Raw genomic sequence first — 111,206 nt, 5'->3', positions numbered from 1 at the left:
GGATGCTGTCCGGTCCGATTTCCAGGAAGGGCAGTCCCTGGGCATCAGCGGGGTCCCGTTCTTCGTCATCGACCGCAAGTTCGGCCTGTCCGGCGCCCAGCCCGCGGAAACATTCACCCGCGCACTCAATCAGGCGTGGCAGGAGGCCAACCCGTTGGTGCTGGTCAATTCCACCGAGGCCGAGGCCTGTGGGCCGGACGGCTGCGCAATCTAGCTCTTTTTACTGACACATCGCGGTAAAGTGTCTGTATGCCCAGGATTTCAGCGGCCAGCAACGCCGAACAACGCGCCGACACCCAGCGCCGCATCCTCACAGCCTTCGGCGAACTGCTCTTCACCCACGGCCTTCCCGGCTTGACCATGACGGACGTGGCCCGGCACGCAGGGGTGGGCCGTACCGCTGTCTACAACTATTACGCGGACATCGAAGAGCTCTTGATTTCCTACGCGCTGGAGGAGACCGAGAAGTTCCTCTCGGACCTGCGCGACTCGCTGGGCCGGCTGGAGAACCCGGTGGAACGGCTGGCCCTCTACGTCCGCGCCCAGGTGGTTGACCTCAGCCGCCGCCACCTCCCGCCGGGACCGGCCATGGGGGCGGTGCTGTCGCCGTCGTCCTTTGCAAAACTCTCCGACCATGTCAGCGAGCTCAGCACCCTGCTGCAGGGCATCCTGCGTGACGGCATGGACCAGGGCTACTTGCCGGTGGCGGACGTGGGGCAGCAGTCCCAGCTGATCCTGGGCACGTTGTCCTCCAGCGCCGCCAGGGGCAGCGATGAACCTGCCGAACTGGAAGCGCGGGTGGCCCGGACGGTGCGGTTCATCCAGTTGGGGGCCGGGGCAAGGTTCGACGACGACGGGCAGCCACTGCGCGTGGCCGGCCTTCCGGCGGCGGCCGGCCAGGGGTGATCAGCGCGCCGGCGCGGCTGCCGGCGTCACCGGAAGCTTGTTGGCGTCCGCCGTGCGGCGGCTCTCCCGGGGACAGCCCAGCGTGCCGGGGGTCTGGTCCACCACGTCCGCCGGGACCAGCGCTGCGAAGTCATGGGCGAGGATCACGTCCACGCTGGCGTCGGTCCGGCTGTCCTGGAAGTAGTCAGACCCCGGAACATTGCGCTGGACCGTGAAGGCGGCAGCCTGCCCGGCGGCGCCTGAGACCACCGCCGCTACGCCCCGGTAGCCGGCGTTGACGCTCGACACATTGGCCACCGCGAACTTCCGCGCCAGGAACTCATCCGCCACGGAGCGGGCCAAGCCGGCCCGGGTGGTGGAGTTATAGACGTTGAGGCTGACCTTGTCATTGGGCGTGTAGTCAAACACCGCAGTAGGGCACGAAGAGACCGGCTTCTGGCTCGGCTCTGCCGTTGGCACCTTCAGCCGCCCGTTGATGATGGCCAGGGCAACGATGATGGCGGCGGCGATCAGCCCCACCAAGAGGACCAGCACCACACCGTGCAGCACACGGCGGCGCACCCGGGCCGTTTGGTCCGCCTCTTTGGCCGCTTCCATCGCCGCCCGCAGCTCGGCGCCGGACACCACGCGGTGGCCATGCAGGACGCTGAGGTCCTTCGGGGCGCGGCTAGCCATCGATCACCAGGACCCGGGCATGGATCGCGGTGCGCTGGTGCAGCGCCGTCCGAACCGCGCGGTGCAGGCCGTCCTCCAGGTAAAGGGTTCCCTGGTACTGCACGACGTGCGGGAACAAGTCACCGAAGAAGGTGGAGTCTTCGGCCAGCAATGCCTCAAGGTCCAGGGTGCGCTTCGTGGTCACCAGTTCATCCAGCCGGACCGGCCGCGGCGGCAGCGACGCCCACTGTTTCGGGGTGCTGTAACCATGGTCGGGGTAAGGGCGACCCTCGCCCACAGCTTTGAATATCACCATGCAACAGTAGGCACCGCGCAGCCCCAGCGAAAGTATCAGGGCGCACCGGCGCCAGGTTGTAGCCAAACAGTGACCATCCGTCACATCGCTCCGCTGTCCGGCAGCCGGGCGGTCCCTGCTGACAGAATGGAGCCATGACCGCATCCGAGTCCCCCGCCGTGTCCAAGCCCGGAACCCGCCTGCCTTCAGCGCCCCCGCTGGCGCTGCTGCTGGATGTTGACGGGCCGGTGGCCAGCCCGGTGTCCCGCGACGTAAAACCGGACATCATCCTTGACCTGGTGGCCCTCGCCGCCGCCGGGATTCCCGTCATCTTCAACACCGGCCGCTCGGACGCGTTCATCCGCGAACAGGTCATGGAACCGATGATCGCCGCCGGGATTCCGGCCGGAACGGTCATCCACGCCGTCTGCGAAAAGGGCGCCGTCTGGTTCAGCTACACCTCTGCCGGGCCCGGCCCCATTCACGTGGACCGGGAGTTGGCCGTGCCCGCGGCGTACGGCGACGACATCCGGCGCCTGGTGGCGGAGGATTACGCCGCCCACATGTTCTTTGACGAAACCAAACGCGCCATGGTCTCGGTGGAGCAGCACATCGACGTGCCCAGCGCCGATTACCTGGCCGAGCAAAAGCTGTTCGACGCTGACGCCGTAGAACTTATGGGCCGGCACGGCCTGGGCGTTGTCCGGCTGGACCACCATGCGCCCAATTCCGACGACGAAGTGGACTACCGGGTGGATCCCACCATCATCTCCACGGACATCGAGTCCGTGCGGCTGGGGAAGGATCTCGGCGCCAGCCGAGCGGTGGAGTTGCTGGCCGCGGAGGGCATCACGCCCCAGGCCTGGCGGACGGTGGGCGATTCCCGGACCGACTATGCGATGGCCGACTGGTTGCACCATAACGACCACCCGGTCAAGCACGTTGACGTCCGGCCCGCGGACGGCGTGCCCAGCAAGCCCTATCCGGTCCTCACGGCAGCGGACCTGGGACTGGACAGCACGGTGATCCACGACGACGCCGGCGGCGCTTTCCTGCGTGCCTGGCGGGAGGCACTGGGCGCCTGAGTCCCTGCCGCGGCGGTCCGAAACCTGCTGTTACCACGGCAGGACTATCATGCAGGTAAGAAAGCTTACTTCGACCACCACGGAGACAACCATTACAGAAGCACCGGTCCAGGACGAGGTCTACTACGGTGGCCAGGCGTCCGTGGAGGAACAATTTCACGCTGAGATCACGTCGGCGGCGGCGGAGCAGCGGCTCAGGCACCGCCCCGATGTCGTCCGGCACAAGGGCCGCTACGCCCTGATCAACGACACCCGGACCCCTTACCAGGCCATGGTGGAAGACCTGCTGTTCCTGCGCAACGTCCTGGCAAACGCCGGCCTCGCCTACCTCCTGGTCCGCGGCAACAACGACCGGCCCGTGGTGGCGCTGGACTGGAAGAGCCGGAAGAAACTTCGCACGGCCCTCGTGGAGGCGTGCCGGGACGAACCCTTCTACTCCATGACCGTGGATGCCAAGAAGAAGACCTCCGTCCTGGTGGCGGACGGCGAACTGTCCTCCAACCGGCAGGCACGGATCTTCCGCCTGTACCGGCCGCGGGTGGAACCGGTGGGCGGTTTCGAATTCGGCGCCTCCGCCGGTGTCCAGATCGAGCTGTGGTCCTTCGAAGGCGAGGAACTGATCCTCCCCATCGAGAACTCCCTGACCCGCAGGACCATGCTGCGGCAGGACGCCGTCCGCGGCACCGTGGAACGCTACGGCCACACCTGGCCCACCATCGAGAACATGTTCGCCGACCACGCCAGCGACATCAGCTTCGACATCGACCTGGTCTTTTCGTGGGTAGATGGAAGCTCTCCGGAATACATTGCGGCCCGCCGTGCACAGCAGCAGGGTGTGGTCCTTGGCGAGGGCGACGACCATGAAGCCCGGTTCCGGCAGATCAACGAGCTCAAGTACGCACTGCGCTCCGTGTACATGTTCGCCCCGTGGATCCGCCGCATCTTCATCGCCACGGACTCCCCCGCGCCGGCCTGGCTGGCAGAGCACCCATCCGTCACGATCGTCCGCAGCGAAGAGTTCTTTTCAGACCCTTCCGTGCTGCCCACGCACAATTCCCAGGCCGTCGAGTGCCAGCTCCACCACATTGAGGGATTGTCCGAACACTTCCTCTACTCCAATGACGACATGTTCTTTGGCCGCCCGGTAGGCCCGGACATGTTCTTCACCCCCGGCGGCATCACCAAGTTCATCGAGGCCGAAACCCGGATCGGCCTGGGCGAGAACGCTGCCGAACGCAGCGGGTTTGAGAACGCCGCCCGGGTCAACCGCAAGCTCCTCTGGAACCGGTTCGGCCGGATCACCACCCGGCACCTGGAGCACACCGCCGCCCCGTTGCGGCGCAGCCTGGTGGCCCAGATGGAGGAGGAGTTTCCGGAGGAATTCCGGAAGACGGCGGCCAGCCGGTTCCGTGCGGCGGACAACATTTCCGTCACCAACTCGTTCTACCACTACTACGCCCTGCTGACGGGCCGCGCGGTCACCCAGACAGCAGCGAAGGTGCGCTACGTGGACACCACCATGCGGGCCGGGATCAAATACCTGCCCAAGCTGCTCGCGAAGCGGAACATGGACTTCTTCTGCCTGAACGACGGCAGTTTCCCTGAGGTCAGTGCGGACGAGCGCGCCGAAGCCGTGACCGAGTTCCTGGAAAAGTACTTCCCCATCAAGGCGCCTTGGGAGAAGTGAGTCCGGGCACGAAGGCCCGGACTCACCGGCTGACCATCTCCGGGAACCGCCGCTCCTAGTTGCGGCTGGCCACTCCCTGTTTGGTACTGCGGCGCTGCTTGACGGTTTCCGGGATCCGCACGCCGGCAGCCGCCAGGCGCCGGGCGGTTTCCTCGGGCGAGACGTACTCTCCCACGGTGCCCGCATGGCCCAGCGGCACCACGGAGTGCACAATCGTGTGCTCGTACACGTGCACCAGGTTGAAGGCCTGGCCGCTGTCCTGCCCGCGGGTACCTCCCACCGGAACGTTGAGGTCCTGGGTGTAGCAGGATGCCGAAGCGACCGAGACCGGAACACCGGCGAAGGTGGCAGTCGTGGAGTAATGCAGGTGGCCGGCCAGGATGGTGCGGACGTCAGAGTTGCGTACTACTGCTGCCAGTGAGGCCTGGTCGCGCAGCTCCACCAGAACGGAGAGATCGAGCACCGAAGGGACCGGCGGGTGGTGCAGCGCCAGGATGGTGCCGTCCGGGGCCGGCGTTTCGAGTTGCCGGGCCAGCCACTCCAGCTGCTCCGCGCTCAGCTCGCCGTGGTGGAAGCCAGGGACCGTGGTGTCCAGGGTGATGACGCGCAACCCGTTGATGAAGTAACTGTGGTCCACCGGTTCATCGGTGCCGGGCTGGTCCAGCAGGCCCCGGCGGAAGTTCGCGCGGTCGTCATGGTTCCCCATGGCCCAGATCACCTTGGCGCCGAGTTCCTCGCACGCAGGGTCCACGATGGCCCGCAGCTTTACATATGCTTCGGGATCGCCCTTGTCAGCAAGGTCGCCGGTAAAAATCACCGCCTCCGGCTTTGCGCCGGACGCTTTGACTCCCTCGAAGAGCTGAATGAGGCGCGCTTCACTGTCGACGGTTCCGTAGAGGGGCTCTGGACCTCCCAACAGGTGGGGATCACTCAAGTGGAGTAGGAAGTGGCGTGGCCGGGGATGTTCGGCCTCGATGTGCTCCATTGCTACCTCTATGGTCGGTGGGAAGCCGTTCTTCCCTTGTACCCTTCAGTAATATTTATCCAATCAGACATTTGGCAAACTTGGGGTAAATCGCCGTAGCTGATGTGGAAAAAATCAAAAGAACTGCGCTTCTGCAGGCTTAATTCGGCCTGACCGGGGTATCAGCCCAGCGCTTCCTCGATCGCTTCGATGACCTTGGGCGCATCCGGCTCCACGGTGGGGCCGAACCTGGCCAGCACCGTCCCGTCACGGCCCACCAGGAACTTTTCGAAATTCCACTTCACCATCCCCGGCAGCAAGCCGGTCCGGAACTTGGTCAGCTCGGTGTACAGCAGGTGCTGGTTCCGGCCCCGGACGTCAGCCTTGGCGGTGAGCGGGAACGTCACCCCGAAGTTGCGCTCGCAGAACTCCGCGATTTCGCTGTCACTGCCGGGTTCCTGGCCGGCGAACTGGTTGCACGGGACACCGAGGACCTCGAACCCGCGGTCGCGGAACTTTCCATAGAGGGCCTCCAGGCCGGCGTACTGGGGCGTGAACCCGCAGTTGGAGGCGACGTTTACCACCAACACCACTTTTCCCTTGAACTGGCCGAAGTTCGTCCTGGTGCCGTCATTGAGGAGCAACGGAATCGGGTACAGGGGCGCCGGGCGCTGTGTCTGCGAAAGGAAGCTCATACTTCCTATTCGTTGCCGTTGGCACGGCGTACGGGTCCGCAGTTGAAAAATTTCCTGCCTAGGACGTCGTGGGCACCGGGGTTGGCTCCGCCGTCGTCGGAACCGGCGTGGGCGAAACCGTCGTTGGGGCGGGTACCGGTTGGGCCGTCGTCGGCACTGGCTCGGGCGTTGGATCCGTAGGCGACGGCGACGCCTCGGTTGGCGTCGGTGCCGGTTCAGTAGGCGACGGCGACGGCGACGTCTCAGTTGGCGTCGGTGCCGGTTCAGTTGGCGACGGCGACGGCGACTGATCCGTCGGTGTTGGTGACGGGGATGGGGATGCCGTCGGGTTGCCGGGTGTCGGGTAGGACGACGGCGGAGTGGAACTGGACGACGACGGCGGGGAGCTGGGCGAAGGCTGGGCAGCCGCCGTCTGGGCCGGCGTCGTCAACTGCCCGTTGGACGTTGGCTGGAAGGTCGCGGACGGCACCGGGCCGGGCAGCAGGGGCGACGGGACCGGCGATGACTCCAGGCCGGCGGCCGGCGATGGGCCCCGGTCCACCTGGATCGGGATGGTCCAGGTGATCCGCCCATCGGACAACCCGGGGCCGGGGCCGTAGGAAACCATGCTGGCCGGCAGCGCTTGGCCCAGGGCGCGCAGTTGGAGGAAGCCCCAGTTCAATGGATTGGTGTACCGGCCATTCTGGATCGTCTCGAAGTGCAGGTGGCAGCCCGTGGACCACCCGGTGGTTCCCACCCGGGCGATGACCTGGCCCACCTGCACCCGGTCGCCCATATGGACGCCAATCGACTCAAGATGGTTGTACGTGGTGATGAGGCCATCACCGTGATCGATCTCCACCCGGTTGCCCCCGCCCCAGGGATGCCACCCCGCAGCGCGGACCACCCCGGAGTCGGCCGCGTAGACGAGGGTTCCGCAGGCGGCCGCATAGTCCTGGCCAAGGTGGAAGTCTCCCGACGTGCCACTGAGGGGGCTCACCCGGAAACCGAAGGGTGAGCTCGGATTCAGCAACTCAAGCGGCGCCATCAGGAAGCCTGCGGGCGGCCGGCCTGTTCCTGCCGGTCCCAGTGCAATGCCGGCCGAAGGGTCCTGGAATCCGCCCAGCGCTGCATGCGGAAAAGCCAGGGTGACATGCGGGTCCGAAGCGATGGCCGGAGGAAGAAGGGACCCGGCACCAACCTGGTCCGAGGCCGGCGGACCAGTATTGCCTGCCGGCTCGGAGCCGGCGCCTCCGAACGCACCCGTGGATGCCACGCCACCGGGAGTCCCGGTCCGGTCCACCGCTCCGGCCAACCGGACAGGCCCGGCCGGGCCGCTGGAAAGATTGACTGCATAGACGGCCGCCGCGAGCATACCTGCAGCGGCCACGGCACGGGCCATGTGGGGAAATGTACGCTGGGCCGGCTTGCTGCTGCCGGGCACCCAATGCTTGCCCATTGATCGACTCCAGGACGGGGCGTGCCGCACGTTGTCTCGACGGTACGTCCCATGGGACCACAGGTCCGTCGGGCGGGGAACCCTGGAGCAGCACAATGCGGGTTTTTTGTGGGCTCTTAGGGGGAGGCGCCGGATTGTCCGCCGGGCAGCATGCCGTGCCTGCCCAAATGGGCAACAATGACTCATGCGCAATGTGCTCCGTACGTGGCGGGACGAAGTCAAGAAGACCTTTTCAGGCAGGGCCGACGCCCCACCTGACTGGACGTTGCGCCTTGCCGAAGGCGACGACGCCGGCTACCACCTGCCAGGTTCGGCGGTGTGGGCGGTGCACGGCTCCATGTCGCCCATCGTGGGCGGAATCCGGACACTGCTGATGCAGTCCCTTCATCCCGGCGCCCTGGCAGGTGTGCACGAACACTCCAACTTCCGCGAGGATCCCCTCCGCCGGCTGGCCAATACCATCCGCTGGATTTTCACCGTCACCTACGGTTCCACGGCCGCCGCGGAGGAGGCATCACGGCGCGTCCGCCGCCTCCACGAGCCGGTGCACGGCAGCTACCAGGACAACGCCGGCGCCGAACGCGAGTACAGCGCCAACGATCCCGGGCTGGCAGCCTGGATCCACATAGCGTTTACGGACGGGTTCCTGGCCGCCCACAGGATCTGGGGCGGCCCTATCCCCGGCGGAGAAGATGCGTATGTCCGCGAGTGGGCCCAGGCCGGCCGGCTCATGGGCGTGGAGGATCCGCCCCTCACCCGGGCGCAGATGCGCAGCCAACTGGACTCCTGGTACGAGAAGGGCGAACTGCGGGCAGACAGCCGGGTGAGGGAAACGGTGGAGTTCATCCGCAACGCGCCCCTGCATCCCCTCCTGAGGCCGGGCTACCGCGTGTTGTTCGCCGCCGCCGTCTACAGCCTGGAACCCCGATACCGCCGGATGCTGGGGGTCTCCGTTCCACGGCTGGGCCCCTTCCCGCTGCCGGTGAGGCTGGCCACAAAGGTGGTGCTCGGCGTCGTCCATCTCGCCCTCGGGGGCCTCCGCAGGCGCAAGGGTCCCAGCGAATCAGCTGCCCTTGCGCGGTTGCGCCGCCTGGGCGTACCAGCCGCGGATCTAGCCTGAGCAGCAGCCCACCATCCCGGGGACGGGGCCAGGATGGTTAAACCAAAGAACCCGGCCCTGGCAGCTGCCAGGGCCGGGTTCCAACCGGCGGAGAATGGGGGATTTGAACCCCCGAGGGCGTTAACCCAACACGCGTTCCAGGCGTGCGCCATAGGCCGCTAGGCGAATTCTCCAACTGCTTCTGAATCAAAAGCAGGTACCAGATTACCTGAACTTTTCCGCATCGCCCAATTGGGCCGCCCAGGCCCTGTTTTCGAACGTGCCCGGGAAGAGCCTCCGCAGCCTGCCAGGCTCCGCCCCAGCTTGGGAAATGGACGCCCCCAATGCGCCCATTCCCTGTTGCTGCACCGTTGAGCTGCCGGGTCCGGTTCGTTCAGCCAGGCCACGCAGCTCACAATCTTGAGATTGCCCCAATCGGTGTATATACAAATGATCGTGGCTGCCCCGGGGATAAGCAATGGAAATCCACTTTGTGGCCCACCTTTCCTCCCTTTCGCCGGCGCCCCCGCCTGCGACGTCAGGGCGGCAGCCGGCCGATTCGAGTCGTGCCGCATGTTCAGGTAAAGTGTTTGACGGCCCCTCATGTGGCGTCATCCTGTTGAACTCCCCCAGGACCGGAAGGTAGCAAGGGTAAATGGGCTCTGGCGGGTGCATGGGGGGTCTTTACTATTCCCCCACAGGGCGGCAGGATGTCAGCCCGGATTGGTAGGGTTTTCTCTGTGACAGTTACTACCGCCCTGTACCGCAGATACCGTCCCGACTCGTTCGCTGACGTTATCGGGCAGGAGCATGTCACCGAACCGTTGATGACCGCTTTGCGCAAGAACCGCGTCAACCACGCCTACCTTTTTTCCGGCCCCAGGGGCTGCGGCAAAACCACCTCCGCCCGCATCCTGGCGCGCTGCCTCAACTGTGCCCAGGGCCCCACCGATACCCCGTGCGGCACTTGCCCCAGCTGTGTGGAACTGGCCCGTGGCGGCTCTGGTTCCCTCGACGTGATCGAGATCGATGCCGCGAGCCATGGCGGTGTGGACGACGCCCGCGACCTCCGTGAACGCGCCACCTACGCCCCGGTCCGGGACCGCTACAAGATCTTCATCATCGACGAAGCCCACATGGTCACGTCCGCCGGTTTCAACGCCCTCCTGAAGATCGTTGAAGAGCCGCCGGAACACATCAAGTTCATCTTCGCCACCACGGAGCCGGACAAGGTCATCGGCACCATCCGCTCACGGACCCACCATTACCCGTTCCGGCTGGTGCCGCCCGAGCCCCTGATGGCATACCTTGAGCTCCTGTGCCGCCAGGAGAATGTTCCGGTGGCTCCCGGCGTCCTGTCCCTGGTCATCCGGGCCGGCGGCGGATCCGTCCGTGATTCCTTGTCCGTCCTGGACCAACTCATGGCGGGTGCCGGGCCCAACGGGCTGGACTACGAGCTCGCCGTCGCGCTGCTCGGCTACACCCACGCCTCACTGCTGGACGACGTCGTGGAGGCCGTAGCCGCTTCTGACGCTGCAACAGTTTTCCGCGCCGTGGACCGCGTCATCCAGACGGGCCATGACCCGCGGCGGTTCGTGGAGGACCTCCTGGAGCGCTTCCGCGACCTCATCATTGTCCAGGCCATGCCGGAAAGCGCTCACGCCATCCTCCGGGGCATGCCGGCGGACCAGATCGCCCGGCTTCAGAACCAGGCGCACAACCTTGGCGCCGCAGAGCTCTCCCGGGCAGCCGACGTGACCAACACGGCCCTGACCGAGATGACCGGAGCCACGTCGCCGCGGTTGCACCTTGAACTGCTGTGCGCCCGGATCCTTCTTCCCAGCGCCGAGCAGAACGAACGCGGCATGGCGGCACGGATCGACCGGGTGGAGCGGCGCCTCAACTACGCCGGGAACGACGTCGGGGCTGCCGCGCCGGCAGCAGCGCCGGCGCCTTCAGAGTCAGCACCTGCCGCTCCGGTCCAGGCACCGGCGGCTGCGGTCCAGGCACCAGCGGCGCCAGTCCCCGCGCCTGCCGCACCAGTCCCGGCACCTGCCGCCCCAGTCCAGGCCCCGGCGCCGGCTGGATCGGCGTCAGGCCCTGCGTCAGGGCCTGCGTCACCGGGCCCGCGGCCTGGCCAGGAAGCCGGCCAGCCCGCGCTCCACCCGGGCCAGGATTCGCCGGACCAGCCAACGAACATTTCGGGGGCAACAGCTGCCACCCGCCCGCAGGAACCGGAACGGGAAACTCCCGCTTCTGCCGGCCAGGCAGCCCCCGCGGTGCCAACATCATCCTCGGCAGGAGCTGCTTCCGGGAGCAGCCAGGCAGCGGCCGCCCCGGATGCGCGCAGCTCCCTCACTCCCCCACGCGTAAGCACCAACGACTGGCCCGTGGAGGAGCCGGCACGCGGCCGCGCACCCCAGACGCCGGCTGCGGCAGCAGCCCCCCGCGCAACGCCGCCGCCGGCGGCACAAGAAGAACCGGCCCGGTCAGCCCCGGCAGCTCCGCCGGCGATGGGTGACGTTGAAGTCCTCCGCAGGGCGTGGCCTGATGTCCTGCAGACCCTGTCGAAGATCAAGCGCAGCACGTGGGCCCTGGTGGAACCCAACGCCCAGGTCAGCGCCTTCGACGGCAGTATCCTGACGCTCTCCTTCACCACGTCCGGACTCGCCGGCGCGTTTGGCCGGGCGGACCACTCGGACAATCTGCGCCAGGCCATCCACACGACGGTTGGCATCGACCTGCAAATCAACGCGGTTGCCGGCGGCGCCAGCCAGGCGAGCTCTGAGCCAAACCCAAAAGTGCCGGCCAGCCCGGTGGTTCCGGCCACTTCAGCTGACGTTGCCTGGGGACTTGCACCGGCCCCCGCCGAATCACCCGCAGGCACGGCAGCCAAGGCTCCCGCAGCCACGCCTGCCCCAGCACCTGCACCTGCGGCATCACCTGCACCTGAAGCAGCTGCATCACCGGCAGCCGGAACGGAACCGGCGCCTCCAGCGGCATCCGCGCCTGTCCCTCCAGCGGCAACGACGCCTGCGTCTGCAGCCGTACCGGCCCATGCCGCGTCGTCGCCCGCCCCCTCCATCGCCGCTCGCCCAGCCGCTGACAACCAGCGCCGGGAATCCGTCCCGCCGGCAGCCGAAGGCGCAGGAGCGCGGGGCACAGTGTCCGGGCCCTCCCGGACGGAGTCCGAGTACCCTTCCGCAGCCGGAGACTACTCCTATTCGGACGACGACTGGGGCCCGCCTCGGGACGAGGATGCTCCGCCACTGGATGAGGAACCCCCCATGGACTGGGAACCCTCGGCCCGCGGGTCCAGCTCCGTCAAGCCGACGGCCCCCACTGCCGGCGCGGACCGGCCCTCCGGCAGCAGCACCCGCAATGAAGCCACGCGAACAGGGCAACCCGCCACAGCTCCTGCCGGCACCACCGGACACGGCGAGGCCCCATCTGCGGGAGCCGCGCACGACCCCTGGGCCCGGGCCGTGGAGCAAGCCCCCGGCGTCTGGGTAGTTGGGGACAAGAGCAACGTTGGCACGCCATCGGTCGGTGCTTCCGCCGACGATTCGTCGGCACCCGCCGCCCCTGCCCCGGTTCCGCATTACGAACCGGCCACCGCCCAAGTGCCGCCCGCCATCCCGGCCTCCGCGCCCAAGGCAACTGTCGAGGCGGACTGGGGTGTGGGCACGGTAAACGACAACAGTCGTGAGGACGCCGTCCGCGACGCGTCCCAGCCGGCAGCTGCCCAGCCCGCCCCGGAACCCGAATTCGCCATGGCGTCAGCCGGGCCGGCTACAGCTGCCCCGTCGCGGCCACAGGCCCCGGCGGCTGCGCCGTCAACAGGACGTCCTGACACGCGGCAAAGCCTCTACCAGCGGCTGTCCAACAGCCCGGAAGCCGAAGCCGGCCGCGCCAAGGCACCTTCCAGGGCCGCAGCAGCACCCACCGCGTACGTCCAGGACATCCCCAGCGCCGACGACGAAACCATCGAGGAGTCCGGCGTCTTCGGACGCGCAGCGGTGGAGCGTATTCTGGGCGGAAAGCTGATCGAGGAACGGTCCACGGACGGCAGTCCCATAGCTCCCCGGTACTGACCGGCCGCACCGCCACAGACCGCTGGTCCGCACGTGGCGGCCTGCCGTGACTTGCCCGCCATCCACATCGAACTAAAGAGGGAATTGTGTACGAAGGTGCTGTCCAGGAGCTGATTGACGAGCTCGGACGCCTTCCGGGGGTGGGACCCAAGTCGGCGCAACGGCTCGCGTTCCACATCCTTGAAGCCGATCCCCAGGATATGAAGCGGCTGGTCGAGGCCATCACCACGGTCAAGGAGAGGGTCAAGTTCTGCACGGTCTGCGGCAACGTCACCGAGCAGGAGCTCTGCAACATTTGCCGGGACCCGCGCAGGGATCCCGCCTTGATCTGCGTGGTGGAGGAGTCCAAGGACGTCCTGGCCGTGGAACGCACCCGGTCCTTCCGCGGCCGCTATCACGTCCTTGGCGGTGCGATCAATCCCATTGCCGGCATCGGTCCGGAGCAACTGCGGATCCGCGAACTGCTGACCCGGCTGAACGACGGCGCCATCCAGGAAGTCATCATCGCCACGGACCCGAACCTTGAGGGCGAGGCCACGGCAACGTACCTTGCCCGGATGCTCAAGACGATCGGCATCACGGTCACCCGCCTGGCGTCCGGCCTTCCGGTGGGCGGGGACCTCGAATACGCGGACGAAGTCACATTGGGCCGGGCCTTCGAAGGCCGTCGAAACGCCCTGGCCTGACGGCAGGCCCGCCCGCTGCAGCATCGCGCACCGCCGGATTCCGCTGCCCAAGGCGGCGCCGCCAGGAGGCCACCCGGGCTCCAGCCACCAGCACACCGGCAAGGCCGCCCTGGATCAGGAGGCCTGCAGCACCCAAAGGCGTGTGCGTTGCCTCCCGGCCCAGGGGTACTCCGTTAACGCAGGGCACCTGGGTGCCGTCGGCTGCTTCCTGCAGCCTGGACGAGAGCCAGCCGAGGGATTCCCTCCCGGCGTCCTGCTCCGCGGCCAGCATAAGGAACACCACGGCGGGGCTTGAGGCGGCCAGCCACATAATGCGCTCGGTCCGGTAAGTTTCCGTGGTTCCAGCCGAAACGGTGGAGCATTCATACGCCAGGAAGGTCCCGTCCGGCGCCTGTTGCACATTCATGGCCACGGTTACTGGTTCCTCTGAACGGACAGCGGGGAGCAACAGGATGCAGGTCCCCACACCGCCGGCTACCAGGAAGATGGCCACGAACCAGCCCAGAGCCGCCGCCCAGCCCCTTTTCCCGGCCATGGACGCCACGGACGCCCCCATCCCGCTGAAGAGGATGGCCTCCATTGCCGCCACCACCGCGGAAACCGCTGCCAGAGCTGCAGACTGCCCGGCCATCGCTGCCTGTATCAGCAGTGCGGCCAGGATGAGCGCCGCGAATACCAGGCTGCGCATGATCGAAGCAAAGATCGGTATCACCAAGCTGGCGGCCTGCTCCTGTCCCCTGGGCGGGCGCCAACAGGCCACACCCCAATGCATGGCCACGAACGCTGATACGGCCGGGAACAGCAGGAGCGCGAGCAGGTAGGCTGCCGCGGGCGTCGGTTCGGCGGCCCCGTCGGTACTCCGGGGCAGCAAGGCAAGCGTCCCAACAACAATCGCCATGGCGAGGGCGGAGCCCAAGGTGAATGACCAGAAGCGCAACGTACGCACTGTCCACCACCAGTCCAGTGCGGCTGCCCGGATCGCCGGTCCGAACACCGGACCGGCCGTGGATTCAACCCCGTCGTCGCCTCCAGGTTGCAGGCCGCCGGCGTCCTGTCCTATTGGTTCGAAGTATGGCCCGGGCAGTTGCGGATCAGGGAGGTGCCAATCGTCAGCCACGTGCGGACTGCCTTTCCCCGGATAGGCCCCCACGCAGCGGTGTCCGGCCTGCCCGCCGCCATCTGGTTCACGCTAGTCCTATCGTGGGCCGGTATGTGGTCATAATTCAACGTCCGTTCGGGCACGGCGATAAACTGTCGGAGGAAGTCTCGCCGCCAGGCTTCATGGCCTCCAAAACTCCAACTGATCCGATGAAGGTACGCGCATGAGTACGCCCACTACCGAACTGCACAACGCAACCCAGCCGCAGGTGGCGCCCGCCGCCGGCGCGGTGACCAAACAGCTCATCGTGCAGAAATTCGGCGGTTCCTCCGTGGCGGACGCCGAAGGGATCAAACGCGTGGCCAAGCGCGTCGTCGATGCCCAGGACGCCGGCAACGAGGTAGTGGTGGTCGTCTCGGCAATGGGCGACACGACCGACGAACTCCTGGACCTCGCCGCGCAGGTGACAGATTCCGCCCCCGCCCGCGAAATGGACATGCTCCTCTCCGCTGGCGAGCGCATCTCCATGGCGCTGCTGGCCATGGCCATCAACAAGCTCGGCGCATCCGCACAATCCTTCACCGGATCCCAGGCCGGCATGATCACCGACGGCATCCACGGCAAGGCCCGGATTATCGACGTCGACCCGCATCGTATCCGCACGGCACTGGACAAGGGCAACATCGCCATTGTTGCCGGTTTCCAGGGCATGAGCCGGGCCACCAACGAAATCACCACGTTGGGCCGTGGCGGCTCAGACACGACGGCCGTGGCACTCGCAGCGGCCCTCGAAGCGGACGTGTGCGAGATCTACACCGACGTCGACGGCATTTACACCGCCGATCCGCGTGTTGTCCCTTCAGCCCAGAAGATCGACACCATATCGAGCGAGGAGATGCTGGAACTCGCCGCCTCGGGCGCAAAGATCCTGCACCTGCGCTGCGTGGAGTATGCCCGCCGGTTCGGCGTGCCGCTGCATGTCCGTTCCTCATTCAGCCAGCACGAAGGCACCTGGGTCATTCCCGGCGCCGACGACAAGATCACCACTCAAGAGGGAGTTGCCTTGGAGCAGCCAATCATCTCCGGCGTTGCGCACGACCGTTCCGAAGCGAAGGTCACCGTGGTCGGCGTTCCCGACATTCCCGGCAAGGCCGCGGCGATCTTCCAGGTCATCGCCGACGCCCACTCAAACATTGACATGATCGTCCAGAACGTTTCCACCCACGGCACGGGCAAAACCGACATCTCCTTTACCCTGCCCATCGTCGAGGGTGCCGATGCCCTGGCCGCCCTCCACGCGGCGCAGGACCAAATCGGGTTTGAGGCCATCGAATACAACGAACAGATCGGCAAGCTGTCCCTGATCGGCGCCGGCATGCGCTCGCACCCCGGCGTTTCGGCAACGTTCTTCAAGGCCCTGTCCGACGCCGGCATCAACATCAACATGATCTCCACCTCTGAAATCCGCATCTCGGTGGTAACCCACGCCGACCTGCTGGACGAGGCCGTGCGCGTGATCCACCAGGCGTTCGGCCTGGACAGCGAAAGCGAAGCAACCGTTTACGGCGGCACCGGCCGCTGAGCAGGCACAGAAAAGCCCGGCTGCCGTTACGAAGGTAACGGCAGCCGGGCTTTTCTGTATGGGGACTACCGGTCCAGGTCTTCCCGGCGCACGGCGTAGTGATGGCCGGTTGAATCGGTTTCCACCACGAAATGCGAAAGATCCTCTTCGGAGGCCTGTTCAAATTCGTCGTGTTTGTGCACCACGGGCGTGTCGGCATCCAGCCGGGTGGCGGGGCCGAAGAAGAAGCGGAGCCTCTCGGTCAGGCCCATGAAACCACTGAGGACATGTGCCACTGTTTTCCACCCCCTTCCCGAACCTCGGGGGAAAGTGCTACTGCTTCCGACCGGAAACAGTGCCCTCATTCTAATCCCGGGGCCGGAAAAAGGCGCCTGTCCGCACGGGTGGAACGGCTAACGCAGGGAGCGGTCCTCAGGGTTCCTGGGTACCACGTAGGTGCTGCCGTCCGGCCTGGTAATGGTCTCCCACTGCTGGGTCTCCGCCTGGCGCTGCGCCAGCAGCCGGCGGTTTTCCTCTGTCATGTCGTGCGCCAGCGCGGAGCGGTTGGCCGGGCCGAAAACAGCCCTGAGCTTTCCCGTGGCGCGCATGAAGCGCTGGGAGGCGTTGCCTTTGTCCCCGGACCTGTCCCTGCCCATGAACGTTCCTTCCATGTACTGCTCGTGTCCAATAAATGTACACTAATTATTAGTGCACTAACAATGGAAGGAAGCCATGACCGCCACACCTCCCGTCGATGCCGTCCAGGATGAAGACCTCCTCTTGGAACATCAGCTGTGCTTTGCCCTGACGGTAGCCGCCCGCAGCGTGGTGGGCGCCTACAAGCCTGTGCTGGAAAAGCTCAACCTCACCCACCCGCAGTACTTGGTGATGCTGTGCCTGTGGGAAACCAGTCCGCGCACCGTACGGAACATCAGCGAGGCTTTGGCCCAGGAGCCGGCCACCATCTCTCCGCTCCTGCGCAGGCTCGAGGCGGCAGGCCTGATTACCCGGGGACGCGCGGAGGGCAACGAACGCGCCCTCGCCGTGGCCCTGACGCCCGAAGGAAGGGCGCTCCGGACACAGGCCCTGCAGGTCCCGGGGACCATGATGGAACGGCTGGGCCTCACCCGGGAACAGGTGACGGAACTGCACGCCTCCATGATGGGACTGATCGCCGCCACGTCGGAGGGCATCCGCTGACTGGACGCTGCCGCGGGGCTCCGCCGGCAACGGGTTCGCGCAACACGGGCGACTAGAATTGCATGACGAAGGGAAGGTGGCCTGATGCGTAACCCACGGTTGGTCGCAGTTGTCCTGGCCATGAGCGCCGGGCTGCTCTCCGGCTGCAGCGGCGGGCCCTCAGCGTCCGGCAGTTCCCCCTCCGCCCCCTCCCCCGGTACTGAAACCCCGGCTACGGCCACCGCTCCGGCAACCTCCCGCCCCAGCAACGGGCCCGGGCAAGGAAACGCCGAGCTTGCCATCACCGTGGTGCCGTCGGGCGGCTCACCCGAACTCAACTTCACGTTGCTCTGCACCTCCGGAACCCCCGCCGCGAAAAGCAGCCACCCTGATCCTGCTGCTGCCTGTGCGGCCCTCAAGGCAAACCCGGCAATCGTGGCTCCGGCCGCACCGGGAAGCGACCGGGCCTGCACCCAGCAGTACGGCGGGCCACAGAAAGCGACTGTGACGGGGTCAGTCGATGGGGTCGCCGTCGACTCCTCCTTCGCCCGGACCAACGGATGCGAAATCAGTGCGTGGGACGCCGCCAAGGATGTGCTCGGTGCCGCCGGTGGAGCTTCTTAGCCTGCTGGCGGAGGACAGCGCGCAGATCCGGGAGGAAGACCACCTGCAGCGCGTCAGCCGCTACGCCGATCCTTACCTTGCCCGCCGGTCGGCGGGGCAGAAGCACCCGGTGGAGGATTTCCTTTTCACCTACTACACCCAGAAGCCGGGCCAGTTGAAGCGTTGGCACCCGGGGGCCGGAGTCGTCCTCACCGGCGGCCAGGCAGCCGCCCGGCAGGGATGGAAGCACTACCGGACGCTCGACGACGGCGAGCTTGCCTCGCTGGGGCTGGCTGCGGGGAGCACGGCTGTCACCTTCGACCGGGCCGCCTTCCCTGCGGACCGTAAGGAAGCAGTGGCATTCGCCGGGGTGATCCTTCGCGGCACAGCGTCGCGGCCCGCACAGTTCGGCTGCTTCGGCCTGCATGAATGGGCCATGGTTTACCGGCAGGACAAGTTCGACCTCCGCCACGAATACCTGCAGCTGCGGCTTGGATCAGCGGGCACGGACAAGGTGGTGGAGGACAACAAGATCCGGTGCACCCATTTTGACGCTTTCCGGTTCTACACCCCCGATGCCATCCCGCTCAACGAGTTTTCACCCAGCCGGGAGTCGCAGCGCCACATGGAACAGCCGGGCTGCCTGCACGCCAACATGGACCTCTACAAATGGGCGTACAAGCTGCTGCCGGCACTGTCCAGCGAACTGGTCATGGACTGCTTCGAACTCTCCTGGCGCATCCGGGCCATGGACATGCAGGCCTCACCTTACGACCTCGCCGAGTGGGGCTACCCCGCCATTCCCATCGAAACTCCACAAGGCAAGGCTTCCTACGTTGAGTACCAGCGCAATTTTGCCGCGGAGGCAACCGCGCTGCGGGAGAGGCTTGCGCTGGACCTCGGCGCCCTCGCGGATGGAGTGCAGAAGTGATCGACCTGGCCATCAGCGTCCGGGAGACCCCGGATGCTCCCGAGTATGTGTTCCGGCTGGTGGCGAAGGACGGGAGTCCGGCGGCCGGAACCACCCTGCCGGCACCGGAGGCCGCGCTGGCGGCCGTGGAGGAATTCGGGGAAGACATCTTCTTCCCCCGGCCCGGACCACCCCGGCTGTGCACCCAGCAGTATGGGGGACCCCAGGTTGCCGTCGTTTCCGGCACCTTCCATGGACGGCCGGTCCATTCGGTCTTCACCCGGACGGATGGCTGCGAGATCGCCCGCTGGAACGCGATGGCTCCCCTCCTGGGTGGCAGCGCCGCCTGACCGCCGGCGGCCCGGCACGAAAAAGGGTCCCGGACGTTACCGTCCGGGACCCTCCCCCCAATGCCCCGTTGATGGTCAGGCTGCGGGAACAGCCTGGGCCATGCCCATCTGGGGAGCGCCGGCCGGGGCCGGGGCAGAACCGGAACCCACCTGCACGTTGACCCAGGTCTTGATGCCATTGCTGCCCAGGCTCAGCCGCGAAAGGTACGAACCTTCAGCGAGGCCGGTCCAGTTCAGGGTGGCCGAGGTGGCCGTCCCATTGAGGGCCACGATCGGGTTGGGGTTGACCGTGAGGTTGCCGGCGTCGCCCGCAAAGCTCACGGCCTGGACCGAGGCAGTGGCCTGCCCGTTGTCCGGGGTGGCGTACAGGTTGGCCACCACGTAGTAGGTGCCCGCCCGCGGCGATTCCAGGTCCAGGAACTCACTCGCCGAGGCCGTTGCCACCTGGGTGGCCGTCAACCCGCCCGACCCGTTGGGCGCGTACACCACCATGTCCCAGTCGACGTCGTTCGACTGCGCCTGGATGCCCAGCCGCGCGAAGGTGGACCCGGCGGGAACCTGTACCTGGACCAGGGCATTGTGGGCGTCGTTCGTGGGTGCGTACCCGCCCGGGGTCTTGGTGATGGAGGTCTGGCTCAGGGGGGCCAGGCCTTCCACTCCGACGGCGATAGGACTGTCCGAGCCCGATACCAGCTCCATGGAGCCGCTGCCCGTGCCGGTGGCCGAGCTGAACGAGAACGACGGAGCGATCTGGGCAGCGACCGGGCGGATGGCAATCGGCGATGTAACGGTCCGAGGCCCTTTCCAGGTAAGGCTTCCGGTGCTGAACTTGCCGACCGGAGCGCTGATGTTGCGGATAGTCAGGGTTACTTCACGCGTCTGTCCGGCCTTGGCGAAGTTCAGTGCCTTGGGTTCGACGTTGACGTTGAAGCCCGGCATGTTCACCTCGGGCCGGTACATGCCCGGCACCAGGGCCGTCAGCTTGCGCTTGACCTGGACTTCGCCCACGAGGCTGCCCAAGGCGACCGAGGGAAGGTTGAGGTCGCGGGCAGCGATGGAGCCGGCCTGCGGTGAACCTGTGTCAACGCCCTGGCCGTTCAGGAAACCGAGCCAGTCCTGGATGCCGGAGTCGTAGACGAGGCCCGGATCGAGCACTCGGGTGGAGTCGATATGGCCGGCGCCGCCCTGGAACGGATCCGTGTTGGGCGAACCATCCGCATTGACCAGCGGGTAGGCGGTGGTCATCATGGCGGACTTCACCATGGCGGGCGACCATTTCGGCTGCTTGCCGAGCACCAGGGCACCGAAACCGGCAATGTGCGGCGCGGCCATGGACGTGCCGGACATGAATCCGAACTGGTCGCCATGGTTGCCGATCGTGGAGACGCCGGCAAGGACGTTCACGCCCGGGGCCGAGATATCAGGCTTGAGCAGGTCACCGCCGGAGGCGAGGGTGGGCCCGCGGGACGAGAAGCCCGCGATCTGTGGCGCCGGCGCCGGGGCAAGTCCGGTCAGGTCACCCTTGACCAGGCTGACCGTCAGCGCCGGGTTCGCCTGCAGCTTGGACTTCAGCTCCAGGCTCTTGGGGGCGTTGACGTGGACCGTGGGAATGACGTGGTTGTCTGCGTCCTCGGAGCTGCTGGTGAGGTTCACCAGGATCATGCCGACGCCGCCCTTGTCCAGGACTTCCTGGCTCTTGGCTGTCCGGTCCACCACTCCACGGTCACAGACCACCACTTTGCCGGCAACCTTGGCGGGGTCCAGGGTTCCGGGTCCGCACAGGTTGGCGTTTGCAGCACCGGGGGCCGCGGCAGCAGCGGCCACGACGACGGGCTTGTCCGCGACCTCCGATTTCATGATGGAAGCGCCGCGGTACAGCGAACCATCGGAAACCTTGACCGTTCCCACCAGGTCGCTCGGGAAGGTGGAAGCGGCCACAGTGGTCAGCCAGGGTGAGGCATGGTTGACAGTAGAGGCCGTCGGGCCGGAGTTGCCGGCCGAAGCGGACACGAACACGCCGGCTGCTGCCGCGTTCAGGAATGCCAGGGCCACCGGATCGGTGGTGCTGTTGTTGTTGCCCGAAATTGAGTAGTTCAGGACATCCACGCCGTCCTTGATGGCCGCGTCAACGGCTTCAACCGACGAAGACGAGTAGCACCCGCCGGTGTCAGGGCTGGTGTCCTCCCAGCAGACTTTGTACACCGAGACCTTGGCCGCCGGAGCCACGCCGGAGCTCTTTCCGAAGCTGGCACCGTCGATCACCTGCTCGACGTTGGCGTTGCCGGCTGCCGTTGTGGCCGTGTGGGTGCCGTGGCTGCCCACGTCCACCGGCGAAATCTGCTCCTCAGGGGCCCGGTTGCCGGGAGCCACGTACTGAAGGAAGGAGTCGGCGAAGTACCGGGCGCCGATCACCTTGGAGTTGCAGAGCGAGCCGTCAAAGGCAGCCCCGGTTCCCTGGCCTTTTTCGCATTCGCCCTCAAAGGTGGTGCCGTCCGCCTTGAGCATGGCAATCTTTCCGTCGCCGGTGCGGTAGGGGACGCCAACCTGGGGTGCACCTTGCAGGGGCTGCAGCGGCTCGCCCTGGAGGAAGGGGTTGTCCGGCGCGTAGCCGGAGTCGATGACGCCTACCACCACGCCCTTGCCGGCGTTGGCTTGACCCCCAAACTGCTTGGCCCATGTCCCGTCCGGACCGGTGAGCTTGAGGAAGTCGGTGGTGGTGTAGTCCGGCTTGTTCTCGACGTCGGGCGCCACCACCAGGACGCGCTTGTCCTTGGACAACTCGGCGGCCTGGTGAGCGGTCAGCTCCGCAGCGAACCCATTGAGGGCGGCAGTGTACTGCTTGGCAGGGGCTACCCCCTGGGCGGCTGCAACGTCACGCTGCTGCTGGCGCAGGTGGGCATCGTAGGCCTTGTAGTTCGGGCTGCCGGCATCCAGCTTCCGGCCTTGCTGCGGCTTGGTTGCGCCCAGCCCTGCGGCCCCACCTTCGTAGGCTGCCGCGGCCGGACCGGCCAGGACCACGATGTACCGGCCGTCCTTAAATTCGCCGTCTTTCGTATTGGCGGCGGCCTTCACCAGGCTTTGGCCACCCGGGGCCGCCATGGCCGGCACTACGGCCAGCGGGCTTATGAGAAGGGGCAACCCGACGGCCAGGGCGGCCGCTTTCCGAAGTCCCCCGGCCCGCAAGGGGCTCTTTCCAGTTGATTTCACGCGCAACCCTTTCCCGATGTACCGCCCAGACTTGGTGGGCGCCCCAAACGACTGGAACTGCAGAGATAATTACAGATCTTGTAATTACCCCTGACCAGACTATTCACAGGGTACAGACTGAGAGCGCGATATGACATAGGGCACGTTTGGGAAATTTTTGCTTGTCATATCCATGCCAACGGAGCATCCGGACACACAAAAGGGCGCCCCTAAGGACGCCCCGGCGCAGCTGGGGGAAGAATCCGTGCGGCTAGTGGCGGGGGGTCCGCACCACGTCGCTGATCCACTGCCTGGTCTTCTCATCCAACGGACCGGCAACCCGGGTTTCGCGGGCCTCACGGTCCGCCTTGACCTTCTGCAGCACCATCCTGCCCAGGCCGGCAAACACCGCCGCGGCCACCATCGGCAACAGAACGGACTTTGAATTTTGCGCCATCAACCAATCCTAGTGAAGGCCCTCCGGCAACTCCAGAAGTACGTCCACGCGGCCGCGCCAACAACGTCCCGGAAGGGGTTCTGCTCCGTGAAGTTGCCGGATGCGGAGGGATGGGCTTGGGCCGGTAGAATGATAGGGCAAGCTCGCGGAGCGCCCGACCTCATGGTGAACCAACGCAGGTGACCAACTGTCTCCCACATCCCGGTACGGCGTGAGACGGCACCACTCCGCTGCGCCCTTACCCAAGCTCACGCACAGGAGTTGCCGGATGCCCCGGATCGTTGTTGACGTCATGCCCAAGCCCGAGATTCTGGACCCGCAGGGGAAGGCAATCGTTGGCGCTCTCCCCCGGCTGGGCTTCACCAGCTTCAGCTCTGTCCGCCAGGGCAAGCGCTTCGAACTGACGGTCGACGGCGAGGTGACGGAAGAGATCCTGGCCCAGGCCCGCGATGCCGCCGAGACCCTCCTGTCCAACCCCGTGATCGAGGACGTCGTCAACGTCGAGGTCGTCGAGGCCTGAAATGACTGAACTTCCCCTGATCGGCGAGGCAGTGGCCGTCGCCGCGGAGCCGCGCCTCGCCGGCGCCCGGATCGGCGTCGTGACTTTCCCCGGAACCCTTGACGACCGCGACGCCGCCCGCGCCGTGCGCCTGGCCGGTGCCACCGCCGTCGAACTCTGGCACGGCGATACGGAAATTGGAGACGTGGACGCCGTGGTCATCCCCGGCGGTTTCTCCTATGGCGATTACCTGCGGGCCGGCGCGATCGCCCGTTTCGCCCCGCTGATGTCAAAGATCATCGATGCAGCGAACAGCGACGCCAAGCTGCCCGTGCTGGGCATCTGCAACGGCTTCCAGATCCTCACCGAGTCGCACCTGCTGCCCGGTTCCATGATCAAGAACGACCACCTGAAGTTCCTCTGCCGCGACCAGGTGCTGCGCGTCGAGAACGCCAACACCGCGTGGACGCTGGACTATCAGGCGGGCCAGGAGATCACCATCCCGCTGAAGAACCAGGACGGCCAGTACATCGCGGACGAGAAGACCCTGGACGCCCTTGAGGCCGAGGGCCGCGTGGTGTTCCGCTACGTGGGCTTCAACCCGAACGGCTCGCGCCGCGACATCGCCGGTATCTCCAACGCCGCAGGCAACGTCGTAGGCCTCATGCCGCACCCGGAGCACGCCGTTGAGCCGGGCTTCGGCCCCGAGTCGCTCGATGGCGTCGGCGGTTCCGACACCGACGGCCTCGGCTTCTTCACCTCCGTCCTGAACAAGATTGTGGGAGGCGACAAGTGACCACCGAAACCAGCAAGAAGTTCAACATCGACACCGTCGAGAACGCAGCCAAGACCCCGGACACCGAGCTGCCCTGGGCTGAACTTGGCCTGAAGCAGAACGAGTTCGACGAGATCGTCAAGGTCCTGGGCCGCCGCCCCACCGGCGCCGAACTGGCCATGTACTCCGTCATGTGGAGTGAGCACTGCTCCTACAAGTCCTCCAAGAACCACCTGCGCCAGTTCGGCCAGAAGGTCACCGAGGAAATGAAGAAGGACATGCTGGTGGGCATCGGCGAAAACGCCGGCGTGACCAACCTGGGGGACGGCTGGGCCGTCACCTTCAAGATCGAATCGCACAACTCGCCGTCGTTCGTTGAGCCCTACCAGGGCGCCGCGACCGGCATCGGCGGCATTGTGCGCGACATCATCTCCATGGGCGCCCGCCCCGTTGCCGTCATGGATCCGCTGCGTTTCGGCGCCATTGACCACCCGGACACCGCCCGCGTCATGCACGGCGCCGTGGCCGGCATCGGCGGCTACGGCAACTCCCTGGGCCTGCCGAACATCGGCGGCGAAATGGTGTTCGACTCCGTCTACCAGGGCAACCCGCTGGTCAACGCGCTGGCAGTGGGCGTCATGCGCCACGAGGACATCCGGCTGGCCAACGCCTCCGGCAAGGGCAACAAGGTCGTCCTGTTCGGTGCGCGCACCGGCGGCGACGGCATCGGCGGCGCCTCCGTGCTGGCCTCCGAGTCCTTTGATGACACCAAGCCCTCCAAGCGCCCCGCCGTGCAGGTGGGCGACCCCTTCGCGGAGAAGGTGCTCATCGAGTGCTGCCTGGAGCTCTTCAAGGGCTCCTTGGTGGAAGGCATCCAGGACCTCGGCGCCGCAGGCATCTCCTGCGCCACGTCGGAACTGGCCTCCAACGGCGACGGCGGCATGCAGGTCGAGCTGACCTCGGTCCTGCTGCGCGACCCCACGCTGACGCCGGGCGAGATCCTGATGTCCGAGTCGCAGGAACGCATGATGGCAGTGGTCACGCCGGAGAACGTGGAAGCGTTCGAGGCCGTCATGGACAAGTGGGCCGTGGAGTACTCCTGGCTGGGCGAGGTGACCGATACCGGCCGCCTCATCATCACGTGGGAAGGCGACGTGATCGTCGACGTCGATCCCCGTACCGTGGCGCACGACGGCCCGGTCTACGACCGCCCGTATGCCCGCCCCGAGTGGCAGGACGCCGTCCAGGCCGACACCTTCACCGGCTCGGTGCAGGACGCCGGCCGCCCGGCCGCTCCGGCTGAGCTGGCTGCTGCCGTGACGGAACTCGTGGCATCGCCGAACATGTGCTCCAAGGCCTGGATCACCAACCAGTACGACCGCTACGTGGGCGGCAACACCTCCATGGCGTTCCCCGACGACGCCGGCGTGGTCCGCGTTGACGAGGAATCCGGCCTGGGCGTCGCCCTGGCCACCGACGCCAACGGCCGCTACACCTACCTCGATCCGTACCACGGCGCCCAGCTGGCACTGGCCGAGGCCTACCGCAACGTCGCCACCGCGGGCGCCATCCCCATGGCCGTCAGCGACTGCCTGAACTTCGGTTCCCCCGAAGATCCGGACGTCATGTGGCAGCTGGCGGAAGCCATCCGCGGCCTGTCCGACGCCTGCATGGTGCTGGGCATCCCCGTCACCGGCGGCAACGTCTCGCTGTACAACCAGACGGGCACCACGCCCATCCACCCCTCCCCCGTGGTGGCGGTCCTGGGCAAGCTCGACGACGTTGCGCGCCGTACGCCGTCCGGCTGGCGTGAAGATGGCCAGGCCATCTACATGCTGGGCACCACGGGTGCCGAGCTGGACGGTTCCGAGTGGGCCAACATGCGTGGCCACCTGGGCGGCCAGCCGCCGAAGGTGGACCTCGAGGCCGAGCGTGCCCTGGGCGAGATCCTGATCAACGCTTCGCGCGACGGCATGATCGACTCCGCGCACGACCTCTCCGAAGGTGGCCTCGCGGCGGCCCTTGTGGAGTCCTCGCTGCGCTACGGCGTCGGCGCCCGGATTGCCCTCCAGGACGTCATGGACCGGGACGGCGTGGACCTGTTCACGGCGCTCTTCTCCGAGTCGCAGGGCCGTGCGGTGGTTGGCGTTCCGCGCTCCGAGGAAGTCCGCTTCACGGACATGTGCACCGCCCGCGGTTTCGCGCACACCCGCATCGGCGTGGTGGATGCTGCAAGCGGCAAGCTGGAGATCAACGGCGTGGACGCCCTGTCCCTCGACGTCCTCCGCGAAGCCCACGAAGGAACCCTGCCCAAGTACTTCGGCTAGTCCCCCACCCACCCCACCCATCGATTGCTGCGTAGTTGTCGTTTTGATCCCTCAGAACGACAAGTACGCAGCACTCGTTTTTAAGAACCCCTCCGCCAGCCGGCCTGTGCCAGGGCAACAAGTACTTTGGCCGCGGCCGGCTTCGCATCGTTGACCATGTGGCGCTTCGAAATCCTGACCTCCGTCCACCCCAGCGCGGCATAACGCTCCGAGCGGTCGATGTCCCTCGCGATCTGGCTTTCATCTCCATGGTGTTCGCCCTCGTACTCGATGCCAATCCTGTACCTGCGGTATGAGAGGGCGGGCTCATGATGCCTGCTGCCGTCGTCTGCGAAGATCGGAACGTTCAGCTCCGGTTCGGGCAAACCAGCGCGCACAATCGCGAGCCGCAGCAGTGTTTCCTGCGGCGAATCCGATCCGACCCGGACGAGATCCAGAGCCTCCTTCGCCTTCCGGATCCCCCGCTTTCCCCGGTGTTTGTCAATCGTCCGCTGCAGGTCCCATGTGCTGCAGAGCGGCATGTTCCGGCCCTCAAATTCGAGGCGCGGAACGCGAACGCAGGCATCCCCCATGGCCACGATTTCATCGACGGACAGCAGCTCCGCCATGTCCAGCCACGTCCGCTCCGGCGTTGTCACCGGAACCCCGTCAATGGTGGTGACTTCATCCTCGTACAGCTTCATCCGGTGCACGATGACGTGGGGCCTGTCCAGGTAGGCTGCGCCCTCGGGACGGATGAGGTGGTAATCGTCGAAGGCCTCGTCCTGGCGCCGCTGCGGCAGCGAATGCAGCGCCGCCGCCGTCAGGTGTGACGCGGCGCATCGCTCATTGACGTCGATGAAGGGCCGGACCCGAACGCTTAAGGGGAGCGCCGTCGTCGCGCCTTCCATCCTGATGCCCCGGCCACGGTATGCCAGCGACCCGTGCCGCCAGCGGCGTGGGGTGATGCCGGCAGCCGAAGCGTCAACAAGGGTGAAGGGGCGTCCCAGGAGTTCCTCCGGCAGCGGGTGTGGAGTCTTCATCGATCCATGAGAGCAGAATCCAAGCGCGCCCGCAGAAGTTATCCACACCCTTCATCGATTGCTCAGTACTTGTCGTTTAGAGCGGCCAAAACGACAAGTACTCAGCAATCGACGGTCCGGGCAGGGGTTAGTCTTCGCTGTGCAGCTCCCGCTGGCGGGCGCTGCACAGCTCGATCTCCGGGCGGCCGGCCACAAGGCGTTCGACGGCGGCGAGCACCTCCACCAGGTGGGGCCGGTCGGCTGCCACGAGACCGACGCCAACCTGCGTGCGCCTGTACTGGCTCTGGTCACCCACCTCTGCGACGGAAACGTCAAAGCGCCGCCGGAGTTCGGCGAGGAGAGGCCGGACCACGGACCGTTTCTCCTTCAGGCTGTGCACGTCGCCCAAGAGGATGTCGAACTCGATCCACCCGATCCACATGGCTTCATGGTATCGATTGCTCAGTAGATGTCGTTTAGACGGCTCAAAACGACATCTACGGAGCAATCGATGGGGTTAGATGGTGAGTTCGCCCATCAGGTCCCAACCCTCACCGTCGAACTGGCGGCTGACGATTTTCGGTGTTTCCACAAGGGCCTGGGGCATGTCCGCCATGGCCTTCTTGAAGTGGGCGCTGTTCACGTGGTCGCCGGCGGCGTCGTCCTTGAAGGCTTCCACCAGGACGTACTCGTTGGGGTCCTCCAGGCTGCGGGACCAGTCAAACCACAGGTTGCCCGGTTCCTGCCGGGTGGCGTGGGTGAAGTCGGCAACGAGGTCCGGCCAGCGGTCCGACCATTCGGGCTTGACCTTGAACTTGACGACGATAAAGATCACTGGGTTGTTCCTTCCGCGGCGAGAGAGCGTGCCCCTTCAATGTACCGGGAAGTAACGTTCCGCTGCGCCGCGCGGGTGACCAGGCCGCCGGCGGCGTAGAACCAGTTGGCCGGCTTGCTGAAAGCGCTGATTCGAAGCCAAACCTCGCCCTGGCCGCTAATCTCCACTTCGAAGGACTCCTCACCTCGGGCGGGGTGGCCGGGCAGCGTTCCGTAGCCAAAGCCGGCCGATTGTGGCCCGTCCAGGGCCGAGGGCTCGTGGACCCACACCACCTGGCAGGGCGCATCCAGGCGGAACGGCCCGACGCCGAAGCCGCTCACCACGTGCGCACCGGGTACCGCCCTTGGCGACCCGGCACGGACCCTCAGCCCTGCCCGCCGTTGCAGCTCCCAGCCCAGGATGCCGTCCGCGACGCGCCGGTAAACCTCGAACCCGGACCCCAGGAACGCCTGTTCGAGGACACGGTCATACCCTGCCGGTGCGTCGCCGGTCTCGGTACTTCCAATGCCGGGGTAGTTCAGGGCGCCCGCCGCATGCCCGTTGTCAGTCGCCACGGCCGGCCCTTTCGAGGCGCGCCCACCCCAGTTGCTCCTGTTGTTTCCGGCTCAGGCCGGCCACCACCAGGTCATAGGAGTCCTCCACCATGTCCCGGATCATCCCTGCCGGCAGGTTGCCATCAAGGCGCACTCCATTCCAATGGGCCTTGTTCATATGCCACGCACCGGTGATCTCCGGGTGCACGGCCCGCAGCTGCACCGCCAGGGCCGGCTCACACTTCAAGCTCACCGAAAAGTCGCGCTCATCCATGGTGGACAACGCAAATAGCTTGGCTTCGTGCTGGGCGCCCCCGGCAGTGTGGGCACGGACTTTAAAGACCGAGGTTTCAGGTCCGAACGGAAAATCCTCATACGCTCCCGGAAACGACAGGCAGATCATCCTCAGCTCAGTTGGGTCCATGGAGGAAGCCTATAAAGCCGGGCAGCGCGGTGCTAGTCTGCGAGCATGTCACACGACCAGGGCGTCATACCTGTTCTGGACCTGCATTCCGCACGGCAGGCGGACGGCTCTTTCAGCCCGGAATTCATCGAACAGCTGCGGCACGCCACCCACAATGTCGGGTTCTTCCAAATCACGGGATACGGGGGCCGGCCCGGGCAGGCTGAACAGCTCCTGGACATCATCAGGCGGTTCTTCAACCTGCCACTGGACGAACGGATGAAGCTGGACAACCGTTTGTCACCGCACTTCCGCGGCTACACCCGGATGGGAACCGAAATCACCCAGGGCCGTGCGGACGCCCGGGAACAGATCGACTATTCGCCGGACCGCGAGCCGGTTACGGAGGTTCCGGCAGACCAGCCGTACTGGCTTCTGCAGGGCCCCAACCTCTGGCCGGGAGAGGCGTTCCCCGAACTCCGTCCGGCCGCCATGGAATGGGCCGCCTTGATGTCCGGCGTAGGCATGGAACTCCTCAGGGCCATCGCTGTCTCACTGCGGCTTCCCGAAGACTACTTCGACGAGCCTTTCGGGGATGCCCCTGCCTGGATGGGCAAGCTGGTGCACTATGTGGGCGGCGTGGTGGAAGCCGCCGGCGACCAGGGCGTGGGCTCGCACGCTGACTACGGCTTCGTGACCCTGTTGCTGCAGGACGATGTTGGTGGACTTGAAGTGCTGCCGCCGGCAACCACCCGATGGCTGCCGGTGGAACCGCTGCCGGGGGCGCTGGTGGTGAACCTGGGCGAGATGCTGGAGGTAGCCACGGAAGGGTACCTCGCCGCTACCATCCACCGGGTCCAGGCGCCGCCTCCGGGCGTGGACCGCTACTCGGTACCGTTCTTCTGGTCGCCCCGGCTGGACGCGGTGATCCGTTCGGTCCCCCTGGCTCCGGAGCTGAAGGCCGCGGCACGGGGCATCACTGATGATCCCGCCAACCCCCTGTTGGCGTCCTTTGGCCTGAACATGCTCAAGGGACGCATGCGCGCCCATCCGGACGTCACCGAGCGGCACTATCCGGAGCTGATGAAACGCTAGAGGTTGTACTTCCAGGCCAATTGGGCCGGGCAGGCGTTCATCACCACGTCAAGGCCTGCCGCCTTGGCGCGTTCCGCGGCGGCTTCGTCGATGACCCCCAGCTGCAGCCATACGGCTTTGGCGCCGGCGGCGATGGCCTGGTCCACTATGTCACCCACCCGCTGCGAGTTCACGAAGCAGTCCACGACGTCGATAGGCCGCTTTTCCGCCGGAATATCGGCGAGGGTGCGGTACCCGGTCTCGCCATGGACAGGTTCGCCGGGCAGGTTGACGGGGATGATTTCCATGCCGAGCTTGTCACGGATGAACAGCGACGTATCGTAGGCGGCGCGCCACTCGTTGGTGGTCAGGCCCACGATGGCCCACCGACCTTTGGTGCGCATGAGGCGTTCAATGACTTCGGGATCGTTGGTGTGGCCCATGCGATCAGCCTACGCTTCACTTTCCGGATCGGTTGGTCCCAGGCAAATAGTGGGACCACAAGCTATTTCGCCGGAGATTCAGGCTTCCGGCCGCTGCCCTGACCCGTGGTTTGCCCCGTCGCCTGGCCCGCTGCCCCCGGCGCACCGGCCGCTTTGGGCGCGGCTGTGCCTGGGATGTCCTGGCCAGTTGCCGGGGCGCTCGTCCCGGCTGCCTCCGCCTTGCCTGCAGCAGGCGCCCCCGGCGGCGCGGCGTCCGCCGCTGCCCGGACCCCGGCGTCGTTCCGGCTGCGGCCCTCCGACTCAGTCGTGCCTCCCGGCGCGGCCGGGAAGGCAGCCCCTAGCGGCCCCGGCACGCAGGCTCCCGGTCCGCTGCGGTCGTCGTGGGTGGAAGGTCCACCGCAGCTTCGCCAGCCGCCACGGCCTGCCACCCCGGCGGTGTCTTCGAGGAGACGGGCCGCGCGGCTTCCGCCGTGCGGGTCCGCGGCGGGTGAGCCGGAAACCGGACCCGGTACTTCCTCGTCGGCCGCAAGGGCCGGGGACCGGTAGCCGACCCCTGCGTCAGAGGCACTGGCGGTGGACGGCGCGCTCCACGGTGGAGTCCAGTCAGCCAGCAGTTGCTGCACTGCTTCACTTCCGGGTGCGGAGGTGCTGGCGGCCACCCCGCCAACGCCCAGTCCCATCCCGGCCACCAGGACCAGGCCCAGGGCGGTCGGGCGGTGCCGCCGCCGACGCCGCGCGAGGTCGTCGTCGGGCTCCTCCGGGGCAGGTGCATGTTCCACGGCGTCTCCCACCGCGGGCGTGCCGGCTGGTGCCAGTAAGGCGGCGAGCTCACCGCTGGGTGCCGGGGCGGGGAACGATGCGAGCGCACCGAGGGAGAGCAGGGTGTCGCGGAGCTTGTGGTCATCGCCGCAGCCGGCGTCCTCGAGCATGTCGTCGACAAGGGAGGCAAGGTTGCCCGTTGGTGGTGTCATGGCGCGAGGTACTCCTTCACTGACGCCAGTTCCCGGAGTTTCAGCAGCGCACGGCGCTGGAGCTGCTTCACGGAGCCGGGGCTCTTGTCCATGGCCTCCGCCGCCTGTTCCACGGTCAGGCCTCCCACCAGGCGCAGCGATAGTACTTCGCGCTGGTCTTGGGGCAGCCCGGACAGGAGCCCCAGGACCTCGCCGGGCGAGATGTTTCGCAGGGCTTCCTTTTCGGCGGAGGTGTCTTCGCGCTGGTCCAGCTCGGGCTCAAACGGCAGCTTTACGGGATGACGGCTCTGCCGCCGGTGATCGTCAACCATGCGGGCGTGGGCAACACTGAAGATGAAGGTCCGCAGTCCCGTTTCCCCTCCCCGCACGGTGTGGAGGCGGGGCAGGACGGAAAGGAACACTTCCTGCATGGCCGCCTCCGGATCCTCGACTCCACGGGCCGCGAGGTAGCCCAGGACTTGTGATGCGTACGTTTTGTAGACGAGGCTGAAGGCAGCAGGCCCGGGGACGGCGTGGTCCGGGGCCGCATCTGTCTGTGCATCGGTCACTGACGTGGTGCTTTCAATCAAAAGGGCGTCGGCAAGGGAAGCGTCTCATGTGGATCTGGAACGCTCCTCTTACTTTACCCTTCAGTAACCTCCTTGGCCGGTGACCGCCACAGGTCGCCGCCCGCGCGGCGGCGTTGCCAAGAGATCAAAAGGGCCGGCCTGGAACGTGATGGGGGACAGGTTCCAGACCGGCACTTCACAGGGGTAATCGCTGCGGACCCCGGAAGGGTTACGCCCTTGCGAAAGTTTTTTTGATTTCTTTTTTCGCGGGTCCTCAGCGTGCAGCTGCAGTGGTCCACCGCGGCGGCATGGCCTGCCTGCGCGGTGTCTTAGCCAGAGCGTACGCGTGCAGCCTCACCGGCAGCCGCTGGTCATCGCACGCGGGAACGACGACGGCGGGCAGTTCGCCGGGAGCGGCGTCGGCGGCCGCAGCGGGCGGCCGGGAGACTGCCCCGGCCGGGCTGAGATCGGTCACCAGGCCTGTCCCGGCACATTCACGCACGGCCGCGATACCGGCAGCTACCGCCGCCTTGTCCTGGAAGCCTTGCGAGACGGCCATGACCGACCCGTCAGGTCCCAGCAGCCGAAACCTGTAAAGCAGCTCCGGATCAAGAAAGACTTCAAAGTTCCCTGCCACGGCGTGTCCTTCCGGTCTGGTGATTTCGACCGGCGCCGGCTCTCCGCGGGGTGCATCCCTGCACCGCCAAACTCATGGGGGAACCGTCCGCTGATCAGTTCAAATGGTGTTAATGAGTCTGGCTGCGGCGCCTGCAGGGCTACAAGACCCATCGCGTTAAGCCTGTGTAAATTACTGCCCACGCCGCCAAACACCAGCGGCGGCCCACCTGCAACAGGTGGGCCGCCGCCGTCGTCTACGGTGTTCCGAAGGGCCGTGTCAGTCGTTGATGAGGTCGTTCACCACGATGGTCTGGTCGCGGTCCGGACCAACACCAATCGCGGAGAACCGGGTTCCGGAGAGCTTCTCGAGCGCGAGCACGTAGTTCCTGGCGTTTTCCGGGAGGTCCGCGAGGGTGCGGGCGCCGGTGATGTCCTCGGTCCAGCCATCGAAGTACTCGAAGATGGGCTTGGCGTGGTGGAACTCCGTCTGCGTCATGGGCATCTCGTCGTGGCGGACTCCGTCCACGTCGTACGCCACGCACACGGGGATCTGCTCGATGCCGGTGAGTACGTCCAGCTTGGTCACAAAGTAGTCGGTGAAGCCGTTCACGCGGGACGCGTGGCGGGCCAGGACGGCGTCGTACCAGCCGCAGCGGCGCGGGCGCCCGGTGTTGACGCCGAACTCACCGCCGGTCTTCTGCAGGTACATGCCCATCTCGTCAAAGAGTTCCGTGGGGAACGGGCCGGCACCGACGCGCGTGGTGTAGGCCTTGATGATGCCGATCGAGCGGGAAATCCGGGTGGGACCGATGCCGGAGCCCACCGACGCGCCGCCGGCCGTTGGGTTGGAGGACGTCACGAACGGGTAGGTTCCGTGGTCAACGTCCAGGAACGTGGCCTGGCCGCCTTCCATCAGGACTACCTTGCCCTCATCCAGGGCGGTATTGAGGACCAGCGTGCTGTCGATGACCAACGGGCGGAGGCGGTCGGCAAAGGACAGGAAGTACTCAACGATCTCGTCCACCACAACGCCGCGGCGGTTGTAGACCTTGACCAGGAGCTCGTTCTTCTGGCGCAGCGAGCCTTCCACCTTCTGGCGGAGGATGGATTCGTCAAAGACGTCCTGCACCCGGATGCCCAGCCTGGCCACCTTGTCCATGTAGGCGGGGCCAATGCCGCGTCCCGTGGTTCCGATCGCGCGGCTGCCGAGGAAGCGTTCGGTCACCTTGTCCAGCACCTGGTGGTACGGGGCCACCAGGTGGGCGTTGGCGGATACGCGAAGCCGTGAGGTATCCGCGCCGCGGGCCTGGAGTCCTTCGATCTCCTGGAAAAGGGCCTCAAGGTTCACCACGCAGCCGTTGCCGATGATGGGGACCGCGTTGGGGCTGAGAATGCCTGCGGGCAGCAGTTTGAGTTCGTACTTTTCACCGCCTACGACGACGGTGTGCCCGGCGTTGTTGCCGCCGTTGGGCTTGACGACGTAGTCAACACGGCCGCCCAGAAGGTCGGTGGCCTTGCCTTTTCCTTCGTCGCCCCACTGGGCTCCTACGATCACAATTGCTGGCATGGGATCCTCCCCCATTCGTTCGGGCTGCCCGGGTCCGGCCGCGGGGAGCGGACCTGCGCAGCACCGTTCATGAGAATGCCCCGAACAGACCGGCCTTCGCCGGACCGCAGGGCGGCGCAGCGACGCAAGAGTTCCGGGGCTCTTACCACCCAAGTTTAGCGGATCAGGCACTTTGTCCACTCGATTGGCCCGCCGCGGTCCTGCAGGGGATCGCGGCGGGCCCGGGCCGGCTGCACCTTGCTTGTGGTTAGCTGGCCGTTGCCGCCGTAGTTGGGGTCTTAGTTGATGCATGGAGTGGGTCCAGCCGCCATGTCCCCCATCGCAGGGTGCGACAAAATCCAAGCAAGAATGTGGACTGCCATCAATTAATGCCAGTTTGTATTTAATGCCTGAAAGAATCTCTTCAAACAATGCCAATAACGGCTGGTAAATCTAAAAGGTTCCCGAACGGAAGAGAAAAATTACGACGACCGGTAATTTACCGGCCCGACAGTAGAAGTGTGCCGAGCCACATTGTGAAACCGATTTGCCCTGCTGCGAGCCGGTGGAATTTGGTAGGAGTGGACCATCCGGAGCGGCTGAGAGACCTGGCTCAGCGACGCCGCAGCAACCCGCGCAGGCAGGCCGTGTGCCTGTCCCGAAGGTGCTACTGCCAGTACCGATGGAAAGGAAAACTCCAGCATGCCCCTGAACTCCGACCACATCCGGGCTACCCACGCCGGCTCGTTGCCCCGCACGCCCGAGCTGATCGCAGCCAACGAGGCGAAGGAAGCGGACGGGATCACCCCCGAGTTCCTGGACCTGCTGGAGGCCTCCGTGGTGGACGTCGTCCAGCGCCAGAAGGACCTCGGCATCGACGTCCCCAACGACGGCGAGTACGGGCACACGATGTCCAGCTCGGTGGACTACGGGGCCTGGTGGAACTACTCCTTCGCCCGGCTCGGCGGCCTGGAGCCAACCAACGTGGACCGTGGGCAGAGGCCGGGGTCCGGCGTTCCTCGCCCGGAAACGTCGTGCTGACGTCCTTCCCCGACCGGCGGGACCGGCAGGCGTTCAACGAGGCGTACAACGATCCATCGTCCGGGATCCTGGCGCACCGGAAGAGTGTGTCCCAGCCGAAGATCGCCGGGCCCCTCACCTACACCGGCCATGACCTGGTGGCCTCGGACATCAAGAACCTGAAGACCGGGCTCGAGGCGGCAGGGCTCAAAGACGGATTCGTCGCGTCCCTGTCCCCCGGTTCCTGTGCCCGCGTAGCCAACGAGTTCTACAAGACTGACGAGGAACTCCTCTACGCCTGCGCCGATGCCATGCGCGAGGAATACCAAGCCATCATCGACGCCGGACTGACGGTCCAGCTCGACGATCCGTCCTTGGCCGAAAGCTGGGACCAGATCAATCCGGAGCCGTCCCTCGAGGACTACCTGAAGTTCATCCAGCTGCGCGTGGAGGCCACCAACTGGGCCTTGCGGGACCTTCCGCGGGAACAGATCCGGCTCCATGTTTGCTGGGGCTCCTGGCACGGTCCGCACACCACAGACATCCCGTTCGCGGACATCATCGGCTCCGTCCTGCAGGTCAACGCCGGCGCCTACTCCTTCGAGGCGGCCAATGTCCGGCACGAACACGAATGGCGGGTTTGGGAGGACACCAAGCTCCCCGAGGGCAAGGTCATCATCCCGGGCGTCGTGTCGCACGCCACCAACGTCGTGGAGCACCCGGACCTCGTCGCGGACCGGATTGTCCGGTTCGCCGAATTGGTGGGACGCGAGAACGTCATCGCATCCACGGACTGCGGCTTGGGCGGCCGGGTCCACCCGCAGATCGCGTTCGCCAAACTTGAGGCGCTGGGCGAGGGTGCCCGCCGGGCCACCAAGCGCCTCTGGTAGCAGTCCGCCCGGTCCGGGAAATGACCGCCGGTCCCGTGCGCCAGGAATGAGGTGCACCGGACCGGCGTTTCGTTTCCCCGGGCTTGGTAAACTGGCAGAGGCCGACCCGGAATCGGCCCACCCCAACTAACCACCGTTGATCATTTGCGCCGCCGTGCGCCCATTTTCAGTGGTGGACGCAACATCAATCCCCGCAGGAGAACCAGCCCTTCATGACCGCACTGGCCCCCGAAACATTCCACGAACAGCTCATGAGCCGCCGCTACGAACCCAGCGTTTCCGCTGTCAACGAGCTGTGTGATTCCCTGCAGGAGGCGAAGCCCGGAACCGTGGTGCCCTATGTGGACCCCATGCACGATGTCGAGGAATGCCGCATCATCAGCCTGTTCTCCAACATTGGCGAGATGGACCAGTCCGGTTTCATCACCGCCGGCGACCAGGACGCCGCGACCCGCATGCTGGGCATCCAGTGGAAGCTGGGCCTCCGCCCGGAATTCGTGATGCCTTGGAACGTCCACCCGTGGCACGTCCCCGGTGAGGCCAACGGAAAATTCACCCCGGACCAGGTGCAGGCCGGCCTGAAGCCGCTGCTGAAGTTCCTGGCCCTCGTCCCGCGAGCCTCGGTGATCGTGGCGCACGGCACGGAGGCGAACCGCCTGGCCAACCTGCTGCTGAAAACCGAAGTCCCGCTGCTGTGGCGCCGAGGCCTGAAGACCTACAAGGTCCGTTCCCTGAGCGGACGCGCCTTCGCTGGTTCCCCGGCCCGCCAGGAAGAGTTCCTCGAGGACATGCGCACGGCTTACGCTGACGCCATGGCACGCACGGGCATCGCCAACAACGGGTAACCGGGCACCGGCTGCACCCGTCAAACCAGGTTTCGACGGGCGCAACCACCGGCCCCGCAACCGACGACGGCGGGTGGCCACTTGAGTTCTAGCGGTCGTTGCAACACCCATTAATTTTGGGAGTTGCAACGACCGTGCCGCATTTAAGCGATCCTTCGTCTAAGTCAAGGAAGTATGCGAGGGCGACAGCTGAGCAGATGGAGCAGTTCTTCCGGGCGTTTGAGCGGCTTGGAAATGCGACCGACGCTGCGGCTGAGGTCGGACTGAACCGGAATACCTGTTATCGGTGGATACAGAAGGCTGGCTTGGCCCGGAAGCGTTCAGAAATGCCTACCCGGGAGGATTTCTTCCGGCTTCGTCATGCAGGTTTCTCGCGCCGAGAGGCGGCCAGGACGCTGGGCATTCACCGTACAACTGCCGACGAGTGGGACACGGGTGTCCGCAGGACTCGGAACGGCAGAATTTACCCTGGCGGCAGGACGGTGGACTACAACAATGGGGTGACCACCATGACCCGGCCCGGCGGGACGGCCGGAACCAAACCGGTCCCGGTATCTGCCCTGGAGAAGCGCCTTGACCCGCGATACCTCAACGTCCATGAGCGGGAGCTGATCCGGGACCTGCAGACCGCGGGATCATCGATTAGGGCGATAGCCCATACCCTGGGGCGGTCGCCCTCAACGGTCAGCAGGGAACTGGCCCGGAATACGGATCCCCGGATGGGCTACCTGCCCCACGGTGCACATCGCAAAGCCGCTGCCCGGCGAGCCCGGCCCAAGACGGCTAAACTCGCCGCTGAGTCCTCGCTGCGTGAGTATGTGAAGGACAAGCTGCTCCTACGCTGGTCTCCGGAACAGATCAGCCACACGCTGGTCGAAGAGTTCCCCGACAACCCGGAGATGCGCGTGAGCCCAGAGACGATTTACCAAGCCCTGTACATCCAGGCCAGAGGCGGACTGAAACGCGAGATCCAGGCAGCCCTGCGCAGCGGCCGGGCCCGCCGCAAACCTCACCGAACCGGGGAACAACGCACTCCCCGGTTCGTGGACCCCATGACTATGATTTCCGATCGGCCGCCCGAAATCGAGGACCGCGCCGTCCCCGGCCATTGGGAAGGTGATCTCATCACCGGCGCCCACAACCAGTCCGCGATAGGGACCCTGGTCGAACGCACCACCCGCTACGTCATGCTCGTCCACCTTCAGGACGACCACACCGCAGAAACCGTCCGTGACGGCCTCATCAAGACCATGTCCACCCTGCCGGCACACCTGCGTGGTTCCCTGACCTGGGACCAGGGAGCGGAAATGGCAGCCCACAAATGCTTCACCCTGGCCACCGACATGCAGGTCTACTTCTGCGACCCCGCAAGTCCCTGGCAGCGCGGCTCGAACGAGAACACCAATGGGCTGCTGCGACAGTACTTCCCCAAAGGAACCGATCTGTCCGTCTACGGACCCGAAGACCTCGAACACGTCGCCCAGGAACTCAACGGCCGCCCACGCAAAACGCTCGGCTGGAAGACTCCAGCCGAGCGTTTACGTGATTTACTACTAACCACCTAACCAAGAGGTGTTGCAACGACCCCTAGAAACCGCCCCACCTTCCAAAGGTGGCCACCCGCCGTCGTCATTTAAGCGCCGCGGCCTGGTTCATCCGCCCACGCTGTTAGCTCGCCTCGATGGCTGCCTTCGCCGTGGGGTCAGAGTCGTTGAGGAACTTTTCGATCCGCTCCGGCTCGTCAGCTTCGCCGATGGCCGATGAGGCCCGGCCCAGCGAGTAGAGCGCACGCAGGAACCCGCGGTTTGGCTCGTGCTCCCACGGGATGGGCCCCACGCCGCGCCAGCCGTTGCGGCGCAACGCGTCCAGTCCGCGGTGATAGCCCACCCGGGCGTAAGCGTAGGAGTCGATGGTACGGCCCTCGCTCCACGCTTCCTCAGCCAGGATGGCCCACAGCAGCGAGGACGTGGGGTGCTTTTCCACCAGGTCCAGGGCCTCGTGGCCGGCTTCCAGCTGCCCGTTGACCTCAGTCTCGGCAGGCAGGAGCGTGGGCTCCGGCCCCATCAGGTTCTTGCGGAACTCATCCGACATTTAGAAGGTCTTTCCGGCCGAACCGAGCTGCTTGGTGGCTTCCACGACGCGGGCGGCCAGGCCGGCTTCGGCGGAGGCGCCCCAGACGCGGGGATCGTAGGTCTTCTTGTTGCCCACTTCGCCGTCGACCTTCAGGACGCCGTCGTAGTTCTTGAACATGTGGTCCGCCACCGGACGGGTGTAGGCGTACTGGGTGTCGGTGTCGATGTTCATCTTGATCACGCCGTAGGAGACGGCGTCGGCGATTTCCTGGTCCGAGGATCCGGAGCCGCCGTGGAACACGAGGTCGAACGGGTTGTCCTTGCCGATCTTGGCGCCAACCTGCGCCTGGATGTCCTTGAGGATCTCCGGGCGCAGCTTGACGCCGCCGGGCTTGTAGACGCCGTGGACGTTGCCGAAGGTCAGGGCCGTGATGTAGCGGCCGTTCTCGCCGGCGCCCAGGGCGTCGATGGTGGCCAGGGCGTCTTCCACCGTGGTGTAGAGCTTGTCATTGATGGCGTTCTCGACGCCGTCTTCCTCGCCGCCGACGGTGCCGATCTCCACCTCGAGGATCATCTTGGCGGCAACGGTGCGGGCCAGCAGGTCGCGGGCGATCTTCAGGTTCTCCTGCAGGGTTTCGGCGGAGCCGTCCCACATGTGGGAGTTGAACAGCGGGTTGCGGCCGGCTTTGACCTCTGCTTCCGAGGCTGCCAGCAGGGGCAGGACGAAGCCGTCCAGCTTGTCCTTGGGGCAGTGGTCCGTGTGCAGGGCGATGTTGACGCCGTAGTTCTTGGCTACTTCGCGGGCGAAGGCCGCGAAGCCCAGGGAACCGGCAACCATGTCCTTGGTGGAGGCGCCGGACCAGTAGGCAGCACCGCCGGTGGAAACCTGCACGATGCCGTCGGACTCGGCCTCGGCGAAGCCACGGAGCGCGGCGTTCAGCGTCTGCGAGGACGTGACGTTGACGGCGGGGAAGGCGAATCCGCCGGCCTTCGCGCGGTCGATCATCTCGGCGTAGATCTCTGGGGTTGCAATGGGCATGCTGGCTCCTCTGCTGAGTTTCGTCTGTGGGTGGATGACCCTCAAGTAGACCGCTTACGGCTTGGCACCATCCTAGCCATTCCCTGGCAGGCAGGGTGTTTCGGGTCACCGGTCGGTAATACTCAGACGTGCTGGCCGAAGACGTGGCGGCGGACCCAGGCGTGCATGGCGATGGCGGCTGCGGACGCGGCATTGATGGACCGGGTGGAGCCAAACTGCTCGATGGACAAGGTGGCAACGGCGGCCTGGTGGACCTCCGGCGTTAGCCCCGGACCTTCCTGGCCAAAGACCAGCACGCAGTCCCGCGGGAGTTCGTAGGTTTCCAGGGGGACAGAGTCGGGGAAGATGTCGATCCCGATGATCGCCAGCCCCTCCCCCTGCGCCCACTGGACGAAGTCCTCCACAGTCGCGTGGTGGCGCACGTGCTGGTAGCGGTCGGTGACCATGGCGCCGCGCCGGTTCCACCGCCGTCGGCCGATGATGTGGACCTCTTTGGCGAGGAAGGCGTTGGCCGTGCGCACCACCGTGCCGATGTTCAGGTCGTGCTGCCAGTTTTCGATGGCCACGTGGAAGTTGTGCCGCCGGGAGTCCAGCTCGGCGACAATCGCCTCGTGTTTCCAGTAACGGTACTTGTCCAGGACGTTGCGCCGGTCCCCGTCCGCCAGGAGGTCCGGATCCCAGTGGTCGCCTGCCGGCAATTCACCCTCCCAGGGCCCGACGCCGACCTCCGCCTTGGCGGGTCCGGCATCCCCGGGCTCGTGGTTGGGTTCGTCTGTCATCCCGGGCGTTTGGTTCACCCTTCAACACTAGACTGGACCACTGGAGCATTCATCACCGGTGGAGGTAGACGTGGCAGAAGAAGTCCAGGCAGCAGGAAACCCCGCGGTTTACCGCAACGGCCAGGAAATTGAATGCTGGCTGACGGACATGGACGGCGTCCTGGTCCACGAGAACCAGCCTATTCCAGGCGCTGCCGAGCTGATCCAGCGCTGGGTGGATACATCCAAACGGTTCCTGGTGCTGACCAACAACTCGATCTTCACCCCGCGCGACCTCGCCGCCCGCCTGCGCTCCTCCGGCTTGGAGATCCCGGAGGAAAACATCTGGACCTCGGCGCTGGCCACGGCACAGTTCCTGAAGGACCAGGTGCGCGGCTCGGAATCCGGAAACCGCGCCTACACTATCGGCGAGGCAGGGCTGACGACGGCGCTGCACGAGGCGGGCTTCATCCTCACCGACCAGAATCCGGACTTCGTGGTGCTGGGCGAGACGCGCACCTACAGTTTTGAGGCGATAACCACCGCCATCCGCCTGATCCTGGCCGGCGCCCGGTTCATTGCCACCAACCCGGATGCCACCGGCCCTTCCAAGGACGGCCCCATGCCCGCCACCGGTGCCATTGCCGCCCTGATCACCAAGGCCACCGGCCGCGAGCCCTACATTGTGGGCAAGCCAAACCCGATGATGTTCCGGTCCGCGATGAACCAGATCGACGCCCACTCCGAAACCACCGCCATGATCGGGGACCGGATGGACACGGACATCATCGCCGGCATGGAGGCAGGCCTGCACACCGTCCTGGTCCTCAGCGGCATCACGCACAAGGACGACATCGCCGCCTACCCGTTCCGGCCCAACCAGGTGCTGAACTCGGTGGCAGACCTGAAGAACCAGATCTAGAAGATACTCACCCGGGAGCCGCCCCGGGGCAACGGGAAGTACTCATCCAGCAGCTCCGTCAGGAGGGGCCGGTAGATCTGCGGATTCCACCCGGGGCTGGCGTGGGCCGGCGCCGCTCCGATGGTTTGCAGGCCGCTGGAGACCATGTTGTCCTTGAACGCCACCGCCCACGTCTCCGAGGCCGTTTCGTAGTCAACGGTCTGGTCCTTGGGGTTGCCGAGATAGGCCATCTTCGCGGTTCCCAGCTGCCCCGCGAACTGGCCGCCCTCGAAGTGGTAAATGTACGCAGACTCGGTTTGGATCAGCACGCTGGACGGGGCGATCGGCGAAAGTTGCTCAAGCGTCTGGTCCAGGATCTGGCGCCAGCTCCGTTCGTCCTTGTGGATGATCCGCTCCCCCAGCTCGTAGCCTCCGCGGAGGGTGGACGGGAACCTGAAGCCGCGCTCGTACAGGAACACCACGCCGTCGAACCAGCTCTGGTCCAGGACGTCATGCGCACTGTAGGGGCTTGAGTCCAGCACGATGAACTGCACTTGGATGCCTGCCACAGCAAGGAGCCGGGCGGCCACTTGGGTGGCCAGCATGCCGCCGAAGCTGTGGCCGTAGAAGAACAGCTTGGTGATCTTCTCTACCGCGGCGTACTCGGAGATCGCACTGACCACCTCGGTGACGTCGAGCCCCAGGTTGGAATAGCCGACGGCGGCGAGCCGGGCACGCTTGTTCAGCGACCCGCGGAGGGTGTTGAGGATCCACTGGGCCTCTTCCCAGCTGGTTTTGTACCCGGGAAACAGGAACCAGCAGGCGTCCGGGTAGTAGGCGTCGGCGAAATCATCCGCAACAGGCAGGATTTTTGTGGTTTGGCGCTGCGACTGCACTTCACGGGTCAGCAGCATGTCGGCAGCGAGCAATCCGGACGCCCCGGCACCGGCGAGGAACGTCCGGCGGGAAAAGCGCTTGAGGGCAGCAGCCTCCGCCAGCAGCCGGGCCTGGGGGACCCCGCGCCGGTTCTGCGGACCTGTCTCCCCCTCATACGGCACACCCCTACCGTAAGCACACCTGAAGTAAACGCCGCAAGGAGCGGTACGTAACCATTCCGTGACGCGGCGGTCAGCTTGCCGCCTGGCCCTCCGTGGCCGGGAACGGAGCCTGGGGCTTCTGCTGCCGGCGGATGATTTCCAGGCCGATGTCGTTGTAGCGCCCCAGCAGGTCCGCGCCGTCGAACGCCTGCGGATTGTCCAGCAGGGCGAAGACGGAATCGCTGGCATTGAGCAGTTCTTCGTCCGAATACTCGGCCAGCGCGCGGCCGTACAGAACTTCGAAGAAAATTACCGGCAACTGCGGGAGTCCCTCGGCAAAATCACCGGCACCGGTAAACAGCTCGGTGACGTCGTCATCCATGAGGAGCGGTTGGGTGGTCGAAGAGCCGTCCGTGTTCCGGTCGTAACTGGCGGATACAAGCTGGAGGGACACCCCGGCAGAGGGAAGTCCCGGCAGGGTGTTGGTGTCCATGGCGTTCAGGTCGCTGCGCAACCCGGCGAGCGCCGATGATTCAATGAGTGCAGCCTGGGAAAGATCAACGCAGATGCGGCAGCGCAGGCCCATCCGCCGGACCCGCCGAATAATGTGGACGAGTTCCGTACGGGTGTCATGGCGAAGGGTTCCCCGGACTTCAATCCGGACGATGTCGGCAGAGACATCGAGGTCAACAAGTGCGTCAAGCGCGCGGTCCATAGGTACTCCAAAAGAGGTTCTATGGCCGACGGCTCAACCTCCGCAAGCGTAACCTCCAGCAGGAGCCCCGCACAAGCTGTCCCTCAGGCGCTCTGGTCCGGCCTGATGCTGCCCGGCTCCTGGTAGTGGGTGTGCGCGCCCGCCCCGCCGACGGAATCCACCAGGGACCTGGCGATGTCCCGCAGCTTGGTGTTGCTGTTGCTGGACGCCTCCGTGAGGATTTCGACGGCGGCCGCCTGGCTGCAGCGGTTTTGCGCCATGACAATGCCGATGGCGATGTCGATGATGGTCCGCGATTCGAGCGTGGCGCGGAGGTTGGTGGCGCTGTCCGCGTGCAGCGAGAACCTGACCGCGAGGCGCATTGCCTGCGAAATTTCCCTGGTGAAGTCCCGCGCCCTGGCCGCAGCACGGCCATCGAACTTGTGCGGCACATCGGAGTACAGGTTCAGGGCAGCCTTGGCCTCTCCCTGCAGGTTGAAGGGCAGTGAAAGCACTGAGCGCAGCCCGTGGGACGCAACAGCAGTGGCGTAGTCCGGGCCCCACCGGTCTTCCTGGAACAGGTCCGGAACGTAGACTTCACGTTCTTCCTTGGCCGCTGTGAGGCACGGCCCCTGGGACAGGGAGTACTGGATTTCATCCACTTCCCGGGCCGACTGGCTGCTCCAGCCGATGGTGGCTGCTTTTCGGTCACGGAGCAGCGTGATGCCGCACAGGGCGTCGTCGCCGTCGCCTGCCATCTGGTGCGCGGAAAACCGCGCCAGTTCGTTGAGGAAGTCCTCAAAATCGGCGCTTTCCAGGATCAGGTTCTGGACCTGGTCGGTAGCGCTCAGGGGCTGGATTGGGGGGAGCAAGGGCATGGTCTCCGAGGACTCTAGTCGTTTAAGGCAAATCATAAGTCAGCCCGGACGGGCCGTCCAAGTGCCAAAAGACACTGCTCTGCGGTTAGCACGCCCAGGCCCCCCGCGCCTGCGCCGTCCGGCTAAGCGAGGCCCAGCTCGTCCTTGCCGAACGCAAACAGGTAGGGAACGCCCGTTTCGGCCTCGATCTTTTCCTTGGCGCCGGTGTCCCGGTCAACGATGACAGCCACGGCCACCACGTTCCCCCCGGCCTTCCGGACGCCTTCCACTGCCGTCAGCGCAGATCCTCCGGTGGTGGACGTATCCTCCAGGACCAGTACCTTGCGTCCTTCGACGGACGGGCCTTCCACTTGGCGGCCCATGCCGTAGGACTTCTGGGCTTTGCGGACCACGAAAGCGTCAATGGGCCGGCCTGCGTCCACCGCGGCGTGCATCACCGCCGTACCGACGGGATCTGCGCCCATGGTGAGGCCCCCTGCGCACTCAAAATCGATCCCGGCGTCGTCCGCCAAGGCCAACATCACCTGGCCCACCAGCTTGGAAGCTTCGTGGTGCAGGGTGATCCTGCGCAGGTCGATGTAGTAGTCGGCCTCGGCCCCGCTGGAAAGGATCACCTTGCCGCGGACAACGGCGAGCTCCTTGATCAGTTCGAGCAGTCGGGCGCGGGCAGCTGCAGCGTCGGGCGCAGTGTGAGTGGGCGAAGTCATGGGCTCCAGTTTAGTGGGTGAGCGGGCGGGCAAAGCCTGGCGCGTGCTCCGGACGTGGGCCGAAAGCGATGAGCCGGGGCAGGAGCCGCCTCATCAGGGGATTGTGACGAATAACGAACACCAGCACCCGGCGGAGCCTGGACGTGTCTGCAGCGGCGCTCCCGGCGTCAGTGGCGGGAAACTTCCCGGCGAACAACGGAACAAACAGGGCCCGGTGCATGATCCGCTGCACCGTTTGCACCACCACGGTGGGCATCCAGCGGCGGTGCTGGACCGCAGCAAGGGTGGCGGTGCGCACCTGTCCGCGGCGCAGGTCCGGCGCGAGCCGCTTCGCCGCGGCCACGGCGTCCTGGATGGCGAGGTTGATGCCCACGCCGTCGGCAGGGGACATGGCGTGCGCGGCGTCCCCGATGCACAGGAAACCGTCGGCATACCACCGGTGCAGCCGGTTCAGCCTGACATCCAGCCAGTGCAGGTCCTCCACGCTGCTGATCGAGCCGACGCTGTCCGCCAGGTCGGGGCGGAGCGTGGCCACACGCCGGCGGAACCGTTCCACACCCTCAGCCCGGATCCTGGCGTCCGCCCCTTTCGGGGCGAGATAGCCCATCTGGTAGTAGTCGCTGCGGTTCAGGGCGATCATCGCTTCCCGGTCACCGAACGCCGGGACCACCCCTGCCACCCCGGCACCTCCGGAGGCACGGCGCGGAAGTTTGAACCACCACACATCAAACGGCACCGGATACTCCTTCGGGGACAGCCCCGCGGCCCGGCGCAACACCGAATGCCGGCCGTCTGCCGCCACCACCACATCGGCTTGAATCACCTGCTCCCCGCCGGCTGCGGCACCACCGGCGGAGCGGAAGCGCACCCCGGTGACGCGGCCGTCGTCGTCGAACACCAAGCCCGTGGCTTCGCTTTCCATCAGCAGCGTGAACGTCGGTTCCGCCTTGGCGGCAAAGGCAAGGAAATCCAGGAAGTCCCACTGCGGCATCATGGCCACGTAGTTGTACGGGGGTTTCAGGGAGTCGAAGTCAGCCAGGGTAACCAGGCCGGCGCCCGGCACCGGGAATGCCACATTCTGCAGGCGGCTCTGCGGCAGGGCGCGGAATCCGGGGCCCAAACCCAGCTCGTCCATCAGCCGAATCGTGGAAGCATGCACCGTGTCGCCGCGGAAATCCCGCAGGAAATCGCCGTGTTTCTCCAGGACGGCCACGTCCACCCCGGCCCTGGCCAGGAGGAGGCCGAGCATCATCCCCGCCGGGCCGCCGCCCACCACCACACACCCCGTACGCTCCATGGAGTTACGCTACGCCGGGTGCCGCGCGCCTGGAACAGTTGAGGGTTGTTGACAGCGCTGGCTAGGCTGGACCACATGCGCGAACTCCAGGCCAAGATCATTGATGAAATGGGCGTTCTGCCCCGGATCGACCCCGCAGGGGAGGTGCGCAAGCGCGTCACTTTCCTCAAGGAATACCTCAAGGCAACGCATACCAAAGGCTTCGTCCTGGGCATTTCCGGCGGCCTGGATTCATCCTTGGCCGGGCGCCTTGCGCAGCTGGCGGTGGAGGAACTCCAGGCCGAGGGTGTGGAAGCGAACTTCGTGGCCGTGCGCCTGCCCTACGGCGTGCAGCATGATGAGGAGGACGCGCAGGCAGCCCTGGACTTCATCAAGGCCAAGACCGAGTGGACCTTCAATATCTCCGCTGCGGTGGACGGCTTTGAGGACGAGTTCGAAAAGACGGTGGGCTCTGAGATTTCCGACTTCCACAAGGGCAACACCAAGGCACGCACCCGCATGATCGCCCAGTACGCCTTGGCAGGGGAATTCAACTACCTGGTGATCGGCACCGACCACGGCGCCGAATCCGTGACCGGATTCTTCACCAAGTACGGCGACGGCGGCGCGGACATTCTTCCCCTGTTCGGCCTCAATAAGCGGCAGAACAGGGCCCTCCTGGCCGAGCTCGGAGCACCGGCCCGCATCTGGGAGAAAGTGCCTACCGCCGACCTGCTCGATGACCGGCCGGGCCGCACGGACGAAGACGAACTCGGTATCAGCTACGACCAGATCGACGACTACCTCGAGGGCCGCGACGTTCCCGAAGCTGTAGCCGAATCGATCGAACAGAGGTTCCTCCGCACCCGGCACAAGCGCACGGTGCCGGTGACCATCTTTGACACCTGGTGGAAAGACCAGGTCCCGGCGGAGAGCCGCACCGGGCTGTAGGCAGGAACTCCCAACTTTTGGGGTACGACGGCGGGTGTCACCGAACAGGTGGACCCGCCGTCGTCGTACCCCGGCGCAGCCGTGGCAGCTCAGCGTGCACGGCGCCCGCCGTCCGCACCCCCGCCCAGCTGTTGCGTAATCCTGTGCGCCTCTGCCATCAGCAGGCCGCCCAGTTCGTCCTGCCGTTCCGGCTTGAAGCGCGGTTCGATCCCGGTCAATGACAAGGCCCAGGCCGGCTTCCCGGAACGGTCGAACACCGCAGCGCCCATCCCCCAGCTTCCCTCGAGGACCAAGCCGGGGTTCACCGAGAAACCGGCCAGCCGCGTGCGGGCAAGGTTCTCCCGGACCAGCGCCGCTGTGTGGTTCGCCGCAAATGCCCCTGCATGGCCAGCCCAGCGGCCCAGCAGTTCTTCCTGCTCGCTTTCCGGCAGGAAGGCCAGGATGGCAGTGCCGGCTGATGCGACCCCCAGTGGGAACCGCACGCCCTCATGCAGGACGAAGGAACGCACAGGGAAGCTTCCCTCCTCGCGCAGCAGGCAGACCGTCTCAGCACCGCGGCGGATCGAAAAGAAGGCACTCTCACCGGTGGCCTCGGCCAGCCGCCGGAGGCTGGGCCGCGCGATGTCCTCCAGCGGAAAGCGAGCCGATGCGACCGATCCCATCAGCAGCACCTCGGGGCCAAGGACCCAGTTGCCCGTGACGGAGTCGTGGTCCAGCAGGCCCTCCGCAGCGAGGGAGGTCAGGAGCCGGTGGACCGTGGGACGGGTAAGTCCCGACTCCCGGACCAGGCCCGTCAAGGGCATCCCGTCGGCACTGCGTCCCACCAACCGCAGCAGCCCTGCAATGCGCGCAACCACTTGGGCGCCCTGAACGGGGGCGGCAGCCATAAAAGCTCTCCTTATGTCCACAATATGGATAGTTTCTTTCCTGATGTCCATACTGTACGACAACTAAGTGTGATTCTTGACACCTGTGGCCAGCCGCCCGTAGTCTCCAAACTCAGATCCCAGCCGTCCACTAAGTGGACGCTTTCGTGCTCAACGAGGAGACGCCATGAACAAACTCCAGCCTTCTGCCACCGCAGCCCTGGAAGGCGCGCTGCAGGACGGGATGACCCTCGCCGTCGGCGGCTTTGGCCTGAGCGGCATCCCCGCTGACCTGATCGAAGCCGTGCGCGACTCCGGCGTGAAGGACCTTACCGTCGTCTCGAACAACATGGGGGTGGACGGCAAGGGCCTGGGCGTCCTCATCGAGGCCGGCCAGGTCCGCAAGGTCATCGCCTCCTACGTTGGCGAAAACAAACTCTTCGCGGAGCAGTACCTCGCAGGGAAACTCGAGGTTGAGTTCACCCCGCAGGGCACCCTGGCAGAACGCCTCCGCGCCGCCGGAGCGGGCATCCCCGCGTTCTACACCAAGACGGGCGTGGGCACCTTGGTGGCCGAGGGCAAGCCGCACGAGGAGTTCGACGGCGAAACTTTCGTCCAGGAGCGCGCCATCAAAGCCGATATCGCCCTGGTCCGCGCCCACACCGCGGACACGGACGGCAACCTCACCTACCGCTTCACTGCCCGGAACTTCAACCCGGTAGTGGCCACCGCAGGGGTCCTTACCATCGCCGAGGCCGAGGTCATCGTCACACCTGGCGAACTGGACCCGAACCACATCGTCACCCCCGGTGTCTTTGTCCAGCGGCTGGTTCAGGCCACCGCCCGGGTGAAGGACATCGAGCAGCGGACCGTCCGGCAGCGCACTGCGGCTGCCGGTGCCGAAGCACTGGCAGTTTGAGCGGGGCGTAAAACATGACTGTCACACAGCCCGATGCCCTGGACGTCCGCCAGAAGGGCCTTGCCCGGATGGCGGAGAAGCTGGCCGGATGGACACAGAAATGGTTCCCGGACGCGTACATCTTTGCCCTGGCAGGCGTCCTGCTCGTGGCCGTCGCAGCCTTGGCGGCAGGTGCTTCACCCAAAGCCGTGGTGGATTCCTTCGGAAACGGATTCTGGGACCTCACCGCCTTCACCCTGCAGATGTCAATGGTTGTCCTCACCGGCTATGTCGTCGCTACCTCACCCCCGGTGGCCCGGCTGATCGAGCGCCTGGCCCAGGTTCCCGGCTCCGCGCGGTCCGCCGTCAGCTTTGTCGCCGTCATGTCCATGTCGGTGTCCTTCGTCAACTGGGGCCTGAGCCTGATCTTCGGCGGGCTCCTGGCCCGTGGGGTGGCCCGCCGAGGGGACCTTCGAGTCGATTACCGGGCGCTCGGCGCGGCGGCGTTCATGGGTCTGGGCGCTGTCTGGGCGCTGGGCATGTCCTCCTCCGCGGCCCAGCTCCAGGCAACCAAGGCGTCCATTCCGCCGGCGCTCCTGAAGATCACCGGCGTCCTGGATTTCGGCACCACCATCTTCACCTGGCAGTCGCTGCTGACGCTCGTCATCCTGATGCTGCTCACCACGGTCATCGCCCACTTCTCAGCCCCTACCGGGGCTGCGGTGAAGACGGCGGCCGATCTCGGCGTCGACCTCGACGACCAGCCTGAACCGCCTGCCGAAAAGTCCCGGCCGGGCGAATGGCTTGAATACAGCCGGGTCCTGCCCATCCTGGCCGGGGTACTGACCCTGGGCTGGCTGGTGTCACAGTTGCTGACCCTGCCCATCCTGAGCGTGGTCAGTTCGCTGAACGGATACCTCCTGGTCTTCCTGATGCTGGGGCTGGTGCTGCACGGTACGCCGCGTAAGTTCCTGCAGTCTGTGACCAAGGCCGTGCCTGCAACAGCCGGAATCCTGGTCCAGTTCCCGCTCTATGCCGCAATGGCAGCCATCCTCACCAAGGCGACGGGCGCCGGCGGGCTCTCAGTGTCCGAGCACCTGGCACACTTCTTCACCAGCATCGGCGGCAATGGGGCGTTCGCAGTCATCATCGCGGTCTACACCGCCCTCCTGGGCATGTTGGTGCCCTCCGGCGGCGGCAAGTGGCTGGTGGAGGCGCCTTACGTCATGCAGTCCGCGACGGACGTCAACATGAACCTGGGCTGGACCGTTCAGATCTACAACATGGCCGAGGCACTGCCCAACCTCGTGAACCCGTTCTTCATGCTGCCCCTGCTGGCGGTCCTGGGCCTGCGCGCCCGGGACCTGGTGGGCTTCACGTTCCAGCAGTTCCTGTTCCACCTCCCGGTGGTGCTGCTGTTGGCCTGGCTGCTGGGAATGACGTTCGGATTCGTGCCGCCGGTAATACCCAACTGACCCCAGACACCCGAGTTTTGCGAGAAAGAAAAAGGAGTTTCGCCATGGCATGGTCCAGGGATGAGATGGCCGCGATCGCGGCCGAGGAACTGAATGACGGCGACTACGTGAACCTGGGGATCGGCATCCCCACGCTCGTGGCCAACAACCTGCCCGAGGGCGTGCGGGTGATCCTGCAGAGCGAGAACGGGCTGCTGGGCATGGGGCCGTTCCCGTACGAGGGCGACGAGGACGCGGACCTCATCAACGCCGGCAAGCAGACCGTCACGGTCCTGCCCGGCGGCAGCATCTTCGATTCGGCCACGTCGTTCGGGATGATCCGTGGCGGGCACGTCAAGGTGGCCATCCTGGGCGCCATGCAGGTCTCCGGCAACGGCGACCTTGCCAACTGGACCATCCCGGGCAAGATGGTCAAGGGCATGGGCGGGGCCATGGACCTGGTGGCCGGCACACCCCGGGTTGTGGTCCTGACCGAGCACAACGCCAAGGACGGCACGGCCAAGATCGTGCGCGAATGCACCCTCCCGTTGACCGGGCTCTGCTGCGTGGACCGGATCATCAGCGACCTCGCCGTCTTTGACCTGGTGAAAGACGACGACGGCGGCCGGCAGCTCACGCTGACCCGCCTGGCCCCGGGGGTCACCGAAGAGGAAATCCGCGAAAAAACCGACGCCGGCTTCGAGGTCCGGCTCGAGAATGAGGAAGTGGCAGCATGAGCCTGAAGGAACAGTTCGGCAAGGATGTCCTGATCACCGGCTGGGGACACAGCAGGTTCGGCAAGCTCGCCGACGACACCCTCGAATCCCTGATCGTCCAGGTGGCCACGGACGCCATCAGCACCGCCGGCATTGAGCCGGGCCAGATCGACGAGGTTTACGTGGGCCAGTTCAACTCCGGCATGATGCCGCTGGCCTTCCCGTCCTCGCTGGCCCTGCAGGTCTCACCGGACCTGGCCAACGTCCCGGCCACCCGCGTGGAGAACGCCTGCGCCTCGGGTTCGGCCGCGTTCCAGCAGGGCACCAAGTCGCTGCTCGCCGGCACCGCGAAGACCGTCCTGGTGATCGGCGCAGAGAAGATGACCCACGCCGGGGCGGACGTGGTGGGCGCCGGCCTGCTCGGAGCCGACTACGACATGGCCGGCAAGCCCTCCACCACCGGCTTCACCGGGCTCTTCGCCGAAGTCGCCAGGCACTACGCCAAGCGCTACGACACCGACGGGAACCTCGGTGACGTGCTGGGCACCATCGCCGCCAAGAACCACCGCAACGGCGTGGACAACCCGTACGCCCAGCTCCGCAAGGACCTCGGCGAGGAGTTCTGCCGGACCGTTTCGGACAAGAACCCCATGGTGGCCGACCCGCTGCGCCGCACCGACTGTTCCCCCGTCTCGGACGGTGCCGCCGCCGTCGTGCTGTCCACCTCCCCCACCGGCGGTGCCACCGCCCCGGTCCGGCTGGCCGGCTTCGGACACGCCAACGACTTCTTCCCCGCAGCACGCCGGGACCCCACCGCGTTCGAGGCCACCCGCGTCTCGTGGCAGCGCGCCCTGGCGATGGCCGGCGTCGGACTCGACGACCTGGACCTCGCCGAAGTCCACGACTGCTTCACCATCGCCGAACTGCTCATGTACGAGGCCATGGGACTCACCGAACCCGGCCAAGGCGCCAGGGCCCTCCAGGAAGGCTGGGTGTACAAGGACGGCAAACTCCCGGTCAACGTTTCCGGCGGCCTCAAAGCCAAAGGCCACCCCGTCGGCGCCACCGGCGTCTCCCAGCACGTCATCGCCGCCATGCAACTCACCGGCACCGCGGGCGCCATGCAACTCAACAACCCCCGCCGCGCAGCCGTCCAGAACATGGGCGGCGTAGGCATCGCCAACTACGTCAGCGTGCTGGAAGCCGTCTGAGCTGAGGGGCCGCTGAACCTCCGCGGCTTCCATGCTCGACGGCGGCGCGTCGCACCAAAAGTGCGGCGCGCCGCCGTCGTTATCCGGCAAAGGTGGGGAAACCCGGCGATCCGGCACGCCGACGGGCTAACCCTGGCCGCGGATCACGGCGGCTATCTCTGGATAACCGAGCCGCTCGGCGTTCTGCAGCGCCGTCCGGCCTTCCGGGTCGCGGATTCCGGGGTCTGCGCCCGCATCGAGAAGCAACCGCACCACCTCCTGCTGGCGGGGGCCGCCGTCGTTGAGCAGGATGGCTTCCTGCATGGCCGTCCAGCCCAGATTGTTCACATGGTTGACGGGCACACCCGCCGCGATGAGGATCCTCACCGTGTCCACATGGCCGTGTTCGCTGGCGGGGATCAACGCCGTCCCGCCGTAGCGGTTGATGCTGGTGCCGTCTGCGCCGGCGGCCAGCGTCAGCTGCAGGACGTCGTTGAGTCCCTCAGCGCCGGCGATAAGGTCCTGGTGCTTCCAGGCCTCATGCGTCCAGCCTATTTCGCGGCACCGGCGATGGCCTCCGCGCCGGCCGCCGCGCAGGCTTCGTCCAAGGCGCCGTCAGGGGCCCCGCCCACGCCGATGCCGGCCACGGACACACCATTGACCTTCAGCGGGACCCCGCCCGCGAGGAACAGGGTGCCCGGCAGGTCGGCGATGGACGGCCCGTTGCCATTGACGCGTTTGGCGAGGTCGCTGGTGGGTGCGCCGAAGGCTGCCGCCGTATAGGCCTTTTCCTTGGCAGCCTCAATGGTGTGGGCCGCGGCGTTGTCCCCCCGGAGAACGGCTTGTACCGTGCCGAAGCGGTCAACGACTGCCACAGTGACGAAGGGCAGCTTGTCCGCCTGGCACTTCGCGAGCGCGGCCGTGACGGCCTGGGCCGACGCTCCGGCTGTGATGCGGTTTTGCTGGACCACCGTTTCGGGAACCGGCTGGACATCAACGGCCGGTACGACGGCGGGTGCTTCCGCACCGTTTAGCGGCCCGGTACCGGCATTGGCGGCTACGGTTGCTCCGGCCGTGGCCAGGATGGCTGCGGCTGCTGCGGCGGCGAGGACTTTGGTGGACTTCTTCAAGGTATTTCCTTCGGTCAGGGAGGGATCATGTTGCCGGTTTCCATATTTCCGGGAAGAACCGGCCCTTCCATCGGGCCTTCGCCTGGTCCCGGCTCCGACGAAAGGCCGGCCATATCAGCCAAAAGGCTGAGGCACGGGACAACCGGTGAGCCCTAGCATGGAAGGCAGCACTTCCCGCCACCAGATCCGGATCCAGCATGCCCGCCAGAGCCACCCCCCAGCACACCGGGCCAGCCCAGGCCGCCACCGGTCAGGACGCCGGATCCCGCCGTCCGCTGCTTCCCTATGCCAAAGACCGACTCGGCAGCATCGAGTCCGCGGTCCACCTCGGCTTCGCGGTGCTCCTCGTGGCTTCCGTAGTGCGGTACGTTCTGCGGCACTCCCCGGCCGACAACGTGCTGGTGCTGGGACTCGCCACGGCCGCCAGCCTGTTGTACGCCGTCGTGGCCTTGCTGTCGGCGCGGGACCGGCACAGCGTCACCTGGGTGGTGGGGTTGGTTGGCGTGTGGGCGGTCCTGGTGGTGGCGGCACCAAGCTTCGCGTGGTGTTCCTTTGCCCTCTTCTTCCTCTGCAGGAGTGCCTTGCGGGGTGCTGTCTCCTACATCCTGGCGGCGGCCATCACCGTGGCAACGGCTGCCGGCTTATTCCGGCTCGGCAACGGCACGGACGTGGCCATGCTGCTGGGTCCGCTGGCCGTGGGTACCATGCTGACGCTTATCTATGACCGAATACAGGCCGACGCCGGCGAGCAGCGCCGCCTGAACGCGGAAGTTTCGCTGGCCCAAGGTCAGCTCGCGGCCAGCGAGCGCCGCGCGGGAACCATCGCCGAACGGGAGCGGGTGTCCAGGGAAATACACGACACCGTCACCCAAGGGCTCGCCAGCAGCCTGCTCCTGCTCGAAGCAGCGGGCCGCGGATGGCCCGCTGCGGCCGCGCGGGACCGTCTTCGCCAGGCCACCGACCTGCTCCGCGCGAACCTGGCAGAAACCAGGAGCCTGGTCCACGAACTCGCCTCTCCGGGGTGAGAATCGCTTCCACTGCAGGAGGCACTGCTGGCCACCGCCCGCCAGTATGTTCCCGGGACCACGCTGCTGGTTACTGGTGAGCTACGGCCGGTTTCCCCTGACGTTCGCCACGCCCTGCTGCGCGTAGTGCAAAGCGCGGCGTCGAACATCGTGCTCCACGCTGCGGCGTCGGCGGCCACGGTAACGCTGGGTTTCCTTCCGGATGCCGTGACGTTGGACATTTACGACGACGGCGCGGGCTTTGACCCGGCGGCGACAGCTCCGCCGTCGGCATCCGGTGGGTACGGCCTGCGGGCAATGCGGCAACGGGTGGAGCAACTGGGCGGGAGCTTCTCGGTACAGAGCACCCCGGGCGAGGGGACCATCGTGGCAGCACAACTGCCGTTGGAGGGGGCGTAGATGGCCGGCATTACTGTCCTGCTGGTGGACGACCACCTCGTGGTCAGGAGCGGCTTGCAGGCGTTGCTTGCGACACAGCCCGATATGGACGTTCTAGCAGAGGCATCGTCCGGCGAAGAGGCGTTGCTGATGGTTCGTTCGCATGGCCCGGCGGTAGTGGTGATGGACCTTGCAATGGGCCAGGGCATGGACGGGATAGAAGCCATCAGGCAGATCCGTGACCTCGGCACCGGGCAGGCCGTCCTGGTTTTCACCACGTACGACTCCGACGCCGACATTGTCCGCGCTGTTGATTCCGGGGCTATGGGCTACCTGCTGAAAGATGCTGCACCGGAGGAGATCTTCGCTGCCATCCGGGGCGCGGTGCAGGGCAGGAGCGTGATGAGCCCGCCGGTGGCCTCCAGGCTGTTCCAGCAGCTGCGCAACCCTGATGAGGTCCTGACGCCGCGGGAAGCGGAGCTGCTGAGCCTGCTCACCGAAGGGTTGAGCAACCGCGAGCTGGGCAAGCGGCTGTTCATCTCCGAGGCCACGGTCAAAACCCACCTGGCACACATCTACGCCAAGCTCGGAGTAGACACCCGAGCGGCCGCAATTGCCACCGCCATCCGCCGTGAGGGGATGCGTTGACAGCACATTATTGCCTCTACCCTTGCACCTGAGGCCTGAGCCCCGTACGTTGGGGACTGTGGGGGACTAACTCCCGCGCACCCCGGGACGATTCCGGGGAGAGAATCAGAGTCACATGAAGGAATGCAGCCATGGCAACAGGCACAGTTAAATGGTTCAACGCCGAAAAGGGTTTTGGCTTCATTGCCCCCGATGACGGGTCCGCTGACGTATTCGCCCACTACTCGGCAATCGCCAGCAGCGGCTACCGCTCACTGGACGAAAACCAGAAGGTCGAATTCGATGTGACCCAGGGCCCCAAGGGTCCGCAGGCAGAGAACATCCGCCCGCTCTAAGTCTTCGGCGGCTCCGGCAACAGCCGGGACCCCGTCCGGCGGCCTCTCCAACGAAAGTTGGAGGGGCCGCTGTTTTTTCCGCCCGTGTTTTCCGTGGCACTGTCTATTCGTGGCACTGTTTCTCCGTGGCACTGCCGGTTTGGAATAATTGACCCATGACCGGACAGGACCAGGACAAGGATCCGTGGGTCGAGTTCGACTCGCTCGGACCCGCCGCACCCGACCGCGTCCCGGGACAGCCCGGCGGCGAACCCCACGGCTTCGGTTTCCGCACCGGCGTACGCAGCGCCCGCGTGGCCGTAGGCTTTGCCGTCTACGCCCTGGCCTTGGGCACCATCCTGGCCCTGACCGGCTGCATCGTGTTCATCGCCCGGCAGCAGTGGCTGCTGGTGGGCCTCATGCTGATATTCGAATCCATCTTTGTCTTTGCCTTCACGCGGCTTGTGGCCCAGGCCCGGCACCGGACACCGCGAAACGGTCCGGCCAAGTAAGCGGGCAGGCGCCTTGACCTTGACGCAGCGTCAACCCCTAGGCTCGGGGGCATGGAAGAAATCCGTGGCAACGGTGTGCGGGACTGGCCCATCCAGGAAGTGGCCAGGATGGCCGGCACCACCAGCCGCACGCTCAGGCACTACGACGACATCGGGCTCTTGAAGCCGAGCCGGGTGGGCGGCAACGGCTACCGCTATTACGACGGCGCCGCACTCCTTCAACTGCAACGGATCCTTTTGCTGCGGGAGCTGGGCCTGGGCCTGCCGGCCATCGCCGAGGTCTTCCAGCGCCAAGCCGACCCCGTCGAGGCGCTTTCCCGCCACCTTCAGTGGCTGGGACAGGAGCAGCAACGGCTGGCCCGACAGGCGCAGTCCGTGCGGCAAACCATCGAAACAGTGAAGGCAGGAGGCCAACTGATGGCTGAGAACATGTTTGACGGCTTCGACCACACCCAGTACCGGGACGAGGTCGAGGAACGCTGGGGCAAGGACGCCTACGCCGCGTCCGACGCGTGGTGGCGCGGGATGGACGCCGCAGAAAAGCAGACGTGGAAGGCAGCGGTGGAGGAGCTCGGCGGGGACTGGATCGCCGCCGGGGCTTCAGGGGCGCCGGCGGATGGACCGGAGGCCCAGGATCTGGCACGCAGGCACGTGGCCTGGCTCCAGTCCATTCCCGGAACTCCCGCGGCCGCCGGCGGAGGCATCAAGGCATACGTCACCGGACTCGCGGACATGTATGTCGCCGATCCGCGGTTTGCCGCCAATTACGGGGGCGCGGACGGGGCTGCGTTCGTACGGAGCGCCCTGCGCATTTTTGCGGAGAAGCACCTCTAGGGCACCTGTCAGCGGTTGGCGTTGACCCGTTTGGTCCTCTTGACGCGCCGGACAATGAGCAGGACCACGGCGACCGCGAGCGCCGCGTAGACACCGTAGTTCAGGAAATGTGAGTACTTCTCGATGAGCTGGTACTGGGTGCCCAGCAGGTAACCAAGGCCAATGAGGGCACCGTTCCACAACCCGCTGCCGGCAAGGGTGAAGAGGCTGAATGTAGCCACGGGCATTTCCGCGGCACCGGCCGGGAGCGAGATCAGGCTGCGGATGCCGGGGAGCAGGCGGCCAAAGAAGATCGACGACCTGCCGTGGCGGCGGAACCAGGCCGTGGCCTGTTCAAAGTCCTCCCGGTCCACCAGGGGCAGTTTGGACAGCCACCGGATTGATCGTTCCAGGCCCAATTTCGCGCCGAGCCAATAAAGCAGCAGGGCCCCCAGGTATGCGCCCAGGGTGCTGGTGACGAGGACGAGGAGGAGGTTGAGGGAACCTTGCTTGGCAAGGTAGCCGGCCAGGGGAAGGATCACCTCGCTGGGAATGGGCGGCACCACCGTCTCCGCCAGCGTGAAGCCACCCACGCCCCACTCCCCCAAGGTGTCGATAGCCCTCGCCGCGAAGCCCACAATGCCCGTGAGTCCGTCGGTGGGGCTCGCTGCACCGGTCATGGTTGTCCACATAAGCCTGTCCCCGTTCGCTGCCATGGCATGGCCGTCTGTTGCCCGTCATGTCCACAATACGGGCCGCGGCATTCGGGGGCCGCCCCGCGTCCCCGGCGGCGGCCCCCTGGGTCACCGGTGCTTGAACTGCGGCTCACGCTTTTCGGTGAACGCCGCCATCCCTTCCTTCTGGTCCTCGGTGGCGAACAGGGAGTGAAAGAGCCTCCGCTCGAACAGGACCCCTTGGGCCAACCCGGTTTCGAAGGCCGCATTCACGGCCTCTTTTGCCGCCATGGCCGCCGGCTTCGACTTGGACGCGATCAGCCCGGCTGCCTTGAGGGCCTCGGACACCACATCCTCTGCCGGGACCACCCGGGAGACAAGTCCGCACCGGTCCGCTTCCTCGGCGCCGATGAACCTGCCGGTGAGGATCAAATCCATGGCCTTGGCCTTGCCGATCGCGCGGGTGAGCCGTTGTGAACCGCCCATCCCGGGGAGGACGGCAAGGTTGATTTCCGGCTGGCCGAACTTCGCGTTGTCCCCTGCAATGATGAGGTCGCACATCATGGCCAGCTCGCAGCCGCCGCCGAGGGCAAAGCCGGACACCGCGGCGATGGTGGGGATCCGCAGCCGGGTGAAGTCCTCCCAGCCGCGGAACCAGTCCGCGGTGTACATGTCCATGTAGCCCTGGTCCGACATCTCCTTGATGTCGGCTCCCGCAGCGAACGCCTTGGCCGAGCCCGTGATCACCACGGCGCCGACGCCGGGATCGGAGTCCATCGCGGTCACGGCGGCGACCAGTTCTTCCATGGTCGCCTTGTTGAGCGCATTCAACGCCGACGGCCGGTTGAGCGTCACCAGCCCCACCCTGCCTTGTTGCTCCACCAGGATGTTGGCGTATTCAGTCATTCGGGGCTCCCGTCGTCGTGTGCTGCCGTGGTCCGGCTCCGGCCCGGCGCGTCCGTTCCTGTTGCCTCCGCCGCTGCGGTGGCTGGGGCAGCCGGGTCCGCGCTGCCGCGGATGTCCGTGATGATGGCGGAGAAGTCGCGGCCGGCGCCGCCTTCCGCAGCAAACGTATCGTAGATGCGGGCGGCGAGCGCCCCCATCTGTCCCGCCACTCCCGTGCTCTCGAGGGCGTTGACCGCCAAGTTGAGGTCCTTGGCCATCAGCGCCGCCGCGAAGCCCGGCTGGTAGTCCCTGTTGGCCGGGCTGGCGGGAACCGGCCCTGGCACCGGGCAGTTGGTGGTCAGCGCCCAGCACTGGCCCGAGGCCGCGGATGCGACGTCGAACAGGGCCTGGTGGCTCAACCCCAGCTTTTCACCAAGGACGAAAGCCTCGCTGACCGCGATCATGGACACGCCCAGGATGAGGTTGTTGCAGATCTTGGCGGCCTGGCCCGCGCCGTGGCCGCCGCAGTGGACCACGCGTTGGCCCATCACCTCAAAGAGCGGCCGCAGCGATTCGAAGTCCTGCACCTCGCCGCCTGCCATGAACGTCAACGTCCCCGCTTCGGCGCCCACCACACCGCCCGAGACTGGCGCGTCCACTGAGCGGTGGCCGGCTTCAACGGCCAGGCGGGCGGCTTCCCGCGCCTCATCGACGTTGATAGTGGAGCAGTCCAGGAACATGGCGCCCGGCGGAGCGGCGGCCAGCAGCCCCGGTTGTCCGGGGTTGCCGCGGTAGGCGTCCAGCACCTGCCTCCCGCTGGCGAACATGGTCAGCACGACGTCTGCCCCGGCCACGGCACCAGCTGCGCTGTCCGCGACCGGCACACCGCGTTCCCTTGCCGTTTCGAGGGCCGCAGGCACAACGTCGAAACCGGCTACCGTATAGCCGGCCCTGACCAGGTTCACGGCCATGGGGGCGCCCATGTGCCCCAGGCCGAGGAAGGCCACGGTTCCCTTGTCAGGCATGGTCCGCCTCCGTGGGTGCCGGTTCCGGGTGCAGGTCCAATTCCCCGCCGTCCAGCGGTTCGAAGAACCTGTCCACGTGCCCAGGAAGCACGTCAGCCAGTGTTGCCGGCTTCCACCTCGGGTTCCTGTCTTTATCCACTACCTGCGCCCGGATTCCCTCGCGGAAATCAGGCCCGGCCAGGAAGCGGAGTCCTGCGCGGTACTCCTGGGCCAGCGCTTCGTCCAGGGTCAGCGCGGCGGCCCGGCGCAACGACGCCAGGGTGACCTTGACCGAGGTGGGGGACTTCGCCTCGATCGTGTCTGCCGCCTCCACCGCATCGTCCTTCCCGGCCCCCTCCCAGTCCCGGAGGCGCCTGACGATTCCGGCTGCGTCATCCGAGGCATAGCAGGCGTCAATCCATTCCCGCTGCCCGGCCAGCACGGATGCAGGGGGCTCGCCGGCATAGCGGGCGACGGCGTCTTCCGCGCTTTCGTTCTCCAGCGCGGCCACCAGGCCGGGCAGTGAGTTCGACGGGACAAAGTGGTCCGCGAGGCCCAGGAACAACGCATCCCCGGCTCCCAGGTGCGCTCCCGTCAGGGCCGCGTGCGTTCCCGCTTCGCCTGGTGCGTGGGAAAGGAGGAACGTCCCGCCGACGTCGGGAGCGAAGCCAATCGTGGTCTCCGGCATTCCCATCCGGGTCCGCTCGGTGACCACGCGGACATTCCCGTGCGCGGAGATCCCCACCCCGCCGCCGAGGACCAAGCCATCCATGACGGCCACATACGGTTTGGGATACCGGGCGATCAGGGAGTTCAGCCGGTATTCAACCTGCCAGAAACCGGCGGTCCGGTTTCCGCCGTGCAGCATGTCCTCGTAGATGGCCACGATGTCGCCGCCAGCGCAGAGACCGCGGTCACCGGAGCCCTGCACCAGGACGGTGGCGACGTCGTCGTCCCCGGCCCATGCTGTGAGCTGCCGGAGCATCATGTCCACCATGACTGTGGTGAGTGCGTTCACGGCTTTGGGCCTGTTGAGTGTGACCACCCCCAGCCGGCCGCGGCGTTCAAACAGTACGTCCGGGTGCCCGTTGCCGGCGGCACCGTCCATTCCCTTGGCTGCGGTCATCGGATGGCTGCTCCTTCGCATGGTGGCCGGATGTGATCCAGGTCATTCTGGTTGCGAATATACCCGCCGCGTCACGCTGGGGACCAACCGCGGGCGGTACCGGCCGGGCAACCGGGAGGCTTTACCCGGCGCAGGGCTGCCAAGGTAAGTTAGGAACCGTGAAGATAGCTACCTGGAATGTGAATTCGCTCCGTGCCCGCGCCGATCGTGTTGAAGCCTGGCTCCAGCGCAGCGACTGCGATGTCCTGGCCATCCAGGAGACCAAGTGCAAGGACGAGAACTTTCCCTGGGAGCTCTTTGAACGGATGGGCTACGAGGTTGCCCACTTCGGCGTCAACCAGTGGAACGGCGTGGCGATCGCCTCCCGCGTGGGGCTTGAGGACGTGGAACGGACGTTCCTGGACCAGCCCTCATTCGGCAAGGCGGGCAAGGACCCCGTCCAGGAGGCCCGCGCCATGGCCGCCACATGCGGCGGTGTCCGGGTCTGGAGCCTGTACGTCCCCAACGGGCGCTCCCTGGACGACGAGCACATGCCCTACAAACTCAAGTGGCTGGAGAGCTTGAAAACACACGCCCAGGGCCTGGTCACGGAAAACCCGCAGGCACAGGTCGCGCTGATGGGCGACTGGAACATCGCCCCGTTCGACGACGACGTGTGGGACATCGAGCTGTTCATCAACAACCGTTCCACCCACGTCAGCCCGCCGGAGCGGGAGGCGTTCCACGCCTTCGAAGCAGCCGGCTACACCGACGTTGTCCGCCCCTACACCCCGGGCCCCGGCGTCTACACCTACTGGGACTACACCCAACTGCGGTTCCCCAAGAAAGAGGGCATGCGGATCGACTTCGTCCTGGCCTCCCCCGCCCTGGCAGCCCGGGTCACCGGCGCCGCGATCGACCGCGAGGAACGCAAAGGCAAGGGCGCCTCGGATCACGCCCCCGTGCTGGTGGAACTGGCGGACTGATGACAGACCCCTGCGCCCATCCAAGGAGACCGTCATGACGGGAAACCTCTATCGGGGCCAGGCCGGCCTGCCTTTTTCCTCCACCCTGCGCGTCTACGAACCCCTGGACGCCTTTCCGGCGGAACAACGCCCTGCCCTCCAGGCCGCCGGCGCACGCGCCGCGTCCCGTGCCGCCGTCGAAAACGCTGAACTGTTGGCCTCCTTGGGACGGATCACCCGCTCCGGCGGGGACCCCTTCCCCACCGGCCGCACCGACCTGGTGCGCGTCACCACCGCGCCGGCACCGGACGGCGGAACGGCCGACGACGACGCTGCCGCCGGCACCGCGCCAGTCGTGCTGTACTGCCCCAGCCAGCTGGTCCTGCGCGCCGGCCTGGCCGCCAATGCCTTGATGGAAGGGATCCACGGCCCACTGGCCGAACTGTTGATTCCTGAAGAACAACGCGACCGGCACCAGGAGCGGATCGACCTCGTGAAGGCGCGGGACGGTTCCACCCGGGTGCACACGCGGGCCTCCACCTGGGGCATCCCGTTCAGTTGGTTCTCGCTGTTCATGGAGTCCGACCGCAAGGACGTGGTGGAAGCCGCCGGCCGCATCCTGACGGTCCGGGTCTGGGCGCCCATCACCGATGCCTTGGAGCGGGCCCGCTACGCCGTGGCCAATCTGGCGCTGGCGGCCCCGGACCTGGACATGCTTGACGACCTGGCGCAGCTCACCGAATGGCTGGAGCTATTCCACGTGAACTCCATGGTGGAACTGGACTACGGCGCCGTGGCGGACAAGGTGTACCCGGACGAATCACCCATGGACATCAGGCTGGGCATCGAGTGCCTGGCTGAAGGCGACATGACCGGAGCCGCGGCCGCGTACCGCAGGCTGGCCTCGCGTTGGATCCCCATCCGGCAGCTTGCCCGCGCCTCCTGACGCGGTTTCAGCCCCTGGGCGGCGCAGTGGTCCGCCGGACAATCAGCTCATGCGGCGCAACGGTGGAACGGACGGAACCGATGTCACCGTCCAGCTCGTCCAGCAGCATCTTGGTGGCCAGTTCGGCCTGCTCGTCCGGGCGCTGCCCAACGGTGGTAAGGCCAATGGCCTCGGCAAAGTCGTGGTTGTCGATCCCCACCACTGACAGTTCACCGGGGATGCTGACGCCGAGGCGGCCGGCCTCGAAGATGACCCCCATGGCCATTTCGTCAGAGGCGCAGAAAATCGCTGTGGGCTTCGGTCCGGAACCGGACCAGAGGCGGCGGAAGGCTTCCTGGCCGCTGCGTACCGTGAAGTCGCCCCATTCGTCCCATTCCGGCCGGGTGGGAAGGCCTGCGGCGGCCATGACGTCCTTGAACGCCAGGATGCGCACCCGGGGGACGTCGAAGTTCAGGTCGGTCTCGTCGTCGCCGTGCAGCAACGCGATGTCCCGGTGGCCCAGTTCAATCAGGTGCCGGACTGCGGTTGAGGCAGCCGCGTAGTCGTCGATGCCGATATAAGGGCACTCTTCGACGTGGCCGCCCACTACCACCAGCGGAATGTCGATCTTTTGCAGGTGTTCGATTTCCTCGTGGCTGAGCGCCATGCAGAGAACCAGGAGGGCATCGATCTGCTTGTAGACCATGGTCTTGCTGAAGAGCCGCTCACGGTTGCTGCCGTGGCCGCCGAGGTTGAACAGGGAGAGGTTGTAATGCCGGGCGTGCAGCTCGCGGTCCGCGCCCTCGATGGCCTTGGAGAAGAACCAGCGGCTCACGAACGGAGCCAGGACGCCAATGGTCTTGGTGCGTCCCGTGGCCAGGCCGGAGGCAGAGGACGAGGCCACGTAGCCCAGGTTCCCGGCGACTTCAAGGATCTTCTCCCTGGTGGCCGGGGAAACCCGTGGCAGACCCCGCACGGCGCGGGAGACGGTGGCGGTTGAGACTCCGGCGGCGGCCGCCACATCCTCGATGCTGACGCCGTTATGGCCGCCTCGCTGGGACCTTTCCGTTGTCCGTGCCACCGTGTCCCCTTATAACTCCTACGCGGCGTAGGGCCGGTTGGCCCTGCGTTCCCCCCAAGCCTCGTATCTTTCCATTCCGCGGCCAGGCAGTGCTAACTGTGGCGGGGACCGCTGTTGCGAATGCGCCTACTTGCGGGCCGGGAGCTTACGCCGCAGGCGCACCATTCCGTACAAGGCCAGCAAGGTTGCCAGAAGGCCCAGCGCCCAGCCAATGGCCGGCTGCGCCGTGATTTCCATCCACACCGTAACCACCAGGAGGACCACCGCCCAAAAACCAAGGAAGCCGATGATGATGTCGAAATCCTCGCCCGACCTGACCAGCCGGCTGGTGGTGCCCGCCCCCGCTGGTGTGCGGGGGCGGGAACCGTGCTCCGTCACTTGACCGCACCTGCCGTAAGGCCTGCGACGATCTTGCGCTGGAAGACCAGGACCAGGATCACCAGTGGAATGGTGACGATGGTGCCCGCGGCCATGATGGCCGTGTACGGGATCTGGTTGGGCTGTGCACCGGCGAAGTTGGCGATTGCCACCGTCACCGGCTGGGTTGCGTCGCTGGACAGCTGGCTGGCAATCAGGAACTCGTTCCAGGATGAGATGAACGCCAGGATTGCCGTGGTGAAGATTGCCGGAGCCGCCAGGGGCATGATGACCTTGCGGAAAGCCTGCCCCTGGGTGCAGCCGTCAACACGGGCCGATTCCTCCAGCTCCCACGGCATTTCCCGGAAGAACGAGGTCATGGTGTAGACCGTCAGCGGGAGCACGAAGGAGATGTTGGGGATAATCAGCGCCTGGTAGGTGCCCATCCAGCCGATGTTGGTGAACAGCTGGAAAAGCGGCGTGATCAGGGCGACGCCGGGGAACATGGAGGCCCCCAGGATGAAGCCGAGCACCAGGTACTTGAACCGGAAGTTCAACCGGGCCAGGGCATAGGCGGCAAACACGCCGATCACCAGCGATACCACCGTCACCACGCCGCCGATGAACACACTGTTCAGCAGCGCCGCCCCAAACCTGTTTCCGAAGGACGTGTCAAAGGCGGTGGTGAAGTTGTCCATGGTGACGTGGGTGGGAAGGATCGAGGTGTCATACGTGAACCCGACCTCGCGGAAGGCGGTGACCACCATCCAGTAAGCGGGCGCAAGGCACCAGATCAGTACCACTACGGCACTGATGTAGGTCCGGCCCTGGGCCCACTTTTCCCGGTTCTGGGCAGTTTTGCGGCCCTTGTCCTGGCGCGCCCGCAGCGCGGTGGCATCTGCTGTTGCCGCGGTCATTTCTTCCCCTTTCCGGTTGCGCCGCTCTGCTCAACCACATTGGCCCCAAGGAAGCGGACAAAGATGAAGGCGACGAGGAAGATGATGATGAAGGTGATGGTGGACAACGCAGCCGCCGAGTTGAAGCCCTGCCTGATCTGGTTGATGACCAGGATGGACAGCGTGGTGGTGTTGTTCGCGCCCCCGGTAAGGATGTACGGCAAGTCGAACATGCGCAGTGCATCCAGGGTGCGGAAAAGGATCGCCACCATCAGCGCCGGCTTGACCAGCGGCAAGGTGATGAGCCGGAACCGCTGCCAGGCGGACGCACCGTCCACCTTGGCCGCCTCATAGACTTCGGCCGGAATCATCTGCAGGCCCGCAAGGATCAGCAGCGCCATGAACGGCGTGGTCTTCCAGACGTCGGCAATGATGACGGCCCACTTGGCAGGCCACTCGCTGCCGGTCCACAGGATGGTGGTGTTGAACAGCTTGTTGGCGATGCCCTCGAAGGCGAAGATGAAGAACCACAGCTTCGCCGTAACAGCCGTGGGGATGGCCCACGGCACCAGGACGGCTGCGCGGACGAGGCTCCGGCCGCGGAAGGTACGGGCCATGATCATGGCCATCCAGAAACCCAGCACCGTCTCCAGCGTCACCGTCACGATGGTGAAGAAGAACGTGGTGGCAGTGGCGGACCAGAACTGGCCGCCCAGGGTGCCTGGCGGGCAGGCGACGGTCCCGCCGGCGGGCGCCGAACACTGCTGCGCCAGCCAGTTGACATAGTTTTGGATGCCGGCCGAGCCGCCGGCCGTGAACAGGCCGGTGGCTGGATCCAGGCCGGCGTCCTTTTGGAAGGACATCACGATCGCGCTGACGATGGGGTACACGATCACGATGCCCAAGGCCACGATGGTCGGGGCAAGCAGCCAGGAGGCCCAGCGACCCTGGCTTGCGATCCTGTTGTCTTCCCCTACGCCCTTGGGCGCGTGATGGACAGGGGCAGCGCCCGACGCCGGTGACTTAACCGGCGTCGGGCCTAGTTCGGTTGCCATGGCAGGACTACGATCCTGCACCGGCGGATTGAATGGCGTTCTGCATGTCGGAAAGTGCAGAGTCCACGGTCTTCTCTCCCTTGATAGCGGAGTAGGCATTATCTTGGATTGCCTTGGTGACAGCCGGGTAGAAAGGCGTTACGGGACGCGGTACGGCGTTCTCGATGGACGTCTTCAGGACCGGCAGGTAGGGCAGCTTGGAAACCAGTTCCTGATCCTCATACAGCGAACCGAGGACCGGAGCCAGGGAGCCCTGGGTGGCGTAGAACTTTTCGGTTTCCGCGGAGGTCATGAACTTCATGAAGTCCAGCGCGGTGGCCTTGTTCTTGGAGTAAACGCTGGTGGCAAGGTTGTGGCCGCCAAGCGAGGATGCACCCGGACCGCTCTTGCCCGGCAGTGCCGCAAGGCCGGTCTTGTCCTTCACAGCCGAAGATCCTTCGGTGGTGATCAGGTTGAAGGCGTAGGGCCAGTTGCGCAGGAACAGGAGCTTGCCGCTCTGGAATGCCTGGCGGCTGTCCTCTTCCTTGTAGGTGATGGCTTCTTTGGGGATGTTCCCGTCGGCGTAGGCCTTGGCGAGGTTTTCCAGGCCGGCCTTGGCTTCAGGGGTGTTCACGCTGGGCTTGCCGTCCTTGTCCAGGACCGAGCCGCCGGCGGAGTTAATGGCCTCTGAAGCGTTGACTGTGAGGCCTTCATACTTGCTGAACTGGCCGGCGTAGCAGCCGATGTTGTTCTGCTTGGCGATGGAGCACATGCTCATCATCTCGTCCCAGGTCTTGGGAGGCGTGGGGACCAGGTCCTTCCGGTAGTACAGGATGCCGCCGTCAGAGGTCTGCGGGGCCGCGTACAGGGTGCCCTTGTAGGTGGCGCTGTCCACGGTCGGCTTCAGCATGGCGCTGGTATCGATCGCCATCTTGTCCTTCAGCGGCTGCAGCCAGCCCTTGGCCGCGAACTCAGCGGTCCAGACGACGTCAACGTCAACAACGTCGTAGTCGGACTGCTTGGCCTGGAAGTGCTGGACCAGGTCATCGTGCTGCTGGTCGGCCTGGTCGGTCTGTTCCTTGAAGGTGACCTTTTCATTCGGGTGCGCGGCATTCCACTTATCAACGAGCGGACGGACGACGTTGCTGTTGTCCTTGCCCTGGACATACGTGATGGGGCCGCGGCCGTCGAGGTTGGCGTCAGCGTCGCTGCCCCCTCCACCGGTGGTGCCGCCTCCGCCTCCGCCACCGCAGGCGGACAATGTGAGGGCCAAAATGCCGGCCGTGGCGGCCGGAAGCAGGAATCTCGGGGTTTTCATTAGCTTGAAGCTCCTCGCTGAGTGACAAGTAAGTCGACAGTGCGCTTGCTAGGTGAGGTTGATGTGGTGACCATCACACTAGTAAGGTTGCTGTCTCGAATGCAAGCGTTTACATCAAAAAGTTATCTTAGGGGAACCAAATGCCCAACCCATCCGTTCCGGGACCCCGTTCCGTACCCTCCGCATGGTGGGCTGACGCGGTTGTCTACCAGATTTATCCCCGGTCCTTCGCCGATGGCAACGGCGACGGAATGGGCGATTTGCGGGGCGTCCTGCACCGGCTGCCCTACCTGGAAGAGCTGGGCGTGGACGCCATCTGGCTCTCCCCCTTCTACAAATCGCCCCAGGCCGACGGCGGTTATGACGTCGCCGACTACCGCCAGGTGGATCCGCTCTTCGGCACCCTGGCGGACTTCGACGCGATGTTGCAGGAAGCTCACCGCCGCGGCCTGAAGGTGATCGTGGACCTGGTCCCGAACCACACCTCGGACGAGCACATCTGGTTCCAGGAGGCGCTGGCGGCAGGCCCGGGAAGCCCCGAACGGGAGCGATACATCTTCCGTGACGGCAAGGACGACGTGCCGGGATCGGGGGACGGCAGGCTGGCGCCCAACAACTGGAAATCCATTTTCGGCGGACCGGCATGGAGTCGGCTCACCGAAGTGGACGGCTCTCCCGGCCAGTGGTACCTGCACCTGTTCGACACCAGGCAACCCGACCTCAACTGGGAAAACCCGGAAGTGCACGAAGAGATGCGTTCGGTGCTGCGCTTTTGGCTGGACCGAGGGGCCGACGGTTTCCGGGTGGACGTGGCCCATGGCCTGGTCAAAGAGGCAGGGCTCCCCGACTGGGACGGAGCCGCGTCGATGGTGGAAGGAACAACGGGCCCGCACAGGGAAAGCCACCTGCCCGGGGACGCTCCCCACGCCCACACCGATGCCGAAGAACCGCACCGGGCCGTCTCCCCGATGTACCCGCCGTCCCCCTTCTTCGACCAGGACGGCGTTCACGCGATCTACCGCGACTGGAACCGGGTTCTGGCCGAATACGGAGGGGACCGAATGATGGTGGCGGAGGCCTGGGTTGAACCGGCCGAACGCCTGGCAAGGTATGTCAGGCCCGATGAGATGCAACAGGCGTTCAACTTCGATTTCCTGCTAGCCGGCTGGGATGCCGAGCGGATGGCTGAGGCCATCAGCGCGTCCCTGGCAGCGGCAGCATCCGTGGGCTCGCCCTGCACGTGGGTGCTCAGCAACCACGACACCGTCCGGCACAGTACCCGGTTTGGGCTCAAGGATCCCACCACGTTCCCGAAGGGCATCGGAGCCGGCGACGAACAACCGGATGCGGCCCTGGGCCTGGCGCGGGCCCGGGCCGCCACGTTGGTCGCACTGGCATTGCCGGGTTCGGCCTACCTCTACCAGGGCGAGGAACTGGGACTTCCGGAGCACACCACCTTGCCGGCCTCCGCCAGGCAGGATCCGACGTTTTTCAGGACCCGGGGAGCCGAAATCGGCCGCGACGGGTGCCGCGTCCCGCTGCCGTGGGCCGAGGGCGAACCAGGTTTCGGGTTCTCCAGCGGGCACTCCGGCCAGGCGTCCGAACCCTGGCTGCCGCAGCCGGACAGCTTCGGCCCCCTGGCTGCGGACCAGCAGGAGGGCGAGGAAGGCTCAACCCTGGAGCTCTACCGTGACGCGATTGCGTTCAGGTCAGCGCACCATCTCGGCCAGGGGACGGTGCGGTGGACCGAAGAGCACGCGCCGGACAGCGGACTGCTGGCGTTCCGGAACGGAGATGCCATCGTGGTGTCCAACCTGGGCTTCGCCTCCGCGCCCGTGCCCGAGGGGTACAGCGTGGCGCTCAGCAGCGGGCCTGGACCGGCGGACGACAGGGCAGCGATGCGGGAAGTTCCCGTGGACTGCACCGTCTACCTCCTGCCGGACTGACACGGCAGAAGGCGAAGGGAGTTCAGCGGACGCGCTCGGCCCGGCTGAAGCGCGTCCGCGCCCCTGCGCCGATATGGACGAGGACCGGGATCTCCTTGCCCACCACGGCGTCCAAAGCATCCAGGAGGCCGGACACCTCGGCGGCCAACAGGTGTGGCGCCACGCCCTGGCGCGGCAGGAGCCGGACCTTGAGCGCGGGCGAGCCGTTCACGTCGTAAGTGGTGACGGTGGATCCGGCAAGGTCCGGACGCCCTTCAAGGGCCTGCTTCAGCGCCTGTTCAGCCACCCCGCCACCGATCCGGACATCGCCGGGGACGTCGCCGGGGTCGTACTCGGCCGCGAGGACGTTGGCCCGGCCCTTTCCCTGCTGCGCAATCCAGGCAACCATGAGGCCCATCAGGACCAGCAGTGCCAAGGCCGCCGCGATCCAGAGCCAGCTTTCCTGCTGTCCCGGGAACCGGGTGGAGTTGAACGCCTGGTTTACGCCGTCCCATGCCCCGGATGCCCAGGCGTGCCACCACGGGCCTGTGGCGGGCACAGCTGCCAGCAAGACCAGCAGCAGGCCCACAGCCAGCAGGACCAGGCCCAACAGGGCGAGGAGGATCCGGTTAAGCAGGGCCGGGGTGCTGTTCATGCGCCGATCACCCCGGACGGAGCCAAGTTGACCCGCGCAGCGGGCGACGGTTCGAGCTGCATCTGGTCGAGTTCATCGCTGACTGCGGCAAGGACCCGGTCCTGGTCAACCGCAACACCGGAGGTAGGCCGGACATTCACCAGGACCTGCCGCTGGGACACCACCACCATGACTTGTTCGGGCGTGACGTTCGCAGCCAGCCGGGCACGGCGTGCGATCGAGGACGCCACAACTTCGTCGTCCACAACGACCCCCGAGGACCCGCCACGACGGCCGCCGGCCAGCAGGTGGCGCGCCCGCCGTCCCGGAAGTATCCCGTTAAGAAAGAAGATCACGCCGAGCATGGCCAGCACTCCGCCGACCGCTCCCAGCAGGAGCGGCGGTACGCCGGAAGGCAGATCCACGATCCGTTGGGCCGCCGCTTGCGGCTCGATCAGCCAAGCAGGCTGCCCGACTGCATGGACACCGGATTCGAGCACGCCGTACCCTGCCAGTACCAGCACCAGGGCGGCAGCCACCACCGAGACCGCGGCGCGCGTCGAATGGGTTTCGCGGTAGGTGATCCTGCGCATGTCCGGCCCGGGGTTCCCCCGGGAACCAGCCCTTGGCCGGCGGCTTTCCACGCTGCTGCTCACTGCACCCGTCCTCCTGTGCTAATCTTTGCCCCGCTGATTCGGATATCCACCCGGCTCAGCGTGGAGCCGCTGAGCTCTGAGACCGTCTCCAGGATGGCTGCCTTGGCCTCGACCGTGCGGTCCCAAATGGAGCCACCGGATGCCCGGACCCGCGCCGGATCAAGCACCACCGCTTCCAAAGGCGGGATGCTGATAGGCGCGACGAGGGACAACGCCAGCAGGCCGTCGTCGTCCGTCCAGTCCGCCCGTACATCCTGCGCCTCCACACCCAGTGCCTGGGCGGCCGCCGCCTTGGCGAGGCTGGTCAATGCCTGCGTGCTGATCCGGTTATGGCCGCTGAGCGCCTGCCCACTCGCAACGGGCGCTGGTGAGCTCATGAGGACGAACGCCGGCCGATGATGGCATCGATCACGCCGCGCAGATCCAGCTTGCCCTCGGCGGCGCGGCCCAGCACCGCTCCGACAGCCATGAAGAGCAGGGACACGATGAATCCCCACAAACCGAATTGCAATGACATGAACGCCACGAAGGCGCCCAGGGCAGTACCCGCAACGGTGAGGTTCACAGCAACGCCTCCCGGTCCACAGCCGCCGGCGCTGACGGTTTGACGGGCGGCGGCACGTACACGTCCGTGATCTCGACGTTTACTTCTATGACCTGCAGGCCCACGAGTTCTTCGACAGCGCGGTAAACGGCGGCGCGGACGTTATTGGCCAGCGAATGCAGTGGGGTCCCATAACTTGCCACCAGGGTGATGTCCACGGCTACCTGCGTTTCGCCCACCTCCGCGTGGACCCCGGCTGCGTGGTCCGAGCTTCCCACGGCGTCCCGGATGGCACCCAGTGCACGGGACGGACCTGAGCCAAGGGAGTAGACGCCGGGAACGGCGCGCGCCGCGATTCCCGCGACCTTGGCGACGGCGGTTTCGGAGATTACTGTGCGTCCCGGCCCCGGACTCGTCACCGGGCTGGCGGCAGGACGGCTTGGCACCACGGGTTGTGGGTTCTGGTATTCCATCAGGCACTCCCCCTTCTGTTGATTCCACCCTATCCCCAGCCTGCGACAGATGGGCCGGAAACACAGCGGGCCGCCGCGCCGAAGGGTATTGCCCGGGTGGAAAAGACCCAGGCGGGGAAGCCCCCAAGGACATCCCCGCCTGGGCGCCATGCAGCCGGAATTACCGGCGGCGGCGCAGAACGACGCCTACTTGTAGAGGCCCTGGCCGCCTACCCTGACGTTGGTGGGCAGGTAGCCGAACGGGCCAAGGCCGTTCCGGCCAAAGGTGCGGTCAACCTGCGATACGCCATCGCGGAAGTTGATCTTCACGGTCGGCGACAACGAACCACCGCGGACACCGTTGACGTTGTCGATGAACGACTGCACCAGGCCGCCGGGCTGCACGTAGTGCGAATAGGCCTGGAACTGCCGCCCGTTCTGCTTCGCGGACGGGCTCTCCGGTGCGTTGGCTGCCAGGTTGAGGTCCGTCGGGGAACCCAGCGCCAGGCCGCTGTTGTTCATCGGCTGGAAGTCGGAACGGACGCCGTCGCCGGCGAAGCCGTAGACGCCGTCGGGACCGCGCATACCGGCTGCATAAGTGAACTGGTGGCTGATGGTGAACAGGTAGTACTTGTTCTTCCCGCCCTCATTCTGGATGAAGATCTGCGGCCGCTCGGTCTGGTCGTTCACGCAGTTCGCGGAAAGGATCGGCGGGAGGAAGGACCATTTGGTCAGGTCCTTGTTGTCAGCCACGGCGAGGCCAACGTTTGCGGTCTGGTAGTAGGCGCCGCTGTTCTGGACGTCATTGACGTTCTCGGCGTGCGGATCGCCCGGCTTGTACCCGAGGTCCTCGTCCTTGCACTTGTAATCCCCTCGGGTGCCGCCGGTGTTGCCTTCGAACACCATGTAGGTCTTGCCCGGGTGGGCCGGGTCAACAAAGGTGTACGGGTCGCGGAACGCGAACCCTGGGTTCTGCGCCTTGGTCTGGTACATCTTTCCATCCGGTTCCAGCAGTTTGGTGTGCTGGAAGCCATCGAACGTGACGCCGTTCTTGTCGGCGTGGATGTTGCCCAGCGCCTTCGCGATCGCAGCGTCGGGAGCAATCCCGCCGCCACCGGCATTGCGCTGGGCAATGTCGTAGAACGTCGTGGCGGTGTAGAACACGTTGACGTGGTCACCCTGCATCAGGCGGGTGGAGCCGGACCACTCGGTGTTGCCGATGGAGGTGTTGTCCAGGAACAGGTGGCCGCCGTAGTTCCACTTGTCCTTTGCCGGGTCGGCGTTGGTCTTCCGGAAGAAGTAACCGATCCGGGCGTTCCAGTGGCGTTGGTCGAAGCCGTAGCCGGCGTGGCGGTCGGCCACCAGGGAGAAGATCACGTCCCAGCCCTTGTAGCTGATCTGGTTGGCATTCTCGTCGGTCAGGGACCAGGTGTCCCAGACCCAGACGTCGTCGTTCATGGTGGGGAAATCCTGGGGGATCTCCGGCATGGTGACGTCGGGGCTCATGGAGTTCTCGCCCGGGCTGACCGTCGAGTCGCTCTGGGCCATGATCTGCTTGGCATCGGCCCGGGTCCACTTGGAAGTGAAGTCCGACGCCGGATCGAACGCCTTCTGCGTGTGTCCGGTCGGGAGGGGGAAGCCCGGGGCGGGGGCCGGCATTTGCTGGACGGCGGGCGGATCGGACGGCTCGTTGGCCTGTGCCGAGGGGACGGCCAGGAAGGCCGAGGCGGCGACGGCCGCCGCCAATGCTGCGGCGGCGGGGCGCCACCGCAGCATCCGGTTCTGGGGGTGCTTGTGCATTGTTGCTCTTCTCGCGGAGTTGTAACTGTTCGTGGAAGACGGGCGTGTGCCCTTTGCCCCGACAACATCCGCGGCTCCGGCAACACCTCAGGCGCCGTCGGAGACGCCTTTGTGTGTCGGGATTCAACAGGGCCTGGGTAGGACCCCGGGCAGATGGAAAGCATGCTTTCCCTGGCCGCGATCCACGCTAGGTGGCAAGCCGCGGGCAATTCAAACCCTGTTTCGGCGGCTTGGAAGGACTACCGGCGAGTAGGGTGCAAGCGCTTACGCAAGCCAATGCGCGCGCGTGCCACAACGGTTTGGCGAGGGTCAAATGTTTCGTTGGGCGGTGGATCTATTTGTTGCGGCGCGCGCAGATGTTGCGCAGGCCACGCTTGCGGACCGGCATGAAAGCGGCAGCCGTCGTTGCCCAGGCGTGGTTCGCCAGGGGCGCCGGCCGCCTCGCCGCTGACTGGAAACTATGTCCAATGCGTGGCCCGGGTGGGAAGTTGAAGGCGGCACGGGAAGTATGGGCCGCGCAAGGGAATGTGGGCCAGGCCAATGGCCGTGGCGCAGAAGAATCCTGGTGGCGCGGATGACAATGGGTCGCGGGAATGCGGACGAGGTGGTGGCGCCTGATCCCGTGCCTTAAACGAAGAAAAGCACCAGTTCCGAAGAACTGATGCTTCCCAGTGGTGGCTCCGACCGGCGTCGATCCGGTGACCTTTCGATTTTCAGTCGAACGCTCTACCAACTGAGCTACAGAGCCTAGGTGACTAGTCACCATGAGAGCCGGAATTGCTTCCAACAATCAGAGCGACCCTGACGGGACTTGAACCCGCGACCTCCGCCGTGACAGGGCGGCGCGCTAACCAACTGCGCTACAGGGCCTTGCGTTTCTTGCTTTCACAGTATCTCTACCGCTTTTTTCAAGGCTTCCAGCCTACCAGACTTTTTCAGCCTGCCTGACCAGTTCCTTGCGTACCCCCAACGGGATTCGAACCCGTGCCGCCGCCGTGAAAGGGCGGTGTCCTAGGCCGCTAGACGATGGGGGCCAGAACCCGTTCGGAACAAAATAAAAGGCGTCAAGCGAGGCTTTCCGTCTTTGTCCTTTGCGTTTCTCCGAACTGGACTCAACAACTATAGGGCCTCTGCAGGAATTATCCAAAATCGGCCAAAAACACCGCCATTCCGCCAGTGCAGGGGCCAAGATGGACGGATGGATGCCGTCGCAGCCCTCAACGAGATTGCTTTCTGGCTGGAGCGCGGACGCGCCGCCACCTTCAAGGTCCAGGCCTTCCGGAAGGCGGCCGCCACCATTGGCGGCCTGGACCCGGACGAACTGGCGTCCCGCGCACGGTCGGGGCGGCTGAAGTCCATGAAGGGGATCGGCGACCGGACCTATACGGTGATCCGGGAGGCCGTGGACGGGCAAGTTCCCGAGTACCTGGCGGACCTCCGGGAGAAGGGCGCGCAGCCGCTGGCGGCCGGCGGCATGGACATCCAGGAAGCGCTTCGCGGCGACCTCCACAGCCACAGCGACTGGTCCGACGGCGGCTCACCCATCGAGCTGATGGTGGCCGCCGCGGAGGTACTGGGCAGGCAGTACCTTGCCCTGACCGACCACTCCCCCAACCTCACCATCGCCAACGGCCTCTCTCCCGACCGGCTCCGGGACCAATTGGACGTGGTGGCAGGCATCAACGGCAACGGCGGACCCACCCGGCTCCTGGCCGGCATCGAGGTGGACATCCTGGAATCGGGAGAACTGGACCAGGAACCGGAACTGCTGCAGCGGCTGGACGTTGTGGTGGCCAGTGTCCATTCGAAGCTGCGCGCGGACCGCAAGACCATGACCACGCGGATGCTCGGCGGAATCACCGATCCCCGGACCAACGTCCTGGGCCACTGCACCGGCCGCTTGGTGGAGGGCTCGCGCGGGACCAGGCCGCCGTCGGAATTCGATGCCAAGGAAGTGTTCGCCGCCTGCGCAGAGCACAACGTTGCCGTGGAGATCAATTCCCGGCCGGAGCGGCAGGACCCGCCCGACGACCTGATCCAGCTGGCCCTGGAGGCGGGCTGCCTGTTTTCGATCGACAGCGACGCCCATGCACCCGGGCAGTTGGATTTCCTGCAGTACGGCGCCGAAAGGGCAGCACGGAACAACGTTCCGGTGGAGCGGATCATCACCACCTGGCCGGTGGACAAGCTGCTTGCCTGGGCCGGTTCAGCGTAGGCCACCCAGGCCTCCCGGGGCGTTCGCCGCCGCTGCACCCGCATGGCCGATTCCCGCCAGCCGGGCGCCGCCGCCACCGCTACATTTGGTTCATGCCCCCATCCAGCCCCGCGCACCAACCCCTCACTCCCCCAGCTCCCGCCGCCGCCCCGGTGAAGGCCCTCGGCGTGGCGGCCATGGCGGTCACCGTGCTGCTGTGGGCCTCGGCATTCGTGGGCATCCGCGCGATCGGCCCACATTTTTCCCCGGGCTCCCTGACGCTGGGCAGGCTGGCGATTGCCGCCGTCGTCCTGGCCTTCCTGGTGGTTCCCCAACTCCTCAGGAGCCGCGTACTGCCCCGGGGGCGCGAGTGGCTGCCCATCCTTGCCTACGGAGTCATGTGGTTCGGCAGCTACAACGTGGCACTGAACGCCGCCGAACACATCCTTGACGCAGGCACCAGCGCCCTGCTGATCAACGTCAATCCCATCCTGGTGGCGATCATGGCCGGCATCTTCCTCAAGGAAGGTTTTCCGCGCTGGCTGCTGATCGGCAGCACGGTAGCCTTTGCCGGCGTTGCGATGATTGCCATTGGTTCCGGGCAGCCGCGCACCCCGGGCGGGAGTACGACGACGGACCTCGCCGGCGTGGCGCTTTGCCTCCTTGCCGCGGTACTCGCCGCAGTCAGCGTCATCATCCAAAAGCCGGTGGTGCGGAAGTTCCCCGCGGCACAGGCCACCTGGTTCGGCATCGTGGTGGGGGCGGTGTGCTGCCTGCCCTTTGCCGGGCAGCTCGCGGCGGAGGTACAGGCAGCCCCGCCGGAGTCCACCTGGGGGTTGGTGTATCTGGGCGTCTTTCCCACCGCCATCGCCTTCACCACGTGGGCCTACGCGTTGTCCCTGGTGGATGCCGGGAAGCTGGCGGCCACCACCTACCTGGTTCCCGGTACCACCGTCCTGATCTCCTGGCTGGTGCTCGGCGAGATCCCCACAGGATGGGGACCGGCGGGCGGCCTGGTGTGCCTGATGGGCGTAGGCCTGACCCGGCGAAGGAGCCGGGCATCCCGCACACAGCGCCGCCCGCTTCGGGGCTAGAGTCGACCTATGTCAGCCAGCCTGCCGCCGGGCCTGCCGATTGTCCCCTCAAGTTCCGACGGAACACCCCCGAACGGACCCGCCGCGGACGGGCCTTCCGGATTCGCCATGTCCCCGGACGAATTCGAAGCCGCCGTCCAGGATGCCCTCCACGGCATTCCGGACCGCCTGGCCCGGGCCATGGACAACGTAGCCGTCTTCATCGAAGACGACTACGTACCCGGCCCCGGGGAAGATCCGGATACCGTCCTGCTGGGACTCTACGAAGGGGTGCCGCTGACGGAACGCGACTGGTGGTGGGACGCCGGTTCCCTGCCTGACCGCATCACCATCTTCCGCGAACCCATCCTGGAGATCTGCGACTCGCGGGATGACGTGATCCACGAAGTGGCCGTGACAGTGGTGCACGAAATCGCCCACCACTTCGGCATTTCCGATGCCCGGTTGCACGAGTTGGGCTGGGGCTGATCCCGCTCCTGCTTGGTCCCGCCCCACGCAACACGCCCCGCCGCCAACGCCGCAAATGACATTCTTGTGGTTTATGTTATTGATGTGACTGCTGTTGCCAATGTGTAGCGAGTCACGTAACCTCGGACTGCTGGCGAGCAGCTGAGGGGCACCGTCGTGCCGCATCCAGAACCTCACTCCCAGCACTACTGTTGCGAGGTCTCTGCACATGGCTTTATCCGGATCCGGCCGCAAAACGGCCGTGCTGTGCGCCGCCGTCGTACTTTTTGCCTCTGCCGCAACACCTGCAGCTGCCGTACCGGCGCCTTCCGCGCCGCTGTCCGTTCCGGCGTCGCCGGACATCCCGTCGCCGGAAGACATTGCCGCGGCCAAAGCCAGCGAGACCGCGACGGCGGACCAGGTCACCGCGATCGAGCGGATCCTTGCGGACGCATCCACGGCCCAGCAGGCGGCCTTCGCGGTGGCTATGCAGGCAAACAACTCCTACAGCGAGGCGCTGGTGGAGCTGCAGCAAAGGACCCAGGACGCGACCGCAGCCTCCGCCCGCGCCTCGTCCGCGAAGGAGCAGCTGGACAAGACCCGGAAGCAGGTGGGCCAGCTCGCCGGGGACCTCTACCGCAACGGCGGACTGAACCCCACGCTAGGAACACTGGCCGGCGGCGGGGACAGCCTGCAGCAGGCCGCCACGCTCGAGGCCCTCTCCGCAAGCCGGAGCCGCGCCTTTGAAGCTGCAGACGCCGCGGCCACCGCTTACCGCTCCCTGACGGCATCCGCCGACGATGCCACCAAGGCCGCTGACGACGCAGCGAAAACCGCCGAACAGCGAAAGTCCCAGGCCGAAGAGGCCAACGCCGCGCAGGCCAAGGCCGTGTCCGACGCGAAAGCGCAGCGGACCGTACTGGTGGACCAACTGGCGCAGCTCCGCAACACCACCGTGGCGCTGGAATCGGCCCGCGTGGATGCGCTGGACAGGCAGCGTGAAGAGGCGCGTCTGGCGGCGTTGTCCGCCGCTGCCGACAAGGCGGCCCAAGACAAAGCCGCACAGGACAAAGCGGCACAGGACCAGGCCGCCGCACAGAACGTCCCGGCCCGGAACACGACGGCCCAGGACCCAGTGCCTGCTCCGGCCGCTCCTGCACCGGCGGCACCCGCCCCCGCGGCTCCGGCACCCGCCGCGCCCGCCCCCGCGACACCTGCCCCGGCCGCTCCGGCACCCGCCCCGGCGGCTCCAGCACCGGCCCCTGTTCCGGCCGACCCGGCCCCTGCCCCTGCGCCCGCCCCTGCCCCGGCTCCCCCATCAACCGGCGCCGGCACCTATGAGACAGCGATTTCCGTGGCCCTCGGGAAGGTTGGCGCGCCGTACTACTACCAGTGGGGCGGCACCGGCGTGTACGGCTTTGACTGTTCGGGCCTGGTGCAGAATGCCTTCGCCGCCGCCGGGAAGTACCTTCCCCGCACCGCGTCCCAGCAGTACGCTGCCGCCCCTGTCCATGTCCCGATCTCGCAGGCGCGCCGTGGCGATCTCCTGGTCTGGGGTTCGGATCCGAACTTTTACCACGTGGCCATCTACCTCGGAAACGGCCAGGTAGTACAGGCACTGAATCCGCAGGAAGGCATCACCGTCTCCAGCATCAGCTCCATGGTGGGAATGGACCTCTACCCTTACGCTGCCCGCTACTGAGCCGCGTTGAAGGGTCCGTCCCCACTCAGCTGAGGATGTCCTTGGTGACGAACCGGCCGTACGCCAGCGCACCGAACACCGCGACGTAGCCTGCCTGGAGCAATCCGTTGCTGCCGAAGGAGTCCCACAGCACCGGCTGGCGCAGCATGTCTCCGAAACCGAGCCAGTAATGGCTGAACAGCCACGGATGCAGCCACTCCAGCTGGGGAAGCTGGTCCAGGACCTCGGAAACAACCGAGACCACCACGGTGGCCGCCATCGCACCGACGGGGACCACGGTCATGGTGGAGAGAAACAACCCGATCGCTGAGAGGCCCGCCAGGGACACCGCAATGTAGGCGGCAATGAGCACTATCCGCACCGCAGCCTCGGCTGGCTGGACCACCCCGCCGGACAGCAGCGTCACCGGCCCAACCGGAAAGAGCGCCGCGCCGATGGCCGCCCCCGTCAGGCCGATGGCCAGCGGTGCCACGACGCAAAAAGCCAGCGCTCCAACGTACTTGACCAGGAGCAGGCGCACCCGGCCTGCCGGTGCCACCAGCAGGTAGCGGAGGGTTCCCAGGCCCGCTTCCCCGGCGATGGTGTCGCCGGCCACCACACCTACCGCGAGCGGCATGAACAGCGGGACGGACACCAGCATGGAGGTGAAGGCAACGAACAGGCCGTTTTGGGTGATCCGGTCAAGGAAGGCAGGGCCGCGCCCTGGCGGGACAGCGGACGAAACCTTGACCGCGACGGCGATGAGTACCGGAATGGCAGCCAGGGCCAACAGCAGAGCCCAGGTGCGCCGCCGCGAGAACAGGACTTTGAGTTCTGAAGCCAAGAAGGACAAACCGGAACCTGGCGCCCCGGAGCCGGACCGCTTTGATGCGCGCTGCGGGGCTGCCTGCGGCGCGGTCCCCGCGGCCTGTGGGATCTCGGCAGGCAGGCTACTGGGCAACGTCGAATCCTTCCCCGGTAAGGGCAACAAAGCGGTCTTCGAGGCTTTCCCGCTCGACGGCGAAGCCCCGGACACGCACCCCGGCCTGGACCAGGTGCGCCACCACTTCTTCCGGGAGCGGGGCGGATTGCTGGAGGGAGGCGCCCAGGGCTGCCACGATGGTCCCGCCGTCCGGCGACGGCTTGCCGGGATCCACTTCGGCAGGTTCAGGTGCCAGTCCCAGCCGGGTTAGGACTTGCCGTGCCGCGCCGTCATCCGGGGTGACCAGCCGGAGGCGAGTGCTGCCGGCCTGCCGGAGGTCGGAAAGGGGCCCTTGCGCCACGAGTTTGCCGGCGCTCATTACGGCGGCGTGCGTACACATCTGGTCCACCTCGGCCAGCAGGTGGCTGGAGACGAACACGGTGGTGCCCTCGTGGGCCAAGGAGCGGACCAGGTTGCGCACCTCGCGGGTTCCTTGTGGATCCAGCCCGTTGGTGGGCTCGTCGAGCACCAGCAGGTCCCGGGGCGACAGCAGCGCGTTGGCTATGCCCAGCCGCTGCTTCATCCCCAGGGAGTAGGCGTGGACGCGCTTCCCGGCGGCATGTTCCAGGCCCACGCGTTCCAGGGCCCGTTCCACCCGGGCTTTGCGGGTGGCCGGAACGGTGTGCCGGCCGGCGGCATCGAGCCGGTGGAGGTTGGCGGCCCCGGAGAGGAAGGGGTAGAACGCCGGCCCTTCCACCAGGGCGCCGACCCGCGGCAGCACCTCGTGGAATGCCTCAGGCATGCGCCTGCCGAGCAGGTTCACGGTTCCGGCGGACGCGGCCGCGAGGCCGAGCAGCATGCGGATGGTGGTGGTTTTACCGGACCCGTTGGGCCCCAGGAACCCAAAGACCGCGCCGTGCGGGACGGCAAGGTCCACAGCGTCGACGGCGGCCTGCTGGCCAAACCGCTTGCTCAGGTCATGGGTTTCGATCGCCAGCCCGGCAGCGTCCGGACCAGCGGCCGCCCGGCCCGCGCTCACCGAGCCGCTGCTGCTGCGGCCTGCAGCTTCTCCGGCGCCACCATGCCGGCGAATATCCGGCCGTCGTCGGTGATCAGCACGTTCAGCAGGGCGGTGGAGAGCAACCGGCCGCCCGGGACTGCGACTGCGGCCTGCGCCAGCAGCGGATCGCCCAGCAGGGACGCGGCAGCTGACCCCGAGGCGCCGGCAGCGGTCCCCACCACGGTTTCCCAGCCGGTTCCGGCCACGGAGACGTGTGCCTTCGCTTCGAGCTGGGGCAGCAGCTGGTCCGGGCTGGCCGGGGGCCCTGGATGCTGGGCATCTGTTGGTTCATGGGTCTTGGCCGGAACCGGCACATCCTTTACGGTGCTGCCAGGCGGTGGCGTGAAGCTGAACAACGACTGATCCGGCGTGTCCAGGGACAGTGCGGTGAAGCCGGAACGGAAAGCGGGCTTGTCCGCTCCGCGGGCGGTCACCTGGACGGACAACGGCATGCCGGTGTGGCCGTCCACGGCGATGGCCACCTTCCCCACCAGCGTGGCATCGGTGCGGGGCTCAAGCACAAGGTTGTAGGCGCTGCGCCCGGCAACGACGACGTCCGGTCCCACGGTGACGGCCGTGGTGGGATCGATCCTGGACAGGAACTGCTGTGCCAGGTCGCCCGGCGCGGGCACGCCAGGCGCACCCTGTGCGTCCTTCGAGGACGTCGAATCCCGGGTTTCTGCCGGCAGCGTCAGGTGCTCGGCGGTGTTGTCCTTCGATGAGTAGAACCAGACGTCATTGCCGTGCCGGACCACGTCCCGCTCGGCAAACTGGTCCACTACCTGCACTCGGGCGTTGTCCTTGCCCCCGACGTAGATGCGGGCAGTGTGCTGGCCCGACAAAAGCTCAATCACGGAAGCTGCGCTCCCGGGTGATGCTGGAGCGGAGGTCTTTCCGGCGGCCGGAAGCTCGGGCAGGCCCAAGTCCGCCACCTGCTCCAGGGTTCCCGAGAAAGACAACACTTGATGGGTGCCCACCATTTCCAGGACTTGGGCGGGGGTTTTGGCGGGCAGGGGGTCTCCGGCGCTGGCCGGAAGTGACCCGGTGAGGGTGCCCACGGCTATCACCACGGGGGCCGCGGCGGCAGGCAGCCACCGAAGCCATGTCCGGCGGCGCAATCCGCTGCGCCCTTGCAATCCTCCGCTGGAATCCAGCATGTTGGAACCCATAGATCAAGATTACGCCCGCGCGGCCGGGTCAGTGCCGGCATTGGCCCCTAAACCTTCGGCCGGGCGCTCCGGCACAACGGTTCCCGCGCCGCCGTCGACCGCTACTCTTTGGCCGGTGGTTATCAGCCTGGTGGCATCCGTGACCCCGACGACTGCGGGAATCCCGTATTCCCTGGCCACGACGGCGCCGTGGGAGTTGGCGCCGCCCATCTCCATCACCAGCCCGCCCGCTGTGAGGAACAAGGGGGTCCACCCGGGGTCCGTGGACGGTGCTACCAAAATTTCTCCAGGTTCAAGGCGGGCGCCGACGGGGTCCAGGACCACCCGTGCCGCCGCCGTCACCGTCCCTGCAGATGCAGGGCTTCCAGCCAGTGTTCCTTCGGCCAATCCGACGGGGGTGCGCACCGCTTCGGGTTCGGTGCCGTCGGAGAGGAGGACACGGGGTATGTGGCGGCGGTCAAGCTCCCGGCGGTAGTCCGCCCGCCGGCCCGCAACGGGCTCCCGGACGTCCGGGAGCGTCGCCCCCCGGTCCCCTCTTTCAGCGGTAAGGGCCTGCCGCGCTTCGGCGAAGTCCAGGAAGAAGACGTCGTCCGGGCGGTCGAGGGCCCCCGCCTCCGCCAAGTCAGCGCCCACCCGCAGCAGTTGCCTTCGGACTTCGCCGAGGCCAACCACAAGCTGGTACTTGGGCAGTTCCCGCAGGCCGGCGAACAGCCGCGCCCTGCGAAGGGCGGCCCGCAGCAGTGCTCCCCTGATCCTGCCGCGCCCGGCGGCGCGGGCAACGAGCAGCTCAACCTGCGCTTCAGCGTCCTCGGCTGCCTTGCTGAACTGCCGGTCCGGCGCGAGGGCAGGATCCTCCAACCGGAGGTAATTGGCCAGGATTCCCAGGATGTGCGCGGGCTCCTCCGACCATCGCGGCAGCCCGACGTCGATCTCGGCCACCGCCCGGTGTCCGTACCGGTCAAGGAACCTTCCCAGCCCGGCGTCCAGGCGCGGGGGCAGCCGCCCGGCCCTGAAATCATCTGCCAAGGCCGCTGGATCCGATCCCATCAGTGCGGCGGTCGATTCACCATCATCTTTGATGGCCGTCGCGAGGCGCCACAGCTCAAGGTCCATCTCGGTGGTGACGTTGTTCGGCAGGCCACGGATAACCGGCTGCAGTTCGTTCCACGCGTCATCGCCAAGGAGCTTTCCGGCGACGCCAAGCATGGCGAAACCCACCAAGGGAACAGGAAGTATGGCCGGAACAATCGGGAACAGGCGGGCTCCGAGGAGTGCCTCGACGTGGTCCAGCCTGGCCACGGTCCCGACGCCGTCGCCGGGGGCCAGCGATGCCTCGAAGCCGCGGGTAAAGCGGTCCAGCCTGCGGAGGGCTGCCCCGGGCCGGAGCAGTGCCCGGAGTATTGCTTGCGGAACCTTGGCGTGCAGCGCCGCCGGGCCCACGTGGCGGAGCAGCCCGAAGGGCGTCCTACTGGTCACCGCGAAGGCAGGGTCATCGAACAATTGCCGCATGACGGCCGCGGACCGCGCCTCCATGACGTCAAAGACCCGGGGAACGATGCGGCGGCCCACGGCACTGCGAAGGGGGGTGGTGAAGTCGATATACATCCGCTGCCCGGCCTCCGCGTAGGGGGACGGTCCCCGCCGGGGTTCGGGAACCGGGAACCGTGCGGCCGTGGCCACGGACGAGGCGACCAGGCGCAAGGCGGCGAGCCCCATCGGGGTAAGTGGCCTGGTGAGGCCCTGGGCCAGGCTGAAGCACAGGTACGCCCTGGTGCCGCCGGCGCCGGCGGCCCCGTTGCTTTCCGGGACGGGGTAAAGGGTGGTGATGGGCCTGGATTGTGTCAACCACAACGCACCGGCGGCGTCGATGGCCCACTCAAGATCCTGCGGAGTGCCGAAATGGTCTTCCGCCAGCAACCCAAGTTCCGCCAAGGCGGCCAGCTGGTGTTCCGTCAGGCTGGGCGTTCCGGTGTTGCGAGGCAACGTCCTGGTCTCCGTGCCGCCGCCGGGAAGCGGCCGGACCTGGATGCCTTCCCCGCCAAGCCACTGCTCCAGCACCTTGCCCGTCAGGCCGTCCACCACGAAGTGGTCGGGGTTGACCGCGCCGGAGACCACGGCTTCGCCGAGGCCCGGAGCGGCATCGATGACCAGCTGGCGGCGCCGCCCGGTGAGCGGGTTCGCCGTGAACATGACTCCCGCCGTGTCCGCGTCCACCATCCGCTGGACCACCACGGCGAGGGCCACTCCGGCGGGGTCGATGCCCAGGCTTGCCCGGTAGGCAGTTGCACGGTCGGTCCAGAGCGATGCCCAACAATTGCGGACAGCTTGAAGGACCGCCTCTGCTCCGACGACGTTGAGGTAGGTGTCCTGCTGGCCTGCGAAACTCGCAAACGGCAGGTCCTCGGCGGTGGCGGAGGACCTTACCGCCACCGGCACGTCCGGACCCATCGCGGCGTACGCCTGCTGGACGGCCTCGGATATTGGCGCCGGCAGCGGCGCCCCCAGGATTGCGGCGCGCGCCGTTCCGGCCGGCCCGGCCAGGTCGGTTGACCCGCTGGGGGCCGGATCATGGCCCGTGGCCGGTGCTGACGCCCGCAGTGCTGCGTAGGCATCCGCGAGTGCCGGAAGGACCGGGTCAGGAGCGCCGACCACCTGCCAGTACGCCTCTGTGGTCAGACAGAAACCTTCCGGGACGGGCAACCCGGCGGAGAGCAACTCGCCGAGGTTCGCCGCCTTGCCACCCACCAGCGCCAGCATTCCGGCGTCGAGGGCGGCCAGCGCCAGGACCGGCCCGGCGTCCCCGCTGGTGCCCGGTGACGGCATCCCGTGCCGCTCCATGGTGTGGCTGCCCTGCCGGCGGATCTGTTGTGCCTAGGCGGCGTCGCCCAGGATGGGTCCGAAGCGTGCCCGGTCGGCCAGCCGGGGGTCTTCCCGGTCAGGGACCACCATGACCGGTCCTTTGGCGTGATGGAGCACGCCGTCCGATGTTGAGCCCAGGAGCATCCCCGTGAAGCCGCCGCGGCCGCGGGTGCCCAATACCAGCAGTTCCACGTGCCTGCTCTCCTCGACGAGCACATCGACGGGCGAACCGTCCTTGAGCTCGTAATCGGCGCGTAAGTGCGGATAGTGGCTGCGAAGCCAGGCCATACCGGCGTCCAGGGTGACGCGGATGTCCTCGAAGAGGGCCTTCCGGTCCATCGGGGCCGGGACCCAAGCCAGGGAACCGCTGTACTGCGGGACGGCGCAGATCACACGGAGCTCGGCGCCGAGCCGTTCGGCCTGGTCAGCCGCTTCCAGCACGGCCACCCGGGCCTGCTCGGAACCGTCGACGCCGACCACCACGACGTTCTCCACCGGCCGGTGTCCGGATTTGGCTTGCTCTGCTTTGATGCGCCGGTCCTCAGTGGTCTCGCCGAGCCGTTCCGAGCAGAAAAGCGGCACGGTCACCGCGGGGCATTTCGCGTGGGCGGGCAGCGCGCTGCTGACTGAGCCCAGGAGCCGGCCCACGAAGCCGCCGCGGCCCCGGGTGCCCACCACCAGGAGCTCGGCGGTTTCGGAGATCTCCAGCAGCACCCCGGCGGCGTCACCGTTCTCCACCGAGGAGCTGACCTCGACGTCGTACATTGAAACCTTCTCGACGGCCTGTTTGGCGATGGCCTCGGCCCCCTCCCGGATGACCGAGTCATCTACGGTGGCGTAGCCGCCGTCCAGCCCGGACGCGGCGAAGATCGGCACCGAATAGGCGGTGACTATATGGAGGGGACGACGGCGGCGCTGGGCCTCCCGCGCTGCCCACACCAAGGCGCACTGGCCGTGCTCGGAGCCGTCGACACCCACCACGATGCCTTCGGGAGCGGCCGGAGAACCACCACCGTCCCGGGCCGGGTCCGGATGCAACTCTTGTGAGCCCATGGGGGCCGCCTCCTCGCGATACTGCCTGATGTTGCCGCTATTCTGCCAGAAAACGGCCCGGGACCCGTGCACCCCGTACCGCCGCTGCAACGGCTGAAAAGGGACCGCTTCCATTGCCCACTATTCTCTGTCCCCAGCGGCTTAGCAAGCCTGTTCAGGGGCGCACAGGAGGGTTATCCACAGGCGTTCCGGCCGGTTGCGGAAAGCGCCTTCACCACGCCACGAATGTTTTCTCCAATGGACTATTCACGGCCGCAATTGTTCTGTAGTCTTCAGGACAATGTTGGTCCGGGACGCCAGCTTCAACTTCCTGTTAAGGGCGGCCCGGCCATGCGCTGCGACCGTGCTTGGGGTATCGGGACGCGAGCCGGCGAGGTCGCCGGCAACCTGCCGAAGCTTCGAAGGAGGGAAACTGTAGTGTCAAGCATGCCTGGGAGTGCCGGGCCCGAACAGACCACCACTGTAATTATTGGCACCGGCCTGTCCGGGCTGGCCGTAGCCGCTGAATTACGACGGCATGGAGTGGACTCCATCGTGGTGGACGGCCTGGATATCCTGGGCGCGGCGCAACCGGCCAACACGTCGTCGCTGCAGCGCTGCGACGCCGCTGACAGCGACACCCTCCGGGAGCGGAACGAGATCCTCCGCCACCTGCGCAACTACGCCGCAAGCCACAGCGTTGACGTACGGAACACCACCCGGGCAGTGCAGCTGACCATGCTTGAGGGGCCGGAGGACACTGCCGCGCCGCAATGGCAGGTCCACACACCCACGGGCATCCTGGTGGCAGACCACATTGTCCTGACACGCTGCGCGCACAGCCAACTGCGGCGCATGCTCAACGACTTCGGCATTGCCGTAGGCAAGAACGTGGCAGCAGCCATGCGGGCCATCGGCATCTATCTGGTGGGGGTGGGCGAACTCATCACGCCGTCGCCCAAGGAAGTGTTGCGCCAGGCCAAGACCGTGGGCCAGGCGATTTCCGCCAAGGTCAATGTTGGCAACGTCCAGCCATCGGCCGGCGCCTTCCCGGCAACGGGCAGCTTTGCCGCGACCTGCTGACGGTCGTCAGCGTGCCTGCAAACCTTGGTGCACTTGTTCCGCCAGGCGCCCGCTACCGCTGGGCTCCGTCGTCAGCAGCCCCACCGTCAGGCGTAACCCCGTCGTCAGGCGTATCCCCGTCGTCAAGCGTGTCCCCGTCACCCGAAAGCCGGCGCCGGGCCAGGACGCCCAAGGTGACGAGCAATCCAACCGCAACAACGGCAAACAGCACAATGCTCCACTGGAAGGGCTCGCCCGCACTGGCAGGCGCGGACGGCTCCTCCGTCACGCCCGGCTTGGCGGTGCCCATATCCGGGACGGCACCGGCCGGCGTCGAACTTCCCGACGCGGCAGGCCCGGTAGCAGCATCCGCTTGGGCAGCACCTGACGCCGCGGTAAACGTGAACGTCCCCTCGATTGGGTGTGAATCGGAGCCCACCACGCGCCACGCCACTGTGTATGCCCCTGCCGGACCGCCGGAACGGAGCTTTTGGGTGGCCACATTGTCAACGATCCGGACGGCCCCGTCAGCCCACTCCGTGCCGGACGCGTCCTTGACGGAGAACGAGGAACCAATGCCCAGCGGCGGTTCGCTGAAAGTCACCGAAACTTCACCGGGCGGGGCCGCCCGCGACGCTCCCTGTGCCGGGCTGGTGGATTCCGCAGCATCATGCGCGGACGCCGGCCCTGCCAGGCCAAAAGTGGAGGCTGCAAGGATGAACAAACCGAGCATGGCGCTCAGCCACTGCCGGCGGACTGGGCGCATGGGCTGCTCCTCGTGTTGGCTTCCTTACAGACTAGGCGAATTTGGCCGCCCCCACCCAGCCGGACCCTTAGGATGCAGGTATCCCCACACATTCCCCCGGAGGACTAATGCTTAAGCAAGGCTCTGCCCTGGACCGGTATTTCAAGGTCACGGAGCGCGGCTCCAACCTTTCCCGCGAGATCCGCGGCGGGTTCGCCACCTTCTTCGCCATGAGCTACATCGTGGTGCTGAACCCCCTGATCCTGTCCGGTCCCGACTCCACCGGGGCAACACTTGGCTTCACAGCCGTTGCCGCGGTAACCGCCCTGGTGGCCGGGATCCTGACCATCCTCATGGGCGCGTGGGGACGGCACCCCTTCGCCCTGGCCACCGGCTTGGGCGTCAACGCCTTCGTGGCCGTAACGGTCGCCAGGAACCCGGGCCTCACCTGGCCGGACATGATGGGCCTGGTGGTCCTTTCCGGCGTCACCATGCTGATCCTGGTCCTCACCGGGTTCCGCACCGCCGTCTTCAAAGCCGTTCCCGAGGGGCTCAAGACAGCAATCGTGGTGGGCATCGGCCTGTTCATCGCCCTGATCGGCCTGGTCAATGCCGGGTTCGTACGGCGCATCCCGGACGTGGCAGGGACCACCGTGCCGGTGGGCCTCGGCTTCGACGGCAAACTCCTGGGCTGGCCGACGGCCGTGTTCGTCTTCGGCCTGATCCTCACGATTGCCCTGGTGGTGCGCAAGATCAAAGGTGCCATCCTGATTGGCATCATCACGTCCACGGTGGTGTCCGTCATCCTTGAGATGACCCTCCACATCGGCCCCAGCTTCGACGGCAAGACCTCCAACCCCCAGGGCTGGTCCCTGGTGGCCCCCACGTTCAGCGGCTGGGCTGCTCCGGACCTTTCCCTGATTGGCAAGGCCAACCCGTTCGGCGCATTCTCCGACCTCGGCTTCGTGGCCGCCACCCTGCTGGCGTTCGTGATCCTGCTCAGCATCTTCTTCGACGCCATGGGCACCATGGTGGGCCTGGCCAACGAAGCCGGAACGGTTGACGAACACGGCAACATTCCCGACGTCGACCGTGTGCTCCAAGTGGACGCCCTGGGTGCCATCATCGGCGGCGGCGCGTCCGTCTCCTCCAACCAGATCTACGTCGAAGCCGGTGCCGGCATTGGCGAAGGTGCCCGGACCGGCGTCGCCTCGATCGTCACCGGCCTGCTGTTCCTGGTGGCCATGTTCTTCACCCCGCTGATCAACCTGGTGCCGTTCGAAGCCGTGGCCCCGGCCTTGGTGGTGGTGGGCTTCATGATGGTGTCCCAGGTGGGCAAGATCGACTGGCAGGACTGGGGCATTGCCATTCCGGCGTTCCTGACCTTCACCCTGATGCCGTTCACCTACTCCATCGCCAACGGCTTGGGAGCCGGCTTCATCGCCTACGTCCTGATCCGCACGGTCCAGGGCAAGGTCAAGGACATCCACCCGCTGATGTGGGTCGTGGCCGCGGCATTCCTGCTGTTCTTCGCCATCGGCCCGATCGAGGCCGCGCTCAGCATGTAGAATCCCGCTTTACAGACAGGGCTGGTACGGCGTCTGCCGTGCCGGCCCTTTGTCTGTGCCGGCTTGCGGTCCGGCCCGCTATACCGGCGTGTTCGGCGCGAGGCCCTCGTCCCCGGAAACTGCCAGTGCCCGCTTCTCGCGCAGCCGGTCCAGCCGGTTCATCAGCGGCGACGTGGTGGCTCCGTGGATCACGATGGACAACGCCACCACCAACCCAACAAACGACCAGAGCCAGTGCGCTTCGTCAGCAAAATGGCCCTCCCCCAAGGTAAACGCCAGGTAGTACAGCGATCCGATGCCGCGGATGCCGAAGAAGGACAGCGCCACGCGTTCGCGCGGCCCGGTCTTGCCGCCCAGCAGGCCCAGCAACCCAGCCAGTGGCCGGACCACCAGCAGGAAGGCCAAGGCCACCAGCACTTCCGCCGGCCCGATTCCGGCGAGGAGTCCGCGGGCAATGGCACCGCCGAGCAGGACCAGGATCACCACCGTCAGGAGCCGTTCGAGCTGTTCCACGTAAGAGTGCAGCACCCGGTGGTAGCCATGGCTGCGCTCAGCTGCACGGATAGTCACGGCACACACGAAGACCGCGATAAACCCGTAGCCCTCCGCGAGCTGCGTCAGCCCGTACGCCAGGAACGTGGCCGCCAGCGCCACGAAGCCTTCCGAGTGGTTGGAAAGCCGCAGGCTGTCACGGCGGGCGGAAAAGAAAAGCTTCGCCAGCAGTTTTCCGGTCAGGAAACCCACCAGCAGTCCCAAGGCCAGCCGCCACAGCACATCCACCCCGAACCATTCCGGAAACCAGGCCGACGGCGAGGCGCCGGCAACGCTGATGGCGATGGCGAGGTAGACAAACGGGAAGGCCAGCCCGTCGTTGAGTCCGGCCTCCGAGGTGAGCCCGAACCGCACCTCATCTTCCTTTTCGACGCCTTCCTCCTCGTCCGCCGGTTCGCCCACCTGCACCTCTGAGGCCAGGACCGGATCCGTGGGCGCCAGGCTGGCGGCTACCAGCAGTGCCGCGCCAAGCCCCAGGCCCAGGAACCACATGCCCAGCAGCGTCAGGCCCACAATGCACAGCGGCATGGCGATACCCAGCAGCCGCCAGGTGGTGGACCAGCGTTTGAGCCCCACCGGCCGGTCCAGGGCAAGCCCGGCTCCCATGAGCGAAATGATGACGCAAACTTCCGCCAGGTGCATCACGAAGCCGCTGTGCTCCACCGGATTGGGATCCGGCAGCGAGGGGATCAGCGCAAAGGCCCCCATGCCGGCACCAAGGAAGACCATGGGCATGGACAGGGGCATGTTGCGCAGCAGTTTTGGCAGCACGGCGGCGACGAAGACGGCGGCTCCGGCGGCGGCAAAGATGATGTTAGCGGCATCGAACATGGGCGGCCTCCAGCCAGGAAAGGTGCGTGGTTCCGGCACAGGCACGTCACGCTTCGATCTGGCCGACCGCTCCCACCCTATCCCGCGCCCAGCCCCGCCGGAGGGTTCTTGGATCCCGGACAGGACGACGGCGGCGGTGCTGGTCATTGGGGCCGGCATGCGGTGAGCTTGGAGCATGCCTTTCCAGTTTCCAACCGTCGATCTTCCGCCGCAGCCCTGGACGGGCAGGTACGACGGCGACGGCCCCGAACACCGCCGCTGGTGGCAGGCAGTGAACCAGGAACGCCGGCCCGGAGCCTCCGACGCCCCCGGCAGCCAGGGCGCCGGGCAACCAGGGGCATCGGACCATAAGCCGGTGGCCCTGCTGGGCTTCGCCAGCGACGAGGGAGTGCGCCGGAACAAGGGCCGCACCGGGGCGGCCGCCGCGCCGGCTGCACTGCGAAAAGCACTCGGCCCGCTGGCGTTCCACCTGGACCGGACCGTTGCCGATTGTGGTGACGTGGTGGTGTCGGGAGACCAGCTCGAGGCCGGGCAGGAACGGCTGGGCCGGTCGCTGGCCGCCCTGCTCGACGCCGGCCACCAGACCGTTGTGCTGGGCGGCGGCCACGAAACTGCCTACGCCAGCTACCTTGGCGTCAGTGCAGCGGCGGCGGTCCGCGGCGGACTGCGGCTAGGCGTGCTGAACCTCGACGCTCACTTCGACCTCCGCGACGAAGCGGTTCCCAGTTCCGGGACGCCGTTCCTGCAAATGGCCCGCGCGGAAGCGGAGGCGGGGCGCGACTTCCGCTACGCCGTCGTGGGCATCTCGGAACCAAACAACACCCGGGCCTTGTTCGACACCGCCGGAAAGCTGGGTGTCCGGTACTTGCTGGACGAAGAATGCGAGGCGGACCGGGTCCGCGGCTTCGTGGCGGACTTCCTGGCGGACATCGACGTCCTCTACCTGACCATCGACCTGGACGTGCTTCCCGCCGCGGTGGCACCGGGGGTCAGCGCACCCGCCGCCTACGGGGTGCCGCTGCCCGTCATCACGGCCGTATGCCGGCAGGTGGCACAGAGCGGGAAGCTGCTGCACCTTGACGTGGCGGAACTGAACCCGGAGTTCGACATCGACGGCCGGACCGCGCGGACCGCGGCGCGGCTGCTGGACACGTTGCTGCGGTAACGGCCATACCTCCGCCGGCCGGTGCCCCAGGTCATGCTTTCAGGACGTACCGCCGTTCCGGCCGCCCCACGCCGTACTTGAGCCGGACATCCAGTGTGCCTTCGTCGTGCAGGTATTCGAGGTACCGGCGGGCGCTGACGCGGGAGGTTCCGAGTTCCTCGGCCACTTCTGCGGCTGACACGTCACCGGGGGCGGCGTTGAGTGCGGCCTCCACCAGTTTCAGGGTCTCGACGCTGCACCCCTTGGGCAACGGCCGTTCGGCGCGGTCCAGGCCAAATACCCGGTTGACGTCTGATTGCTCGGCCACGTCCTTGGCGGCATCCAGGCCCTGGTACGCGTTGCGGTAGTGTTCCAGCCGCTCCTGCAGGTCCGACTGCGAAAACGGTTTGATCAGGTAGTGGACGATCCCGCCCCGGAGCGCCTTCCGCACCGTTTCAACCTCGCGGGCGGCACTGATCACCAGGACGTCCAGCTCGGGGGCCACGCTGCGCAGCCGGTGCATGAGGTCCAGGCCGTTGGCGTCCGGCAGGTGGATGTCCAGGAGCACCAGGTCGGGCCGGAGCCGTTGAGTCTCGGCAAGGGCCTGCGCCCCGGTATGGGCCGCCCCCACCACCGTGAAGCCGGGAGTGCGCTGGATGAAGCCGGCGTGCACCTTGGCCACCATGAAGTCGTCGTCGACGATCAGGACTTTGATCATGGCTGGTTGCTTCCTCGTTTCAGCACTGCGGTAAAGACGGCCCCATTATCGTTGGCCACCACCAGGTTTCCGCCGGTCCTGCGGCAGACCACCCGGCAGAGCGCCAGGCCGAAGCCGCGGCTGCCGGCGGGGCCCGGTTCCTTGGTGGTAAAGCCCTGGCGGAAGATATGGTCGGCCGCACCGCCCGGGACGCCCGGCCCGTTATCCCGTACCGTCACCACCACGTCTCTCCCGGCGCTGCCCTCCACCAGCACCCTGACGGCCGCCTGCGGAAGCCCGGTGACGGCGTCGAACGCGTTATCCACGAGGTTCCCCACCACCGTGGTGAGGTCCCGGGACAGCGCGTCATCCACCTTGTCCAGCCCTGAGTCCGGGTCCAGCTGCAGGGCCACGCCCCGCTCGGCAGCCAAGCTGGATTTGGCGATCAGCAGGGCGGCGAGCGCGGGATCGGCGATCCGGCCGGTCACCTCATCATTGAGCCGGGTCCGGTCCACCGTGGCGCCGTTGACGAACTGGACCACGGAATCGTACTCGCCGATCTGGATCAGGCCGGAGATGACATGAAGCTGGTTGGCGAACTCGTGCGCCTGGGCCCGGAGGGTGTCCGTGGCTGTGCGGGTGGCGCCCAGCTCATGCTCAAGTTCAGAAAGTTCCGTCCGGTCACGAAGTGTGGCCACCGAGCCGATCACCTTGCCGCGGGACCGGATAGGCACCCGGTTCATCACCACCAGGCGGTCCCCGACGAGCACCAGCTGGTCCGGTCCGGGCTGGTCCCCCGTGAGCACTTCCTTGAGGGCGGGTTCAACGGCCAGGGCCGACACGCGCTTGCCCACGCAATCCGGCGGGAGGCCCAGCAGCGACCGCGCACTGTGGTTGGCCACCGTGATCCGTTGGTGCAGGTCAAGGGCCACCACACCCTCCTTGAGGCCGTGCAGCATGGCCTCCCGGTTTTCCACCAGGCTGGTGATCTCGCTGGGTTCCATGCCGAGGGTCTGCCGCTTCACCCTGCGGGACAGCAGCAGGGAACCGGCAATGCCCAGGACGCTGGCGACCCCAAGGTAGGTGAGGAGGTTCGGGACGGCGTCGCCGAGCCGCTCCAGCACGGTGGGATAGTTGCGGCTGATGGAGGCGATTCCGATCATGCGCCCGGAGTCGTCAAGGACGGGGACGTGCGCCGACAACAGCGGGGCGGGGGTCCCGCCGACCACTCCGGTCCAGGCCCGGCCTTCCATCACCCTGCTGCCGCCGAGCTCCAGCGGCCGCCCCAGCAGGCTGGGATCCGAGGACGCCACCACGGTCCGGTCCAGTTTGGCCAGCGCCACCCGGGATGAGCCCGAGACGATGCGCACGGACTCCGCCACCGCGGGCAACACGGCACCGCCACGAGGCTCCGTGTCCGGAAGGAGCTCACGCACCACGGGGTTCCCGCCGAGCGCTTCCGCGGCCGACAGGGCACGCCTGCCCTCGGTCCGTTCGAAGGCCGCCGCAGACTGGGCCAGGGAGATGGCCACCACTCCCACCAGCACCGCCAGGACAATGAGCAACTGCAGCAGAAGGTACTGCCCCGCAAGGGACATTCCTCGTCGTCGAGTCACAATGGTCTTCCTGGTGTTCCGGGGGGGCGATACCCGGGAACTATATCCCAAAGCCCCCGGCAGGGACGGCGCGGGGCCAGCTAAGCGTGAACGCAATGAACACAACTTTCTCTGCGTACACAAGAGTGATCGCCGTCACTGCCGCCCCTAGCATCGGAACCACCAGTCAGCCGATGCTGATCAGATTTTGATGAGAAGAGGAACACATGCGCCAGATCCGCGCATTGCGCGTTGCCGCCGTTGCTGCCGGCATCGCCCTGATGGCCACCGGCTGCGGTGCCACCGGCAAGAGCTCCACCGGTTCGGAAAGCACCGGCGCCGCCGCCGGGCCCATCACCGGCCTGCAGATCATGGTCCCCAACTCCCCTGGTGGCGGCTACGACACCACTGCCCGGGCCGCTGCAAAGGTCCTGGACGACGCGAAGATCTCCACAAACACCGAAGTCTTCAACCTGGCCGGCGCCGGCGGCACCGTAGGCCTGGCCCGGATCGTCAACGAAAAGGGCAACGGCGACCTTGCCATGCTCATGGGCCTCGGCGTCGTGGGCGCCAGCTACACCAACAAGTCCGAGTCCAAGCTGACCTCCACCACCCCGCTGGCCCGCCTGATCGAAGAACCGGGCGCCATCATGGTGGGCAAGGATTCACCCTTCAAGACAATCGACGACCTGGTCAAGGCCTGGAAAGCCGATCCCGGCTCCATCGCCGTGGGCGGCGGGTCCTCCCCCGGCGGCCCGGATCACCTCCTGCCGATGCAGCTCGCAGGAGCCGTGGGCATCGACGCCACCAAGGTCAACTACGTTGCCTACGACGGCGGCGGCGACCTGCTGCCCGCGATCCTTGGCAACAAGCTGGGCTTCGCCGCCTCCGGCGCCGGCGAGTACCTGAAGCAGATCGAATCCGGCGAGGTCCGCGTCCTGGCCACCAGCGGTGACAAGCGCCTGGACGGCGTGGATGCGCCAACGCTGAAGGAATCCAACATCGACCTCGTCTTCAGCAACTGGCGCGGCGTGGTGGCCCCTCCGGGAATCAGCGACAAGGACAAGGCTGCCTTGATCGCGGCCCTGGAAAAGATGCACGGCACGGACGGCTGGAAGGAAGCGCTGAAGACCCACAGCTGGACCGATGCCTTCATCACCGGTGACCAGTTCAAAACCTTCCTCACCGAGCAGGACAAGCGCGTGGCCGACGTCCTCACCAAGCTTGGGCTGGCGTGACGTCGCTGACCTCAGGCCTTAAAGGCCGCTCCGAGCTGGGAGTCGCACTCCTGCTCGGGGCGGCCGGCGTCGTCGTCTTCCTGGACGCCAACGGCCTGGTAACCCCGTATTCGAAGTCAGACCCCGTGGGGCCCAAAACCGTTCCGTTCATCGTGGCGGGCATGCTGGTGGTCTGCGCGGTACTGCTTGCCTTGAACGTGCTGCGCGGCGGCAAGGGCGAGGCAGAGGGCGGCGAAGACGTCGACCTCACCCACCCGGCGGACTGGAAGACGGTCCTGCCCCTGGCGGGCGCCTTCATCCTGAACATCCTGCTCATTGACTGGGCCGGCTGGGTCATCTCCGGGACCGTCCTGTTCTGGGGCAGCGTCCTTGCACTCGGCAGCCGCCGCCATATCCGGGACGGACTGATCTCCGTGGCACTGTCCCTGCTGACCTTCTACGGCTTCTACCTCGGCCTGGGCATCGCGCTGCCGGCCGGCCTCCTGGAAGGAATCCTGTAATGGACGTCTGGTCCTCCCTGATGGACGGCTTCGCCACCGCCCTCACCCCCATGAACTTCCTCTACGCCGTGATCGGCGTGATCCTGGGCACCGCCGTCGGCGTCCTCCCGGGCCTCGGGCCGGCCATGACCGTGGCCCTGCTGCTGCCCGTCACCTACGCCCTGGAACCCACCAGCGCGTTCATCATGTTCGCCGGCATCTACTACGGCGGCATGTACGGCGGGTCAACCACCTCCATCCTGCTTAACACCCCCGGCGAATCGTCGTCCGTGGTCACCGCCATTGAGGGCAACAAGATGGCCAAGGCCGGCCGCGCGGCGCAGGCGCTGGCGACGGCGGCCATCGGCTCGTTCGTTGCCGGCACCATCGGCACCGCATTGCTGGCGGTCTGCGCACCAATCGTCGTTAAGTTCGCCGTGAGCCTGGGCGCGCCCAGCTACTTCGCCATCATGGTGCTGGCCCTCCTGGCCGTCACCGCCGTCCTGGGATCCTCCCGGCTGCGCGGGTTCGCCTCCCTGGGACTGGGCCTGGCCATCGGCCTGGTGGGCATGGACTCGGTCACCGGCCAGCGCCGGTTGACGTTCGGCCAGCCGCTCCTGGCGGACGGCCTGGACATCGTGGTGGTGGCCGTGGCCATCTTCGCCGTGGGCGAGGCCCTCTGGGTAGCTGCGCATCTGCGCCGTACGCCCCTGCATGCCATTCCCGTGGGCCAGCCGTGGATGGGCAAGTCCGACTGGAAGCGTTCCTGGAAGCCGTGGCTGCGCGGCACCGCTTTCGGCTTCCCGTTCGGCGCCCTGCCGGCCGGTGGCGCCGAGATCCCCACGTTCCTGTCATACGTGACGGAGAAGAGGCTCAGCAAGCACCCCGAAGAGTTCGGCAAGGGCGCCATCGAAGGCGTAGCCGGTCCGGAAGCAGCCAACAACGCCGCGGCCGCCGGCACCCTGACCCCCATGCTGGCGCTGGGCCTGCCCACGAATGCCACGGCGGCCGTGATGTTGGCGGCCTTCACTTCGTACGGCATCCAGCCGGGCCCGCAGCTCTTCGAAAGCCAGGGGCCCCTGGTCTGGGCGCTGATTGCCAGCCTCTTCATCGGCAACTTGCTGCTCCTGATCATCAACCTGCCGCTGGCCCCGTTGTGGGCAAAACTGCTGCAACTCCCCCGCCCGTACCTGTACGCCGGCATCCTGTTTTTCGCCACCCTGGGCGCCTACTCGGTGAACCTGCAGGCGTTCGACCTGGTGATCCTGCTGATCCTCGGCGCGCTCGGGTTCATGATGCGGCGCTTCGGGTTGCCCGTACTCCCGCTGATCCTCGGCGTGATCCTGGGCCCGCGCATTGAGGGGCAACTCCGCAAAACCCTGCAGCTGAGCGCGGGCGACCCCGCGGGTCTCTTCAGCGAGCCGATCGCCGTCGGGATCTACGTGATCATTGCCGTCATCCTGCTATGGCCCTTTGCCTTCAGGCTGATCCGGCGTAACACTCCGGTTGCTCCTCCTGCCGGCGGGGCGGCGGCTCTTGCCATGGATGCCGATGATGCGGTCCACTCGAACCACAATGCCGTCTATTCCAACCATAAGGAGCAACAATGACCGTCGTTGTGGGATACGTCCCCACCCCTGAAGGCGAAGCTGCCTTGACCCAGGCCATCACCGAAGCCCGGAAGAACAACAGCACACTGGTGCTGATCAACTCCTCCAAGGGCGAGGCGGCAGTGGATACCCGGTTCGCACCCGAAGGCGGGATCCAGGACATCGAACGGCGGCTGGCCGGCGAGGGCATCCAGTACCTGATCAAGCGTCCGGTCCGGGGCCACGACGCCGCCGCCGAAGTCCTGGACGCCGCCGAGGAGCACAAAGCCGAGCTGATCGTGATCGGGCTGCGCCGCCGCACCCCGGTGGGCAAGCTGATCATGGGCAGCACATCCCAGCGCATCCTGCTGGAAGCGGATTGCCCGGTCCTGGCGGTCAAAGCAAGCTAGGCGCGCAGCACCCTAGGCCGTTGCGGCCGCCGGCGTCCGGAACAACTCCTGGCGCTGGCGGCCCAGGCCTTCCACTTCCACCTCCACCACGTCGCCCGGCTGGAGGTAGGGGAAACGGCCGCTCAGTGCCACACCTTCCGGGGTTCCGGTGAGGATCACGTCGCCTGGTTCCAGCCGCATGTACTGGCTGCAGTGATGGACCAGCGTGGCCGCATTGAAGATGAGCTCCGAGGTCGACGAGTCCTGGCGCGGTTCCCCGTTGACCCAGCTGCGCAGCGGGAGGTTGCCGCCGTCGATGTCCTCCGCCGGAACCAGCCACGGGCCCAGGGGCGTTGACCCGGGCAGCGACTTGCCTTTGGTCCACTGCCCCGCGGCTCCCGGCAACTGGTATTCGCGTTCGGAGAGGTCGTTGGCCGTGACGTAGCCGGCGATGCACGCCGCTGCTTCTTCCGGGGAGCCCAGGTAGCCGGCCTCCCTGCCGATCACGATCCCTAATTCCACTTCCCAGTCGTACTTGCCCGAATGCGGAGGGAGCGGAGCGGGATCGAACGGGCCGGCAACCGTGTTGCTTGGCTTGAGGAAGACCACCGGAATCGTGGGCGGCTCGGCCCCGGACTCGGCGGCGTGCGCGGCATAGTTCATCCCGATGCCCACCACGGAGCCGGGCCTGGCCACCGGCGGTCCCACCCGGAGCGCGTCCGCGCCCTCAAGGACCGGCAGCTCCCCTGCGGCGAGGGCTTTGCGGACCTTGTCCAGCCCTCCCGCCGCGAGGAAGCCGCCGTCGACATCGCCGGTCAGGGGCAGGAGGCTGAAGTACCGGCCGGCGCCGTCCGCTGAGGGAACCAGCACAGCAGGCTGTTCGCTGCCGCTGTGGCCCAGTCGCATGATCTTCATACCGAATCTCCTCAAGGTGTGGTGGCGGGGCTGCTGAACGGGGCCCTGCCGGGGCCCGCTTCCATGGTCGTTGATTCCCGTCCGGGACCGCGAACGAACGTTTTGTGACCGCCGTTCCGGGGCTTCGGGAGGGCAGTCATCTGACATATATGGATACTGATCGATAGAATAGCGATGCCACCTGGCACGAAATACAGAAAGTTCAGTACATGACGACTAGCACTTTGGAGCGCGTCCCCGCCGCTGCCGGGACCGCCGAACGGCCGGAGCTCCGGTCCATCAGCCTGGAGTTTTCCAGCGCCGGCGAGGTCCATTCCGGACTGGAAAAGGCAGTAGCCGAACTGATTGAAGTGGCAGCGAAGGACGCCACCTGCGGCATCCTGGTGACCAGGCTGCACCCGGGACACTACACGGTAGCCCTGGACGAATCAGTACCGTTTGGTGAGACCTACGAATCCTTCACTGCCTGATTCGGGTACCGCCTGATACGCCGGCACTTCGTTTGCCGTCCCGGGCAGCCCAGCAGGACCCGGACGCCCGGAACAACCAAGAATCCCCGCAGTGCCGTGAGGCCCTGCGGGGATTCTTGATGTTGAGGGGTGCTGCTGTCAGGCGAGACGCACCTGGACGCCGTCGGACTTCAGGAAAAGCTGCTTTTCCGACAAATCTGACGGTCCGGCCGGAACCAGCCAGAGGACGTTGCCGCTCTGCGACACTTCCTCCACTTCCCCGGCTGCCACCACGTGCGCATGCTTGATGATTTCGACGCGGTCCCCGGCCTTGAGGGCCTTCCAGTTGGATACCGCAGCGGAATGGGCGTTGCGCCTGGACAGGACTGCCCCACGTGCTTTCATGTGAACTTCTACCCCTTTGTATTGTTCTGCTGCCACAGCCTCGTTGATGTGACTTTCACTACACCATCAGTTCTACTACACTCCGGCCTCAGCTACGGACCGCGGCGCCGGATATTCCGCACTTCGGACCGGAGCGCAGCAGGCACTGAAGATCCTTCGGTTTCAGGCCAGGGAGCCGACGGCGGATTCGGCTGCCCGAAGCACCTCCCCCGAGGCAACCAGCCGGTCCGCCGCCTCCAGTTCCGGAGACAGGAAACGGTCCGTCCCCGGGCCGTCCACCACGGCACGGAGGGCAGCTACGACGGCGGTGCCGGCCGGGCCCGGAGTGAGCTCACCACCGGAAAACTGGGTGCGGATGTCCAGCGCACGGGCCGACGTCACCAGTTCGATGGCCAGGACCCGCCGGAGGTTCTCCACCGCCTTACGCAGTTTCCGGGCCGCGTGCCAGCCCATGGACACGTGGTCCTCCTGCATGGCCGAGCTTGGAATCGAATCCACTGAAGCCGGCACGGCCAGCCGCTTGTTATCCGAAACCAGGCCTGCCTGGGTGTACTGGGCAATCATCAGCCCCGAGTCCACGCCGGGATCGGAGGCAAGGAAGGCCGGGAGGCCGTGGGAGCGGGCAGGGTCCAGCATCCGGTCCGTCCGGCGTTCCGCGATTGAGCTGAGGTCGGCCACGGCGATGGCAAGGTAATCCAGGACATAAGCCACCGGCGCGCCGTGGAAATTGCCGTTGGAGCTGACACGGCCGTCCGGGAGGACGACGGGGTTGTCGATGGCAGCCGCCAGCTCCCTGGTTGCCACCAGTTCCGCATGGTCAACGGTGTCGCGGACGGCACCGGCAACCTGCGGGGCGCAGCGCAGCGAATAGGCGTCCTGCACCCGGGAGTCCCCCACCTTGTGCGAGGCGACGATCGGGGAGTCCGAGAGCACCCTCAGCATGTTGTCCGCGCTGGCCGCCTGGCCGGGGTGTGGCCGGAGGGCGGCGTGCAGTTCGGGCAGGAACACCTGGTCGGTGCCGAGCAGCGCCTCGACGCTGAGCGCCGCGGTGATGTCCGCCGTCGCCAGCAGCTGGCGGAGATCCGCAATGGCCATCAGGAGCATGCCCAGCATGCCCTCGGTGCCGTTGACCAGCGCCAGCCCTTCCTTCTCGGCAAGGGTGACCGGCTCGATGCCGTGTTCTGCCAGCAGCTCAGCGACAGGTGACTGTCCACGGCCGCCGTACGTGACGCCGTCGGGCCCTTCCGCTTCTCCCTCACCCATGAGGACCAGGGCGCAGTGCGACAGGGGGGCAAGGTCGCCGGAGCAGCCCAGGGAGCCAAACTCGCGGACCACCGGCGTGATGCCGGCGTTGAGGACGTCCACCATGGTCTGCAGGACGACGGGACGGACGCCGGTGCGGCCGGAGGCCAGGGTCTTGGCGCGGAGGAACATGATGCCGCGGACCACCTCGCGTTCCACGGCCGGGCCCATGCCGGCGGCGTGGCTGCGGATCAGCGACTTCTGCAGCTGGGTGCGCAGCGCATTGGGGATATGGCGGTTGGCCAGCGCACCGAAACCGGTGGAGATGCCGTAGGCGGGGGTGTCGCTGGAGGCGAGATCGTCGATGTGGGCGCGGACCTTGGCGACGGTTTCCAGGGCTTCGGGCGCGATGGCCACCTTCGCATCATGGCGCGCGACGGCGAGCACATCCTGGGGCGTGACGCCGACGGACCCGAGGGTGACGGTGAGCGGTTCGGAAATTAGGGCTGTCATTGAAGTTCCTTGTGATGGTCACATCGACTGCTCCGTAATTGTCGTTTTAGGGACTCTAAACGACAATTACGGAGCAATCGATGCGGGGTTTGGCCTGGTGGGCGGACGTCGGTTACTGGTTTTCCTGCATGGGGATGCGGACGCCGCGTTCCTTGGCGACGTCAAGGGCGCGTTCGTAGCCGGCGTCGGCGTGGCGGATGACGCCCATGCCGGGGTCGTTGGTGAGGAGGCGCTCGAGCTTCTGCGCGGCGAGGTCGGTGCCGTCGGCGACCGAGACCTGGCCGGCGTGGATTGAGCGGCCGATGCCGACGCCGCCGCCGTGGTGCAGGGAGACCCAGGTGGCTCCGGAGGCGGTGTTGAGCAGGGCGTTCAGCAGCGGCCAGTCGGCGATGGCGTCCGAGCCGTCGGCCATGGCCTCGGTTTCGCGGTACGGGGAGGCGACGGAGCCGGAATCAAGGTGGTCGCGGCCGATCACGATGGGGGCCTTGACCTTGCCCTCCTTGACCAACTGGTTGAACAGCAGGCCGGCCTTGGCGCGTTCGCCGTAGCCGAGCCAGCAGATACGGGCGGGCAGGCCCTCGAATTCCACGCGTTCCTGCGCGGCGTCGATCCAGCGGTGCAGGTGCTTGTTCTCGGGGAAGAGTTCCTTGATGGCCTCGTCCGTGACGCGGATGTCCTCGGGGTCGCCGGAGAGGGCAACCCAGCGGAACGGGCCCAGGCCCTCGCAGAACAGCGGCCGGATGTAGGCCGGGACGAAGCCGGGGAACTCGAAGGCCCGGGTGTAGCCGCCCTTGCGGGCCTCGTCGCGGATGGAGTTGCCGTAGTCGAAGACCTCGGCGCCGGCGTCCTGGAATTCGACCATGGCCTGGACGTGGCGGGCCATGGAAGCCTGGGCCTTCTTGGTGAAGCCCTCCGGGTCGGCTGCAGCCTCGCGGTGCCATTCCTCGACCGTTATGCCCTCGGGCAGGTAGCTCAGCGGGTCATGCGCCGAGGTCTGGTCCGTGACGATGTCAACGGTGAGCTCGCCGGCCTTGTGCCGGCGCAGGATCTCGGGGAAGACCTCGGCGGCGTTGCCCACGTAGCCCACGGACCAGCCGCGGCGCTCCTCCTTGGCCTTCAGGACCTTGGCGATCGCGGTATCGAGGTCGGTTTCAACCTCGTCGAGGTAGCGCTTGCCGGCGCGGCGGCGCAGGCGGGTCTCGTCGACGTCGACGATCAGGCAGGCGCCATCATTCAGGGTGACGGCGAGAGGCTGGGCGCCGCCCATGCCTCCGCAGCCGCCGGTGAGCGTGAGCGTGCCGGCGAGGGTGCCGTTCTCGTCTCCGGTGAGCTTGCGGGCGATTGCGGCGAAGGTCTCGAAGGTGCCTTGCAGGATGCCCTGGGTGCCGATGTAGATCCAGGATCCGGCGGTCATCTGGCCGTACATCATCAGGCCTTCGGCCTCGAGCCGGCGGAACTCGGGCCAGGTGGCCCAGTCGCCCACGAGGTTGGAGTTGGCCAGCAGCACGCGCGGGGCCCATTCGTTGGTGCGGAAGACACCGACCGGCTTACCGGACTGGACCAGGAGGGTCTCGTCCTTTTCCATGGCTTCCAAGGTGCGGGTGATGGCGTCGAACGCGGCCCAGGAGCGGACTGCGCGGCCGGTGCCGCCGTAGACGACCAGATCATCCGGGCGTTCTGCGACTTCGGGGTCCAGGTTGTTCATCAGCATGCGCAGCGGCGCTTCGGTCTGCCAGGACTTTGCGGTGAGCTCAGTGCCGCGGGCTGCTGTGACCGGGCGGGCACCGGTGGTGAAATCGGCGGGTGCCATGAGGGGCTCCTTCTTGTGGTGTCTGTTGGAGGAAAGAAGTTCTGTATCAACTAAAGCCCTTGCGGGACGGGCTTCACAGGGGTTTTTACGGGGTGCTGTCTTGTATTCCAGACATGCCCGCCGATCAGTTTTGCCGTGCCGGCCCTGGGCCCCGGCTGGCCTGGACAGGGACCAAAGCTGACGGGGTTAAGCGTGCCTGCGGGGCTGCTATTTTCCAGGCCGGCCGTGGAGGCGGATGGAGAGTTCATCGGCCACCTTCTGGACGCGGGCTGCCAGGACCGGCCATTCCGCGGCGGGCAGCTTGTCCTCAAGGAAGGTGACAGCCACGGCGGCGGTAGGCCAGCCCAGGTGGTCGGTCACGGCAGCGGCAATGGACCCAAAGCCAGGCGTCACCTCACCGTGTTCGGTGGCGTATCCCCGCTGGCGGACCTGGTCCAGGTGCGAGGACAGCGCGGAATATTTCATGATGGCCCCCACCACCTCATGCCGGGCGGTGAAGGCTGCGGCGTTCGGGTACAGCGCCCGAACCTGCGACTTGGGCAGGGCGGCAAGGATGGCGCGGCCGCTGGCCGTGAGATGGCTGGGAAGCCGGACGCCGACGTCAGTCACCAGCGACGGGCGGTTCTTCGCCCTTTCCTCCACGATGTACAGGACATCACGGCCGTGCAGCACCGCAAGGTGCGCGCTCTCACCGAGGGCATCCACGAGGCTCGCGAGCAGGGGGCGGCCCAGGCGGGACAACGGTTCCTGGCGTGAATAGGCGGAACTGAGTTCGAAAGCGCTGATACCCAACCCGTACCGCTGCTCTTCGTGCAGGTGGAGGACGAAACCGTTCGCCTCCATCACACCCAGCAAGTGGTAGACGCTGGACCGGGGCAGGTCCAGGCTGGAGGCGATCTGGGAGGCCGCCATCGGGCCGCGCCGGGAAGCCAGAAGCTTGAGGATGCGCAGGGTATTTTCCGCTGCAGGAACTTTTGAGGATGCCTTGACCGCCGCGCGTGGCGCCTGGGCTTCGGTGCTTAATGCAGTGCTCATTGGCTGGAGGGGTCTTTCTGGGTAGCTCTGTCCGGTATCCCGTACTTAAGCTTGCGCCCTTGATGGACCCTTTACTTCCCACTTGGAGGACCTTTCCGTCTGGTATTTCAGACAGATGGGTTCGAGCCGGGCACTTTCAGCCTCCACCGCCCGGGCGTCACCGCGGCACGGCGAATGGCGCTGCAAGAAGCTCCTCCCAAAGGGGGTCGTCAGAGGACACGTCATCGAGGTCTATGAGGTTGTCATCGTCCGGTTCCCATCGGGGAAAGTCTTCGGGTCCGAAATCCTGGCAGGGCGGTCCATCCCGAAGGACCCATTGTGGCCAGTGGGTTGGTTCGGGGTCTGGTTGTTCGGGTTGGTAGTGGCGGCCGGTGGGTGAGGTCCAGCCGGGTGGTTCGTTCGTGGTGGCTGGATGTGGTGTCCATTGGCTGTGGTGTTTGAGCCGGTGGTGTTTTGGGACAGAGTTGGGCCAGGTTGCTGATTCCGGTCCTTCCGCCGTCGCCCCAGGCGGTGAGGTGGTCTGTGTCGTTGTCGGGGGTGCGGTTGGTGCAGCCGGGGAAGGTGCATTTGGCGTCCCGCAGCCGGATCCATTTCTTGATGGTCTCGGTGAGCCGGTAACGTGTGCGGCCGATCTCCAGGGGTGCCCCGTCGCGGGGGTCGACCAGGACCCGGTAGAAGGACTCGGCGCCGTCGGCGACGAGTTTGCGGGCCATGGACGCCGGGATGGGTCCGAACCCGTCGAGTGTGGCCGGCTCATCGGTGAGGCCGAGCAGCGAGAAGACCGGGACCATAACCAGGACATCCGCCCGAGGGGTGGGGACTTTGCCGAGTTTGGTGGTGGTTTCCGAAGCCGCGCGTGGATCTTCACCGGTAGAGGTGGCAGTTCCTGTGCCGGCAGCGTTGCCGGCGCCGAGGAGCAGGGCCGCGGCGACGTCGGCGCGCAACTGGGTGAGGATGCGCTCTTCCGCAGGGCCCTGCAAACCCCGGGCGGTGGCGGTGGTGCGGTTCCAGATGGCGCAGGCACTGTCCCCGGGCAGGTAGAGCGATAGCCAGGCCATGCCGTCCCGGTCCGGCGCGTAGTCCATCCGCCGGTCACCCACACCCTTTACATGGCGCTTCTCGATGGAGTCGGGGTGGTGGCATTCCCGCCAGGCCCGGACCTTCGCCCTAAACCGGGATGGCACGAGCTCACCGGGCGCTGCACCCCGGGCGGGGTTGGGCGCGCCGGGGTCAAAGAAATGCTCCACCAGCCCCGCCGCGCCCGCCGGATCAAGGCCTTCGGTTTCGTCGGCGACTATGCGGGCGTGCTGCCACGACATGTCCCCAGCGGACAACGCCCCAAACACCAAGGGCAACGAACAGACCCGCCGGGAAACCTCCACCAACGCCCCCGCAGCCGCAGAAGTGACGGTCAGGACCCCGGCGATCTCCTCCACCGCCGACATCTCCGCAAACGTACGCTCATGCACCGGCCCATCCGGCGGAAGCATGGCCTGCTGCAACCCGAGGCACTCAGCCACATCCCGCGCCTTCACTGCCGCCAGCTCAGCCTCCAGCCGGGCAACAACCTCCAACCGCTCCAGGCACAACTCATACCGCCCCTGCAGGACGTCAATGTCTCCAGCCGAAGCAGTCAGCGCAGGACCCTCAAGGTTCCGGTCTTCAAGAACCAGCGCGTCAAGGGCGGCGACAGAAGCACGCAGCCCCTCCAACACCGACCCAAAACCGCCGTTGATTCCCATACCCACATCATCCAGCGAGGCACTGACATTGGAACCTGGCGTTGTCGCGGGCTGGCGGCCAAACTCCTGCACCACGAAAGACGCCGCCCCACAGTCTGGAACCGAAGACAGCAACCCGCCGTGAGCCTCATCACGGCCGGCTCGAAAATGGTCTGCTGGTTAGCGGCTCCCCTCCCAAAGACGAGAAGGTAACTCTATGCAAACCTCCCCAACCCGGACCGAAAGCCCGGTGGAACAGCAAAAGCCGGCAGCCGTCGTCGCGCAGGCCCTGAACCGCGGCCTGAACGTGCGGCACATCCGCTTCATGGCCTTGGGCTCCGCTATCGGAACCGGCCTCTTCTACGGGTCCGCTTCCGCCATCCAGAAGGCGGGTCCGGCTGTCTTGTTGGCCTACATCATCGGCGGCGCCGCCGTATTCATGGTGATGCGCGCCCTGGGCGAAATGGCGGTAAGGCACCCGGTATCCGGGTCCTTCAGCCAATACGCCGGCCGGTACCTTGGCCCCCTCGCCGGCTTCGTGACCGGCTGGACATACGTCTTCGAGATGGCCATTGTGGCCATTGCCGACGTCACGGCCTTCAGTATCTATATGGGATTCTGGTTCCCGCAGGTGGATCGATGGATCTGGGTACTGGCCGTCATCTGTTTCCTGGCGGCATTGAACCTGCTGAGCGTCAAGGTCTTCGGGGAACTCGAATTCTGGTTTTCGCTGATCAAGGTCGCGGCCATCATCGCCATGATTGCCGGCGGTGCCGCGATCATCGTGTTCGGGTTCCAGACGGCGGGCTCCACCGTGGCGCCGGGCCTTGGCAACCTCGTTGACCATGGCGGCCTGTTCCCGAACGGCTTCGAAGGCCTGCTCGCGTCCTTCGCCGTGGTGATGTTCGCCTTTGGCGGGATCGAGACCCTGGGCATCACCGCCGGCGAAGCGGCCGACCCCAAGAAGGTCATCCCCAAGGCCGTCAACACCGTTCCCGTCCGCGTGCTGCTCTTCTATGTCTTGACCCTGGGCGTCCTCATGAGCCTCTTCCCTTGGGACCAGGTGGGCACCAGCGGCAGCCCGTTCGTGCAGATCTTCAGCGGCCTGGGCATCCCGGCCGCTCCGCACATCCTCAATGCCGTGGTGATCACCGCCGCGCTCTCGGCCATCAACAGCGACATCTTCGGCGCCGGCCGCATCCTCTTCGGGCTCTCCAACCAGGGCCACGCGCCCGCCGCATTCGGCAAAGTTTCCCGGCACGGCGTCCCGTGGATGACCGTGGTGATGATGGCGGGCATCCTGCTGGTGGGCGTGGTCCTTAACGCGGTCATCCCGGAGGACGTCTTCCTGGTGATTGCCTCGATCGCCACCTTCGCCACGGTGTGGGTGTGGGTGATGATCCTGGCATCACACGTGGCAATGAAGCGGGAAATCGCACGGAAGGACCTGCCGGCGTCGGAATTCCCGTCCCCGTGGTGGCCGGCAGCCTCAGTCCTCACCATTGCCTTCATGGCGCTGGTGATTGGCATCCTGGGCGCCTTCGAAGATACCCGAGTGGCCCTCTACGTGGGTGCCGCCTGGCTGGGCCTGCTCGTCCTGGCTTACCGGCTGTGGGTTAAGGGTGACGGACGACGCCGGGTCCACCTTGAGGACGAAACTTCGCCGCTGCCGGTGGTCGGCACCGCCCGCAACAGCGGGTAGGTCCCGGCCACGGAAAAGGTGCCCGGCCCCACAGGGACCGGGCACCTTTTGTTTTTCGCTGCCTTATGCCGATGCCGCGGCGGTCCGGACGGCCTGGGCGAGGGACGTCGTCGGACGCCCGATGAGCCGCCGGAGGTCTCCGGTGCTGACCAGGAGGTCACCACGGGCGATGCCGCGATCCGAGTCCGCCAGGACCTCGGCGAACGCCTCCGGCACCCCGACGGAGGTGAGCAGGCCCGCGTAGTCCTTGGCGGGAAGGTCGTTGTAGGTGATGGCCTTGCCCGTGGCGGCGCTGATCTCGGCGGCCAGGTCAGCCATGCTGAAGGCTTCATCGCCGCCGAGCTCGTAGACCTTGCCGGCCTGGCCCTCTGCCACCAGGACGGCTGCGGCGGCGTGGGCGTAGTCAACCCGGGCGGCGCCGCTGACCTTGCCGTCCCCGGCACTGCCGGCGACAGCGCCCTGGGCGAGGGTTCCGGGCAACTGCTCCGTGTAGTTTTCCAGGTACCAGCCATTACGGAGCAAGACGAAGGGAACCCCGGATTCGCGCAGGAGCGCCTCGGTGGCCTTATGCTCACCGGCCAGCAGCATGCCGGTGGTGTCCGCGTTGGCGATGCTGGTGTAGGCCAGCAGTTCCACACCTTCGGCCCGTGCTGCCTCAATGACGGTGCGGTGCTGTTCGACGCGCTGGCCCACTTCGCTGCCTGAGATCAGGAGCACACGCGTTGCCCCCTTGAGTGCGGCGGCAACAGAGGCGGCGTCGGCGTAGTCCATGGCCTGGACATTGACACCGCGCGCGGCGTAGCCGGCCAGCTTCCCTACGGAACGGCCGGCGGCCACAATCCCGTCAGCGGGCACGCCGCGTTCCAGGAGGGCTTCGATGACGTGCTGGCCGAGTTGTCCGGTGGCGCCTGTAACAACAATGCTCACTATGGATCCTTTCGAGGAATTTTGATCTGTCGAGGAGCACAACCACGGGCGCGCACGGATACTTCCCGAAAGAGAGTACGCACTTTGAAGTAAGGTACTGACTTTTAGGTAAGCTGGTGGCATGGAAGCTGTTCCGCAGGCCGTTCCCTTGCCCCTCGCCTTTGCCGACGGCGTGTTCCCCGCCGGCTGCCCCAGCAGGACCCTGCTGGACCACATCACCAGCAAGTGGGGCGTCCTGATCCTGATCGCGCTGTCCGAAGGGGAGCAACGCTGGAGCGATTTGCGGCGCCGGGCAGAGGGCATCAGCGAGAAGATGCTGGCCCAGACCCTGAAGACGCTCGAGCGGGACGGCCTGATCCGCAGGAACGCCCAGCCGGTCATTCCGCCCCGGGTGGATTACAGCCTCACCGAGCGGGGCTACGAGTTGAGCGGGCTCCTGGTGCCACTGGTGGCCTGGGCCTTCGAGAACGCCGAGGACATCATCAACGGGAGCCGCTGATGCCTGGGGGCCGCAGGATGCGCCGGGCAAATACCGGCAAGTAGGCCCGCCTGCCCAAAACAAGTACTTGTTACTGGTGTTGCTGATGTGACTAGCGCCTAGCGTGGGCATACGGTGGCGGCCGGAACGGGAGGACCACCCTCCGCTGGGAGCGTTCCGCCGACCAACACCGTTAGCAGGCAGCGGATGGCTGCCTGAAGGAGAGGCACACATGGCCAAGGGCTACGTACAGGACCTTTCCGGCATGGGCCGGCCCGTCAGCCTGGGCGATGCCCTGGCGAAAGCATGGCACCGGACCATGGGGGCCGTCAGCCCTCGATGCCCCTACCGGGTGGGCGACACCGTCATAGGCGACGACCCCTTCAGCGGCAGGCGCGAAGGGGTCGTCGTATGGCAAGATCGCCGGTCAGTAGCGCTCAAGACCACCCATGGCGTTTTCTTCTATGACCACCGGGTGGTCAAACCGCTGGACTAGCGTGCAGTGCTACCGGGCGGACCAGCCACCATCCATGGTGTAGCTGGCCCCGGTGACCATGCCGGCGCTCTCGGATGCCAGCCACGCCACCAGGGACGCCACTTCGTCCGGCTCCACCAGGCGCTTGATGGCCGACTCGGTGAGCATCACCTTGGCCAGGACCTCGGACTCGTCGATCCCGTGCACCTGGGCCTGGTCCGCGATCTGCTTCTCCACCAGGGGCGTGCGCACGTAGCCCGGATTCACGCAGTTGGAGGTGACACCGTGCTCCCCGCCCTCCAGGGCCGTCACCTTGCTCAGCCCTTCCAGGCCGTGCTTGGCGGATACATACGCGCTCTTGAACGGGGAGGCACGGATACCGTGCACCGAGGACACGTTGATGATGCGGCCAAACTTGTTGGCGTACATGTGCGGAAGTGCGGCCCGGACCAGGAGGAACGGCGCCTCCAGCATCAGGGTGATGATCCTGCGGAAGTCCGCCGGATCAAAGTCCTCGATGGGGCTGATGCGCTGGATTCCCGCATTGTTCACCAGGATGTCCACGTCCAGGCTGAGGGTGGCCAGGGCGTCCACGTCCAGGAGGTCCACGGCCCAGGCGGTGCCGCCCACCTCGTCGGCGAGCTTGGCAGCGGCGGCAGAGTCGACGTCGGCCACCACCACTTTCGCCCCTTGTGCCGCCAGTGCGCGCACGCAGGCGGCACCAATTCCGCTGGCACCGCCGGTGACCAGGGCCTTGCGTCCATTCAACGTGTTATCCATTGCAGTTCTCCTTCATGCGCCCAAACGGTCCGTCGGCTCCAGCAGCTTAGCGGCGGCCGGCCGGAAGCAGGCCTTCGCGGGTGGCGTCTTCCTTGTCCACGTCTTCCAGGGCGATGCCCTTGGTTTCCTTCAGGCTCAGCACGGCCACCGTGGTGATGGCGCAGGCGATCACCAGGTAGATGGCTGTGGGCATCCAGGAGCCGGTGTCCTTGAGCCACTGGGTAGCCAGGAGCGGTGCCAGCGAACCGGCAAAGATGGACGTGACCTGCGAGCCGAGGGAAGCGCCCGAGTACCGCATGCGGGTGGGGAACATTTCCGCCATGATGGCCGGCTGCCCGGCGTACATCAGGCCATGCAGCATGAGGCCAATGGTGACGGCCAGGACGATCACCACGGCATTGCGGGTGTCGAACATGGGGAAGGCGAAGAACGGCCAGGTGGCACCCAGGATGGCGCCGGCCAGGTAGACGGGCTTGCGTCCGATCCGGTCCGCCAGGCGGCCGTACTGCGGGATGATCGCGAAGTGGACGACGTGAGCGATCAGCAGGGCCAGCAGCAGCGACGAGGTGTCGTACTTCTGCACGCTCTTGAGGTAGACGATCGCGAAGCTGACCACCAG

The 111,206-nt window shown here is 66.4% G+C and carries 108 protein-coding genes, 4 tRNA genes, 1 other RNA gene, 4 pseudogenes and 1 riboswitch (2 of these 118 running past the window's edge); of the genes and pseudogenes, 49 read left to right on the top strand and 68 right to left on the bottom strand.

All coding sequences use genetic code 11. The features are described from left to right. Nucleotides 1-214, top strand: the 3' end of a protein-coding gene (locus tag QRN53_RS01140; RefSeq protein WP_285242186.1) for a DsbA family oxidoreductase. 485 nt of this gene lie to the left of the window's left edge; the window shows 214 of its 699 coding nt (coding positions 486-699); its start codon lies off the left edge, out of view; its stop codon occupies nt 212-214. A 35-nt stretch (nt 215-249) separates the two neighbouring features. Next, nucleotides 250-906, top strand: coding sequence for a TetR/AcrR family transcriptional regulator (locus QRN53_RS01135; protein ID WP_285242185.1), 657 nt, complete (start codon nt 250-252; stop codon nt 904-906). Here the strand turns inward: QRN53_RS01135 and QRN53_RS01130 are convergent, their stop codons facing one another. Together QRN53_RS01130 and QRN53_RS01125 are read right to left on the bottom strand one after the other, a co-directional pair. Next, nucleotides 907-1,581: a LytR C-terminal domain-containing protein gene (locus QRN53_RS01130; RefSeq protein WP_285242184.1), complete on the bottom strand. Its 675-nt coding sequence runs from the start codon at nt 1,579-1,581 to the stop codon at nt 907-909. Next, a complete protein-coding gene (locus QRN53_RS01125) occupies nt 1,574-1,873 on the bottom strand; it encodes a type II toxin-antitoxin system VapB family antitoxin (protein ID WP_255769974.1) in 300 nt (99 codons plus the stop codon). Before QRN53_RS01125 ends, QRN53_RS01130 begins: the two co-directional genes overlap by 8 nt. 137 nt (nt 1,874-2,010) lie before the next feature. Between QRN53_RS01125 and QRN53_RS01120 the strand changes: the two genes are divergently transcribed. Then, nucleotides 2,011-2,940 carry a Cof-type HAD-IIB family hydrolase gene (locus tag QRN53_RS01120; RefSeq protein ID WP_285242183.1) on the top strand — a complete coding sequence of 310 codons (930 nt, stop codon included), beginning with the start codon at nt 2,011-2,013 and terminating at the stop codon, nt 2,938-2,940. Between the two features lie 49 nt (nt 2,941-2,989). Next, nucleotides 2,990-4,627, top strand: a complete 1,638-nt coding sequence (locus tag QRN53_RS01115) for a stealth family protein (RefSeq protein ID WP_285242182.1) — start codon at nt 2,990-2,992, stop codon at nt 4,625-4,627. 55 nt (nt 4,628-4,682) lie between these two features. On the opposite strand, the gene QRN53_RS01110 is transcribed toward QRN53_RS01115, so the two are convergent. The 3 genes from QRN53_RS01110 to QRN53_RS01100 all read right to left on the bottom strand — a co-directional run bounded on the left by QRN53_RS01110 (nt 4,683) and on the right by QRN53_RS01100 (nt 7,724). Beyond that, a complete protein-coding gene (locus QRN53_RS01110) occupies nt 4,683-5,612 on the bottom strand; it encodes a phosphodiesterase (RefSeq protein WP_285242181.1) in 930 nt (309 codons plus the stop codon). Between the two features lie 161 nt (nt 5,613-5,773). Next, a complete protein-coding gene (locus QRN53_RS01105; RefSeq protein WP_285242180.1) occupies nt 5,774-6,286 on the bottom strand; it encodes a glutathione peroxidase in 513 nt (170 codons plus the stop codon). Nucleotides 6,287-6,344: 58 nt separating this feature from the next. After that, nucleotides 6,345-7,724 (bottom strand): M23 family metallopeptidase, encoded by a 1,380-nt coding sequence (locus QRN53_RS01100; RefSeq protein WP_285242179.1) that lies wholly within the window; start codon nt 7,722-7,724, stop codon nt 6,345-6,347. Between the two features lie 184 nt (nt 7,725-7,908). On the opposite strand from QRN53_RS01100, the gene QRN53_RS01095 reads away from it, so the two are divergent. Next, nucleotides 7,909-8,844, top strand: coding sequence for an oxygenase MpaB family protein (locus QRN53_RS01095; RefSeq protein ID WP_285242178.1), 936 nt, complete (start codon nt 7,909-7,911; stop codon nt 8,842-8,844). A gap of 88 nt (nt 8,845-8,932) precedes the next feature. Here the strand turns inward: QRN53_RS01095 and QRN53_RS01090 are convergent. Next, nucleotides 8,933-9,017, bottom strand: a tRNA-Ser gene (locus QRN53_RS01090). Nucleotides 9,018-9,415: 398 nt separating this feature from the next. Between QRN53_RS01090 and ffs the strand changes: the two genes are divergently transcribed. From ffs to recR, 3 genes are all read left to right on the top strand, one after another. Then, nucleotides 9,416-9,512: signal recognition particle sRNA small type (ffs, locus tag QRN53_RS01085), an RNA gene on the top strand. Nucleotides 9,513-9,533: 21 nt separating this feature from the next. Further along, entirely contained in the window at nt 9,534-12,917 is a 3,384-nt protein-coding gene (locus tag QRN53_RS01080; RefSeq protein WP_502934805.1) for a DNA polymerase III subunit gamma and tau, read from the top strand. Between the two features lie 86 nt (nt 12,918-13,003). Further along, complete coding sequence (gene recR / locus QRN53_RS01075) at nt 13,004-13,603, top strand: recombination mediator RecR (RefSeq protein WP_285242176.1); 600 nt, start codon at nt 13,004-13,006, stop codon at nt 13,601-13,603. Here the strand turns inward: recR and QRN53_RS01070 are convergent. After that, the gene (locus QRN53_RS01070; protein ID WP_285242175.1) at nt 13,557-14,720 is read right to left on the bottom strand and encodes a hypothetical protein; all 1,164 of its coding nucleotides are present in this window, start codon (nt 14,718-14,720) and stop codon (nt 13,557-13,559) included. The two genes, recR and QRN53_RS01070, sit on opposite strands and share 47 nt — an antisense overlap. Before the next feature lie 205 nt (nt 14,721-14,925). On the opposite strand from QRN53_RS01070, the gene QRN53_RS01065 reads away from it, so the two are divergent. Continuing rightward, nucleotides 14,926-16,284 (top strand): aspartate kinase, encoded by a 1,359-nt coding sequence (locus tag QRN53_RS01065; RefSeq protein WP_018763157.1) that lies wholly within the window; start codon nt 14,926-14,928, stop codon nt 16,282-16,284. 65 nt (nt 16,285-16,349) lie between these two features. On the opposite strand, the gene QRN53_RS01060 is transcribed toward QRN53_RS01065, so the two are convergent. Both QRN53_RS01060 and QRN53_RS01055 read right to left on the bottom strand, forming a co-directional pair. Further along, complete coding sequence (locus QRN53_RS01060) at nt 16,350-16,559, bottom strand: hypothetical protein (protein ID WP_285242174.1); 210 nt, start codon at nt 16,557-16,559, stop codon at nt 16,350-16,352. Nucleotides 16,560-16,676: 117 nt separating this feature from the next. Further along, the gene (locus QRN53_RS01055) at nt 16,677-16,919 is read right to left on the bottom strand and encodes a hypothetical protein (protein ID WP_285242173.1); all 243 of its coding nucleotides are present in this window, start codon (nt 16,917-16,919) and stop codon (nt 16,677-16,679) included. A 76-nt stretch (nt 16,920-16,995) separates the two neighbouring features. Between QRN53_RS01055 and QRN53_RS01050 the strand changes: the two genes are divergently transcribed. From QRN53_RS01050 to QRN53_RS01035, 4 genes are all read left to right on the top strand, one after another. Further along, complete coding sequence (locus QRN53_RS01050) at nt 16,996-17,463, top strand: MarR family winged helix-turn-helix transcriptional regulator (protein WP_285242172.1); 468 nt, start codon at nt 16,996-16,998, stop codon at nt 17,461-17,463. Nucleotides 17,464-17,547: 84 nt separating this feature from the next. Beyond that, on the top strand, nt 17,548-18,066 hold the full coding sequence (locus tag QRN53_RS01045) for an SSI family serine proteinase inhibitor (RefSeq protein ID WP_285242171.1): 519 nt from the start codon (nt 17,548-17,550) through the stop codon (nt 18,064-18,066). Further along, nucleotides 18,044-18,976, top strand: coding sequence for a 3-methyladenine DNA glycosylase (locus QRN53_RS01040; protein ID WP_285242170.1), 933 nt, complete (start codon nt 18,044-18,046; stop codon nt 18,974-18,976). The genes QRN53_RS01045 and QRN53_RS01040 overlap by 23 nt, the downstream gene beginning before the upstream one ends. Next, a complete protein-coding gene (locus QRN53_RS01035; protein WP_285242169.1) occupies nt 18,973-19,305 on the top strand; it encodes a serine protease inhibitor in 333 nt (110 codons plus the stop codon). The genes QRN53_RS01040 and QRN53_RS01035 overlap by 4 nt, the downstream gene beginning before the upstream one ends. Before the next feature lie 75 nt (nt 19,306-19,380). On the opposite strand, the gene QRN53_RS01030 is transcribed toward QRN53_RS01035, so the two are convergent. Then, nucleotides 19,381-22,488, bottom strand: a complete 3,108-nt coding sequence (locus QRN53_RS01030) for a S8 family serine peptidase (RefSeq protein WP_285242308.1) — start codon at nt 22,486-22,488, stop codon at nt 19,381-19,383. Between the two features lie 274 nt (nt 22,489-22,762). Then, the gene (locus tag QRN53_RS01025) at nt 22,763-22,948 is read right to left on the bottom strand and encodes a hypothetical protein (RefSeq protein ID WP_285242168.1); all 186 of its coding nucleotides are present in this window, start codon (nt 22,946-22,948) and stop codon (nt 22,763-22,765) included. Nucleotides 22,949-23,216: 268 nt separating this feature from the next. Between QRN53_RS01025 and purS the strand changes: the two genes are divergently transcribed. The 3 genes from purS to purL are packed head-to-tail and all read left to right on the top strand — an operon-like array spanning nt 23,217 to nt 26,549. Continuing rightward, nucleotides 23,217-23,468, top strand: a complete 252-nt coding sequence (gene purS / locus QRN53_RS01020; RefSeq protein ID WP_015935902.1) for a phosphoribosylformylglycinamidine synthase subunit PurS — start codon at nt 23,217-23,219, stop codon at nt 23,466-23,468. Nucleotide 23,469: 1 nt separating this feature from the next. Then, nucleotides 23,470-24,243 carry a phosphoribosylformylglycinamidine synthase subunit PurQ gene (purQ, locus tag QRN53_RS01015; protein ID WP_285242167.1) on the top strand — a complete coding sequence of 258 codons (774 nt, stop codon included), beginning with the start codon at nt 23,470-23,472 and terminating at the stop codon, nt 24,241-24,243. Then, nucleotides 24,240-26,549 (top strand): phosphoribosylformylglycinamidine synthase subunit PurL, encoded by a 2,310-nt coding sequence (gene purL / locus QRN53_RS01010; protein ID WP_285242166.1) that lies wholly within the window; start codon nt 24,240-24,242, stop codon nt 26,547-26,549. Before purQ ends, purL begins: the two co-directional genes overlap by 4 nt. An 80-nt stretch (nt 26,550-26,629) precedes the next feature. Here the strand turns inward: purL and QRN53_RS01005 are convergent, their stop codons facing one another. The 5 genes from QRN53_RS01005 to QRN53_RS00985 all read right to left on the bottom strand — a co-directional run bounded on the left by QRN53_RS01005 (nt 26,630) and on the right by QRN53_RS00985 (nt 29,342). Next, nucleotides 26,630-27,571, bottom strand: a complete 942-nt coding sequence (locus QRN53_RS01005; RefSeq protein WP_285242165.1) for a type IV toxin-antitoxin system AbiEi family antitoxin — start codon at nt 27,569-27,571, stop codon at nt 26,630-26,632. A gap of 127 nt (nt 27,572-27,698) precedes the next feature. After that, nucleotides 27,699-27,992 (bottom strand): DUF503 domain-containing protein, encoded by a 294-nt coding sequence (locus QRN53_RS01000; protein ID WP_285242164.1) that lies wholly within the window; start codon nt 27,990-27,992, stop codon nt 27,699-27,701. A gap of 75 nt (nt 27,993-28,067) precedes the next feature. Continuing rightward, entirely contained in the window at nt 28,068-28,385 is a 318-nt protein-coding gene (locus QRN53_RS00995) for a putative quinol monooxygenase (RefSeq protein ID WP_285242163.1), read from the bottom strand. Then, on the bottom strand, nt 28,382-28,939 hold the full coding sequence (locus QRN53_RS00990; RefSeq protein WP_285242162.1) for a DUF1990 domain-containing protein: 558 nt from the start codon (nt 28,937-28,939) through the stop codon (nt 28,382-28,384). Before QRN53_RS00990 ends, QRN53_RS00995 begins: the two co-directional genes overlap by 4 nt. Beyond that, entirely contained in the window at nt 28,929-29,342 is a 414-nt protein-coding gene (locus QRN53_RS00985; protein WP_285242161.1) for an MmcQ/YjbR family DNA-binding protein, read from the bottom strand. The genes QRN53_RS00990 and QRN53_RS00985 overlap by 11 nt, the downstream gene beginning before the upstream one ends. A 45-nt stretch (nt 29,343-29,387) precedes the next feature. Here QRN53_RS00985 and QRN53_RS00980 point away from each other — a divergent pair, with 45 nt between their 5' ends. Then, complete coding sequence (locus QRN53_RS00980; RefSeq protein ID WP_285242160.1) at nt 29,388-30,416, top strand: isopenicillin N synthase family dioxygenase; 1,029 nt, start codon at nt 29,388-29,390, stop codon at nt 30,414-30,416. Here QRN53_RS00980 and QRN53_RS00975 read toward each other — a convergent pair. The 5 genes from QRN53_RS00975 to QRN53_RS00955 all read right to left on the bottom strand — a co-directional run bounded on the left by QRN53_RS00975 (nt 30,413) and on the right by QRN53_RS00955 (nt 34,542). Further along, on the bottom strand, nt 30,413-30,838 hold the full coding sequence (locus QRN53_RS00975; RefSeq protein WP_285242159.1) for a CoA-binding protein: 426 nt from the start codon (nt 30,836-30,838) through the stop codon (nt 30,413-30,415). The genes QRN53_RS00980 and QRN53_RS00975 overlap by 4 nt on opposite strands. 62 nt (nt 30,839-30,900) lie before the next feature. After that, complete coding sequence (locus QRN53_RS00970; RefSeq protein ID WP_285242158.1) at nt 30,901-31,809, bottom strand: hypothetical protein; 909 nt, start codon at nt 31,807-31,809, stop codon at nt 30,901-30,903. Further along, complete coding sequence (locus QRN53_RS00965; RefSeq protein ID WP_285242157.1) at nt 31,806-32,357, bottom strand: RNA polymerase sigma factor; 552 nt, start codon at nt 32,355-32,357, stop codon at nt 31,806-31,808. The genes QRN53_RS00970 and QRN53_RS00965 overlap by 4 nt, the downstream gene beginning before the upstream one ends. 274 nt (nt 32,358-32,631) lie before the next feature. Next, nucleotides 32,632-32,994: a DUF1508 domain-containing protein gene (locus tag QRN53_RS00960; protein ID WP_285242156.1), complete on the bottom strand. Its 363-nt coding sequence runs from the start codon at nt 32,992-32,994 to the stop codon at nt 32,632-32,634. A gap of 258 nt (nt 32,995-33,252) precedes the next feature. Continuing rightward, on the bottom strand, nt 33,253-34,542 hold the full coding sequence (locus QRN53_RS00955; protein WP_285242155.1) for an adenylosuccinate synthase: 1,290 nt from the start codon (nt 34,540-34,542) through the stop codon (nt 33,253-33,255). A gap of 562 nt (nt 34,543-35,104) precedes the next feature. Continuing rightward, a riboswitch (SAM riboswitch) is annotated at nt 35,105-35,210 on the top strand. A gap of 13 nt (nt 35,211-35,223) precedes the next feature. On the opposite strand from QRN53_RS00955, the pseudogene QRN53_RS00950 reads away from it, so the two are divergent. The 3 genes and pseudogenes from QRN53_RS00950 to QRN53_RS00940 all read left to right on the top strand — a co-directional run bounded on the left by QRN53_RS00950 (nt 35,224) and on the right by QRN53_RS00940 (nt 38,841). Beyond that, nucleotides 35,224-36,431: pseudogene (locus QRN53_RS00950) on the top strand (cobalamin-independent methionine synthase II family protein). 212 nt (nt 36,432-36,643) lie between these two features. After that, nucleotides 36,644-37,276: a uracil-DNA glycosylase family protein gene (locus tag QRN53_RS00945; protein WP_285242154.1), complete on the top strand. Its 633-nt coding sequence runs from the start codon at nt 36,644-36,646 to the stop codon at nt 37,274-37,276. A gap of 326 nt (nt 37,277-37,602) precedes the next feature. Then, on the top strand, nt 37,603-38,841 hold the full coding sequence (locus QRN53_RS00940) for an IS30 family transposase (RefSeq protein ID WP_502934804.1): 1,239 nt from the start codon (nt 37,603-37,605) through the stop codon (nt 38,839-38,841). 103 nt (nt 38,842-38,944) lie between these two features. On the opposite strand, the gene QRN53_RS00935 is transcribed toward QRN53_RS00940, so the two are convergent. The 3 genes from QRN53_RS00935 to QRN53_RS00925 form a co-directional block, all read right to left on the bottom strand. Further along, nucleotides 38,945-39,367: a DUF3151 domain-containing protein gene (locus QRN53_RS00935; RefSeq protein ID WP_285242153.1), complete on the bottom strand. Its 423-nt coding sequence runs from the start codon at nt 39,365-39,367 to the stop codon at nt 38,945-38,947. Further along, on the bottom strand, nt 39,368-40,387 hold the full coding sequence (fbaA, locus tag QRN53_RS00930) for a class II fructose-bisphosphate aldolase (RefSeq protein WP_285242152.1): 1,020 nt from the start codon (nt 40,385-40,387) through the stop codon (nt 39,368-39,370). Between the two features lie 122 nt (nt 40,388-40,509). Further along, nucleotides 40,510-41,166, bottom strand: coding sequence for a TrmH family RNA methyltransferase (locus tag QRN53_RS00925; RefSeq protein ID WP_285242151.1), 657 nt, complete (start codon nt 41,164-41,166; stop codon nt 40,510-40,512). Nucleotides 41,167-41,224: 58 nt separating this feature from the next. Between QRN53_RS00925 and QRN53_RS00920 the strand changes: the two genes are divergently transcribed. Further along, nucleotides 41,225-42,067 carry an HAD-IIA family hydrolase gene (locus QRN53_RS00920; protein ID WP_285242150.1) on the top strand — a complete coding sequence of 281 codons (843 nt, stop codon included), beginning with the start codon at nt 41,225-41,227 and terminating at the stop codon, nt 42,065-42,067. On the opposite strand, the gene QRN53_RS00915 is transcribed toward QRN53_RS00920, so the two are convergent. The 5 genes from QRN53_RS00915 to QRN53_RS00895 form a co-directional block, all read right to left on the bottom strand. Then, nucleotides 42,064-43,104, bottom strand: coding sequence for an alpha/beta hydrolase (locus QRN53_RS00915; protein ID WP_285242149.1), 1,041 nt, complete (start codon nt 43,102-43,104; stop codon nt 42,064-42,066). The genes QRN53_RS00920 and QRN53_RS00915 overlap by 4 nt on opposite strands. Nucleotides 43,105-43,174: 70 nt before the next feature. Beyond that, nucleotides 43,175-43,798: a hypothetical protein gene (locus tag QRN53_RS00910; RefSeq protein ID WP_285242148.1), complete on the bottom strand. Its 624-nt coding sequence runs from the start codon at nt 43,796-43,798 to the stop codon at nt 43,175-43,177. 83 nt (nt 43,799-43,881) lie between these two features. Beyond that, nucleotides 43,882-44,655, bottom strand: a complete 774-nt coding sequence (locus tag QRN53_RS00905; protein ID WP_285242147.1) for a GAF and ANTAR domain-containing protein — start codon at nt 44,653-44,655, stop codon at nt 43,882-43,884. 122 nt (nt 44,656-44,777) lie between these two features. Further along, nucleotides 44,778-45,362, bottom strand: coding sequence for an orotate phosphoribosyltransferase (gene pyrE, locus QRN53_RS00900; protein ID WP_285242146.1), 585 nt, complete (start codon nt 45,360-45,362; stop codon nt 44,778-44,780). 10 nt (nt 45,363-45,372) lie between these two features. After that, nucleotides 45,373-46,659 carry an FAD-dependent oxidoreductase gene (locus QRN53_RS00895; RefSeq protein ID WP_285242145.1) on the bottom strand — a complete coding sequence of 429 codons (1,287 nt, stop codon included), beginning with the start codon at nt 46,657-46,659 and terminating at the stop codon, nt 45,373-45,375. 75 nt (nt 46,660-46,734) lie between these two features. Between QRN53_RS00895 and nadE the strand changes: the two genes are divergently transcribed. Then, nucleotides 46,735-47,589, top strand: a complete 855-nt coding sequence (gene nadE, locus QRN53_RS00890; RefSeq protein WP_285242144.1) for an NAD(+) synthase — start codon at nt 46,735-46,737, stop codon at nt 47,587-47,589. A gap of 89 nt (nt 47,590-47,678) precedes the next feature. Here nadE and QRN53_RS00885 read toward each other — a convergent pair whose 3' ends face one another. Next, nucleotides 47,679-48,476 carry an IclR family transcriptional regulator gene (locus tag QRN53_RS00885; RefSeq protein ID WP_285242143.1) on the bottom strand — a complete coding sequence of 266 codons (798 nt, stop codon included), beginning with the start codon at nt 48,474-48,476 and terminating at the stop codon, nt 47,679-47,681. A gap of 166 nt (nt 48,477-48,642) precedes the next feature. Between QRN53_RS00885 and QRN53_RS00880 the strand changes: the two genes are divergently transcribed. Genes QRN53_RS00880 through QRN53_RS00865 form a run of 4 tightly spaced genes read left to right on the top strand, consistent with a single transcriptional unit; the run spans nt 48,643 to nt 52,734 of the window. Further along, nucleotides 48,643-49,374, top strand: coding sequence for a CoA transferase subunit A (locus QRN53_RS00880; protein ID WP_285242142.1), 732 nt, complete (start codon nt 48,643-48,645; stop codon nt 49,372-49,374). 14 nt (nt 49,375-49,388) lie between these two features. Then, nucleotides 49,389-50,828, top strand: coding sequence for a short-chain fatty acid transporter (locus QRN53_RS00875; RefSeq protein WP_285242141.1), 1,440 nt, complete (start codon nt 49,389-49,391; stop codon nt 50,826-50,828). 44 nt (nt 50,829-50,872) lie between these two features. Further along, entirely contained in the window at nt 50,873-51,544 is a 672-nt protein-coding gene (locus tag QRN53_RS00870; RefSeq protein ID WP_285242140.1) for a CoA transferase subunit B, read from the top strand. Continuing rightward, nucleotides 51,541-52,734, top strand: coding sequence for an acetyl-CoA acetyltransferase (locus QRN53_RS00865; protein WP_285242139.1), 1,194 nt, complete (start codon nt 51,541-51,543; stop codon nt 52,732-52,734). Before QRN53_RS00870 ends, QRN53_RS00865 begins: the two co-directional genes overlap by 4 nt. 126 nt (nt 52,735-52,860) lie before the next feature. Here QRN53_RS00865 and QRN53_RS00860 read toward each other — a convergent pair. Further along, nucleotides 52,861-53,232, bottom strand: a pseudogene (locus QRN53_RS00860) (ankyrin repeat domain-containing protein); the annotation flags it as partial. 32 nt (nt 53,233-53,264) lie between these two features. Beyond that, nucleotides 53,265-53,843, bottom strand: a complete 579-nt coding sequence (locus QRN53_RS00855) for a GlcG/HbpS family heme-binding protein (RefSeq protein ID WP_285242138.1) — start codon at nt 53,841-53,843, stop codon at nt 53,265-53,267. A 197-nt stretch (nt 53,844-54,040) separates the two neighbouring features. Here QRN53_RS00855 and QRN53_RS00850 point away from each other — a divergent pair. From QRN53_RS00850 to QRN53_RS00830, 5 genes and pseudogenes are all read left to right on the top strand, one after another. Further along, nucleotides 54,041-55,267 (top strand): annotated as a pseudogene (locus QRN53_RS00850) (sensor histidine kinase). Continuing rightward, nucleotides 55,268-55,894 (top strand): response regulator, encoded by a 627-nt coding sequence (locus QRN53_RS00845; RefSeq protein WP_285242137.1) that lies wholly within the window; start codon nt 55,268-55,270, stop codon nt 55,892-55,894. A gap of 131 nt (nt 55,895-56,025) precedes the next feature. Continuing rightward, entirely contained in the window at nt 56,026-56,229 is a 204-nt protein-coding gene (locus QRN53_RS00840) for a cold-shock protein (RefSeq protein WP_013599688.1), read from the top strand. Nucleotides 56,230-56,384: 155 nt separating this feature from the next. After that, nucleotides 56,385-56,720 (top strand): hypothetical protein, encoded by a 336-nt coding sequence (locus tag QRN53_RS00835; protein ID WP_285242136.1) that lies wholly within the window; start codon nt 56,385-56,387, stop codon nt 56,718-56,720. A 51-nt stretch (nt 56,721-56,771) separates the two neighbouring features. Further along, complete coding sequence (locus tag QRN53_RS00830; protein WP_285242135.1) at nt 56,772-57,554, top strand: MerR family transcriptional regulator; 783 nt, start codon at nt 56,772-56,774, stop codon at nt 57,552-57,554. Nucleotides 57,555-57,562: 8 nt separating this feature from the next. Here the strand turns inward: QRN53_RS00830 and QRN53_RS00825 are convergent, their stop codons facing one another. The 4 genes from QRN53_RS00825 to QRN53_RS00810 form a co-directional block, all read right to left on the bottom strand. Then, the gene (locus tag QRN53_RS00825) at nt 57,563-58,225 is read right to left on the bottom strand and encodes a DedA family protein (protein WP_285242134.1); all 663 of its coding nucleotides are present in this window, start codon (nt 58,223-58,225) and stop codon (nt 57,563-57,565) included. A gap of 111 nt (nt 58,226-58,336) precedes the next feature. Continuing rightward, nucleotides 58,337-59,113 (bottom strand): enoyl-CoA hydratase, encoded by a 777-nt coding sequence (locus QRN53_RS00820; protein WP_285242133.1) that lies wholly within the window; start codon nt 59,111-59,113, stop codon nt 58,337-58,339. Then, nucleotides 59,110-60,117, bottom strand: a complete 1,008-nt coding sequence (mmsB, locus tag QRN53_RS00815; RefSeq protein WP_285242132.1) for a 3-hydroxyisobutyrate dehydrogenase — start codon at nt 60,115-60,117, stop codon at nt 59,110-59,112. The genes QRN53_RS00820 and mmsB overlap by 4 nt, the downstream gene beginning before the upstream one ends. Further along, nucleotides 60,110-61,222, bottom strand: coding sequence for an enoyl-CoA hydratase/isomerase family protein (locus QRN53_RS00810; protein WP_285242131.1), 1,113 nt, complete (start codon nt 61,220-61,222; stop codon nt 60,110-60,112). The genes mmsB and QRN53_RS00810 overlap by 8 nt, the downstream gene beginning before the upstream one ends. Nucleotides 61,223-61,380: 158 nt before the next feature. Here QRN53_RS00810 and QRN53_RS00805 point away from each other — a divergent pair, with 158 nt between their 5' ends. Continuing rightward, nucleotides 61,381-62,187 carry an exodeoxyribonuclease III gene (locus QRN53_RS00805; protein ID WP_285242130.1) on the top strand — a complete coding sequence of 269 codons (807 nt, stop codon included), beginning with the start codon at nt 61,381-61,383 and terminating at the stop codon, nt 62,185-62,187. A 34-nt stretch (nt 62,188-62,221) separates the two neighbouring features. Continuing rightward, nucleotides 62,222-63,112, top strand: coding sequence for a DUF8083 family protein (locus QRN53_RS00800; RefSeq protein ID WP_285242129.1), 891 nt, complete (start codon nt 62,222-62,224; stop codon nt 63,110-63,112). 7 nt (nt 63,113-63,119) lie between these two features. Here the strand turns inward: QRN53_RS00800 and QRN53_RS00795 are convergent, their stop codons facing one another. The 5 genes from QRN53_RS00795 to QRN53_RS00775 all read right to left on the bottom strand — a co-directional run bounded on the left by QRN53_RS00795 (nt 63,120) and on the right by QRN53_RS00775 (nt 67,777). Further along, nucleotides 63,120-64,172: a LacI family DNA-binding transcriptional regulator gene (locus QRN53_RS00795; protein ID WP_285242128.1), complete on the bottom strand. Its 1,053-nt coding sequence runs from the start codon at nt 64,170-64,172 to the stop codon at nt 63,120-63,122. A gap of 126 nt (nt 64,173-64,298) precedes the next feature. Beyond that, on the bottom strand, nt 64,299-64,550 hold the full coding sequence (locus QRN53_RS00790) for a hypothetical protein (RefSeq protein ID WP_285242127.1): 252 nt from the start codon (nt 64,548-64,550) through the stop codon (nt 64,299-64,301). Then, nucleotides 64,547-65,446 (bottom strand): carbohydrate ABC transporter permease, encoded by a 900-nt coding sequence (locus QRN53_RS00785; protein WP_285242126.1) that lies wholly within the window; start codon nt 65,444-65,446, stop codon nt 64,547-64,549. Before QRN53_RS00785 ends, QRN53_RS00790 begins: the two co-directional genes overlap by 4 nt. After that, nucleotides 65,443-66,480, bottom strand: a complete 1,038-nt coding sequence (locus QRN53_RS00780; RefSeq protein ID WP_285242125.1) for a carbohydrate ABC transporter permease — start codon at nt 66,478-66,480, stop codon at nt 65,443-65,445. The genes QRN53_RS00785 and QRN53_RS00780 overlap by 4 nt, the downstream gene beginning before the upstream one ends. A gap of 7 nt (nt 66,481-66,487) precedes the next feature. Next, on the bottom strand, nt 66,488-67,777 hold the full coding sequence (locus QRN53_RS00775) for an ABC transporter substrate-binding protein (protein ID WP_285242124.1): 1,290 nt from the start codon (nt 67,775-67,777) through the stop codon (nt 66,488-66,490). A gap of 140 nt (nt 67,778-67,917) precedes the next feature. On the opposite strand from QRN53_RS00775, the gene QRN53_RS00770 reads away from it, so the two are divergent. After that, the gene (locus QRN53_RS00770; RefSeq protein WP_285242123.1) at nt 67,918-69,723 is read left to right on the top strand and encodes a glycoside hydrolase family 13 protein; all 1,806 of its coding nucleotides are present in this window, start codon (nt 67,918-67,920) and stop codon (nt 69,721-69,723) included. 22 nt (nt 69,724-69,745) lie between these two features. On the opposite strand, the gene QRN53_RS00765 is transcribed toward QRN53_RS00770, so the two are convergent. The 9 genes from QRN53_RS00765 to QRN53_RS00725 form a co-directional block, all read right to left on the bottom strand. Next, a complete protein-coding gene (locus QRN53_RS00765; RefSeq protein WP_285242122.1) occupies nt 69,746-70,357 on the bottom strand; it encodes a hypothetical protein in 612 nt (203 codons plus the stop codon). Continuing rightward, a complete protein-coding gene (locus tag QRN53_RS00760) occupies nt 70,354-70,992 on the bottom strand; it encodes a hypothetical protein (RefSeq protein WP_285242121.1) in 639 nt (212 codons plus the stop codon). Before QRN53_RS00760 ends, QRN53_RS00765 begins: the two co-directional genes overlap by 4 nt. Then, the gene (locus QRN53_RS00755) at nt 70,989-71,369 is read right to left on the bottom strand and encodes a hypothetical protein (protein WP_285242120.1); all 381 of its coding nucleotides are present in this window, start codon (nt 71,367-71,369) and stop codon (nt 70,989-70,991) included. The genes QRN53_RS00760 and QRN53_RS00755 overlap by 4 nt, the downstream gene beginning before the upstream one ends. Continuing rightward, nucleotides 71,366-71,557 (bottom strand): hypothetical protein, encoded by a 192-nt coding sequence (locus QRN53_RS00750; protein WP_285242119.1) that lies wholly within the window; start codon nt 71,555-71,557, stop codon nt 71,366-71,368. The genes QRN53_RS00755 and QRN53_RS00750 overlap by 4 nt, the downstream gene beginning before the upstream one ends. Continuing rightward, nucleotides 71,554-72,009 carry an Asp23/Gls24 family envelope stress response protein gene (locus QRN53_RS00745; RefSeq protein ID WP_285242118.1) on the bottom strand — a complete coding sequence of 152 codons (456 nt, stop codon included), beginning with the start codon at nt 72,007-72,009 and terminating at the stop codon, nt 71,554-71,556. The genes QRN53_RS00750 and QRN53_RS00745 overlap by 4 nt, the downstream gene beginning before the upstream one ends. A gap of 186 nt (nt 72,010-72,195) precedes the next feature. After that, the gene (locus QRN53_RS00740; RefSeq protein WP_285242117.1) at nt 72,196-73,788 is read right to left on the bottom strand and encodes a glycoside hydrolase family 68 protein; all 1,593 of its coding nucleotides are present in this window, start codon (nt 73,786-73,788) and stop codon (nt 72,196-72,198) included. Between the two features lie 672 nt (nt 73,789-74,460). Continuing rightward, nucleotides 74,461-74,536: transfer RNA gene (locus tag QRN53_RS00735), tRNA-Phe, on the bottom strand. A gap of 48 nt (nt 74,537-74,584) precedes the next feature. Then, nucleotides 74,585-74,658 (bottom strand) — tRNA-Asp (locus QRN53_RS00730). A 91-nt stretch (nt 74,659-74,749) separates the two neighbouring features. Beyond that, nucleotides 74,750-74,822 (bottom strand) — tRNA-Glu (locus QRN53_RS00725). A 164-nt stretch (nt 74,823-74,986) separates the two neighbouring features. On the opposite strand from QRN53_RS00725, the gene QRN53_RS00720 reads away from it, so the two are divergent. From QRN53_RS00720 to QRN53_RS00705, 4 genes are all read left to right on the top strand, one after another. Then, nucleotides 74,987-76,003, top strand: coding sequence for a PHP domain-containing protein (locus QRN53_RS00720; protein WP_285242116.1), 1,017 nt, complete (start codon nt 74,987-74,989; stop codon nt 76,001-76,003). 92 nt (nt 76,004-76,095) lie between these two features. Next, complete coding sequence (locus tag QRN53_RS00715) at nt 76,096-77,076, top strand: DMT family transporter (RefSeq protein WP_285242115.1); 981 nt, start codon at nt 76,096-76,098, stop codon at nt 77,074-77,076. 9 nt (nt 77,077-77,085) lie between these two features. Continuing rightward, complete coding sequence (locus QRN53_RS00710; RefSeq protein ID WP_285242114.1) at nt 77,086-77,544, top strand: metallopeptidase family protein; 459 nt, start codon at nt 77,086-77,088, stop codon at nt 77,542-77,544. A 208-nt stretch (nt 77,545-77,752) separates the two neighbouring features. After that, nucleotides 77,753-79,225, top strand: coding sequence for a C40 family peptidase (locus tag QRN53_RS00705; RefSeq protein WP_285242113.1), 1,473 nt, complete (start codon nt 77,753-77,755; stop codon nt 79,223-79,225). A gap of 25 nt (nt 79,226-79,250) precedes the next feature. Here the strand turns inward: QRN53_RS00705 and QRN53_RS00700 are convergent, their stop codons facing one another. Genes QRN53_RS00700 through QRN53_RS00680 form a run of 5 tightly spaced genes read right to left on the bottom strand, consistent with a single transcriptional unit; the run spans nt 79,251 to nt 86,267 of the window. After that, nucleotides 79,251-80,165, bottom strand: a complete 915-nt coding sequence (locus QRN53_RS00700; RefSeq protein WP_285242112.1) for an ABC transporter permease — start codon at nt 80,163-80,165, stop codon at nt 79,251-79,253. Next, nucleotides 80,155-81,165, bottom strand: a complete 1,011-nt coding sequence (locus QRN53_RS00695) for an ABC transporter ATP-binding protein (protein ID WP_285242111.1) — start codon at nt 81,163-81,165, stop codon at nt 80,155-80,157. The genes QRN53_RS00700 and QRN53_RS00695 overlap by 11 nt, the downstream gene beginning before the upstream one ends. Next, nucleotides 81,162-82,355 carry a LolA family protein gene (locus QRN53_RS00690; protein WP_285242110.1) on the bottom strand — a complete coding sequence of 398 codons (1,194 nt, stop codon included), beginning with the start codon at nt 82,353-82,355 and terminating at the stop codon, nt 81,162-81,164. Before QRN53_RS00690 ends, QRN53_RS00695 begins: the two co-directional genes overlap by 4 nt. A gap of 9 nt (nt 82,356-82,364) precedes the next feature. After that, nucleotides 82,365-85,193, bottom strand: a complete 2,829-nt coding sequence (locus QRN53_RS00685) for a PEP/pyruvate-binding domain-containing protein (RefSeq protein WP_285242109.1) — start codon at nt 85,191-85,193, stop codon at nt 82,365-82,367. Nucleotides 85,194-85,226: 33 nt separating this feature from the next. Beyond that, entirely contained in the window at nt 85,227-86,267 is a 1,041-nt protein-coding gene (locus QRN53_RS00680) for a universal stress protein (RefSeq protein WP_285242108.1), read from the bottom strand. 426 nt (nt 86,268-86,693) lie between these two features. Between QRN53_RS00680 and QRN53_RS00675 the strand changes: the two genes are divergently transcribed. Next, complete coding sequence (locus QRN53_RS00675; RefSeq protein WP_285242306.1) at nt 86,694-87,329, top strand: NAD(P)-binding protein; 636 nt, start codon at nt 86,694-86,696, stop codon at nt 87,327-87,329. 52 nt (nt 87,330-87,381) lie between these two features. On the opposite strand, the gene QRN53_RS00670 is transcribed toward QRN53_RS00675, so the two are convergent. Next, nucleotides 87,382-88,074 carry a copper resistance CopC family protein gene (locus tag QRN53_RS00670; RefSeq protein ID WP_285242107.1) on the bottom strand — a complete coding sequence of 231 codons (693 nt, stop codon included), beginning with the start codon at nt 88,072-88,074 and terminating at the stop codon, nt 87,382-87,384. A 107-nt stretch (nt 88,075-88,181) separates the two neighbouring features. Between QRN53_RS00670 and QRN53_RS00665 the strand changes: the two genes are divergently transcribed. Continuing rightward, nucleotides 88,182-89,621 carry an NCS2 family permease gene (locus QRN53_RS00665; RefSeq protein WP_285242106.1) on the top strand — a complete coding sequence of 480 codons (1,440 nt, stop codon included), beginning with the start codon at nt 88,182-88,184 and terminating at the stop codon, nt 89,619-89,621. A gap of 78 nt (nt 89,622-89,699) precedes the next feature. On the opposite strand, the gene QRN53_RS00660 is transcribed toward QRN53_RS00665, so the two are convergent. Beyond that, entirely contained in the window at nt 89,700-91,004 is a 1,305-nt protein-coding gene (locus QRN53_RS00660; RefSeq protein WP_285242105.1) for a cation:proton antiporter, read from the bottom strand. 175 nt (nt 91,005-91,179) lie between these two features. Between QRN53_RS00660 and hutG the strand changes: the two genes are divergently transcribed. Beyond that, nucleotides 91,180-92,169 carry a formimidoylglutamase gene (gene hutG / locus QRN53_RS00655; protein WP_285242104.1) on the top strand — a complete coding sequence of 330 codons (990 nt, stop codon included), beginning with the start codon at nt 91,180-91,182 and terminating at the stop codon, nt 92,167-92,169. Nucleotides 92,170-92,200: 31 nt separating this feature from the next. On the opposite strand, the gene QRN53_RS00650 is transcribed toward hutG, so the two are convergent. Both QRN53_RS00650 and QRN53_RS00645 read right to left on the bottom strand, forming a co-directional pair. Then, the gene (locus tag QRN53_RS00650) at nt 92,201-92,866 is read right to left on the bottom strand and encodes a response regulator (protein ID WP_285242103.1); all 666 of its coding nucleotides are present in this window, start codon (nt 92,864-92,866) and stop codon (nt 92,201-92,203) included. Further along, a complete protein-coding gene (locus tag QRN53_RS00645) occupies nt 92,863-94,443 on the bottom strand; it encodes a sensor histidine kinase (RefSeq protein ID WP_285242305.1) in 1,581 nt (526 codons plus the stop codon). The genes QRN53_RS00650 and QRN53_RS00645 overlap by 4 nt, the downstream gene beginning before the upstream one ends. 224 nt (nt 94,444-94,667) lie before the next feature. On the opposite strand from QRN53_RS00645, the gene QRN53_RS00640 reads away from it, so the two are divergent. From QRN53_RS00640 to QRN53_RS00625, 4 genes are read left to right on the top strand one after another with little or no spacing between them, the layout of a single operon-like run. After that, nucleotides 94,668-95,678, top strand: a complete 1,011-nt coding sequence (locus QRN53_RS00640; RefSeq protein WP_285242102.1) for a Bug family tripartite tricarboxylate transporter substrate binding protein — start codon at nt 94,668-94,670, stop codon at nt 95,676-95,678. Beyond that, nucleotides 95,675-96,178 (top strand): tripartite tricarboxylate transporter TctB family protein, encoded by a 504-nt coding sequence (locus QRN53_RS00635; protein WP_285242101.1) that lies wholly within the window; start codon nt 95,675-95,677, stop codon nt 96,176-96,178. The genes QRN53_RS00640 and QRN53_RS00635 overlap by 4 nt, the downstream gene beginning before the upstream one ends. Next, nucleotides 96,178-97,767 (top strand): tripartite tricarboxylate transporter permease, encoded by a 1,590-nt coding sequence (locus QRN53_RS00630; protein ID WP_285242100.1) that lies wholly within the window; start codon nt 96,178-96,180, stop codon nt 97,765-97,767. Before QRN53_RS00635 ends, QRN53_RS00630 begins: the two co-directional genes overlap by 1 nt. Then, complete coding sequence (locus QRN53_RS00625) at nt 97,764-98,156, top strand: universal stress protein (RefSeq protein WP_285242099.1); 393 nt, start codon at nt 97,764-97,766, stop codon at nt 98,154-98,156. The genes QRN53_RS00630 and QRN53_RS00625 overlap by 4 nt, the downstream gene beginning before the upstream one ends. Nucleotides 98,157-98,168: 12 nt before the next feature. Here the strand turns inward: QRN53_RS00625 and QRN53_RS00620 are convergent, their stop codons facing one another. Next, on the bottom strand, nt 98,169-99,050 hold the full coding sequence (locus QRN53_RS00620; protein WP_285242098.1) for a fumarylacetoacetate hydrolase family protein: 882 nt from the start codon (nt 99,048-99,050) through the stop codon (nt 98,169-98,171). Nucleotides 99,051-99,259: 209 nt separating this feature from the next. Between QRN53_RS00620 and QRN53_RS00615 the strand changes: the two genes are divergently transcribed. Continuing rightward, nucleotides 99,260-99,520 carry a hypothetical protein gene (locus tag QRN53_RS00615; RefSeq protein WP_285242097.1) on the top strand — a complete coding sequence of 87 codons (261 nt, stop codon included), beginning with the start codon at nt 99,260-99,262 and terminating at the stop codon, nt 99,518-99,520. Between the two features lie 138 nt (nt 99,521-99,658). Here the strand turns inward: QRN53_RS00615 and QRN53_RS00610 are convergent, their stop codons facing one another. The 5 genes and pseudogenes from QRN53_RS00610 to QRN53_RS00590 all read right to left on the bottom strand — a co-directional run bounded on the left by QRN53_RS00610 (nt 99,659) and on the right by QRN53_RS00590 (nt 106,246). Then, a complete protein-coding gene (locus QRN53_RS00610; RefSeq protein ID WP_018763066.1) occupies nt 99,659-99,904 on the bottom strand; it encodes a hypothetical protein in 246 nt (81 codons plus the stop codon). 162 nt (nt 99,905-100,066) lie between these two features. Next, nucleotides 100,067-101,659, bottom strand: coding sequence for a histidine ammonia-lyase (gene hutH, locus QRN53_RS00605; RefSeq protein ID WP_285242096.1), 1,593 nt, complete (start codon nt 101,657-101,659; stop codon nt 100,067-100,069). Between the two features lie 112 nt (nt 101,660-101,771). Further along, a complete protein-coding gene (gene hutU / locus QRN53_RS00600) occupies nt 101,772-103,469 on the bottom strand; it encodes a urocanate hydratase (protein WP_285242095.1) in 1,698 nt (565 codons plus the stop codon). Between the two features lie 207 nt (nt 103,470-103,676). Beyond that, entirely contained in the window at nt 103,677-104,504 is an 828-nt protein-coding gene (locus tag QRN53_RS00595; protein WP_285242094.1) for an IclR family transcriptional regulator, read from the bottom strand. Nucleotides 104,505-104,661: 157 nt separating this feature from the next. After that, nucleotides 104,662-106,246 (bottom strand): annotated as a pseudogene (locus tag QRN53_RS00590) (HNH endonuclease signature motif containing protein). A 196-nt stretch (nt 106,247-106,442) separates the two neighbouring features. Here QRN53_RS00590 and QRN53_RS00585 point away from each other — a divergent pair. After that, complete coding sequence (locus QRN53_RS00585) at nt 106,443-107,927, top strand: amino acid permease (protein ID WP_285242093.1); 1,485 nt, start codon at nt 106,443-106,445, stop codon at nt 107,925-107,927. A 63-nt stretch (nt 107,928-107,990) separates the two neighbouring features. Here QRN53_RS00585 and QRN53_RS00580 read toward each other — a convergent pair whose 3' ends face one another. After that, entirely contained in the window at nt 107,991-108,854 is an 864-nt protein-coding gene (locus QRN53_RS00580) for an SDR family oxidoreductase (RefSeq protein ID WP_285242092.1), read from the bottom strand. A 121-nt stretch (nt 108,855-108,975) separates the two neighbouring features. On the opposite strand from QRN53_RS00580, the gene QRN53_RS00575 reads away from it, so the two are divergent. Together QRN53_RS00575 and QRN53_RS00570 are read left to right on the top strand one after the other, a co-directional pair. After that, on the top strand, nt 108,976-109,353 hold the full coding sequence (locus QRN53_RS00575; RefSeq protein ID WP_285242091.1) for a winged helix-turn-helix transcriptional regulator: 378 nt from the start codon (nt 108,976-108,978) through the stop codon (nt 109,351-109,353). Between the two features lie 211 nt (nt 109,354-109,564). Then, nucleotides 109,565-109,828: a hypothetical protein gene (locus QRN53_RS00570; protein WP_285242090.1), complete on the top strand. Its 264-nt coding sequence runs from the start codon at nt 109,565-109,567 to the stop codon at nt 109,826-109,828. 9 nt (nt 109,829-109,837) lie between these two features. Here the strand turns inward: QRN53_RS00570 and QRN53_RS00565 are convergent, their stop codons facing one another. Continuing rightward, the gene (locus QRN53_RS00565; RefSeq protein ID WP_285242089.1) at nt 109,838-110,587 is read right to left on the bottom strand and encodes a 3-hydroxybutyrate dehydrogenase; all 750 of its coding nucleotides are present in this window, start codon (nt 110,585-110,587) and stop codon (nt 109,838-109,840) included. Nucleotides 110,588-110,633: 46 nt separating this feature from the next. Continuing rightward, nucleotides 110,634-111,206 carry the 3' portion of an MFS transporter gene (locus QRN53_RS00560; protein ID WP_285242088.1) on the bottom strand. The gene runs 807 nt beyond the window's last position, so the window shows 573 of its 1,380 coding nt (coding positions 808-1,380); the start codon falls outside the window, past its right edge; the stop codon is at nt 110,634-110,636.

Origin of the sequence: Pseudarthrobacter sp. fls2-241-R2A-127 (assembly GCF_030209355.1) — a bacterium.
Lineage (GTDB): Bacteria > Actinomycetota > Actinomycetes > Actinomycetales > Micrococcaceae > Arthrobacter.
This window is presented reverse-complemented; position numbering and strand designations above follow the sequence as displayed.

What these genes read in the sequence shown, in the direction of transcription:
- QRN53_RS00810 (WP_285242131.1), bottom strand. Translation starts at nt 61,222, where the DNA reads ATGACCGCAGCCAAGGGAATGGACGGTGCCGCCGGCAACGGGCACCCG.
- QRN53_RS00785 (WP_285242126.1), bottom strand. Translation starts at nt 65,446, where the DNA reads ATGACCGCGGCAACAGCAGATGCCACCGCGCTGCGGGCGCGCCAGGAC.
- QRN53_RS00910 (WP_285242148.1), bottom strand. Translation starts at nt 43,798, where the DNA reads ATGGACCGCGCGCTTGACGCACTTGTTGACCTCGATGTCTCTGCCGAC.
- purQ (WP_285242167.1), top strand. Translation starts at nt 23,470, where the DNA reads ATGACTGAACTTCCCCTGATCGGCGAGGCAGTGGCCGTCGCCGCGGAG.
- QRN53_RS01080 (WP_502934805.1), top strand. Translation starts at nt 9,534, where the DNA reads ATGTCAGCCCGGATTGGTAGGGTTTTCTCTGTGACAGTTACTACCGCC.
- QRN53_RS00870 (WP_285242140.1), top strand. Translation starts at nt 50,873, where the DNA reads ATGGCATGGTCCAGGGATGAGATGGCCGCGATCGCGGCCGAGGAACTG.
- QRN53_RS00685 (WP_285242109.1), bottom strand. Translation starts at nt 85,193, where the DNA reads ATGGAGCGGCACGGGATGCCGTCACCGGGCACCAGCGGGGACGCCGGG.
- QRN53_RS00665 (WP_285242106.1), top strand. Translation starts at nt 88,182, where the DNA reads ATGCTTAAGCAAGGCTCTGCCCTGGACCGGTATTTCAAGGTCACGGAG.
- QRN53_RS00630 (WP_285242100.1), top strand. Translation starts at nt 96,178, where the DNA reads ATGGACGTCTGGTCCTCCCTGATGGACGGCTTCGCCACCGCCCTCACC.
- QRN53_RS00595 (WP_285242094.1), bottom strand. Translation starts at nt 104,504, where the DNA reads ATGAGCACTGCATTAAGCACCGAAGCCCAGGCGCCACGCGCGGCGGTC.
- QRN53_RS01095 (WP_285242178.1), top strand. Translation starts at nt 7,909, where the DNA reads ATGCGCAATGTGCTCCGTACGTGGCGGGACGAAGTCAAGAAGACCTTT.
- QRN53_RS00905 (WP_285242147.1), bottom strand. Translation starts at nt 44,655, where the DNA reads ATGCCCTTGCTCCCCCCAATCCAGCCCCTGAGCGCTACCGACCAGGTC.
- QRN53_RS00690 (WP_285242110.1), bottom strand. Translation starts at nt 82,355, where the DNA reads ATGGGTTCCAACATGCTGGATTCCAGCGGAGGATTGCAAGGGCGCAGC.
- QRN53_RS00720 (WP_285242116.1), top strand. Translation starts at nt 74,987, where the DNA reads ATGGATGCCGTCGCAGCCCTCAACGAGATTGCTTTCTGGCTGGAGCGC.
- QRN53_RS00885 (WP_285242143.1), bottom strand. Translation starts at nt 48,476, where the DNA reads ATGGCTGCCGCCCCCGTTCAGGGCGCCCAAGTGGTTGCGCGCATTGCA.
- QRN53_RS00585 (WP_285242093.1), top strand. Translation starts at nt 106,443, where the DNA reads ATGCAAACCTCCCCAACCCGGACCGAAAGCCCGGTGGAACAGCAAAAG.
- QRN53_RS00945 (WP_285242154.1), top strand. Translation starts at nt 36,644, where the DNA reads ATGACCGCACTGGCCCCCGAAACATTCCACGAACAGCTCATGAGCCGC.
- QRN53_RS00980 (WP_285242160.1), top strand. Translation starts at nt 29,388, where the DNA reads ATGTCACACGACCAGGGCGTCATACCTGTTCTGGACCTGCATTCCGCA.
- QRN53_RS01115 (WP_285242182.1), top strand. Translation starts at nt 2,990, where the DNA reads ATGCAGGTAAGAAAGCTTACTTCGACCACCACGGAGACAACCATTACA.
- QRN53_RS00895 (WP_285242145.1), bottom strand. Translation starts at nt 46,659, where the DNA reads ATGGAGCGTACGGGGTGTGTGGTGGTGGGCGGCGGCCCGGCGGGGATG.
- QRN53_RS00875 (WP_285242141.1), top strand. Translation starts at nt 49,389, where the DNA reads ATGACTGTCACACAGCCCGATGCCCTGGACGTCCGCCAGAAGGGCCTT.
- QRN53_RS00865 (WP_285242139.1), top strand. Translation starts at nt 51,541, where the DNA reads ATGAGCCTGAAGGAACAGTTCGGCAAGGATGTCCTGATCACCGGCTGG.
- QRN53_RS00985 (WP_285242161.1), bottom strand. Translation starts at nt 29,342, where the DNA reads ATGGACCCAACTGAGCTGAGGATGATCTGCCTGTCGTTTCCGGGAGCG.
- QRN53_RS00765 (WP_285242122.1), bottom strand. Translation starts at nt 70,357, where the DNA reads ATGAACAGCACCCCGGCCCTGCTTAACCGGATCCTCCTCGCCCTGTTG.
- pyrE (WP_285242146.1), bottom strand. Translation starts at nt 45,362, where the DNA reads ATGACTTCGCCCACTCACACTGCGCCCGACGCTGCAGCTGCCCGCGCC.
- nadE (WP_285242144.1), top strand. Translation starts at nt 46,735, where the DNA reads ATGCGCGAACTCCAGGCCAAGATCATTGATGAAATGGGCGTTCTGCCC.
- QRN53_RS01000 (WP_285242164.1), bottom strand. Translation starts at nt 27,992, where the DNA reads ATGTGGATCGGGTGGATCGAGTTCGACATCCTCTTGGGCGACGTGCAC.
- QRN53_RS00940 (WP_502934804.1), top strand. Translation starts at nt 37,603, where the DNA reads ATGCCTACCCGGGAGGATTTCTTCCGGCTTCGTCATGCAGGTTTCTCG.
- QRN53_RS00830 (WP_285242135.1), top strand. Translation starts at nt 56,772, where the DNA reads ATGGAAGAAATCCGTGGCAACGGTGTGCGGGACTGGCCCATCCAGGAA.
- mmsB (WP_285242132.1), bottom strand. Translation starts at nt 60,117, where the DNA reads ATGCCTGACAAGGGAACCGTGGCCTTCCTCGGCCTGGGGCACATGGGC.
- QRN53_RS00925 (WP_285242151.1), bottom strand. Translation starts at nt 41,166, where the DNA reads ATGACAGACGAACCCAACCACGAGCCCGGGGATGCCGGACCCGCCAAG.
- QRN53_RS00710 (WP_285242114.1), top strand. Translation starts at nt 77,086, where the DNA reads ATGTCAGCCAGCCTGCCGCCGGGCCTGCCGATTGTCCCCTCAAGTTCC.
- QRN53_RS00575 (WP_285242091.1), top strand. Translation starts at nt 108,976, where the DNA reads ATGGAAGCTGTTCCGCAGGCCGTTCCCTTGCCCCTCGCCTTTGCCGAC.
- QRN53_RS00970 (WP_285242158.1), bottom strand. Translation starts at nt 31,809, where the DNA reads ATGACACCACCAACGGGCAACCTTGCCTCCCTTGTCGACGACATGCTC.
- QRN53_RS00840 (WP_013599688.1), top strand. Translation starts at nt 56,026, where the DNA reads ATGGCAACAGGCACAGTTAAATGGTTCAACGCCGAAAAGGGTTTTGGC.
- purS (WP_015935902.1), top strand. Translation starts at nt 23,217, where the DNA reads ATGCCCCGGATCGTTGTTGACGTCATGCCCAAGCCCGAGATTCTGGAC.
- QRN53_RS01105 (WP_285242180.1), bottom strand. Translation starts at nt 6,286, where the DNA reads ATGAGCTTCCTTTCGCAGACACAGCGCCCGGCGCCCCTGTACCCGATT.
- QRN53_RS00570 (WP_285242090.1), top strand. Translation starts at nt 109,565, where the DNA reads ATGGCCAAGGGCTACGTACAGGACCTTTCCGGCATGGGCCGGCCCGTC.
- QRN53_RS00835 (WP_285242136.1), top strand. Translation starts at nt 56,385, where the DNA reads ATGACCGGACAGGACCAGGACAAGGATCCGTGGGTCGAGTTCGACTCG.
- QRN53_RS00800 (WP_285242129.1), top strand. Translation starts at nt 62,222, where the DNA reads ATGACGGGAAACCTCTATCGGGGCCAGGCCGGCCTGCCTTTTTCCTCC.
- QRN53_RS01110 (WP_285242181.1), bottom strand. Translation starts at nt 5,612, where the DNA reads ATGGAGCACATCGAGGCCGAACATCCCCGGCCACGCCACTTCCTACTC.
- QRN53_RS00565 (WP_285242089.1), bottom strand. Translation starts at nt 110,587, where the DNA reads ATGGATAACACGTTGAATGGACGCAAGGCCCTGGTCACCGGCGGTGCC.
- QRN53_RS00820 (WP_285242133.1), bottom strand. Translation starts at nt 59,113, where the DNA reads ATGACTGAATACGCCAACATCCTGGTGGAGCAACAAGGCAGGGTGGGG.
- hutU (WP_285242095.1), bottom strand. Translation starts at nt 103,469, where the DNA reads ATGGCACCCGCCGATTTCACCACCGGTGCCCGCCCGGTCACAGCAGCC.
- QRN53_RS00935 (WP_285242153.1), bottom strand. Translation starts at nt 39,367, where the DNA reads ATGTCGGATGAGTTCCGCAAGAACCTGATGGGGCCGGAGCCCACGCTC.
- QRN53_RS00610 (WP_018763066.1), bottom strand. Translation starts at nt 99,904, where the DNA reads ATGAAAGCACGTGGGGCAGTCCTGTCCAGGCGCAACGCCCATTCCGCT.
- QRN53_RS00780 (WP_285242125.1), bottom strand. Translation starts at nt 66,480, where the DNA reads ATGGCAACCGAACTAGGCCCGACGCCGGTTAAGTCACCGGCGTCGGGC.
- QRN53_RS01130 (WP_285242184.1), bottom strand. Translation starts at nt 1,581, where the DNA reads ATGGCTAGCCGCGCCCCGAAGGACCTCAGCGTCCTGCATGGCCACCGC.
- QRN53_RS00845 (WP_285242137.1), top strand. Translation starts at nt 55,268, where the DNA reads ATGGCCGGCATTACTGTCCTGCTGGTGGACGACCACCTCGTGGTCAGG.
- QRN53_RS00755 (WP_285242120.1), bottom strand. Translation starts at nt 71,369, where the DNA reads ATGAGCTCACCAGCGCCCGTTGCGAGTGGGCAGGCGCTCAGCGGCCAT.
- hutH (WP_285242096.1), bottom strand. Translation starts at nt 101,659, where the DNA reads ATGACAGCCCTAATTTCCGAACCGCTCACCGTCACCCTCGGGTCCGTC.
- QRN53_RS00620 (WP_285242098.1), bottom strand. Translation starts at nt 99,050, where the DNA reads ATGAAGATCATGCGACTGGGCCACAGCGGCAGCGAACAGCCTGCTGTG.
- QRN53_RS00770 (WP_285242123.1), top strand. Translation starts at nt 67,918, where the DNA reads ATGCCCAACCCATCCGTTCCGGGACCCCGTTCCGTACCCTCCGCATGG.
- hutG (WP_285242104.1), top strand. Translation starts at nt 91,180, where the DNA reads ATGCCTTTCCAGTTTCCAACCGTCGATCTTCCGCCGCAGCCCTGGACG.
- QRN53_RS01005 (WP_285242165.1), bottom strand. Translation starts at nt 27,571, where the DNA reads ATGAAGACTCCACACCCGCTGCCGGAGGAACTCCTGGGACGCCCCTTC.
- QRN53_RS00650 (WP_285242103.1), bottom strand. Translation starts at nt 92,866, where the DNA reads ATGATCAAAGTCCTGATCGTCGACGACGACTTCATGGTGGCCAAGGTG.
- QRN53_RS01045 (WP_285242171.1), top strand. Translation starts at nt 17,548, where the DNA reads ATGCGTAACCCACGGTTGGTCGCAGTTGTCCTGGCCATGAGCGCCGGG.
- QRN53_RS00670 (WP_285242107.1), bottom strand. Translation starts at nt 88,074, where the DNA reads ATGCGCCCAGTCCGCCGGCAGTGGCTGAGCGCCATGCTCGGTTTGTTC.
- QRN53_RS00660 (WP_285242105.1), bottom strand. Translation starts at nt 91,004, where the DNA reads ATGTTCGATGCCGCTAACATCATCTTTGCCGCCGCCGGAGCCGCCGTC.
- QRN53_RS00640 (WP_285242102.1), top strand. Translation starts at nt 94,668, where the DNA reads ATGCGCCAGATCCGCGCATTGCGCGTTGCCGCCGTTGCTGCCGGCATC.
- QRN53_RS00705 (WP_285242113.1), top strand. Translation starts at nt 77,753, where the DNA reads ATGGCTTTATCCGGATCCGGCCGCAAAACGGCCGTGCTGTGCGCCGCC.
- QRN53_RS01025 (WP_285242168.1), bottom strand. Translation starts at nt 22,948, where the DNA reads ATGGCGCAAAATTCAAAGTCCGTTCTGTTGCCGATGGTGGCCGCGGCG.
- QRN53_RS01065 (WP_018763157.1), top strand. Translation starts at nt 14,926, where the DNA reads ATGAGTACGCCCACTACCGAACTGCACAACGCAACCCAGCCGCAGGTG.
- QRN53_RS00675 (WP_285242306.1), top strand. Translation starts at nt 86,694, where the DNA reads ATGCCTGGGAGTGCCGGGCCCGAACAGACCACCACTGTAATTATTGGC.
- QRN53_RS00740 (WP_285242117.1), bottom strand. Translation starts at nt 73,788, where the DNA reads ATGCACAAGCACCCCCAGAACCGGATGCTGCGGTGGCGCCCCGCCGCC.
- fbaA (WP_285242152.1), bottom strand. Translation starts at nt 40,387, where the DNA reads ATGCCCATTGCAACCCCAGAGATCTACGCCGAGATGATCGACCGCGCG.
- QRN53_RS01135 (WP_285242185.1), top strand. Translation starts at nt 250, where the DNA reads ATGCCCAGGATTTCAGCGGCCAGCAACGCCGAACAACGCGCCGACACC.
- QRN53_RS00625 (WP_285242099.1), top strand. Translation starts at nt 97,764, where the DNA reads ATGACCGTCGTTGTGGGATACGTCCCCACCCCTGAAGGCGAAGCTGCC.
- QRN53_RS00975 (WP_285242159.1), bottom strand. Translation starts at nt 30,838, where the DNA reads ATGGGCCACACCAACGATCCCGAAGTCATTGAACGCCTCATGCGCACC.
- QRN53_RS00715 (WP_285242115.1), top strand. Translation starts at nt 76,096, where the DNA reads ATGCCCCCATCCAGCCCCGCGCACCAACCCCTCACTCCCCCAGCTCCC.
- QRN53_RS00880 (WP_285242142.1), top strand. Translation starts at nt 48,643, where the DNA reads ATGAACAAACTCCAGCCTTCTGCCACCGCAGCCCTGGAAGGCGCGCTG.
- QRN53_RS00680 (WP_285242108.1), bottom strand. Translation starts at nt 86,267, where the DNA reads ATGGGCTCACAAGAGTTGCATCCGGACCCGGCCCGGGACGGTGGTGGT.
- QRN53_RS00645 (WP_285242305.1), bottom strand. Translation starts at nt 94,443, where the DNA reads ATGTCCCTTGCGGGGCAGTACCTTCTGCTGCAGTTGCTCATTGTCCTG.
- QRN53_RS01120 (WP_285242183.1), top strand. Translation starts at nt 2,011, where the DNA reads ATGACCGCATCCGAGTCCCCCGCCGTGTCCAAGCCCGGAACCCGCCTG.
- QRN53_RS00955 (WP_285242155.1), bottom strand. Translation starts at nt 34,542, where the DNA reads ATGCCAGCAATTGTGATCGTAGGAGCCCAGTGGGGCGACGAAGGAAAA.
- QRN53_RS01100 (WP_285242179.1), bottom strand. Translation starts at nt 7,724, where the DNA reads ATGGGCAAGCATTGGGTGCCCGGCAGCAGCAAGCCGGCCCAGCGTACA.
- QRN53_RS00825 (WP_285242134.1), bottom strand. Translation starts at nt 58,225, where the DNA reads ATGTGGACAACCATGACCGGTGCAGCGAGCCCCACCGACGGACTCACG.
- QRN53_RS00775 (WP_285242124.1), bottom strand. Translation starts at nt 67,777, where the DNA reads ATGAAAACCCCGAGATTCCTGCTTCCGGCCGCCACGGCCGGCATTTTG.
- QRN53_RS00615 (WP_285242097.1), top strand. Translation starts at nt 99,260, where the DNA reads ATGACGACTAGCACTTTGGAGCGCGTCCCCGCCGCTGCCGGGACCGCC.
- QRN53_RS01055 (WP_285242173.1), bottom strand. Translation starts at nt 16,919, where the DNA reads ATGGGCAGGGACAGGTCCGGGGACAAAGGCAACGCCTCCCAGCGCTTC.
- QRN53_RS01050 (WP_285242172.1), top strand. Translation starts at nt 16,996, where the DNA reads ATGACCGCCACACCTCCCGTCGATGCCGTCCAGGATGAAGACCTCCTC.
- QRN53_RS00745 (WP_285242118.1), bottom strand. Translation starts at nt 72,009, where the DNA reads ATGGAATACCAGAACCCACAACCCGTGGTGCCAAGCCGTCCTGCCGCC.